The sequence below is a fragment of the Agrobacterium sp. LR_9 genome (assembly GCF_041954855.1).
Taxonomy (GTDB): Bacteria; Pseudomonadota; Alphaproteobacteria; order Rhizobiales; family Rhizobiaceae; genus Agrobacterium; species Agrobacterium leguminum.
On sequence record NZ_JAVAYA010000018.1, the window covers coordinates 1 to 114,576 of the forward strand.

Below are 114,576 nucleotides of genomic sequence, written 5' to 3' on the forward strand. Positions count from 1 at the left end.
ACCTGATTGTAAAAGGGAATTTCGTTTTCATGAGCTTATCGGCATAAAAAGACGCAACCACACTCCTGGTTTTGCACAGGAGAACAGGCCGCCGGGCGTCAAGGCAGGGCTCGCGCCTTCTTTTAGCCCCCTTCCTCGCTAATTGCTTCGTCAACGAAGCGTTAATACGAGACATGCCTGCGCGTGTCCTTATATGGGCTGCTGCGACATGTCCCGCTGGTGCGTCGACCGATTTGACTCCCAGCTTTGAAAGTTGCACACCTTCGCCTGAAGTTTCTGGAGAGCGCATGACCGACGGGGCACAGCTGGTATGACTGCGGATCGCAATGTGATCCGGTCGCTAGGCACGGAACCGCCAATTCTGGCGGAAGGGCGCCGTGCACCCGATCGTCGCGAAATTTCGCTTCGATGGCTTTCCGGCACGTTTCTCACCGGCATTACCTCTTCCATATTGATGGGCGTGGCTCTTTTCGCGGCTCTTGACGGCCGCCAGCAGCTCGCCATTCCCGCCGAAGCCTTCGCAAAGGCGGATATGGGCAACAACGCCACGGAAGCCGCACGTCGCGGAACGCGCCTCGTCGCACCGAATATCGCGGCCCGGCCCTCCGACCGGTCGATCATGGAAGTTTCCACCGTCATCAATGAAGGCGACAAGGAAGTGGTCCGCAAGGTCCCCTTCTCCCATGTCAAGATTCCGCTGGCGTCAAATTACGCCAAGCAGGATGACTATCCCGCCTTCGATCCCCTGAATATTTTTGCCAGCAACGAGGACAAGGACGCATCGGCACCCGCGCCTAGCCGGACGGGAACGATCTATGGTTCCGAAGTTGAATCCGAAGTCAGCCTGAAGACTGTCGCTTTTCCCGTCCAGCACTCCAAATATGCCTTCGCCGGCTCATTGAGCTTCGACGAGGTCGAGGAGGCGGTGCGCTCGAACGGTTCGATCCTGACGGATGGCAACGAGCAGCTGGCCGCGCTCTATTACATCGACCCACGCCGTTTCGATAATGATGACGGCGATGTCGACATTACCGCTGGCCTTGCCGCCCGTGTCGTCGAACAGAACATGTCGGTCTCGACCCCACAGTCCGCCTCGGTGCCTGTCAAGGAATATGCCGACGACGTGATCCCTGCCCGCCAGACAGAGACCATCGAAGCCGCCCTCTTCGGCGCCGGCTATTCGAAGGCGCAGTCGTCGGAAATCGCCGGGCTGCTATCGCCGCAAATCCAGTCGAACAATGTCGAAAGCGGCGATGTGCTGCGCGTCGGCATTATTCAGGAAGACGAGAAAAGCGACATCGTGCGCGTGAGCCTTTACCGCAAGGGCCGGCACATGGTCACCATGGCCATCGATGACAGCAAGCGCTTCATCAAGGCCAGCGAACCGCCGAAGCTCGATGCCGTGGCGACCGCCTTCGACAGCACCCCGGCGCCTGCCGCCGGACGCGATCTGCCGAGCGTTTATGACGGGGTCTACCGTGCGGCTCTGGCTTACGGCATGAACCAGGGCATGGTTTCCCAGCTCATCAAGCTTCTGGCCAGCAGCGTCGATTTTCAGGCGCAGCTCAAGCCGGCGGATACGCTGGAAGCCTTCTTCTCCGTGGAAGATGCGGATGGCAAGGCGACAGACAAGTCGGAACTGCTCTACGTCAACGCCAAATTCGGCGACAACGAGACACGTTTTTACCGGTTCCAGAACCCGGACGACAACAGCATCGATTACTTCGACGAGAACGGCAAAAGCATCCGGCAGTTCCTGTTGCGCAACCCGGTTCCGAACGGCCGCATGACATCCGGTTTCGGCATGCGCCGTCACCCGGTTTTGAAATTCAGCCGCATGCATACCGGCACCGACTGGGCCGCCGCCCGCGGCACGCCGATCATCGCGACGGGCAACGGCACCGTCGAAAAGGCCGGATGGGCCTCCGGTTACGGCAACCAGACGCTGATCCGCCATGCCAATGGCTATGTCTCTTCCTATAACCACCAGAGCGCCATCGCCAAGGGTGTCACCGAAGGCGCAAAGGTCCGGCAGGGCCAGGTCATCGGTTACGTGGGATCGACCGGCCTTTCGACCGGCGCGCATCTGCATTACGAGCTGATCGTCAACGGCACCAAGGTGGACGCGATGAAAGTGCGCCTGCCGGGCGGCAAGTCGCTTTCCGGCGAGGCGCTGGCGCGTTTCTCCGACGAGAGAAAGCGCATCGACAATCTGCTGAATATTGACGAAAAGCCCAATCAGGTGGCGAGCCGCTGATCTGCGGAGAACCCCGAACGACAATCCCGGGCGCATGAAACGGGCCCGGTCATGTGAAAAGGGTCCGATCATATAAAAAGGGCTCCGTTTCCGGAGCCCTTTCATTTTATGCGGCATCGGCCGTTTCAGCTTCGGCCTCACCCTTGGCGGGCTTGACCTTGAACAGCAGCCGGTCCGTGCCCGAGGTCACCTTGACCCGCGATCCATCCGGGACTTCGCCGCCGAGGATCATTTCGGCAAGCCTGTCCTGAACTGCCTTCTGGATCACCCGTTTCAGCGGACGCGCGCCGTAAGCCGGATCGTAACCCTTATTGGCAAGCCAGTTGCGGGCATCCTCATCCAGTTCGAGCGAAATCTTGCGATCGCCGAGCAGCGAGATGAGGCGCTTCAGCTGGATTTCGACAATCGCACCCATTTCGTCGCGCCGCAGGCGGTGGAAGAGGATGATATCGTCGATACGGTTGAGGAATTCCGGCCGGAAATGCGACCGGACCCGCTCCATAACCAGATCGCGAACCGAATCCACATCGTCATTGTCGCCCATCTGCGTCATGAATTCCGAACCGAGGTTCGAGGTCATGATGATGATGGTGTTCTTGAAATCGACGGTGCGGCCCTGGCCATCCGTGAGGCGGCCATCATCCAGCACCTGCAAGAGGACGTTGAACACGTCCGGATGCGCTTTCTCGATCTCGTCGAACAGCACGACCTGATAGGGCCGGCGGCGAACCGCTTCCGTGAGCGCCCCGCCCTCTTCGTAACCCACATAGCCGGGAGGCGCACCGATCAGCCGGGCAACGGAGTGTTTCTCCATATATTCCGACATATCGAGGCGAACCATCGCGGTTTCGTCGTCGAACAGGAAGCGGGCGAGCGACTTGGTCAGCTCGGTCTTGCCCACACCCGTCGGGCCGAGGAAGATGAACGAACCGATCGGCCGGTTGGGATCCTGAAGGCCGGCGCGCGAGCGGCGAACCGCCTTGGAAACCGCCTGAACGGCCTCGCCTTGCCCGACAACGGACTTGGCAAGCTCGTCTTCCATGCGCAGCAGCTTTTCGCGCTGGCCTTCCAGCATCTTGTCGACAGGAATACCGGTCCAGCGGGAAACGACATGGGCGATATTGTCCGCCGTCACCACTTCCTGAACCATCGAGCCGGCGCCGCTGCTATCGCGGGCTTCCGCCGCAGCCAGTTCCTTTTCGAGACCCGGAATGATGCCATAGGTCAGCTCGCCGGCGCGCTGGAACTGACCATTGCGCTGGGCAATCGCCAATTCGTTGCGGGCTTCGTCCAGCCGCTTCTTGAGGTCAGCGGCATGGCCGAGCTTCTGCTTTTCCGCCTGCCAGCGGGCCGTCAGCGCATCCGCCTTTTCTTCCGTATCGGCCAACTCGTCCTCGAGCTTCTTGAGGCGGTCGGCGGACGACTGGTCCGTTTCCTGCTTCAGGGCTTCGCGCTCGATCTTGAGCTGAATGATGCGGCGATCCAGTTCGTCCAGTTCTTCCGGCTTGGAATCCACCTGCATGCGAAGACGCGAAGCGGCTTCGTCCATCAGGTCGATTGCCTTGTCGGGCAGGAAGCGGTCGGTGATATAGCGGTTGGAAAGCGTTGCAGCCGCAACCAGGGCCGAATCCGAGATGCGGACCTTGTGATGCTGTTCGTATTTTTCCTTCAGGCCGCGCAGGATCGAGATCGTGTCTTCCACGGTCGGCTCGTCCACAAGAACGGGCTGGAAACGGCGGGCAAGGGCCGGGTCCTTTTCCACATGCTTGCGGTACTCGTCGAGCGTGGTGGCGCCGACACAGTGCAGCTCGCCACGGGCAAGCGCGGGCTTCAGGAGATTGGACGCATCCATCGCGCCATCGGCCTTGCCGGCACCGACCAGCGTGTGCATCTCATCGATGAACAGGATGATCCCGCCATTTTCGGCCTGCACTTCATTGAGCACAGCCTTCAGACGTTCTTCGAACTCACCGCGATATTTCGCACCGGCGATCAGCGCGCCCATATCGAGCGCCATCAACTTCTTGTCCTTCAGACTTTCCGGCACGTCGCCATTGACGATGCGCAACGCAAGGCCTTCGGCAATCGCCGTTTTACCGACGCCGGGTTCACCGATCAGCACGGGATTGTTCTTGGTACGGCGTGACAGCACCTGGATGGTGCGGCGGATTTCGTCGTCGCGGCCGATCACCGGGTCGAGCTTGCCTTCACGAGCCTCTTCCGTCAGGTCGCGCGCGAATTTCTTCAGCGCATCGAAGCCCTGTTCGGCATTGGCGCTATCGGCGGTGCGGCCCTTGCGGATATCGTTGATGACCTGATTGAGCGCCTGCGCCGTTGCGCCGGCCTTCTTCAGGGAAGCCGAGGTGGTGGCGGAGCTTTCAATCGCAAGTGCCTGCAGCAGACGCTCGACAGTGACAAAACTGTCGCCGGCCTTCTTGGCGAGATCTTCCGCGGTCGAGAACACTTTGGCGAGCGGCGCGGTGAGCGAAAGGCCGCCATTGCCGCCGGAAACCTTGGGCAATTTGGCAAGCGCCGCATCATTGGCAAGACGCGCTTCCTTGGCGTTGCCGCCGGCGCGCTCGATCAACGATGCCGCCATGCCCTGCTCGTCATCGAGCAGAACTTTCAGAACGTGTTCGGGCGAAAACTGCTGATGGTTTTCGGCCAGCGCAAAGGTCTGTGCCGATTGCAGAAAACCGCGAACGCGCTCGGAGTATTTTTCAATATTCATAGTCGAACCTCCATAGACCGGCCCGCCCGCTTTCGGCACGGCTCCGGGTGTTAGGGTTGAGGCTCCCTCAAAAGGCAAGCCCCGCTACGACAGCCGTGTTTATAGGATTTCACGATCGCCGCCTCTTGATGGTCGGTTGCCGGCGAATGCGGCTTCCGTCCGTCCTGCACGAATATGGGAGGCATTTTCATCGGTTTAAAGGGGAGAAAATCCACCGTCCGGGAAATTTTCACATGATTTGACAGGTATCAATTCGCCACATGAAACCACGCCGATTGCTGGCGGAATGTTCATCACCAATCGCCAAAAACAAAAAACTCCGGCAAGCCGGAGTTTTTCGATTGCAGAGTAATTTGCAGAAGCTGCTTATTCGGCAGCGTTCTCAAGCGTGGCGGGTGCCGCCTCTTCACCGGCCGGCGCATCTTCGCCTTCGGCGCCTTCCGCAGCGGCGGTGCGGCGCGGGCGGCGCTGGCGCGGTCCGGTTGCACGGCGTGCCTTCGGTGCGCGTTCGCCCGCCGGAGCTTCCGCCTGCTGCTGCTCTTCTTCGACGGCGACTTCCATGGGCGTGCCTTCGATGACGGGCTGCGGCGCCTGGCTGGCGTCGTATACCGGGGGCTGCTGTTCGGCGGCGACCTGCGGCTGGCGCGGCTGACGCTCCTGCCGTTCGCGGCGGTCCGGGCGCTCACGACGCTGTTCGTTCCGCTCGGTACGCTCCTGACGTTCCGGCTGCTGCGCGCGCTCGGCCTGTTCGGCCTGCTGCTGCGGTGCAACGACGCCTTCATCGCCGTCGTTCACATCCATATCGTCGCCATCGGCAGCATTGTACTCGCCGCGGTCGTCGCGCTGGAAACGTTCCTGCATCTGGGCCTGAGCCGAAGCGATGATGCGGTTATAGTGTTCAGCGTGCTGCAGATAGTTCTCAGCGATCACGCGGTCGCCGGAACTCTGCGCGTCGCGCGCCAGAGCCGCGTATTTTTCCGCTATGTGCTGGGCTGTGCCACGGATTTTAACATCGGGGCCGGAACTGTCGTAAGTCCTGGTGAGCGGGTTGCCGCCCTTGCGGTTGAAGTTGTTGTTACCGCCACCATTGTTATTGTTGTTGTTTCCACGCCCCCGGCCGCGCTTGTTTTGCTGTCCTGGCCTCATCAATTGCTCACCTGAATTCTGTTTTGCTGACAATCTGGTTGTTTTCATGCAATTCCGGGCGGAAAACCGCTGGAAATTTTTCCTGAAATTGCTCCATCACGCGTCTTGCCGAAGATAACCCTTGGGCAAGACCTCGCGTATGACGACCGGCTGCGCAAATGCTGCACCGAGCCGCCTGCGAACAAAGTTTACTGATTCACATGCCGGAAACGCCCAGCCTTTCAGGGCTCTTTAAAGAACCCGCTTCGGGACTGACCCATACCCTGACGAATCTGTGTTCGTCCTCAGCCACCCGGCATGTGGCCGCAAACTATCCCGCTTCCCGCGGAAATCCAAGCCTTTTCTTTTGCTGTGCAAAATATCCTTGCAAAAAATCCGTAGACATATCGCGAACAACTATCTCCGGAAGGTCAAAACTCTGTCGTTACCGCCATAATCCTTCACGGCGTCCAGAAGAGAGAAGCCGTGGGAAACAAATATAGCGGAAACATCAAGCCTTTGATCGAAACCGATCTCCACACCGACAATCCCGTTTTCCACAAGAAAGCGGCCTGCATCGGCAGCGATGAGGCGGTACGGTGCAAGGCCGTCCTGACCTCCATCCAGCGCCGCCATCGGGTCGTGGATACGAACCTCCTGGTCAAGCGTTGCGACGATATCACTCCTTATATAAGGCGGATTCGACACAATTATGTCAAAGCGGCCAGAGATTTTTTCAAACCAGTCGCTGCGGATGGCCTCGAAGCGCCCGCCGAGATCGTTTCGGGCCGCATTCCGGACCGCCGTTTCGAGCGCATCGGCGGAAATATCGCTGCCGATACCGGTTGCTTCGGGGCACTCCTTCAACAGCGCCAGACAGATCGCGCCGGTCCCCGTGCCCATATCCAGAATGCGGGCGCTGCCCTTGGCGGAAACGGCTTTTTTCAGCGCCGGCAACAGGGTATCGACAAGAACCTCCGTATCCGGCCGGGGCTCGAGCGTCTCCTTAGACAAAAGAAGGTCGAGGCCATGAAATTCCCGGTGGCCGAGAATGCGGTGTACGGGCTCGCCATTCGCCCGCCTTTCGATTATGGCCGCGATACGGGCGCTTTCTTCCGGCGTAACGGCATGATCAGGTTTCATCACGAAATCGGTCAATGAAAAACCGACAACCTCCGCAATCAAAAGCCGCGCATCGAGAAGCGGATCGGCGATCCCCGCCGCCTGCAGCCTTTTGCGGGCTGCGGCAAGAGCACTCGCAACACTCGCTTCAGCGGCCGTGCTCAAAGCTGTTCGCCGAGCTGTGCAAGCTGCCCCGCCTGATAGTCGGCGATCAGCGCATCCACCAGCTCATCGATCTCGCCTTCGATCATCCGGTCCAGCTTGTAGAGCGTGAGGTTGATGCGGTGATCGGTAACGCGGCCCTGCGGGAAGTTATAGGTGCGGATGCGCTCGGAACGGTCGCCGGAACCTACCTGGCTCTTACGGTCGGCTGAACGTTCGCTCTCCACTTTCTGGCGCTCGATGTCGTAGAGACGCGAGCGCAGGACCTGCATGGCCTTGGCGCGGTTCTGATGCTGCGATTTCTCCGAGCTGGTAACGATCAGGCCCGTCGGCAGATGGGTGATGCGAACGGCGGAGTCGGTGGTGTTGACGTGCTGGCCGCCTGCACCCGAAGCACGCATCGTGTCGATACGAATGTCTTCCGGGCGGATTTCGATATCGATATCTTCCGCTTCCGGCAGGACCGCAACGGTGGCGGCAGACGTATGGATGCGGCCGCTCGCTTCCGTTTCCGGCACGCGCTGCACCCGGTGCACGCCGGATTCGAATTTCAGCTTGGAGAACACCCCTCGCCCGCTGATCGTCGCGATGATTTCCTTGTAACCGCCCGCTTCGCCCTCGCTTGCGGAAAGCACTTCCACCTTCCAGCCCTTGGTCGAGGCGAAGCGCTCATACATGCGGAACAGATCGCCGGCGAAAAGGGCTGCCTCGGAGCCGCCGGTGCCCGCCCGAATTTCGAGAATCGCGCTTTTTTCGTCCGCCGCATCCTTCGGCAGCAGCAGAACCTGCATGTCCTTTTCAAGCTCACCGATGCGGACCTCGACATCCGGCAGCTCCATTTCCGCCAGATCGCGCATATCCTTGTCGGTCGACTTGTCGGCCAGCAGCGCCTCCAGATCGGCGGCTTCGGAAACCGCCTTCTCGTAGTCGCGGATTTTCTTCACCACCGGCTCGAGTTCGGAATATTCCGAAGCCAGTTTCACATAGACATCCGCAGCAGGCCCGGCCGACATACGCGCTTCGATCTCACCGAAACGCCTTTCCAACTCGCGCATTTTTTCGACGGGAAGCTTCGCCACCAGTCACTCCAATAATGAAACAGGTCTTTTAGAGGGTTTTCGCTTTTCTTCGAAACGCGAAAACGCTTTAACCTTTTGCTCTAACGCATTTCCGGACGGAAAACCGGGATCCACTTTTCCTGGAAATGCTCTAAATGGGAATGGAATGCGTCGCGGCAAAGCGTAACAACACCTCGCGCGCGCTTTCCAGCGAATTATGGTCGTCCAGCGCCGCGTTCAGCTCTTCGGCGAGGCGCGCGGCATCGAGCCCGAGAAGCATGGCCTTGACCGGACCGATGGCCGTCGGCGACATGGAAACAGAACGGAAACCGAGGCCGATCAAAGCCATGGCCGAAAGCGGCTTGCCCGCCATTTCGCCGCACAGCGTGACCGAGGTGTGGTGCCTTTCGCCGGCGCGGACGATATCGCGCAGGATGCGCAGGAACGGCTTGCCGAGATTGTCGAAACGATCCGAAACACGCGCATTGCCGCGATCCACCGCCATCGAGAACTGGAACAGGTCGTTCGAACCGACGGACACGAAATCCACCTCCTGCATCAGCTCATCGAGCTGCCACATCAGCGATGGCACTTCCAGCATGGCGCCGAATTGCAGCTTTTTCGGCAACGCATGGCTGAATTTCGAAAGATGCTGCACTTCCTTCTGCAAAAGGTCGCGAGCGGCGCGGATTTCCGACACTTCCGTCACCATCGGCAGCATCATGCGCAGTTCGGCACCCGAGGCGGCGCGCAGCAGCGCGCGCATCTGCGTTCGCATCAGGCCCGGCCGGTCCAGCGACAGGCGGATCGCCCGCCAGCCCAGCGCCGGATTTTCCTCTTCCTGGCCGCGCATATAAGAAACGACCTTGTCGCCACCGATATCGAGCGTGCGGAAGGTGACGCTCTTGCCCTTCGCCTGCCGCAGAACGGAGCGGTAGAACGCCTCCTGCTCCTCGCCCTTCGGCATGTTGGAGGCGATCATGAATTGCAGCTCGGTGCGGAACAGCCCAATGCCGTCGGCGCCGGATTCGTCGAGCTGCGGCAGGTCCACCAGAAGGCCCGCATTCATCTTCAGATTGACCTTCTGGCCATCCTTGGTGATCGGCTCGACATTGCGCAGCGCCCGGAACTGCTCCTGCCGCCGGGCCCGCAGGCGCACCTTTTCTTCATAAGCACGCTGCAAATCCGACATCGGGCGCAGATGCACCTGGCCGTCATCGCCATCGATAATGATGGGATCGTTGTTTTCCGCCAGAGCGACGATACCGGTCGCCTGTCCGATGATCGGAATGCCCATGGCACGGGCCACAATGACGACATGGCTCGTCACCGCGCCATCTTCCAGCACCAGACCACGCAGTTTTTCACGCGGGTAATCCAGCAGTTCGGCAGCACCCATGGCGCGCGCCAAAACGATGGCGTCGAGCGGGAAATCCTGCTCCGGCCCACGACCGCCAAAACCGATCAACTGCCGCAGCAGCCGGTTGGCGAGATCGTCGAAATCATGCATGCGCTCGCGCAGATAGGGATCGGTCAGGCGCATCATGCGCGCCTTGGTGTCGCTCTGCACCTTCTCGACCGCCGCCTCCGCCGTCAGGCCGTTTCGGATCGCCTCTTCCATGCGCCGCACCCAGCCCTGGTCGTGAGCGAACATGCGGTAGGTTTCCAGAACCTCGCGGTGCTCACCCTCGGTCGGCACATCGCGACGCTGCAGCATGTCGTCGATGGACAGACGCAGCGAGCCGATGGCATCGGCAAGACGCCGGATTTCCGTATCGGCATCTTCATTGAGCAGGTTGGTGACGACGATACGCGGATCATGCAACACGACATGGCCAAGACCGATGCCTTCGCCATAGCCGTCGCCATCGATGGAAACGGCGCGCGTCAGGTCCAGCTCCACCCCGGGGCGGGTGATCTTCTTCAACTCGCCGCTCGCCACTATTTCGGCAATGAGCATCGCGGTTGTCTCAAGCGCTTCCACTTCATCCTCCCGGTATGTTCGGCTGGCCTTGTTCTGGACCACAAGAACGCCAAGAGTGCGACCGGAACGCAAAATCGGCACGCCGAGGAAGGAATGATAAATTTCCTCACCGGTTTCAGGGAGATAGCGGAAAGCGGGATGCGCCTGCGCATCGGAAAGATTGAGAGGTTGGGCGGAAGCGGCGATGGTGCCGACAAGACCCTGCCCCATTTTCAGCTGGGCAAGATGCACGGCATCCTTGTTCAGACCTTCGGTCGCGTAAAGCTCGAGCACGCTGTCGGAGCGCAGCACATAGACCGAGCAAACCTCCGCCACCATGTTGCTGGCAATCTGACGGACGATCTGGTCCAGACGGTCCTGCGGTTCAAGGTGCTCCGCCATCATTTCGCGCAGCCGCTTGAGCAGGACGCGCGGACCTGCGGAAAGGTCTCTCATCGCGTTTGCTCCCCGACACTTCCGATCCGAATGTCATAATATTCGGGAATCAAAAGGTCATTTAAAAATTTATAGCGCGAGAAGCGCGTCCCGCAAGGGACACGCTTTCATGAAACGCCACATCGGAAGAACGCAACTCCGAAGAATCGGAGCATCGGGAACCGATGTCTCGGCTTAGCTCTTATCGAGACCGTAGGCGGAATGCAAAGTGCGAACCGCAAGTTCGGCATAGGCGCCGTCGATCAGGATCGAAATCTTGATCTCGGAGGTGGTGATCGCCTTGATGTTGATGTTCTTCTCGGCAAGCGCCTTAAACGCGCTGGCGGCAACGCCGGCGTGGCTGCGCATGCCGATACCGATGACCGAAACCTTGGCGAGACCGGTCTCGTTCTGGGCAACATCGAAGCCGATCTGGGCCTTGTTGTCTTCCAGAAGCTTGATCGCCTTGGCAACGTCGCCCGAAGGAACGGTAAAGGTCATGTCGGTGCGCGAACCGTCTTCGGAGATGTTCTGCACGATCATGTCGACGTTGATATGCGCTTCGGCGAGCGGCCCGAAGATCGCGGCGGAAACGCCCGGACGGTCGGCCACGCGGCGCAGCGAGATCTGTGCTTCATCCTTGGCATAGGCGATGCCGGTTACGACTTCCTGTTCCACGATTTCATCCTCGTCACAAATCAAAGTACCGGGCGGGTTGATGAGGTCGCCCATGCCCGGCGCATCGGGATCCTCGAAACTGGAGCGAACGAAGGTGCGCACCTTGTGTACCATGGCAAGCTCGACCGAGCGAACCTGCAGAACCTTCGCGCCGAGAGACGCCATTTCGAGCATTTCCTCGAAGGCGATCTTCTTCATGCGGCGAGCCTTGGGCTCGATGCGCGGATCGGTCGTATAAACGCCGTCGACATCGGTGTAGATGTCGCAACGATCCGCCTTGACGGCAGCGGCAATCGCCACTGCGGACGTATCCGAACCGCCGCGTCCGAGCGTCGCGATGCGGTTGTCCGGGCCGATGCCCTGGAAACCGGCGACAACGGCAACCTGACCTTCACCCATGCGATGAATGATATCCGAACCGTCGATTTCGAGAATGCGGGCGGCGCCATGCGCATTGTCGGTGCGGATCGGGATCTGCCAGCCCTGCCAGGAGCGCGCATTGATGCCCATGGATTGCAGCGTGATCGCCAGAAGACCTGATGTCACCTGCTCGCCGGATGCAACAACCGCGTCGTATTCGCGCGCATCGAAAAAGGAGGCGGCATTGGCGCCGGCCACCTTCGCGGCGTTCTGCACCCAGTCCACCAGCTCATTGGTTTTGCCGGACATGGCGGAAACGACCACGGCCACTTCATGGCCGGCATCCACTTCGCGTTTCACATGCCGTGCGACATTGTGAATGCGTTCGAGGTTCGCGACGGACGTGCCGCCGAATTTCATGACAATGCGAGCCATAGCCTTGACCAGTACCATCCCATTTTCCCGCCGGCTCCTTCGAAGAGCGGACGGACAAGAACAAACCCAGTCGGCTCTTCCTGACAAAGAGCCTCAAGTTGCGGGTCTCTTAGCGAAAAGGCGGGGGGCACGCAATGCCGTTTATGAACCATGCGGTACGCCTTTTTCGCAGCATCGCTCCGGAACAATCGCGGGATGAAAACGTCGGCGGGATAAAGCACCCGCAAAAGAGCGTACCGCGGTGCACTGTACAAACCGGCCCATTCGCAGTATGAGCGCGGCAATGCAACCGGCCAGATGGCCGAAATGGCCTGTATCGGCTGCCCCGGAGACTTTAGGACCTATTGGTTTCGGGCGGATGCGGGCGGCTTCATATCCGAAAGACGGTAGATGACAGACACCCAGGGTATCGCCCCGGCGATCGCGCAGGCGTTGGAAAAACGCGGCTATAAAGATTTGACCCCCGTGCAGCAGGCCATGCTTGCACCCGAACTGGCCGACAAGGATGCGCTGGTTTCCGCACAGACCGGCTCCGGCAAGACGGTTGCCTTCGGCATCGCACTGGCGCCGACGCTGCTGCCGGAGAGCGGCCGCTTCGGTCAGGCTTCCGCACCGCTGGCGCTCGCCATCGCGCCGACCCGCGAACTGGCCATGCAGGTCAAGCGCGAGCTGGAGTGGCTCTATGAATTCGCAGGTGTCTCGATTGCCTCCTGCGTCGGCGGCATGGATGTGCGCAACGAGCGCCGGGCGCTCGAACGCGGCGCTCACATCGTCGTCGGCACGCCCGGGCGTCTTTGCGACCATATCAAGCGTGGCGCGCTCGATCTGTCGTCCATCCGCGCCGTGGTGCTGGATGAGGCCGACGAGATGCTCGATCTCGGTTTCCGTGAAGATCTGGAATTCATTCTGGAAGAATCGCCGGAAACCCGCCGCACGCTGATGTTCTCGGCCACCGTTCCGCGCAGCATCGCCAAGCTTGCGGAAAGCTACCAGAAGAACGCCGTGCGCATCGCCACCGCTTCCGAACAGAAGCAGCACGTCGATATCGAATACCGCGCCATGCTGGTGACGCCGGCCGACCGCGAGAACGCCATCATCAATGCGCTGCGCTTTTATGAAGCCCGCAACGCCATCGTCTTCTGCTCCACCCGTGCGGCGGTGAACCATCTGACGGCGCGGCTCAACAATCGCGGCTTTGCCGTGGTGGCCCTTTCCGGCGAACTGACCCAGAACGAACGCACCCATGCGCTGCAGGCCATGCGCGACGGCCGCGCCCGCGTCTGTGTGGCAACCGACGTTGCCGCCCGTGGTATCGACCTGCCGGGTCTCGAACTCGTCATCCACGCCGACCTGCCGACCAATTCCGAAACGCTTCTGCATCGCTCCGGCCGCACCGGCCGCGCCGGTCAGAAGGGTGTTAGCGCCATCGTGGTGCCGATCAACCAGCGCCGCAAGGCGGAACGCCTGCTGGAAGGCGCCAAGGTCAGCCCGGCATGGGTTCGTCCGCCTTCCGCCGAAGAGATCGTTGAGCGCGACGGCGCCCGGCTTCTGGCCGACCCGTCGCTGACCGAGGCCGTGGCCGAGGACGAGCGCGATTTCGTCACCAGGCTGCTCGAACAGCACGGCGCTGAAAAGGTCGCCGCCGCTTTCGTGCGCCTGTACCACGCCGGACGTTCCGCGCCCGAAGACATCGCCGAAGTCTCGCTGGACAACAATCGCAAGCCGCGCCGCGACAGTTTCGAAACGGTCGAGAACAATGCGCCGCGCCGCGAACGCTCCGACTTCGCCGACAGCGCCTGGTTCTCGCTGTCCGTCGGCCGCAAGCAGAGCGCCGAACCGCGCTGGCTGATCCCCATGCTCTGCCGTTTCGGCAAGATCACCCGCCAGGATATCGGCGCGATCCGCATGCAGCAGACGGAAACCTTCGTGGAACTGGCGGCCGATGCTGTCGACCGTTTCACCTCCGCCATCGGCAAGGACATGACGCTCGAAAAGGGCATCCGTCTGAAGGCGCTGGAAGGCAAGCCGGAAATGACCGGCGGTTTCCGCGAAGACACGCGCCCGGCCAAGGCGCAGCGGAAATTCAGCAAATCGGACAATGCAAGCGGCCCCCGCGATGACCGCAAGGGCGACGATAAGCCCTGGAAAAAGAAGAAGCCCTTCGGCGACAAGCCGAAATACGAGGGCAAGAAGGACAAGCCCTTCGAAAAGCGTGGGCCGAAGCCGACGAAGGGCTGAGGGCCACTCGTCACAAGCCTCAGCAATCTCGGCTCACGTTCATCTGGGAGTTGAGACCGGCAGCAAGGTTTCGGCCGTCATGCCGGCCTTGAGCCGGCATCCAGCCACGGCGCGTCTGCGCCGTGAGAAGACTCTCCCGCGATCAAGGACTTGATCGCGCTGGACCCCGGACTAAATCCGGGGTGACGGTAAGGATGCTACGAATTCGCCAAACTATTCTGGTCGGCAGACGTCGCCACCAACAAAAAAGCCCCGCTTTCGCGGGGCTTTCTATTTAACGCAATCACAACACCGGCAATCAGAACTCCAGCGCGCGATCGCCGTTTTCGTCCTTGATGCGGTTCGGAAGGCCGATCTTGTTCAGAAGGTTCAGGAACGGCTTCGGCGGCAGTTCTTCCACATTGGCCATCTGCTTCACGTCCCATTCGCCGGTGGCGATGAGCATGGCGGCGGCGACCGGCGGAACGCCGGCGGTGTAGGAAATGCCCTGCGAGCCGACTTCTTCATAGGCTTCCTTGTGGTCGGCCACGTTGTAGATGAAGACTTCGCGCTCCTTGCCGTCCTTGATACCCTTGACGATATCGCCGATGCAGGTCTTGCCGACGTAGTCGGGCGCCAGCGAAGACGGATCGGGCAGCACGGCCTTGACCACCTTGAGCGGCACGACTTCCAGGCCTTCGGCGGTCTTGACCGGCTTTTCGGACAGGAGGCCGAGGTTCTTCAGCACGGTGAAGACGTTGATATAGTGATCGCCAAAGCCCATCCAGAAGCGCACATCGGCACCGTCCATGTTCCTGGACAGCGAATGCACTTCGTCATGGCCGGTCATGTAGGCCTTCTGCTTGCCGACGACCGGCAGGTCGAATTCCTGGCCGACTTCAAACATCTGGTTCGTCTGCCACTGACCATTCTGCCAGGAGTAGACGACGCCCGTGAATTCGCGGAAGTTGATTTCCGGATCGAAGTTGGTCGAGAACCACCGGCCATGGCTGCCGGCATTGATATCGACGATATCGACCGAGGTGACCTTGTCGAAATAGTCATCCTTGGCGAGACGCGCATAGGCGTTGACCACGCCCGGGTCGAAACCGACGCCGAGAATGGCGGTAATGCCCTTCTCCTTGCACTCTTCAGCGCGCTTCCACTCGTAGTTTCCGTACCACGGCGGCGTCTCGCAGATCTTGGTCGGATCCTCGTGGATCGCCGTATCCATATAGGCAACACCCGTGTCCATGCAGGCACGAAGAACGGACATGTTGACGAAAGCCGAACCGACGTTGATGACGATTTCAACACCGGTCTGTTTAATCAAGGCTTTCGTCGCCTCGATATCCATCGCGTCAAGCGCATGGGCCTCAAGTTTTACATCTGTCTTGAGGCTCTTCTTTTCGCGTACGGACTCGACAATCTTGCGGCACTTTCCCAAAGTCCGTGACGCAATATGAATGTCTCCCAATACATCGCTGTTCTGGGCGCATTTATGCGCCACGACCTGTGCTACGCCACCGGCGCCGATGATCAGAACGTTCTTCTTCATTTCAGGTGATGCCTCCTTTTCCCCGCAGGGATGAGCTTCGTTTCATGTTAAAAACAGGGTTTAAGACAGGCTTTGCTCGAAATCGGCAAAGTCGAATTCACGAACGGCGCGTACGGTGCCGTCCAGTTCCTTGATGGCGATCGCCGGCATCTTGACGCCGTTGAACCAGTTCTTCTTGACCATGGTGTAGCCGGCCGCGTCCTGGAAGGAGATACGGTCGCCGACCTTCAATTCCCTGTCGAAGCGGAAATCGCCGAAAATATCGCCTGCAAGGCAGGATTTGCCGCAGACCATGTAGGGATGCTCGCCCTCGTTCGGCGAAACCTTGGCGCTCTCACGATAGATCAGCAGATCGAGCATATGCGCTTCGATGGAGCTGTCGACGATGGCGAGGTTCTTGCCGTTAAACAGCGTGTCGAGAACCGTCACTTCGAGCGTCGTGCTCTTCGTGATCGAGGCTTCGCCCGGCTCCAGATAGACCTGCACGCCGTATTTTTCCGAGAAGGCGCGCAGACGGTCGCAGAACTGGTCGAGCGGATAATTGTCGCCGGTAAAGTGGATGCCGCCGCCGAGGCTGACCCACTCCGCACGCGACAGCAGCGATCCGAATTTCTCCTCAATCTGCGTCAACATGCGGTCGAACAGCGAAAAATCGCTGTTTTCGCAATTATTGTGGATCATGAAGCCGGAGATACGGTCCATGACCTTGTCGACCTTGGCGACATCCCATTCGCCCAGCCGGCTGAAGGGGCGCGCAGGATCGGCAAGATCGAAGCTCGAGGAGCTGACCTGCGGGTTGAGGCGCAGACCGCGTGTGATGCCGGAGGCCTTGTCGGCGAAACGCTCGAGCTGACCGATGGAATTGAAGATGATCTTGTCCGCATTCGCAATCACCTCGTCGATTTCATAATCGGCATAGGCGACGGAATAGGCATGGGTCTCGCCGCCGAATTTCTCGCGGCCGAGGCGCACTTCATAAAGCGAGGACGAGGTGGTGCCGTCCATATATTGCGACATGAAATCGAACACCGACCATGTGGCGAAGCACTTCAGCGCCAAGAGCGCCTTGGCGCCGGATTTTTCCCGCACATAGGCAATCTTCTCCATGTTGCGAAGAAGTTTTGTCTTGTCGATCAGGTAATAGGGCGTCTGGAGCATGTCGTTTCACATATTGATTGAAGTCAAGGTACGTCTCGATGATGGGCCTTATAGGATGCTTGTGACAGGAAAACAAATGTCAGGCACCGAATTCCTCGAAAATCGCCCCCGAGCCGAAGTGGCATCAAGAAAACCCGTCCCGTTGCGGAACCAAGCCGGCATCGGCGCGTTTGACTGACGGACAGGCGGGTGTTTCGGCCGCCGAAACGAAGCTTCACGGACGACGGTGACGTGTCGTCGTCCCATCAATGATGTTCAGGAAGGACCTCACCTATGGCAAGCGTGCGTAGCAGCGTCAGCGACAAGATCCAGCAATCCCTCGAAAACGGCGATGCGGCCGATGTGGCAGCGCAGCTCGCCCAGCTTCGCGAAGATCTGGCTAGTCTTGCCAAAAGCGTGAAGGCGCTCGGCGTCGGCGCTTCGCATGAGCTGAAGGCGCAGGCCGCCCGTGTGGCCGATGACGCCCTCACCGCATCCGGAGAAATGGCCGACAGCGTTCGCAATGAAATCTCCACGCTCAACGACAACCTCACCGACCACGTCCAGAAGAACCCGCTCCAGTCGCTCGGCATCGCCGTCGGCGTCGGTTTCGTGCTCGCCCTCCTGACGCGTCGATAAGGCCGCGCTCATGCTTGAGGCATTGCTGGTCTATCTGGGGGAGACCCAGCGCGAGGGGCGCGTCGTCACAAGGCGATTGCGCGCGACCATAACCCTGTCGGTTCTGACCGGGATATTCTTCCTGATCGCCTTCATCGCCGCCGTGGTGGCAGGCTCTATCTATCTTGCCCGGCATGTGGGCGCAGGCCCCGCGGCGCTCGTCGTCGCGGGGACCGCGTTCCTGCTCGGCGTCATCATGCTGGTGGCGCTGGCGATCATCAAACGTCCGAGGGTCTATGCAGCACGTCCCGCTGTCACTCCTTTGACGGCGGCGCCGCTTGCCGCAGCGCCGCTCGCCCTGCAATCGCTGCTTACGCTGGCGATCCAGGCGCGTCCCTATGCGACGCTCGCCGTGGCTGTCGCGGCCGGTTTCCTGGCCACAAGGGTCAATACGAAAAAGTCCAAGTAATTTCTTGGCGACACGACAAGGCAAACCGCGCGTCCAGACGATGGATGCGCGGTTTTTTTTATGTTACCCGCGAAGGATAGACTGGTTGATGGCGTTACCCGCCACGCCGCCCTTATTTGAACAAAGTGACATACAGTCTCGGGCAGTCTCGGCGCGTCCGTAATTTTCTGAAAGGCAATTGATGAAGAAGAAAGTCCTTGTCGTCGGCGGTGCCGGCTATATCGGTTCGCACACCTGCCTTCTCCTGTCTGAGCGAGGATATGAACCGGTCGTTTTCGACAATCTGTCCAACGGGCATGAGGAATTCGTCCGCTGGGGACCATTCGAACAGGGCGATATTCGCGACCGGGCGCGGCTGGATGAGGTCTTCGCCAAACACCGGCCGGTAGCCGTTCTGCATTTCGCAGCGCTGATCGAAGTCGGTGAATCGGTCAAGCAGCCCGTGGCTTTCTACGACAACAATGTCATCGGCTCGCTCAACCTGCTCTCCGCCGCCATCGATGCCGGCGTCACGGCATTCGTTTTTTCGTCCACCTGCGCAACTTACGGGTTGCCGGAACAGGTGCCGATCGACGAGACGCACCGGCAGGCGCCGATCAACCCCTATGGCCGCACCAAATGGGTGGTGGAGCAGGCGCTGAAGGACTACAGCACCTATAAGGGGCTGCGCTCCGTGATGCTGCGCTACTTCAATGCCGCCGGCGCGGATTTCGAAGGCCGCATCGGCGAATGGCACAAGCCGGAAACCCACGCGATCCCGCTGGCCATCGAGGCCGCACTCGGCCGGCGTCAGGGCTTCAAGGTGTTCGGCACGGATTACGACACGCGCGACGGCACCTGCGTGCGCGACTATATCCACATTCTCGATCTCGCCGATGCGCATGTGCGGGCCGTGGATTATCTGCTGGCCGGCGGAGAGACCGTCGAACTCAACCTCGGCACCGGCACCGGCACCACGGTGAAAGAATTGCTGGCGGCGATTTCGGAGGTTTCCGGCCGCCCCTTCCCCGTCGAATATACCGGGCGGCGCGACGGCGATTCCACGACGCTGGTCGCCAATAACGACAAGGCGAAGGAGGTTCTCGGCTGGGAGCCGCGTTATTCCCTGTCGGACATCATAAAATCCGCCTGGGCATGGCATTCCTCCCGCAATGCCGGGGACTGAACAGCCGGCGAACAAACATAAAAAAGACACCGGCCTGTTGGCCGGTGCTTCCTGCGGGACAGCTGATTGAAGCCGGTCCCGCTCCTGCCTCCCAGGGACGGGAATTATGGCTTGGTGGCGGACGTCGTCGTGCTGTCAGGAGCCGCCGGCGTTGCCGCATTCTTTTCGCTGGCCTTCTGTTCCAGCGTCTTGAATTCGGGAGCCGCCTTCAGCGTTTCCGCCGTTTCGGTCGTGGTCAGGCGGATGGTGCCGTCCTGCGCGTTGCGCGTCATCGTTACCTTGTCCATCGGAACGGCAACATCCTTTGCGCCGATACCCAGGAAGCCGCCGACGCCGATCACGGCCGCAACCAGACCACCGTCTTCTTCCATGATCAGGTTGGTGACGTTACCGATGCTTTCATCGGCCGCGGTATAGACCGCCTTGCCGATATAATCATTGGCGCTGACCTGCGTTTCGCCCTGTTCGGTGAGATAAGCGCCGCCTGTCGTTGTAGCCGCGCTGTCATTGGTCGAAGGAGCAGCAGGCGTCATCGGTGTGGCGGGCGGGGTTGCAGGCTCCGTCTGCGCACTCGGATTTGCCGGCGCAGGCTGGGTCGTGCCCTGAGCGATGGCCAGCGGCGCGAAAGCCGTCGTGCCCATCAGAGCGGCAGTGACGAGGATTGTAAGTTTCTTTGCCATTTCGTACCTTCCTTTCATCGTTCTCAACTGGCCGGCGGTGATGAATTTCGTGTCCGCTCCTCGGCCGGTTCGTCTGGCAAACGGGTTGGTCGTTGAAATAGTTCCGATTTTTTCAACCGAGTCTGTGCGATTGTGACCGACCTCAACAACCGAAGGTAAAAATCAGGCATTGCTAAAGGGGGACGGCACGGTATTATCCGTGTCGTAACAATGCCATAACTGCCGGAGTTTTTTGTATGCCTCGACCCGGCGACAGACTGAAAGACATGATCTCGGCTTTGCGTCGGCGCAGTGCGAATTTTTTCCCGACCGCCTCCATCGGCACCTATCTGGTGGTGATGGCTACCGTCATTACCCTGCCGCTCATTCTTTTCGGCGGCTATCTGATGCTGCGCCTCGAGGCGGAAAAACGCGACGACCTGCAACGGGAAACCATCGAGGATGTACGGGTGGTCTCCCGCAACATCGACCGCCGCCTGCAGGAAATCGCCACCTCGCTCAATCTCCTGTCGCAATTCCCGGAACTTGAGAGCGGCAACCTCGCCGCGTTTCAGGGGCGCGTCGCCGACAGTCTGAAGCGGGAGGGCCTTTATGCCATTCTCGCCACCAAAGATGGTCAGCAGCGTCTCAATACGCGCGTGCCCTATGGCCAGCCGCTCGGCAAGGTGTCGGCGGAAGCCAATCTGGCCAAGGCGATCGACTCCCGCCGCATCACCGTCTCGGACATGTTTTTCGGCTCGACCAGCAAGGAATGGGTGTTCAACGTCACCATGCCGCTAGGCCCGGACCTGGACCCCGCCGGAGACGCCCTGATCTTGACGCAGAATACCAGCGACCTGAGCAGGCTCATCCCCACGGAAAACCTGCCGCGCCACTGGGCGGTCGCCATCATTGACGGCAATAACCGCGTTGTCGTCTCAAGCGCGCCCGAAGAGGCGGAAGTGGGCAAGCCCTTTGTCACCCCCGATGTCCTTTCGGAAATGCAGGCCTTCAGCGGCAATTTTTTCGACGGCAAGGGTAATCTCTACGCCTATGCTCAATTGCCGGGCTGGCAATGGAAGACGGTGATGTGGGGTCCGCTCGCCGCAAGCCAGGCGGCGCTGATAGACACCTGGCGGCAGATGATGATCGGCAGCCTGATGCTGGTGCTGATTGCCATTGGCGGCGCCTATCTGGTCGGCCGGCAATTGCGCAGCTCCATCCGTGACCTGACCCTGATGGCCGAGCGCATCGGCGAGGGCGAGATCGTCGCACCCGTCGATACCAAGATAAAGGAGGCCAACCAGGTCGCCATCGCTCTCTCCAACGCATCCTTCGACAGAAGCCAGTCGGAAGAGCGCCTGCAATTGCTGCTGCACGAGTTGGTTCACCGTTCCAAGAACATTCTGACGCTGGTTCAGGCGATGATACGCCAATTGGGACGCGAAAATAAAAGCATTCCGGAATTCCAGAAGGAGGTCGATCACCGCCTGCGCGGCCTTGGAATGTCGATCCGGGCCCTGGCGGAGGTTCAATGGCAGGGTCTGCCGATCCGCAAGCTGATTGAAACCCACCTCGATGTTTTCGGAACCGTGGCGCAGCGCATCGTGCTGGTGGGAGAGGATTTCATGCTTTCCCCGGAAGCGGCACAGAATTTCGGTCTGGTGGTCCATGAGCTGACGACGAATTCCATCAAATACGGCTCATTGTCGGCTCCAGCGGGAAAAATTACCCTGCGCTGGCAGTCGCGTGAAAAAGACGGGCGGCAGATGATCCATCTCGTCTGGACCGAAACGGGCGGACCGCCCGCCAGAGAACCGAGCCGCAAAGGCTTTGGCACCACGGTCATCAAAAGGCATGCGGAAGGCGCCTTCGGTGGGCAGGTGCTGACGGAATATCGTGAATCCGGCTTTGAGTGGTCGCTGGAAGCGCCGATGCGTTACTTCACGCCCAAACGATCGGAACAGACAGGCGCGCATTGACGCCGCGACTTGCGGACCTATCCGCTGTGCAGACGGCAAAAAACCGGCAAAATGGCCGGTATTTTGCGCAATGTTAAAAAAACGCATTTTTTGGGAACCGAATCCGGTCATGCGTGTTTTTACTGCAGGCCAAGCAATTCCCCCGTCCCCGCCTGAAGCTTGGCTGAAAATAAACAGGTTTCGCCCCTGAAAACCTGTCATAAAAATAGCACGGCTCTTTCATGAGCCGTGCTATTTGTTTTGGCTTTCATGAAATGAAAGATGAACCCGGCGTTGCGCGCGATATCGCGATTTCAGGCATCCGCGCCGTCGCCGGAGGGAAATTTCAGCCGGTAGACGATCCGTTCGGGCGTCAACTCGTATTCGGCACTTCCCCCCAATGCGGAGGGAACCACCTTTTCCAGCACCACGCTGCCGAAGCTGCCGCGCCGGGTCTCCGCCGGCTCTTTCGACGGCATCATCGGCTCATTCCATTCAACGATATAAAAATCACCCTCCTGACGGCATTGCAGGGATATGGGCGGGTGATAGGCGAGATTGCCGCTGTGGCTGACGGTGTTGACGACCAGCTCATGGAAGGCGAGCCCGATATAGAGCGCGCCATTCGGATTGAGCAGCAGGTTTTCGCCTTCCATGTGGATGAGGTTCGGATATTCCGGCACATAAAGATCGAATTGCTGGCGCAACAACTCGAATATGCGCGCGCCCCGCCAGTCCGAATCCGTAATGAGATCCTGACTCTGGGCGAGAGCGTGTAGTCTGCCGCGGAACTTGCGCAGAAAATCATCCTTGGTCAGGCTGAAACGGGCCGTCTGGCCGGCAAGGCTCTGGATGATCGCCAGGAGGTTCTTGGAACGGTGGCTGACCTCGCGCAGCAGCGAGCGCAGAAGCTGCTCGCGCCGCCTTTCCGCCGTCACCTCGCGAATGGTGGTTTTCATCACCACCTGGTTCGTCTGGTTAAGAGTGGAATGAACCTGAAACTGGAAGACGCGATCATTGCCGGCATTGACTTCCAGCATGCCGCGGCTGCCCGCCGTGTTCATATCCTTCTTGAGATCGGCGAGTCGGGCGGAGAGATCGTTACCGAACAGATTTTCATCTGTGGGACGGGATTCTGCCGGAATTTTCCAGACATCCGGCAGATTGGCCACGAATATATAGTCGCGGTTCCAGTCCTGCAGCATGACTGTCTCACCCGAATCGAGCAAGGCGAGGACAAGCGAATCGTGAAGTTCGCTTTCGTCCCTCTCCGCGTTATGCCATGCCAGCCGATGCAAATTCGTCTCCTTGCAGAAAGCCGCGGGGCAGCCCCACGACCGTAACCGCCAACGCCCGGGCACCAGAGTGGTTCCCGGTCAGTCTGCGGTTTCGGCAAAATTCACGCCGCGACGCGTGAGCTTTCGTTGAAAAACAGGGCCTGGCTGATAAGCGCTTTCACCATGTCCGGATTGAACGGCTTCGTCACAAGGAAGGTCGGCTCCGGCCGCTCGCCCGTCAGAAGACGCTCGGGGAAGGCGGTGATGAAGATTACCGGCAGCGTGGTCATCTGCAGGATGTCCTTCATTGCATCGAGACCGGAACTGCCATCGGCGAGCTGAATATCGGCAAGGATCATCTTCGGCTGGGTGCGATGGAAGAGATCGAGCGCTTCCGTGTGGGTGCGGGCGATGCCCGTGACGCGGTGGCCGAGATCGGTGACCATCTGCTCGATATCCATGGCGATCAGAGGTTCGTCCTCGATGATCATGATATCGGTTGCGACCTGGCGGGCGATTTCAGAGGCTGCCTCATCGATCAGCTTGCCGACCTGATCCTCGGAGACTTTCAGAACCTCTGCGGTTTCCGAAGGTGTGAATTCTTCGACCGTGGTCAAAAGGAACGCCTGACGGGCAAGCGCCGGGACGGCGGAGAGGTTAGCCGAGGCGCGTTTTTCCCATCCCGACAGGTTTTCGTCGGTCTTAATATTGATCGTGACGGAACTAAAGATCGATACGAACAATTGATAGAGCGAAACGCGATCGCTGCTTGTCTGCGGAAAAATGCTGATATCGGCGATCAGAGCTTCGAGTGTTGCCGCAACATAGGCATCGCCCGTCGATTGTGAGCCGCAAACGGCACGCGCGAACCTGCGCAGATATGGCAGGTGCGGTGCGATGCGTGTAGAAACTGACATGGAATTCTCCCCTTTCATGCGGTCTGCAACGCAAACCCACGATAGCAACGTGCGCGTTGCAAAAAAAGTTCCGTTCCGCCGGAACTATTTTTTTCACGGCGCATTCTTTGCCACGACGCAAAAGGAATACCGGACGTTATGAGCATATTTCAATCGGACCAAGATCAGCCGGACAATTCGGCCGCCCCCCAGGTTCCACACTCCGGGCGGGCGGTGATTTCCCGTAAGCTCAGGGAGCTTTATGATGCCGTTCAGGATGAAGGCATCCCTGACAAATTCCTCGACCTTCTCGAAAAACTCGATGAAGCCGAAAGCAGAGCCAAAATGAAGGCTTCGGAGGAATGATGGCGAAAGAGCCGGAGCTGACAGAATACAACTTCAAACGGGAAATGCTGGCGGCGCTGCCGAACCTGCGCGCCTTCGCTATTTCTCTCATCCGCTCGCGGGACCGTGCCGACGACCTCGTGCAGGACACGATCATGAAGGCATGGGCGAAACAGGATAGCTACCAGCCGGGCACCAATATGCGGGCATGGCTGGTAACGATCCTGCGCAACGAGTTCTACAGCCAGATCCGCAAATCCGGCCGTGAGGTGCAGGATACGGACGGGGTCTATACCTCGCGCCTGTCGGTACCGCCAGAACAGCATGGTTCGGTCGACCTTCAGGACTTCCGCGCAGCACTCGCAAAGCTGCCGGACGACCAGCGTGAAGCGATCCTGCTGATCGGGGCTTCGGGTTTTGCCTACGAGGAAGCCGCCGAAATTTGCGGTTGCCCCGTCGGCACCATCAAGAGCCGTGTCAGCCGCGCAAGGCTGCGCCTGCAGGAATTGCTCGGCATCGAAAACGAAAACGAGTTCGGCCCGGACGCGCAGATGACCGCGGTGACCGCCGCCGCCACGGCGCGCTGAGGAAAGTGAACATCAGAAACGGGCAGGCAAACGTCTGCCCGTTTTTTCATGTCCGCTTTTCAGATGCCGGCTTCCTTGACCGATTGCATGACCACGAAGGTCGAGGTGTTGGCGACGGATGGCAGGCTTGAGATTTTCTCGCCGAGTACCCTTCGATACTTGCGGATATCGCTGGTGCGCACCTTCAGAAGATAATCGAAGGCGCCGGCGATCATGTGGCACTCCTCCACTTCCTTGATCTTGCGCACCGCCGCGTTGAATTCCTCCAGCGCCTTTTCGCGCGTATCGGAGAGCTTTACCTCGGCGAAAGCGATGTGATCGACACCGAGCTTCTGCGGATTGAGCATGGCGCGGAAGCCGAGAATATAGCCCTCGTCCACCAGCCGTTTCAGCCGTGTCTGGCAGGGCGTCTTGGAAAGACCGACCCTTTTCGAGAGCTGCAGCACGGACATGCGCCCGTCTTCGCTCAGCGCCTCCAGAATCTTGAGATCGAAATGATCCAGATCGTCTGTTTTTTGACTATTTGCCATGTGATTTAACGCCATATTTCAAAAATAAAAGTTCATATTGCCTGTTTTATCCTGAAAATAGGGCCATAGCAATTTCTGCGGTGATGATATTGTCTGTCACAGGATGACAAGCGGCGGGGCGGAGGACACGCTGCCGCCGAAGGTCTGTCTTCAACAGCGTTTTCAGGATTTTTCAGAATGGCCGATGGTGCAAGCAACGCCGGTGTAGTGGCGAACGGTATCTTCCAGAATTTTGCGCCGCCGGTGCGCGAGCAAAGCCTGCTGCGCAAGGCGATCACCGCCGCCTATCGTCGCCCGGAGGAAGAATGCCTGGCGCCGCTGATCGAGGCGGCAACGGTGACGGCGGAAGAAACGAAAGCCATTCGCGACACGGCCCGCAAACTGATCGAGGCATTGCGCGCCAAGACCAGGGGCACCGGCGTCGAAGGTCTGGTGCAGGAATATTCGCTCTCCAGTCATGAGGGCGTGGCGCTGATGTGCCTTGCCGAAGCGCTGCTGCGCATTCCCGACACAGCCACCCGCGACGCGCTGATCCGCGACAAGATCGCGCGCGGCGACTGGAAGTCCCATATTGGCGGCGGGCGCTCGCTCTTCGTCAACGCCGCCACCTGGGGCCTCGTCATCACCGGCAAGCTGACCTCGACGGTAAACGATAGCGGCCTTTCGGCGGCGCTGACCAAGCTGATCGCCCGCGCTGGCGAACCCGTCATCCGCCGTGGCGTCGATATGGCCATGCGCATGATGGGCGAACAGTTCGTGACCGGCGAAACGATCGGCGAAGCGATCAAGCGTTCGAAGCCGCTGGAAGAACAGGGCTTCCAATATTCCTACGACATGCTGGGCGAAGCCGCGACCACCGCCAAGGATGCGGAGCGTTATTACAAGGACTACGAAAACGCCATCCACGCCATCGGCAAGGCATCGGCCGGGCGCGGCATCTATGGCGGTCCGGGCATTTCCATCAAGCTTTCGGCGCTGCATCCGCGTTACGCCCGCGCGCAGGCGGAGCGGGTGATGGCGGAGCTTCTTCCACGCGTCAAATCGCTGATGCTGCTCAGCAAGAAATACGATATCGGCCTCAACATCGATGCGGAGGAAGCCGACCGTCTGGAACTGTCGCTTGACCTTCTGGAGGAACTGGCGCTCGACAAGGACCTCGCCGGCTGGAATGGCCTCGGTTTCGTCGTGCAGGCCTATGGTCGCCGCTGCCCCTTCGTTCTCGACTACATCATCGATCTCGCCCGCCGCTCGGGCCGGCGTATCATGGTGCGTCTCGTCAAGGGCGCCTATTGGGATGCGGAAATCAAGCGCGCGCAGGTGGAGGGACTGGAGGACTTCCCGGTTTTCACCCGCAAGGTGCATACGGATGTCTCCTACATCGCCTGCGCCCGCAAGCTGCTCGCCGTGCGCGATCTGGTCTTTCCGCAGTTTGCGACCCACAATGCGCAGTCAATGGCGACGATCTACCATCTCGCCGGCCCCGGCTTCAAACTCGGCGACTATGAGTTCCAGTGCCTGCATGGCATGGGCGAACCGCTTTACAGCGAAGTCGTCGGCAAGAAGAAACTCGACCGGCCCTGCCGTTTCTATGCCCCCGTCGGCACCCATGAGACGCTGCTCGCCTATCTCGTCCGCCGCCTTTTGGAAAACGGTGCGAACTCTTCCTTCGTCAACCGCATTGCCGACCCAGCCGTGCCGGTGGATTCCCTGCTGGAAGACCCGGTTGCCGTCGTCAAGGCCTATGCCGTTCCCGGCGCGCGTCACGACCGCATCGCCGCCCCTGCCGGCCTGTTCGGCCCGGAACGCAAAAATTCCGCCGGCCTCGATCTTTCCAGTGAAACGACGCTCGCCGCGCTGGACAAAACCCTGAAGGCGGGTGCTACGACCGAATGGAGAGCGTCGGCACCGCAGGCGGGCGGAAACACGCGCCCGGTTCTCAATCCCGGCGACCACAATGATATCGTCGGCCATGTGACGGAGCCCACCGAATCCGATGTCGAAGCCGCCATGCAGCGGGCGGTGGCCTCTAACTGGCCATCCACCCCGGTGGAAGAGCGCGCCGCCTGCCTGGAGCGCGCCGCCGACGCCATGCAGGCCGAAATGCCTGCCCTGCTCGGCCTCATCATGCGCGAAGCGGGAAAATCCATGCCGAACGCCATTGCCGAGGTGCGCGAAGCCATCGACTTCCTGCGTTATTACGCGGCGGAAGCCCGCAGGAACTTCAAGACTGGCGAAACGTCGCTCGGCCCGGTCGTCTGCATCAGCCCATGGAACTTCCCGCTCGCCATCTTCATCGGTCAGGTCACGGCGGCGCTGGTTGCCGGCAATCCGGTTCTGGCAAAGCCCGCCGAAGAAACGCCGTTGATTGCGGCCCAAGGCGTGCGCCTGCTGCATGAGGCCGGCGTTCCGCAGGATGCCGTGCAGCTTCTGCCGGGCGACGGCAAGACGGGTGCCGCACTTGTTGGTTCACCCCTTACAGCCGGTGTAATGTTCACAGGCTCGACGGAAGTGGCGCGGCTCATTCAGGGTCAGCTTGCCGGCCGGGTTCTGGCCAATGGCCAGCCGGTTCCGCTGATTGCCGAAACCGGCGGTCAGAACGCCATGATCGTGGACTCCTCCGCGCTTGCCGAGCAGGTGGTCGCCGATGTCATCGCATCCGCTTTCGACAGCGCCGGCCAGCGCTGCTCGGCGCTGCGCATCCTCTGCCTGCAGGAAGATGTGGCGGATCGCACGCTGACCATGCTGAAGGGCGCGCTGCACGAATTGCGGATCGGCCGCACCGACAAGCTTTCCGTCGATGTCGGTCCCGTCATTACCGCCGAGGCGAAGGGCATCATCGAAAAGCACATCGAGGGAATGCGCGGGCTCGGCCATCGCATCGAGCAGATCACGCTTGCCGGCGAAACCGGCAAGGGCACCTTCGTGCCGCCGACGATCATCGAGATGAAATCGCTCGCCGATCTGAAACGCGAAGTCTTCGGCCCGGTGCTGCACGTCATCCGCTTCAAGCGCGACAATCTCGACCGGCTGATCGATGAGATCAACGCTACCGGCTATGGCCTGACCTTCGGCCTGCATACCCGCCTTGACGATACGATCCAGCATGTGCTGTCGCGCGTCGCAGCTGGCAATCTTTATGTGAACCGCAACATCATCGGCGCGGTGGTCGGCGTACAGCCCTTTGGCGGACGCGGCCTTTCCGGCACCGGTCCCAAGGCAGGCGGTCCGCTTTATCTCGGCCGCATGACACAGGTTGCCCCAAAGATAGACCGGGTTGCGAGCCAGCAGGATCAGGCAGCAGTCGATCTTGCCCGCTGGCTGGATGAAAACGGCGAAACCGTTGCGGCCGAAGCCGCGCGACAGACGGCAGTTCTTTCCGGCCTCGGTTTCGAAACCGAGCTGGCGGGTCCTGTCGGCGAGCGCAATGTTTATGCGCTGCATCCGCGTGGAAAGGTTCTGCTGGTTCCGGCAACCGAACAGGGGCTTTACCGCCAGCTTGCGGCAGCGCTTGCGACCGGAAACGCGGTTGTCATCGACAACGCTTCGGGACTGGAGAAATCCATTTACGGACTGCCGGCAACCGTGACCTCGCGCATCGTCTGGGCCGATGACTGGGCGAAGTCCGGCACCTTCGCCGGCGCGCTGGTCGAGGGCGATGCGGAGCGTATCGTGGCGGTCAATAAAAAGATCGCCGCCCTGCCCGGCCCGCTGGTTCTCGTTCAGGCAGCGTCAACGGAAGCGCTTTCCGGGGAAAGCCAGCCTTATAATCTCGATTGGTTGGTCGAAGAGGTTTCCGTCAGCGTCAACACCACAGCCGCCGGCGGCAATGCCAGCCTGATGAGCATTGGTTAAAACAGGTTCCGGCGGGGTCTCGGCCCTGCCGGTTCATGCCTTATCCGTTGGTGTCACCGCGGCCGAAGAGCTGGTTCAGAACCTGCTCTTCCAGCCTTGCGAATTCCGCCGTGCCATGACGGCGCGGACGCGGCAGTTTCACATCGAGATCGAACGCAATGCGCCCTTCATCGATGACGACGATGCGATCCGCAAGCGCCACGGCCTCGGAAACATCGTGCGTGACGAGTACGGCGGTGAATTTCTGCTTGCGCCAGATGCGCTCCAGCAGAAGCTGCATTTCAATGCGGGTGAGCGCATCGAGCGCGCCGAGCGGCTCATCCAGCGCCAGGATTTGCGGATGGGCCACCAGCGCACGCGCCAGCGCCACGCGCTGCTTCTGGCCGCCGGAAAGCACATACGGCCATTCGCCAGCCCGGTCTTTCAGACCGACCTCTTCGAGAATTGTAAGCGCCTGTTCCTGCGCCGCCTCGCCCTTGGCGATGCCGGTCAGCCCCACGGAGACGTTGCTCGCGATACGTTCCCACGGCAGAAGACGCGGCTCCTGAAACATCATGCGGGTGCGGCTCGATGCGTCCTTCGAGACGGTTCCGGTGGTCGGCGTGTCGAGGCCGGCCAGAATGCGCAGGAGCGTGCTCTTGCCGCAGCCGCTCTTGCCGATGATGGCCAGAAACTCGCCTTCCCGCACATCGAGATCGATGCCGCGCAGAACCGGCTTGTCGCCAAAACTCTTCGCCACATTGCGGAAGCTGAAGGCGACCTTGCCGTCGCTCGTCTTTTCGCGTTGTTCGATTTTCGCCTGCGACGGGAGGGATGGCGGGGCATCCGGGCGTCTCAGCGTCGTCACATTGCCGGTCGACATGGGTTACCTCAGACTTTCTTGAAGGCTGGATGCCATTGCAGGAAGACGCTTTCGAGGAAGCGGGCGAAACTGTCGGCCAGCTTGCCGAGAAGCGCATAGATGAGGATCGACAGAACCACGACGTCGATCAGCAGGAACTCGCGCGCCTGCATGGCCATATAGCCGAGGCCGGACGAGGAAGAGATGGTTTCGGCGACGATGAGCGTCAGCCACATGATGCCGAGCGCATAACGCAGGCCGGTGAAAATGGCCGGCAGCGCGCCGGGCAGAATGACCCGCCGGAACAGCGTGAAGGGCGACATGCCATAGGTGCGGCCCATTTCCACCAGTTGCGGATCGACACCCTGAATGCCGAGCAGCGTGTTGATGTAGATCGGGAAAAACACCCCGAGCGCGACGAGGAACAGCTTCGCCTCCTCATCGATGCCGAACCACAGGATGACGAGAGGAATGAGCGCCAGATGCGGAATGTTGCGGATCATCTGCAGCGTCGTATCGGTGAAGCTGCGGGAGAATTTGGAGAGGCCATTGGCCAGGCCGAAGATGAAACCGATGGAGCCGCCAATAGCGAAACCGGCGAGTGCGCGGGCGGAACTGACGCCGATATTGGCAATAAGCTCACCCGAGAGCAGCAACCGCCAGAAGGCTTCCGCGACAGCGGAGGGTGCCGGCAACACATTGGCGGAAATCAGACCGGCACGCGCCGCCGCCTCCCAGCCTGCAAGAATGAGGGCGGGGAGCAGCCAGCCTGTGATGCCGCCAATCTCGATACGCTTTGCGGTGCTCATGGCATACCCTCCGGCTCTTGCTCAGTTCGTCGCGCCAGACCAGACGGCATCCTTGATGCTGATCTGTTTCGGGATGAGGCCGAGACGATAAAAGCGGTCGGCGGTTTCCTGCTGGCTGGCGACGATCTTGTCGTCGATCCTGGTAATGCCGAATTCCGAGCGGTTCGCGGCAAGCGTCTGCGCCTCCAGCGGCACGCCCGTCACCTCATGCAAAGCTGCGGCGACCTTGTCGCGGTTGGCGGCGGACCATTTCGCCGCCTCGCCCAGAGCATCGATGGTGATGTTGATGGTGTCTGCATTGGATTTGGCGTAATCGCGATTGGCGAGGAAATAGGTGCTGACAGCAAGCACATCGCTGGTGCGGGCCAGAGTGACCGGCTTGTAGCGGGTTTCGGCAATCGCATAGAAGGGATCCCAGACGGCCCAGGCGTCGATCTTGTCGCTGGCGAAGGCGGCGGAAGCATCGGCGGGGCTGAGATACACCACCTCGATGTCGCTGAATTTCAGGCCGTTCTTCTCCAGCGCCGCCACCAGCAGATTATGCGCGCTGGTGCCCTTGCCGACACCGACCTTCTTGCCCTTGAGATCGGTAACCGATTTGATGCCGCTTTCAGGCTTGGTGAAGATCGCCTCACCCTTGCCGTTCGAAGGAAGGGCCGCGACATAAACGATGGCGGAACCCGCCGCCTGACCGAAGATCGGCGGCGCATCCCCCGTCCAGCCGACATTGATGGAGCCGACATTCAGCGCCTCCACCAGCGGCGGGCCAGCGGTGAACTCAACCCAGGAAACCTTCACGCCCTTGGCCTCAAGCGCCTTTTCGATGACACCCTGCTGGCGGGCGATCACCGGCAGGCCGGTTTTCTGGTAACCGATCTTCAGCTCTTCCGCCGCCTGCGCCTGCAGCGGCAGAACCGATAACACGGCGGCAACAAAAAGGCTGGCGGAAAGCGCGCGGCGGGTGATGGCTGGCATTTTATCTCCTTGTCACCAGCCCCTCTGGCCGGTTCACGATATGGAGCAATGCTAGGGTTTTCTATTAAAACGATAGAGAGACGATAATTCAATATGAGCAATATTGCGGGAATAAAATTCCGCGCAAATGCCTCTTTTCCGCAAATCGTCGCGGACACCCTCATCCGACCCATCGAATAGAAATGCCGGCGCGGATGGAACCGCGCCGGCATGATGGATCAATTTCTCTATGGAGGAAGCGATTATTCGATATCGAAGGAAACGCCCTGCGCCAGCGGCAGCGCCTTGGAGTAGTTGATGGTGTTGGTGGCGCGGCGCATATAGGCCTTCCACGCATCCGAACCGGATTCACGGCCGCCGCCGGTTTCCTTCTCACCGCCGAAGGCGCCGCCGATTTCCGCACCCGAGGTGCCGATATTGACGTTGGCAATGCCACAGTCGGAGCCTTCCGACGACAGGAACCGCTCCGATTCCTGCATGTCGCGGGTAAAGATCGATGAGGAAAGACCAGCAGCGACAGCGTTATGGTCTTCTATCGCCTGATCGAGATCGTTATATTTCATGACATAGAGGATCGGCGCGAAGGTTTCTTCCAGCACCGGTCCAGCCTGCTTCGGCATTTCGACCAGAGCAGGCTTGACGTAATAGGCATCCGGCGCACCCGTATCCACACGCCCGCCGCCATTCACCACGCCATCATGGGCTTTCGCCGCTTCGAGGGCCTTCTGCATGCCGTCGAAAGCCGCCTTGTCGACCAGCGGGCCGACGAGTGCGGAGGTTTCCAGCGGGTTGCCGACGGAAACGGAGGCATAGGCCTTTTTCAGACGCGGCACGAGCTGGTCATAGACGCTGTCATGCACGAAGAGACGGCGAAGCGTGGTGCAGCGCTGGCCGGCCGTGCCCATGGCGCCGAAGGCGATGGCGCGCAGCGCCATGTCGAGATCGGCGGAAGGGCAGACGATGCCGGCATTGTTGCCGCCGAGTTCCAGAATGGCGCGGGCAAAGCGTTTCGCCAGACGCGGGCCGACATCGCGGCCCATGCGGGTGGAGCCAGTGGCGGAGACGAGCGGCACCTTGGGATTGTCCACCAGAGCTTCACCCACCGCGCGGTCGCCGATCAGAAGCTGCGAAAGACCTTCCGGCGCATCGCCGAAACGGGCGGCCGCGCGCTCGAAGATGCCCTGAACGGCAAGCGCCGTGAGCGGGGTCTTTTCCGAAGGCTTCCAGACCACCGAATTGCCGCAGACAATGGCAAGCGCCGCGTTCCACGACCAAACCGCAACCGGGAAGTTGAAGGCGGAGATGACGCCGACGACGCCGAGCGGATGCCAGGTTTCCATCATGCGATGGCCGGGACGTTCGGTGGCGATGGTAAGACCATAAAGCTGGCGGGAAAGGCCGACCGCGAAATCGCAGATATCGATCATTTCCTGCACTTCGCCGAGGCCCTCGGAGGGAACCTTGCCCGCCTCCAGCGAGACGAGACGGCCGAGATCCGCCTTGAAGGCGCGCAGTTCTTCGCCAAGCAGCCGGATCAGTTCACCGCGACGGGGCGCCGGCACATTGCGCCATGTCTTGAAGGCGGCATCGGCCCGGTCGATCACGGCTGCGACACCCTCGACCGAAACGGTCTTGAGGCTTGCGACCTGTTCACCCGTCACCGGGCTGAAGGAGGCCATATCGCCGCCGGTATAAAGATCGCGGGCAACGCCCATCCTGTCGAGCAGGGCCGCGGCTTCCTGTTTCACGTCGAGCTTCGTGGTCGCATCCATGTCCATCGTCCTTTTGGCTTAAAAGGGGAGGAAAGGCCGTTTCGATACGGCGCTTTCAACTCCCGTCACTCTTCTTTCCCCGAATTTGCCATTCGTTCTGTGAAACTGGCGTTTTACACCGTTCCATTCTTTCCCGTAATCATATATGGGCATAATGGCCCTTTTCCAATGAGGAAAGCGGGTAAGTTGATGCGAGAATGGAATGGATCCGCGCAGAAGACTGGTCCCTGACATCGTTACCCTGCAGGCGTTCGAATGCGCGGCACGGCATGGCAATTTTACGCGTGCGGCGGAAGAACTCAACCTCACGCAGAGCGCGGTGAGCCGGCAGATCGGCGAACTGGAAGCGCAGACGGGAATGCAGCTTTTCGAGCGCATCCGCAGGCGGGTGGTGCTTTCGGAGGCGGGGCGTAAATTCCTGCCCGATGTGCGGCGCCTGTTGCAGCAATCCGAACAGTTGATGGTGCGCGCGGTCTCGGCCGGAACTTCACACGCATCGCTTTCCGTCGCGACGCTGCCGACATTCGGCAGCCGCTGGCTGATGCCGCGCCTCCACCGCTTCATCGACGACAATCCGGAAATAACGATCACCATCGGCTCGCGCTCGCATCCCTTCGATTTTGATGAAGAAGGTTTCGATCTCGCCATTCACTACGGCCAGCCGGTCTGGGCGCATGGCACCTGCACATTTTTGTGCAACGAAGTGATCGTGCCGGTCGCAAGCCCCGCCCTGCTACGCCGCGCCGGCGTGAACCAGCCGCAGGATCTGACCGGGCAGCCGCTGCTGCATGTGACGACGCGGCCGAAACTATGGACGGAATGGCTGGAGATGAACGGGGTGACAGCCGAGAATGCCTATCAGGGCAGCCGTTTCGACCAGTTCTCGATGATCATCGAGGCCGCCGCAAGCGGCATCGGTTTTGCCCTTCTGCCGAAATATCTCATCGAGGCGGAACTTGCCTCCGGCCGCCTCGAAATCGTCTTCGACATCCCCTTGCAGACCGACAAGAGCTATTACGTCGCCCTGCCGGAAGGACGGCAGGACAATGCGCTGGCCCGCGCCTTTCAGGCCTGGCTGCTCGATCAGGTCGGCAAACCGGTGTAATCCGTCATCCGCTCAGTTCGAAGGATGGAGAGAAACGTCATACAGCCCCGGAAGATCGGGGCCGACGGGCACGATGCGGGTCGGGTTGAGCGCCTTGATGGAATAGTAACCGCGCTTGATATGGTCGATATTGACCGTGTCGCGCACGCCCGGAATGGTCAGCACTCGCATCATATAGGCCTGCAGCGCAGGATAATCGGCGATGCGGCGAAGATTGCATTTGAACAGGCCATAATAGGCGGCATCGAAACGAACCAGCGTCACGAAGAGCCGGACATCCGTTTCGGTCAGGTGATCGCCGAAAAGGAAAGGTCCGCCTGAGACCAGGCGGCTTTCGAGCTCCTGAAGCGTCGCGAACACATCGGCAAAGGCCTCTTCATAGGCGACCTGCGTGGTGGCGAAACCGGTTCTGTAAACGCCGTTGTTGAGGCGCGGATAGATGTGGTCATTGAGAGCATCAATCTCATCGCGCAGCGCTTCCGGATAAAGGTCCACGCCATTATCGGCCAGATCGCCGAAACCGGAATTCAGCATGCGCAGAATATCGGCGGATTCGTTGTTGACGATGGTTTTCGTCTTTTTATCCCAAAGCACGGGCACGGTGGCGCGGCCGGTATAATGCGGATCCGCGCTGGTATAGACCTCGTGCATATAGGTAAAGCCGTTGAGCCTATCGTGATCCGAACCCGGATAGTCGCCGAATTTCCAGCCCTCGTCGGAAAGCGCCGGCTCAACCACGGAAACGGAAATCACCTCTTCCAGCTTCTTGAGCTTTCGGCCGATCAGCGTGCGCGATGCCCATGGGCAGATCAGCGCGACGTAAAGATGATAACGGCCGCTTTCGGCCGCAAAACCGCCCTCACCCGTCGGCCCCGCCGAACCGTCAGGCGTTACCCAGTTGCGGAAACCGGAAGTCTGGCGAACGAAGCCGCCCTTCTTGTCGGTTGCCTGCACCGGATGCCATTCGGCGGTCCATTTTCTATCCACGAGCATTTGCGGCTCTCCGCTCATCTAAAGATGAAAGCCTTATGGGCCGGGTTGCCGCCGCTTCACAAGCCGCGCTTCGGTTGACGCACTGTTTCCGATCAGGGGTGAGTTCAAAGCCGATTGCGGAAAAACGGGTTCCAGCGCACGGTGCCGAGCCTCACCTTTTCGCGGATCATCGTCAGCAGTCCCGATGCGGCGATGACGGCCAGACCCAGCACGGCGACCGCATCCGGATATTCGTGGAAGAAAGCCATGCCGATCGCCACCGCCCAGAGGATTTGCGAATAATGCGATGGCGCGATCTGGCTCGCCGGCGCGATGCGGGTTGCAACCAGAAGGGTGATCTGCCCCGTTGCCGTGCAAAGGCCGATGAAGGCGAAGGCCAGGAGCTGGTGCAGGTTGGGCATGACGAATTCGGGGATGGAGGCAACGCCGTTGAAGGTGAGGCCGTAAATCAGCAGCACGCCCATGATCGAAGTGCGCTTTTCCTTGCCCGCAAGCGAGCGCAGCAAAACGATGGTCATCGCCGCGAGGAACGCAACGCCGATGGCGGCGAAATGCCCGAGTTCGAGTGTCTTAAAGCCGGGCCGCACGACGAGGATCACGCCGACGATACCCGCCAGAACCGCCGCCCAGCGCCATGGGCCGATATTCTCCTTCAGCACGACGGCGGAAAGCACGGTGACGAAGAGCGGCGACAGGAAGATCAGCGCATAGGCTTCCGCCAGCGGAATGGTGGTGAAGGCATAGATGCCGAAAATACCCGCGAAAAGGCCGGAGATCGCGCGCCCGTGCACCGCGAAGGGCCGGCTCATGCGCCAGAACTCACGCCACCTTTCCTCGCGCGGCTTGCTGAAGAAAATAAAAATGCCGGAAAACAGAATGCTGAAGAAGCCGATTTCGAAAACGCTGATCTGCGATCCAAGCGACTTGATGGTGGCATCGCCCATGGAAAAGGTCGCATAAGCGAACAGACCGAGCAGAAAACCCTTTTGCATTTGAACGTCCCCAAACACCGACCGCAATGCAAAGCATCCCCCGGCCGCGTGGAACGCGACCCGGACGCCCCTTTCAAGGGACAGACAGTCTGGCAGATTTGATCCTCAGCCCTATGGCTAGACCCGGCTACCTATGAGTGCAAGCCGGAAAAACCGCAAAATGACCCGATTGAACACGACCGGTGCAAATGGCTGCAAGGTGCGGCAAATTTGTCCCGCCATGGCCATCACATCCCCGTCATGGAAAGAGGTTAGCCGGTGTTCATCGTGGCGCTTGGCGGCGGGCATGAAGGCGGCTAAATATTATCATGCGATTTTCATCCGCCGATTTCCCCGGCTGATATTGCTGCTTTACCATGGCCTCGCTAACCGAAAGGAAAAAGAATGCGGATTGTGATGATCGGTTCGGGTTATGTCGGCCTCGTGTCCGGCGCGTGTTTTGCAGATTTCGGCCATGACGTGGTCTGCGTCGACAAGATGCCGGAGAAGATCGAGGCCCTGAAAAACGGCCATATTCCGATCTTCGAACCGGGTCTGGAGACCATTGTCGCCAACAATGCAAAGGCCGGGCGGTTGAGCTTCACCACCGATCTTTCCGCAGCCGTCGCCAATGCCGATGTCGTCTTCATCGCGGTCGGCACGCCCTCGCGGCGCGGCGATGGCCATGCCGATCTTGGTTATGTCTATGCGGCGGCGAAAGAGATCGCCCATGCGCTTGACGGTTTCACGGTCATCGTCACCAAATCCACCGTTCCCGTCGGTACCGGCGACGAGGTAGAGCGTATCATCCACGAGGAAAACCCCTCGGCAGATTTTGCCGTGGTTTCCAATCCGGAATTCCTGCGCGAAGGTGCGGCCATCGAGGATTTCAAGCGGCCGGACCGCATCGTCGTTGGCCTTTCGGACGAGCGCGCCCGCCCCGTCATGACCGAAGTTTACCGCCCGCTTTACCTCAACCAGTCGCCGCTGCTCTTCACCACAAGGCGCGCTTCCGAACTCATCAAATATGCCGCCAACGCCTTTCTGGCGATGAAGATCACCTTCATCAACGAGATGGCTGATCTCTGCGAAAAGGTCGGCGCCAATGTGCAGGATGTCTCGCGCGGCATCGGTCTCGATGGCCGTATCGGCCCGAAATTCCTGCACGCCGGCCCCGGTTATGGCGGCTCCTGTTTCCCGAAGGACACGCTGGCGCTTGCCAAGACCGCGCAGGATTATGATGCGCCGGTGCGGTTGATCGAGACCACCATCGCCATCAACGACAATCGCAAGCGCGCCATGGGCCGCAAGGTCATCAATGCGGTGGGCGGCGATGTGCGCGGCAAGAAGATCGCCGTGCTTGGCCTTACCTTCAAGCCGAATACCGACGACATGCGCGATAGCCCGGCAATCGCCATCATCCAGACCCTGCAGGACGGCGGTGCGAAAGTGGTCGGTTACGATCCGGAAGGCATGGCGAATGCCCGCCACCTGATGGAAGACATCGACTATGCAGCCGGCCCCTACGAGGCGGCGGAAGATGCCGACGCCGTGGTGATCGTGACGGAATGGAACCAGTTCCGCGCGCTCGACCTTCCGCGCCTGAAGGCGATCATGAAACATCCGGTGCTGGTGGATCTGCGCAATATCTACCGCACGGATGAGGTCGCCGCGCATGGTTTCATCTATGCCGCCGTCGGTCGCCCGCATGAAGGCGGTTCCGACAAGGGCGCATAGAGGTTTCGTTTTCGCCATTTCATCAAAAAGGTTTTCTGCGCTTCGGTCAGACCGCAAACGCACCAACGAATTCGGGATATAATCATCATGCGTTATCTGATTACCGGCACGGCTGGCTTCATCGGCTTTTATGTTGCCAAGCGACTGTTGGACGCCGGCCATTTCGTGACCGGTTTCGACGGCATGACGAAATATTACGATGTCAACCTCAAGGAAAAACGCCACGCCATTCTTTCCCGCTCCAACGGCTTCCGTGCCGAAATCGGCATGCTGGAAGATACGGATGCGCTGAAGCGCGCGGCAGAGGCCGCCGAGCCTGAGATCATCATCCACCTCGCGGCACAGGCAGGCGTTCGTTACAGCATTGAAAATCCGCGCGCCTATATCGATTCCAACCTCATCGGCTCGTTCAACATGCTGGAGCTCGCCAGAAGCCTTGAGGTCAAGCACCTGATGCTGGCATCGACCTCCTCCATCTACGGCGCCAACGAGAAAATCCCCTTCGCTGAGAGCGACAAGGCCGACGAGCCTATGACGCTTTACGCCGCCACCAAAAAATCGATGGAGCTGATGGCGCACAGCTATGCCCATCTGCACAAGCTGCCCACCACCGCCTTCCGTTTCTTCACGGTCTACGGCCCGTGGGGGCGGCCGGACATGGCGCCGATCAAATTCGTCGACGCCGTTTCCAACGGCCGGCCGATCGATATTTACGGGCAAGGCAATATGAGCCGCGATTTCACCTATATCGACGATCTGGTGGAGGGCATCGTCCGGTTGAGCGCGGTCATCCCGTCCGAGGAAAACCGTGTTACGCAGGAAGGCGTCACCGACACGCTGTCGCACCACGCACCCTTCCGCGTGGTCAATATCGGCGGCGGCCAGCCGGTGGAGCTGATGCATTTCGTCGAAACGGTCGAAAAGGCGGTCGGGAAACCCGCGATCCGCAATATGCTGCCGATGCAGCAGGGCGATGTTCCCCGCACCTTCGCCTCTCCCGATCTTCTGAGGGCATTGACCGGTTACGTGCCGCAAACCCAGGTCGAAGAGGGCATCAAGGCCCTCGTCGCCTGGTATCGCGAGATGCACCCGGCCGAATTACGGGAATAACCTCACAGCGTCGCCAGCAGGCGATTGGAGATGGTGCCGCCGGAAGCGCTCTGCATGGTGATCTTGGTTTCCACGGCCTCGATGATCGTGTCGCTGAAATCCATCTCCGTGAGATCGCGGATATTGGAAAGGCCACCCGGGGAAAACACGTTCACTTCCAGTATCTTGTCGCCAACGATATCGAGCCCGACGAGGAACATGCCGTCCTCCACCAGCTTCGGCCGCACCATTTCGGCAAGCGCCACGATCTCATCCGTCACCTTCACGGCTTCCGCCGTGCCATGGGCATGGATATTGGAGCGCAGGTCGCCCTTGGCGGGCACGCGGCGAAGGGCGGCATATTTGCCTTCACGCATCAGCGGCCGGCCATTCATCATGAAGAAGCGGATGTCGCCATCCTTGGCGGCCGGCAGATAGGCTTGCGCGATCAGATATCCCTCAAGGCTCACCGCCTCGAAAATCTGGTTGAGATTGGTCTCTTTGCTGGAGCCGATCTTGAAGACGTTCTTGCCGCCCGAGCCCTGCAGCGGCTTGACGATGACGCCCTTGGGGTGCGCGTCGGCAAAGGCGCGGATTTCCTCGACATTGCGCGAAATGATCGTGGTCGGGCGGACGATTTCGGGAAAACTCTGAAAATAGAGCTTGTTCTGCGCGAGCGCCAGACCTTCGGGATCGTTCAGCACGACGACGCCCCGCTGTTCGGCCAGGCGGCCGAACAGGATACCGGCATGCACCGCCCATGGCCGTGTCGTCTGGTCGAGCGAGGGGTCGTTGCGCAGCATCAGCGCATCGATTTCCTCCACATCCATGGTTCGCCGCTCCAGCGCCTTGTCCTGAAGTGTGGAATGGAACGTCTCGCCTTTCTTGATTTTGCCCTTCGGCAGCACGGTGGCGTGAATGGTCAGGCTGTCGTCCGAGCGTAATGTGAAATCGCCGGGCGTCAGATAGACCACCTCGTGGCCGCGATTGAGCGCCGCCATGGCAAGCAGCCCGGTCGCGTAGTTCGGTCCCTCTGTTTCGATGGAATTGACGAAAAATGCGATACGCATGAAGCCCCTCCTATAATGTCGCCAGTTCGGCAATGGATAATCCCGCCCGTATTTTTTCCAGCCGTTCATTGGCCTTGGCGGGCAGCAGAAATGCGGGCCTGACGCCCGGCGGCCGCAACAGGCCGCGCAGGGCAAGCTCCTGCATCACCGGAAAATGGGCGGCGGCGATCTTGCCCATCCAGAACGGATCGAGCGCCCCGCCCCTGCGCAGATGGTCCAGCACCTCCGCCAGCCCGCGCAGATAGATCGCATCCTTGGAAAGACCGCCGCCGCGATAGATGCGCAGCACCATGTTGAAGGCCCCGGCCTCATCGAAACCGTGATCGCGGGTCATGGTACGGAAGGTCTCCACGAAGCTCGCCCCATCCAGCATGGCGGCGCAGCCGATAACGCGGCCGGCGATCAGCCGCAGGCGCTCACGCGTCATGCCGCCGGCCAGATGTTCCGCCAGCACCGCCAGCCCTTCCTGCACGCCCTCATAACCGGAAAGGCCGGTGCGGAAGAGACGCAGCCCCTGAAACGAGCCGTTGAAATAGGTGAGAAGATGCACGCCGATCTCATGCGACAGCAGTGCCTCGACACGGCGCTGTTCCATGACAGTGTGGCGGGAAATCAAAAGCTTCTCACCCGTCACCATCAGGCCCGGCGGCAGGTCGTCGCGGATTTCAACGCGCGCCTTGAATTCCGGGGCTTCCGCAAGATAGGTCTCGACCATCTCCCGCGACTTCTTGGCGACCGCGTAACAATCGACCATGGCGATTTCGCTGCTTTCCTCCCGGCGCGGGCAATCCGCAAGCACCCGCAGCGCCAGCTGAAGGAGAGCCGGTTCGACAGCGCCATAAAGGGCGCGCGAAAAATCGGTGAAGGTGCGATGGTGCAGATTGGCGAGCATCGTCAGCTGCAGATCGATCTCCTGCTGTTTCTCCCGGTAGAGATTATAAAGCACCGGGTCTTCCAGATGATCGAACACGACGGAATAAAGCTTGCGTTTCTGCTCCTCGACATCGACGCCGAGCGGCCGGTAGAGCAGGCGCGGCGCGAACTGAAAGCCGCCATCACGAAACTCCTCGAAGGCCCGGCGAGCGTTGATGGGCGTGACGGAAAGCAGAAAATCGAAGGATGAAACAATATCGTCAATGGACCGGTCGGCACGCCTGACGGCATCGACGAAAGCCTTGCGCCCCAGCGCCCGATGGCTGGTAACCTTGAGCGCGTCCTTGCCCGAAGCGAAGGATGAAAAAGCCTGCAGACCGGCATCGAAAAGATCGGCGATCATCGTCACCCGCAGGCCCGGATAATCCGCACCGGATTCCGGCTGGCGGTAGATCGGCGCAAAACGCACGCTGATACAGGGAAAATCAAGGCCCGCTTTTTTGAACCGCAGAACCGGATCGGCATCCGGTTCCGGCCGGGTGATGCGCGGCGTGCGAAAACGCACTTCGGCATCGCAAACCGCCTTGATGAAGACCCGGCGGGCATTCTGCGTTTCTGGCTCAGCCGTCGCCGAGACGGAAACCTCATAATGCGGCAGGAAAGGCGAATCGTCGGCCAGCAGAATGTCATGCTCCAGCTCACCGATATCGAGGACGATGAATGCGCCGAAGCGCTGCCGCATGACCGTGCCAACGGCCTCGATCAGCGGCGCTGCCTCCTGAATGGTCGACGCGATCAGATAGGAGGCGTGGGCGGTGGCGATATCGCGGGCGGCGAGATTTTTCGTGCCACCGGTCAAATGCAGGCAGAGGAACGGCAGCGGCCGGTCGATATGCAGACGACCGTCTTTGCCGACATCGCGGCGGATGGCCTTGCCGGCCTCGAGGCAGGACACGACATCATCGACCAGATCGGCGATGGGAGACGGTGCGCTGCGGGCGGGAGAGAGGTTCATCGCCGCGACCTCAGGCACTCTTCGAGCACCGGCTGGAGTGCTGTTATCGCTTGGCGAATATCCGCCACCACACGCGCATCCGGCTTTCCCGTCCACTCGTCCATGAAGAATTTCTTGAACTCGATTGCGATGGCGCAGCCATTTTCGGCGAACCTTTCGTGGATGAAACGGGTCTGCTCCCCCTTGCCCTGGAACGCAACGTTCTCGCGAACATCGAGGCGGCGTCCGCCGATGGTCGCTGACGCGAAGTGGTGCCCGACCGCGCTCACGATATCGCCCCAGCGGCTGCGATCCATGGAAAAGGTGCCGATATTGATATCGGGCGCCTCCGCCTGCGCCGTCGGCGGCGCAGCGGCGCCCTGCCGGCGATGATTATAGCTGTGTACATCCAGCACGACGAAGGCGCCGTGCCGCCTTTCGATTGCAGAGAGCACTGTCTCCAGCATCGCATAATAGTCGGCGTGAAAATCGAGCGATTGCCGGATAGCTTTCTGCGCCGGCTCCTCTTTCCAGACCTCAAGCCCCCAGGATTGTTCCGGCTTCAGATAGATCGCCTGATCGGCCGCACGGTTGAGATCGATTTCGAAACGCGAATGGTGAACGACGAGACGGTTCGTCAGTCCCGCGATCATCTCACCGGTGAAAGGGTCTTCCTCCCGCAGCCGCTGTTCCGGGGAAAGGGCGATGAGCCCGGATATGTCCGGTCTAATGCGATGACCGTCGTGAATGGCCGTGCCTATAACCGGTGAGTTGCCGAAATCGATCGACCAGAAACCCTTGTTGTCGTTGTCACCGCGGTATTCGTCGTCGCTCTGTCTGGCTGCCATGCTGCCTCCCCTGCATAGGGGATAAAACAGCGGGACATGCCCGTTTGTTCCGGTAAAAAATTGCGCGCGATACATTCGGCACCAGCAACGAGGCCGCCGAAAAAACTGCGGAACCTTACCGGAAAGCTCACGTTGTTCCAGCAGGAGGGGCCGCCGTGTCAAACGGACGCGATGGCGCTGAAGAACATCGGGATTTTTCCGTTTTCTCCCGGTGGCCAACGAAATGGCAGCCGAGCTTCTTACCCATCCGGCACCCCTCCGTTCCCGCTTTCCACGCACAAGGAGCCGCGACATGGAAAAGACCGAAACACGCAAACTTGCGGAAGAATATTTGCGTCTCGGCGGCACGCGTCAGGTGATGATCGACGACAACAAGACCTTCGTGCGCCAATGGCAGCACGAACCAGCGGAAGCCGAACGGTTCTGGCAAACGCATATCGAAAATCTCGACGCGGAGCGGCTCAAGGACGTGGAATTTTTCCTGCCCTCCATGAATTCAGACAAGGGCAAGTGAACCCAGAAGGAGACAGACATGACTGCAATCAACGCTGCAAAAATCCTCATTCTCGCAACGGACGGCTATGAGCGTTCCGAATTGCGCGTGCCCTATGACCAGCTGAAGGCCAAAGGTGCAGACGTGAAGGTCGCCTCCATCAAGGAGGGCGAGATCAAGAGCTGGGACAAGAAAGACTGGGGTGACAGCATCGCCGTCGATCTATCCGCCAAGGCCGTAAAAACCGAAGATTTTGACGCGCTGGTTCTACCCGGCGGCCAGATCAATCCGGACGTTCTGCGCCATGACGAGGATGCGATGCGGGTGGTGCGTGATTTCATCAAATCCGGCAAAGTGGTGGCCGCCATCTGCCACGCACCCTGGCTGCTTGTAGAAGCCGACGCCCTGCGTGGCCGCGACGCCACCTCCTATTGGTCGATCAAGACCGACCTCAAGAACGCCGGCGCCAACTGGAAGGATGAAAAGGTGGTGACCGACAAGGGGATCATTACCTCCCGCAGCCCTGACGATCTCGATGCCTTCGTCGCCAAGATCGTGGAAGAGGTCGAGGAAGGCCGCCACGAACGCCGCGCCGCTTAAGACACGTATCATATTCGTGCCGCCGGTTTCCCGGCGGCACTTCTATTTGGGAGGAAGACATGAAAAGCAGATTGCTGGCAAGCGGCGCGGAGCGCACCTTCATCCTCGTCATCGATCCAGAGGAAGAAGCCTTCGAGGCCATCAGGCGCTTTGCGAGGGCCGAGAATATCAACGCCGCCTCGGTGAGCGCGATCGGCGCCTTCGCCACGGCAACACTCGCCTTTTTCGATCTTTCGACACAGGACTATAAGGAAATACCGGTCACCGATCAGAGCGAGGTCCTGAGCCTGCTTGGCGATATCACCCTTGACGAGAATGACACGCCCAATCCGCACCTGCATGTGGTTCTGGGCTTTGCCGATGGCTCCACCAGGGGCGGCCATTTTCTAAAAGGGGTGGTGCGGCCTACGCTGGAAGTCGTCATCCGCGAAACACCTGCGGAATTGCGGCGCAGCTATCGCCCGGAATTCGGCATCGCTCTCATCGATCCCGCGAAATAAACCCACGGAACCGGAAAAACGCCATTGCGTTATCGCTGTGGACAGGGGGCGGCATGGTGACAGCGATCAATCGAAGAGATGCGGACGATGACGAGGTCGGGCAATTTCTGATCGGCCTCGCGCGCGGCACGGCGGGTGCATTGCTGTTTGCCCTGCCCATGCTGATGACTATGGAAATGTGGTTTCTCGGTCTTTACGTCGATTCCTGGCGGCTTCTACTGCTCTGCATTCTCAACCTGCCGCTGCTGCTTCTTCTCGCCCGCCGCATCGGCTTCGAGAATATTCACTCCTGGAACCAGGCGCTGCGCGATGCGATAACGGCCTATGGGCTGGGCATTGCTGTCAGCGCCGCCGTGCTGCTGCTGTTCGGCATTCTGAACGACCAGATCACCGCCTCCAACATCGTCGCCAAGATTGCGCTGCAATCCGTTCCAGCCAGCATCGGCGCACTGCTTGGGCGCAGCCAGCTCGGTCAGCATTCCGACGCGGAGGATGAAGAGGAGGGCGAATATTCCGGCGAGACGGGTTATCTGCACGAACTGTTCATGATGGTGGTCGGCGCGCTTTTCCTCAGCCTCAATGTTGCGCCGACGGAAGAAATGATCCTGATCGCCTATAAGGTGACGCCCTATCACATTCTGGCGCTCTGCCTGCTGTCGGTCGCCATCATGCATGGCTTTGTCTACGCGCTTCACTTCAAGGGCTCGCACCAGCTGCACGAAGGGCAGAAGTGGTGGCAATCCTTCATCCGCTTCACCCTGCCCGGCTACGTCATCGCCATCGCCATCAGCATCTATACGCTCTGGACCTTCGAGCGCCTCGACCACACATCGCTGTCGCAGATCATGAATGCCGCCGTCATTCTCGGCGTTCCCGCCTCGATCGGCGCGGCCTCTGCCCGACTGATCCTGTGAGGACAAGATGACGATATCCAAGGGCCGCAAACATACGGAAAGCCCCGAGCCCCATTGGATAGAATGGCTGACGGGCGCCATCTGCACGCTCCTTGTCGCCGCCATGCTGGGCTGGATCGGCTATGACATCTATCGCTACAGGCCGGAGGATGCCCGCTTCGAAATCGCCGTTACTGGCGTGGAGGCGCAGGCCGGGCAATACCGGGTGCGGTTCGATATCCGCAACCCGTCCATGACGACGGCGGCGCAGGTGCAGGTGCGCGGCGACCTGCAGCAAAACGGCGCAACGCTGGAGAGCGCCGATGTGACGTTCGATTACGTCGCCTCGGAGTCTCGCGATACCGGCACGCTTTTCTTCCGCAACGATCCCCGCAGCGCAACGCTCACCATCAATGTCGCCGGCTATACCGAGCCGTGACACTTTCAGGATGATTTCATGCCGACATCGGAACTGACGAAAGAACGCGACCTCAGGGATTCAAAGCCTGTGTGGGCGGATACACCGCGCATTGGCGTCCGCAGCAGCCACACGCCGGAGGCGGACCATTACGACACGATCGTCGTCGGCGCCGGTATCAGTGGCGCGCTGGTGTCCCACGCCCTGCAGCGGACAGGTCAATCCATGTTGATCGTCGACCGGCGCGAACCGGTCATGGGCAGCAGCGTCGCCAGCACCGCGATGATCCAGCACGAAATCGACACGCCGCTGACGCAGCTTCGAAAGATGATCGGCAGGCACGCGGCTGACAGGGCATGGCAGCGTTCCGCCCGCGCCGTCCTGCGGCTGGAGGAAATCGTTTCTTCGCTCGACATCTCCTGCAGCATGAGGCGCAAACAGGCCCTTTATCTGGCTGGAGACGAAATGGGATCGCGCGCATTGAAGGCTGAAGCAGAAGCCCGCAAAGAAGCGGGCATCGAGGCCCGCCTCCTCACCGCCGCGGAACTGAGAGAGCAATACGGCTTGCACCGGACCGGGGCCATCCTCAGCGATATTTCGGCCTCCGCCAATCCCGCACAGCTGACGGCCGGCCTGCTGCGCCACACGGCGGGCGCCGGCGCCGAAATCGTCTCCCAGCTTGAGATCACCGATCTCAGGAACCTCGGCGACGAGGTTGTCCTTGCCACCGCCGGCGGCAAAATCCTTTCAGCGCGCAATGTCGTTTTCTGCACCGGCTATGAATTCCTGAAAGTGCTGGAGAGCCCGAAACACCAGATCATTTCGACCTGGGCGCTGGCGAGCCGAAAGGGGCTCGACCTACCCGACTGGCTGGAGAACCATATCATCTGGGAGGCCTCCGATCCCTATCTCTACCTGCGCACCGACCGGGAGGGGCGGATGATCGCCGGAGGCGAGGACGAGGAAAACCCCACCGCATACCAGTCGGAGCGCAAGCTCGCCGCCAAGGCGGAGACGATCCGCCGCAAGATCGAAAAGCTTCTCGGCATCGACATGGGAAAGCCGGAATATCGCTGGGCGGCGGCCTTCGGCACGACCACCACCGGCCTGCCGCTGATTGGCGCGGTGCCCGGAATGAACAACGTCTATGCCGTGATGGGTTTCGGCGGCAACGGCATCACCTTCAGCCAGATCGCCGCTGAAATCGTGGCCGCCGCCATCAATGGCGGCAAGGATCCCGACGCCGATCTTTTCCGCTTCGGCTGATGTCGTTCATTCCTCCTTGATGCCCGCCGCCACCTGTAAGCGGCGCAGCGTCCACAGGACGACAATGCCCATTCCCGAAGCGAGAAGAGCAAGCGGCCACATGCCAAGGCCGGCCGAGAGGCCAATTGCCGCCGAAAGCCACATGCTGGCGCCAGTCGTCAGGCCTTTGACATCGCCTCTCGTATAAACGACCACACCCGCCGCGAGAAAGGCGATGCCCGCCGTCACGGCCTCCACCAGCCGGATAGGATCGAGCCGCGCGGCCTCATGGCCTTCCGCCATCGTCTCCATCATGTGAATGGTGATAACGCAGAAGGTGACGGCGGCAAGGCCGATCAGCATGTTGGTGCGCAGGCCGGCGGTGTTCTTGTGAAACTCACGTTCCAGACCGATCAGGCCGCACAGGATGACTGCGCCGAACACACGCACCAGCAGCACCTCGAAGGGGATGGAAATATTCATGGAAAATTCTTCTGCAAGGCTCTGGGGCACTGTCGCGTCTCCTCCCGAAATTTCTTCACACTAAGTTCGCAAAGGCGTGTTGGTTCCGCGCGGCAATATAAACGTTGCGCGCAACCGAGCCGGAACCATGGGCGCAGCAAAGGGTTTGTCTCCCGTGCGCACAGGCGCACGGCATGCATTTTCACACATGGGAGAAGGAACAATGGCCGAGAAGAAACTCGACGACCTGTTTTACGATACGCTGAAGGATATCTACTACGCCGAAAGGCAGATCCTGAAAGCCCTGCCGAAAATGGCGCGGGCGGCGACCGATCCGAAGCTGAAACAGGCTTTTGAAAAACATAAGGAAGAAACCCAGGGGCACGTCGAGCGCCTGCAGGAGGTGTTCGAGATCATCGGTAAGCGGGCGCAGGGCAAGACCTGCGAAGCCATTCAGGGCATCATCGCCGAGGGCGAGGAAATCATGGAGGACTTCAAGGGCACGCCCGCCCTCGACGCTGGCCTGGTTTCCTCGGCGCAGGCGGTCGAGCACTATGAGATCGCCCGTTATGGCACGCTGAAGGCATGGGCGGAAAAGCTGGGCCACACGAAAGCAGTTTCACTGCTGGATGCCACGCTCAAGGAAGAAGCGAAAACCGATGATACGCTGACCGCGCTCGCCAAAACTTCGGTCAACGCCGCCGCCGAGAAAAAAGCGGCTTGATACCCCTCTTGGCAACAAAAACCGGAATGGTCGCCCATTCCGGTTTTTTTGTATCTTGAAACCTGCAGAGATTACGGCAGGGTATAGGCGATCACATAGTCGCCCGGTTTGGTTCCGACGGAGCCGTGGCCACCCGCAACCATCACCACATATTGCTTGCCGCCATCCAGCGCATAGGTCATCGGCGTTGCCTGACCGCCGGCCGGCAGGCGCGCTTCCCAAAGCTGCCTGCCGGTGGTCAGATCATAGGCGCGCAGGTAGTTGTCGACGGCAGCACCGAGGAAGGCGACGCCGCCCTTGGTGATCATCGGCCCGCCAATGCCCGGCACACCCACCTTGAAGGGCAGCGGCAGCGGCGTCATGTCATGGACCGTGCCGTTCTTGTGTTTGTAAGCGATATCGCCGGTGCGCAGATCAGCACCCGCGACATAACCCCATGGCGGGGCCTGGCAGGGAATCTGCAACGGACCGAGGAACGGACCCATGAACACGCCATAGGGTGCGCCGTCATTGCGGTTGAGGCCCTGTTCGCTTCCCTTTTCGTCCTGACCCTTCGGCGGAATGTCGGCGCGCGGCACGAGCTGCGAGGTGAAGGCGAGATAGGTCGGCATGCCGAACATGACCTGACGCTCGGGATCGACCGCCACGCTGCCCCAATTGAAGGTGCCGAAATTGCCGGGATAGATGATCGAGCCGGTCAGCGAAGGCGGCGTGTAGCGACCCTTGTAGTTCAGCTGATGGAAGCGGATGCGGCAGGCGAGCTGGTCGAACATGGAGACGCCCCACATGTCCTTTTCCTGCAATGGCTCCGGCTTGAAGGACAGGGCCGTCGTCGGCTGCGTCGGAGAGGTGAAGTCCTCCGGTATGGCGCCGCCCGGCGCGGGTTCTTCGGTGATCGGCAGAAGCGGCTCGCCGGTGCGCCTGTCGAGAACGTAGATATCGCCCTGCTTGGTGGGGCCGACGAGAGCCGGCACGGTCTGGCCGTCCTTGGTGATGTCAAGCAGCACCGGCTGGGCCGGCACGTCCATGTCCCAGAGATCGTGATGAACCGTCTGGCGCACCCAGCGATCCTTGCCGGTGTTTATATCCAGCGCAACGATGGAGGAGGAATATTTCTCCACATTCTCGCTGCGGCCCATGCCGAGCTGATCCGGCACCTGATTGCCGAGCGGGATATAAACGAGGCCGAGGCCTTCATCGTAACTGAAGACCGACCAGCTGTTGGGCGAATTGGTGGTGTAGGTTTCACCCGCCGCAATCGGTTCGGTTTTCGCCGGGTTGCCGGAATCCCAGTTCCAGACGAGCGCGCCGCTGTTCACATCGAAAGCGCGGATGACGCCGGATTGTTCCTGCGTGGAATAGTTGTCGTTCACCGCGCCGCCGATGATGATCTTGCCCGCCACGATGACGGGCGGCGAGGTCGAATAATAATAACCGGCGGGATTGTATTTCATGCCCTGCTCAAGATGCAGCACACCTTGATCGGCAAAGGACGTGCAGACCTGACCGGTGGCGGCGTCAAGCGCGATCAGCCGCGCATCCGAGGTCGGCAGGTAGACGCGCTCGGCGCAGGCCGTGCCCTGCGTGGCATTCGGCTCGGCATAATAGGAAACGCCGCGGCATGTCTGGTGCTGGCGATCCGGATTGAGACCGATATTGGGGTCGTATTTCCACTTTTCCTTGCCGGTGGCGGCATCGATGGCGATCGCCCAATTATGCGGCGTGCAGATATAAAGCGTGTTCCCGATCTTCAGCGGCGTCACCTGATAGGTGGTTTCCCCCACATCATCAGGCAGCTTCACATCGCCCGTCTGGTAACGCCAGGCTTCCTTGAGCTGCGAGACATTGTCGACATTGACCTGGGTGAGCGGCGAATAACGCTGGCCATAGGGCGTGCGGCCATATTGATGCCAGTCACCGTCAGGCACATTGCCGCCATAGGCGGGCGTGGCAGAGGCCGTTTCCTGAGGCAGGGAACCGGCCGTATCGTGCGGATCCTGTGCCATGGAATATCCGGCCACGACGATGGAGGCGAGGACGGACAGCGCAAGCGGCCAGGCATTCGGCCCGTAGCTAAGCCCGGTCGGGCTCGAAAAACCGAGCGGCTTTCTGACCCATGGGACCAGAAGCCAGAGGCCGATGAGAATAATGATGCCGCCGCGCGGACCAAGCTGCCACCAGTCGAAGCCGACTTCCCATATGGCCCAGGCGAGCGTCGCGACAATGAAGACGGCATAGACGTGAAGGGCTGCGCGATTGCGCTTGAACAGCAGAACGGCCGTCAGCAGAAAAGCCAGTCCGGAAAGCACGTAATAGAAGCTCCCGCCCAGCATGACGAGCTGAGAGCCGAAACCGAACAGCGCAAGACCGATCAGCGTGAGAACAACTGCAGTGACGGTGACTGCCATGAATGAAACCCCCGATTCCTGTCACTTCGCGTGAAATGAAATCGGGCGCGATCTGGTTCCATGAAAATCATCATCGGCGCGAAAAAACTTCACGCCATGGTGGTCACGGGTTCTGCGGCGCGCCGGTCGAATCCTGCGGCGCGGGATTTGTCTCTGTCGATGACGGCGGCTGGGGGCGGCCATTCGCCGGATTGTTGTCGAAGCTTCCGGAACCCGACGGCTGCTGCGGCACGGGCGCAGTCTCGGTCTGCGGGTTCTGCGGCAGGTTCTCGTCGGGTTCGAAAACCGAATATTCGACAACGGCCCAAACCACCAATGCAAGAAGCACGCTGACGATCAGAATGACAAGCACGGGACGTCCGCGCGATCCTTGCCGCGCGCGCGTTGCCGTTTCGCTTTTCGGCGCATCCCGACCGTCGAGATAGCTGGTATTTTCTCTGGCCATGTCTCTCACTCCCTGTAACCCTGTTGATCTAATCATTGGGGTCAGGGTTTTGTTCCAGACGCGGAAAAGGATTAGTTTCAACCCCATTCCAGCGGCCTGCGTATCGAAGCGCCAGCGCAGCGTCGGATATGCGAAGATTATTTCGCGGTCCAGCCGCCATCGATCGAGATGGTGGTGCCGGTGATGGAGCGGGCCATGTCCCCCGCGAGATAAAGCGCCATTTCCGCCACTTCTTCCGGTTGCACGAACCGTCTGGTTGGCTGCGGCGCAAGCATCACCTTCTTCACCACATCCTCCTCGCTCATGCCATGCACGCGCGCCTGATCGGCCACCTGGGCGGCGACGAGCGGCGTCCAGACATAACCGGGGCAGATGGCGTTGCAGGTGATGCCAAGTTCGGCCACTTCCAGCGCCACGCTTTTCGTCAGCCCCACCACCGCATGTTTGGTCGCGACATAAGGCCCCTTGAAGGGCGAGGCGCGCAGGCCATGCGCGGAAGCGATGTTGACGATGCGGCCCCAGCCCCTTTCCTTCATGCCCGGCAGGGCCGCATGGATGGTGTGAAACGCGCTGTCGAGCGAGATGGCGACGATGCGGGAGAAATCGGCGAAATCGAACTCATCGATCGGCGCGACCTTCTGAATGCCGGCATTGTTGACGAGGACGTCGATATGACCGAGTTCGGCGATGACGGTCTCCGGCAGATGCGCGCTTTCATCATAATTGGCGAGGTTGGCGGCAAAATAGACCGGCCTGTGCCGCGCCACCTTCGCGACCGCCTCCAGCGCCTGCGTCGCCTCCTCCGCCGTCTCTATGCCATGCACCCCGACCAGATACCCCGCCTCGGCGAATCGCTTGGCGATGGCAAGCCCGATGCCGCTGGTGGAACCCGTGACAAGCACGGTTTTCGGTTGATCCTCCATCGGCCTAGTCCTTCAGCTGCGGCAGGTTGCGGAAAAGTTCAAGCGCTTCGGGATTGGCGAGCGCATCGGCATTCTTCACCGGCCGGCCATGAATGGTGTCGCGCACCGCGATTTCGGAAATCTTGCCGGAACGGGTGCGGGGAATGGCGCTGACGGCAATGATCCTTGCCGGCACATGCCGCGGCGTGGCGCCTGAACGGATGCGGCTGCGGATAGTCTTTTCCAGCTCTTCCGTCAGCGCTGCGCCGCCCTTCATGCGCAGGAAGAGGATGACCCGCTGGTCGCCGTCGATATCCTGCCCGACGGCAATGGCCTCTTCGACTTCGGGCACGGTTTCCACCTGGCGGTAGATTTCCGCAGTCCCGATGCGCACCCCGCCGGGATTGAGCGTCGTATCCGAACGCCCATGGATGACATAGCCGCCAGAGAGGCGCATTTCGGCGAAATCGCCATGCGCCCAGATGCCCGGAAACCGGTCGAAATAGGCGGCCTGATAGCGCGAACCATCCTCATCGCCCCAGAACTTCACCGGCAGGGACAGATGCGCATTGCGGCAGACGAGTTCGCCGGCGACGCCTCGAACGGAACGGCCCTCATCGTCCAGGATGTCGATATCCATGCCCAGCATCGCACCCTGCAATTCACCGCGATGCACCGGCTGCAAAGGGTTGCCGCCAAGGAAACAGGCGCAGATATCCGTGCCGCCGGAGATCGAGGCGAGGTGCACCTCAGCCTTCCAGTCGCGATAGATATAATCGAAGGATTGCGGGATGAGCGGCGAGCCGGTGGAAAGAATGGTCCGCAGCGATGAAAGATCGTGGCTTTCACGCGGCTTCAGCCCGGCCTTCAGGCAGGCGTCGATAAACTTCGCCGACGTGCCGAAAGTGGCGATCCGTTCGGCGTCGATGAGGTCGATTAGCCGCGCAGGGTTGGGATAACCGGGATTGCCGTCATAGGTGACGAGCGTAGCGCCGAGCGCCAGACCGGAGACCTGCCAGTTCCACATCATCCAGCCGCAGGTGGTGAAATAGAAGAAGCGCTCCCCTTCCTGAATATCGCATTGCAGCTTCAGCTCCTTCATGTGCTGAAGAAGCAAACCGCCGCCGGAATGGGTGATGCATTTCGGCTTGCCGGTGGTGCCGGACGAATAAAGGATCGCCAGCGGCGCCTTGACGGGCAGACGGTTGAACGCAATCTCACCCGCCGCATAAGGCGCGACGAAATCCGTAAGCGTCACGCAGCCGAGATCGGCAAGGTTTTCGGGCACGGCATCGCCGATCAGCACGATCTTTTCAGGAGCCGCACTTTCCGCCACCGCCCGAATGGTCGGGCCGACATCGATGCGCTTGCCGGCATAACCATATTCCGGCACGGCGATGAGGATTTTCGGACCGATCTGCGACAGGCGGTCGGAGGCGCCCGCCGGCCCGAAATCCGGCGAGCAGGACGACCAGATCGCGCCGATGGCGCTCGCGGCCAGATAACTCACGATCGCCTCAATATCATGGGTGACGATGGCCCCGACGCGGTCGCCTTCGCTCACACCCGCATCAGCAAGCGCCTGCACCATGCGGGACACCTCGTCGTAAAGCTCTCTGCGGCTAATTTCACGCCGTGTGCCATCGTCGCGATGGGCGATGATGGCCAGCCGCGCGTCGGCATCGCGCAGCAGGTTTTCAGCATAATTGAGCCTTGCGCCCGGATAGAACTCGGCCTGCCGTATGGTCTTGCCGGGCTTGAATGCCGTATCGCCGCGCGTGCCGATAATGCCGAGTTCGTCCCACAGTTCATTGTAGAATTCATCCGGCGCGTTGATGGACCAGCGCAGCAGGCCGGCATAGTCATCGGCGGCCTGCCCGTGCAGCTTTGCAGTTTTCTCTGCGAAGGAAAAAAGCGCCGAGCGCGCCAGCCTTTCCCTCGGCGGCACCCACAAAATATCGGATGGCGCGGCGTCCGTCATGCTTCGCTCCCGCGCAGCATTTCGACGATGGCGGAGAAATCACGTCCGCCGCTCCCCTCATCGACGAAGTTCTCGTAAAGCGCGGCCGCCGCCGCACCGAGCGGGGTGGAAGCCCCGGCGCCATTTGCCGCCTCCTGCGAAAGCTTCAGATCCTTCAGCATCAGGGCCGCCGCAAATCCGGGCTGGTAATCCTTGTTGGCGGGCGATGTCGGCACCGGTCCCGGCACCGGGCAATAGGTGGTGAGCGACCAGCATTGCCCGGAAGAGGTGGAGGCGACGTCGAACAGCGCCTGATGCGAAAGCCCGAGTTTTTCGCCCAGAACAAAAGCTTCCGAAACGGCGATCATGGAAATGCCGAGGATCATGTTGTTGCAGATCTTGGCCGCCTGGCCGTTACCGCCCTTGCCGCAATGCACGATCTTTTTGCCCATCGCCTCCAGCACAGGCTTTGCCGCAGAGAAGGCCGCAGCCTCGCCGCCGCACATGAAGGTCAGGGTGCCGGCGGCAGCCCCGCCCGTGCCGCCCGATACGGGCGCATCGACCGAGGGGCAGCCGGCAGAAGCGGCCAGTTCATGCGCTTTTAGCGCGCTTTCCATATCCACCGTCGAGCAGTCGATGAGAAGCGTTCCGGCAGGGATTTTCCGAACCAGATCGCCATAGACGGAAACCACATGTTCGCCCTTCGGCAGCATGGTGATGATGACGTCAGCGGCTTCGATAGCCTCGGCAGAACCCGCAGCAACGGGAACACCGGCCTCTCTCGCCGCCGCGCGGCAGGCTTCGGAGAGATCGTGACCCCTGACGGCATATCCGGCCTTGACGAGATTGGCGGCCATGGGCAGGCCCATATGTCCCAGCCCGATAAAAGCGACGGTCTTCATCGGAGCGCTCCTTTCAGCGATTATCCGCAAGGATCATGTCGGCGGCCTTTTCGGCAATCATGATCGTCGGGGAATTGGTATTTCCGGATGTGATGCGCGGCATCACCGATGCGTCGGCGACGCGCAGCCCGGCGAGCCGGCGGAATTTCAGCCGCGCATCGACAACGCTTTCCATATCCGACCCCATGCGCAGCGTGCCGACGGGGTGGAAGATGGTGGTGCCGATATCGCCCGCCGCCTTGGCAAGATCATTGTCGTTTTCGAACGAGGGACCCGGCTTGTATTCCTGCGGCTTGAAGCGCGCGAAGGCCGGTTGGGCGACGATGCGGCGCGTCAGCCGCATGGCGTCGATGGCCACCTGGCGATCGCCTTCGGTGGAAAGATAGTTCGGGCGGATTTCCGGCTGCATGGCGAAATCCGGTCCTTTCACATGCACTGAGCCCCGGCTTTCCGGCCGCAGATTGCAGACACTTGCGGTAATGGCCGGAAAAGTGTGAACCGGATCGCCGAACTTGTCGAGCGAAACCGGCTGGACATGATACTCCAGATCGGCGGTTTCCTTCTCGGGTGAAGAACGGGTGAAAACACCGAGCTGGCTCGGCGCCATCGACATTGGCCCGGAGCGCGTCAGCGCATATTCGAGACCGATCCGCGCCTTGCCGAACAGGGTGGAGGCCCTTTCATTCAGCGTCAGGACACCGGAGACCTTGTAGACCATGCGCAGTTGCAGATGGTCCTGCAGGTTTTCACCCACGCCCTGAACCTCCGCCACCGTGTCGATACCGGCCGCCTGCAACACATCGCCACGGCCGACGCCGGAAAGCTCCAGAATATGCGGCGAGCCGATGGCACCGGCGGACAGCACCGTCTCACGCCGCGCCCGCATCTTTTTCAGGACGCCGTCATGGTGGAACTCCACCCCCGTAACATGGCCTTCTTCGATGAGGAGACGCTTGACATGGGCCTTGGTCAGAACCGTCAGGTTCTTGCGGCCAAGCGCCGGTTTCAGAAATGCCTTGGCCGTATTCCAGCGCCAGCCGGAGCGTTGGTTCACATCGAAATAACCGGCCCCCTCATTGTCGCCCCGGTTGAAATCGTCGGTTGCGGGAATGCCCGCTTCGCCCGCCGCCTTCTGGAAAGCATCCAGCACATCCCAGCGCACGCGCGCCTTTTCCACGCGCCACTCGCCGCCGGCGGAGTGCAGATCGCTTTTTCCCCGATAAAAGTCTTCCGATTTCAGGAAATAGGGCAGGATGTCGTTCCACCCCCAGCCCTCGCAGCCGAGTTGACGCCAGACGTCGTAGTCCCGCGCCTGGCCGCGCATATAGATCATGCCGTTGATGGAGGAGCAGCCGCCAAGCACCTTGCCACGCGGATAGATCAGCGAGCGGCCGTTCAGCCCCGGCTCTTCCGCCGTCTTGAAACACCAGTCGGTGCGCGGATTGTTGATGCAGTAGAGATAACCGACTGGAATATGGATCCAGTGGTAATTGTCGTTGCCGCCCGCTTCCAGCAGCAGCACGCGGTTGTTCGGATCTTTCGAAAGGCGGTTGGCGAGAACGCATCCGGCACTCCCCGCTCCGATGACGATATAGTCATATTCGCCCATGCTCTTCTCCACGCGCCGCCCTTGCCGCGTCGTCCCGGACGCGGAAGAGGCCTTTCCTGTGTTCTTAAAAACGTCTAGCTGCGGTGCTGAAAGCCGAGTTTTCTCCCGAGCCGCGACGCGTAAAATTCGCCGATCAGACCGCGCCGGAACACCAGAACGCAGGCCATGAACACGAGGCCGGTGATGATGGTGACCGGGAAATCGGACGTCGCGAGATAGTTCTGCAGGGTGACGACGAGACCCGCACCGAAGATCGGGCCAATCATGGTGCCGATACCGCCGAGCAGCGTCATCAGGATCACTTCGCCCGACATCTGCCAGGTGACGTCGGTGAGCGTCGCAAACTGGAAGACCAGCGCTTTGAGGCCACCCGCAAGGCCGGCCAGCGTCGCCGACATGACGAAAGCACCGAGCTTGTAGCGCTGGACGCTATAGCCCAGCGAAATGGCGCGCTGCTCGTTTTCGCGGATCGATTTCAGGATCATGCCGAAGGGCGAGTTGACGAAACGCCAGATGACCAGAAGTGCGAGCACAAAGGCGACAAGCACCGTATAATAGATATTGAGTGGCGCATTGAGGTCGAGAAGACCGAAGAGATGGCCGCGCGGCACGCCCTGCAAGCCATCCTCACCATGGGTGAAGGGCGCCTGAAGGCAGAAGAAATAAAACATCTGCGACAGCGCGAGCGTAATCATGGCGAAATAGATGCCCTGGCGGCGAATGGCGAAGAAGCCGATGACCAGACCGAGCAGCGCCGCACCCGCCATGCCGATGACAAGGCCGATCTCGGGCGTCACGCCCCATTCCTTCACCGAATAGGCGGTGAAATAGGCTGCACCGCCGAAAAACGCCGCATGGCCGAAGGACAGAAGGCCCGTGTAACCGATCAGGAGGTTGAAGGCGCAGGCAAACAGCGCAAAGCACAGCAGCTTCATCAGAAAGATCGGATAAACGAACATCGGTGCGGCGATGAGCACGGCAAGCCCTGCAAGAATAAGCACGGTCTTGATGGTGCCGGCAGTCGTCGAAACCTCGGTCTGCGGCATTGCTCCGGCGGTGGGGCTATGGGTGGCTTTGGACATATCAGGCGTCCTTTCCGAAAAGTCCGGCGGGGCGGATGAGCAGCACAAAGGCCATGATGACGAAGATGACGATGTTGGAGGCCTCCGGGTAGAACACCTTCGTCAGCCCTTCGGCAATGCCGAGCATATAGCCGGTGACGATGGCCCCCATGATCGAACCCATGCCGCCGACCACGACCACGGCAAAGACGACGATGATGAGGTTCGTGCCCATCAGCGGCGAGACCTGATAGATCGGCGCGGCGAGAACCCCGGTGAAACCGGCAAGGCCGGCACCCAGCGCGTAGGTCAGCGTCAGGAGAACAGGCACGTTGATGCCGAAAGCCTGCACCAGCGTCGGGTTTTCCGTCGCAGCGCGCAGATAGGAGCCAAGCCGGGTCTTTTCGATCAACGCCCAGGTGGCGATGCAGACGATGAGCGAAATGACGACGACAAAAGCGCGGTAATTCGGCAGGAACATGAAGCCGAGATTGGTGCCGCCGGCAAGCTGCGGCGGAACGGAATAGGGCTGGCCAGCAGCGCCATAAAGCCAGCGGAACGTGCCTTCCACCACCAGCGCGAGACCGAAGGTGAAGAGTAGCCCATACAGCGGATCGAGATCGTAAAGCCGCGACAGCAGGAAGCGTTCGACAATCGCACCGAACAGCGCCACGACGAAAGGTGTGACGATGAGCGCCACCCAGAAATTGATGCCGAAATATTGCAGGCCGAGGAAGGCGACGAAAGCGCCGAGCATATATTGCGCGCCATGGGCAAAATTGATGACGCGCAGCAGGCCGAAAATGACGGCAAGGCCAAGCGACAGCAGCGCATAAAACGACCCGTTGATAAGGCCCACCAGCAATTGCCCGAGCAGTGCCTGAATTGGAACGCCGAAGATCATCGTCATGGTTAAACCCCCAGCACCTTGTTGAGCTCGCCCATGCGGCCGGAAAGCTCGCTGACCGGAAAATTGCTGACCATCTGACCGTGATCCATCAGGTAGAAACGGTCGGCGATACGGCTGGCAAAACGGAAATTCTGTTCGACCAGAACCACGGTCATGCCGCGGCTCTTCAGTTTCTGCAGCACCTCGCCGATGCGCTGCACGATGACCGGGGCAAGCCCTTCGGTCGGTTCGTCAAGCAGCAGCACCTTGACCCCGGTGCGCAGGATGCGCGCCATGGCCAGCATCTGCTGCTCGCCGCCGGAAAGCTTGGTGCCGGGGCTGGTGCGGCGTTCGTAAAGATTGGGAAACAGCTCGTATATTTCATCAAGCGTCATGCCGCCGGATGCGACGACGGGCGGCAGCTTCAGGTTTTCCTCGACGCTCAGCGTCGCGAAGATGCCGCGCTCTTCCGGCACGAAACCAAGGCCGTATTTCGCCGTGCGATGCAGCGGCACCGGCATCAGATCCTTGCCACCCAGCTTGATGACGCCCTTGCGGTTGCGGATGATGCCCATGATGGTGCGCAGCGTCGTGGTCTTGCCCACACCGTTGCGGCCGAGAATGGTGATAGTTTCGCCCTCGCCGACCGTCAGATCGACACCGTGCAGCGCCTGACTTTCGCCGTACCAGGATTTCAGGTTGGAGACTTCGAGCATCGCCGCCATATCAAGCCTCCTCCGTGCCCATATAGGCCGTGCGCACGCGCGGATCGGCGGCAACGGCGGCATAATCGCCCTCCGCCAGAATTTCACCGCGTTGCAAGACCGTGACGTGGTGACAGATATCGGCCACGACTTTCAGATTATGTTCGACCATCAGCACCGCGCGTGTCTTTGCCACCTCGCGGATGAGTTCGGCGACATGGGCGACATCCTCGCCGCCCATGCCGGCCATCGGTTCATCCAGCAGCAGAACCTTCGGATCGAGCGCCAGCGTGGTGGCGATTTCGAGAACCCGCTTGCGGCCATAAGAAAGATCGGCCGCAAGCGCATGTTTTTCCCGTGTCAGGCCGACCATGGCGATCAGTTCCTCGGCGCGGGCGTTCAGCCTGTCGAGCGAGGAGAGCGGCAGCCAGAACTGCGTTGCAAGGCTGTTCGGCCGCTGCAACGCCACCCGCACATTTTCCAGAACCGTCAGATGCGGAAACACCGCCGATATCTGGAAAGACCTGACGAGGCCGAGACGCGCCACCTTGTCCGGCGGCGTCCTTGTTATGTCCGTTCCCATGAAGGTGATCGCCCCGCCTGTCGGCTGGAGAAACTTGGTCAACAGGTTGAAGACCGTTGTTTTGCCGGCACCGTTCGGACCGATAAGCGCATGCACGCGGGCATGGTGGACGTCGAGATCGACGTTTTTCACGGCCGCGAATGCGCCGAAGGTCTTGGAGAGACCGCGCGCCGAAAGAACGACGCGAGGTTCGGCCTGCCCGGCAAGGGCGGGAGCGATCGTCATCAAGCTTTCCCCTTTTTATTCTTCTTTACTGCGTTACCAGCGGGCAACCGCTCTTTGCGGGGTCCATGAAGGCTTCCTTGCCGGGGATGGTGGCAAGTACCTTGTAATAATCCCACGGCTGCTTGCTTTCGTCCGGCTTCTTCACTTCCATGAGATACATGTCGTGGATCATGCGGCCGTTGGCGGCGACATGGCCGTCTTTCGAGAAGACGTCGTTGACCGGCATTTCCTTCATGGCCTTGGCGACGGCATCGGCATCGTCTGTGCCGGCCTTTTCGATGGCCTTCAGGTAGTGTAGCACGGCGGAATAGGTGCCGGCATGCACCATGTTCGGCATGGCGCCGGTGCGTTCCTTGAAGCGTTCGCCGAATTTGCGCGATTCATCGTCGCGGTCCCAATAAAAACCTTCCGTCAGCGTCAACCCTTGAGCCGCTTCGAGACCGAGGCCGTGGACTTCGGCGAGCGTGAAGAGAAGCGCCGCGAGCCGCTGGCCGCCGGCGACGATGCCGAATTCGGCCGCCTGCTTGATGGCGTTGGAGGTATCGAGACCGGCATTGGCAAGACCGATGACCTTCGCGCCCGAGGACTGCGCCTGCAGCAGGAAGGAGGAATAGTCCGTCGTGGCAAGCGGATGGCGCACGGAACCCAGAACCTTACCGCCATTGGACTTGACGAAATTCGACGTGTTTTCTTCCAGCGAATAACCGAAGGCATAGTCGGCGGTCAGGAAGAACCAGCTGTCGCCGCCCTGCTTGACGAGCGCGCCACCGGTGCCGACCGCCAGCGAATAGGTGTCATAGGCCCAATGGAAACCATAGGGGCTACACTGCTTGCCGGTCAGCTCGGTGGTTGCCGCACCCGTATTGATGGTGATCTTCTTCTTGTCCTTGGACAGCGCCTGCACGGCAAGGCCGACCGACGACGAGGTCAGTTCCATGATCGAATCGACCTGTTCGGTATCGTACCATTGGCGGGCGATATTGGAGGCGACGTCCGCCTTGTTCTGGTGGTCGGCGGTCACCACTTCCACCGGCGCATCGAGCACCTTGCCGCCGAAATCCTCGACCGCCATCTTCGCGGCTTCATAAGAGTATTTGCCGCCGAAATTGGCGTAGACGCCCGACTGGTCGTTCAAGATGCCGATCTTGACCTTGCCGTCCGAAATCTCGGCGGCATAAGCGGCGGTGCCAGCGGCCAGCGCCATGGCCGTGGATAAAACGATACTCTTGCGCATGACTTCTCCTCCCAGAGATGATTGCGAGCCTCAGATTGTCTGTGCAACGGTGAACGAACCGCGTGGGGGACCTGCATGCCATTGCACCCGAATGGTCACACCGCCCTCCTCAAAGCGATGCATCCTGAGCCTAGACTTCTCGAATTCGGCCGTTGACACAAGAGCGGGGCATCATCAAATTGCGAACAGGAACTGTTCATTTTTGAACAGAACTCTTGATGGGAGACAAATATGGCCACCCCTTTCACCTGGGACGACCTGCAATATTTTCTGGCCGTGGCCCGCACCGGACAGCTCTCATCGGCAGCCCGAAGCCTGCGCACCAGCCACGCCACCGTCTCCCGCCATATCGACCGGCTGGAATTCTCGCTTAAAACCAAGCTGTTCGAGCGAAACCCGCGCGGTTATGAACTGACGACCGTCGGGCGGCGGCTGGTGGATACGGTCGAGCGTATCGAGGCGGAAGCCGAAAGGCTGCAATCGGATATTTCCGAAAGCGGCAGCCTGCTGCGCGGCGTGGTGCGCCTTAGCGCGCCTGAAGGTTTTTCCAATTTTTTCTTCGTGGAAAGGCTGAAAGACTTCGCCATCACGCATCCCCACATCATGGTGGAAATGGTGACGATCCAGCAGATCATGGCGCTTTCCAGAAAGGAGGCGGATGTGGCCGTCACGCTCGATCCGCCGAAGGCCGGTCCCTATATCAATGAACAGATCATCGATTATACGCTGCATATCTATGCCTCGCGTTCCTATCTCGCCGGACGGCCGAGAATCACCAAGCGCGAGGACCTGCTCGATCACTTCTTCATCGGTTACGTACAGGACCTGATCTTCTCACCCGGCCTTGATTATATGCGCGACGTGCTGCCCGGCCTGCGTCCGGGCTTTCAGTCCTCGAGTATTTTCGCGCAGCTGACTGCCACGCTGAGCGGCCGGGGCCTGTGCATCCTGCCGAATTTCATCGCCGCGCGCTTCCCGGATTTGCAGATGGTGCTTGCCGGCGAAGTGGAACTGCGGCGCGGCTACTGGCTGACGAGCCATCAAGACCTTGCCAATGTGCCGCGTGTGCGCTCGCTAATGGACTTCATTCTCACCACGGCGCGCGCGCATGAAAAACTCTTCATCCTCGACCGCCGGATGATGGTCTGAACAGCCATCGTTCACATTTCGGCGACACCGTGTCTACGCGCGGCCGGTTGGAGGATGCGCGTCCCAGCCTATATGACTGACAACAACGAAGCCGGTTTGTGAAGACCGGCATCCTCCGACATCTGGAAGGTCATCATGAAAAAGATCGGATTCCTGTCCTTCGGCCACTGGACGCCCTCGCCCCAGTCGCAAACCCGCTCGGCTGCGGACACGCTGCTGCAATCGATAGACCTCGCCGTCGCGGCGGAAGAGCTGGGCGCCGACGGCGCCTATTTCCGCGTGCACCATTTCGCCCGCCAGCTTGCCTCGCCCTTTCCGCTGCTGGCCGCCGTCGGCGCGCGCACGAAAAAGATCGAGATTGGCACCGGCGTCATCGACATGCGTTATGAAAACCCGTTCTACATGGCGGAGGACGCCGGTTCGGCCGACCTCATCGCCGGCGGACGCCTGCAGCTCGGCATCAGCCGCGGCTCGCCGGAACAGGTGATCGATGGCTGGCGCTATTTCGGTTACCGCCCGGCCGAAGGCCAGAGCGAAGAAGACATGGCGCGTCAGCACACCGAAGTCTTCCTCGAGCTTCTGAAAGGCGAAGGTTTCGCCGAACCGAATCCGCGCCCGATGTTCCCGAACCCGCCCGGCCTTTTGCGGCTGGAGCCGCATTCCGAAGGGCTGCGCGAGCGCATCTGGTGGGGTTCGAGTTCCAATGCAACGGCGGTGTGGGCGGCAAAGCTTGGCATGAACCTGCAAAGCTCCACGCTGAAGACGGATGAAACGGGCGAGCCTTTCCATGTGCAGCAGGCGCAGCAGATCCGCACCTTCCGGGAAGCCTGGAAGGAAGCGGGCCACACCCGCGAACCGCGTGTATCGGTCAGCCGCAGCATCTTCGCCCTCGTCAACGACCGCGACCGGTCCTATTTCGGTTACGGCAACGAAGGCGATGACAAGATCGGTTATATAGACGACAAGACACGCGCGATCTTCGGGCGCAGCTATGCCGCCGAGCCGGAAAAACTGATCGAACAGCTGAAAGCCGACGAGGCCATCGCCGAGGCCGATACGCTGCTCCTGACCGTGCCGAACCAGCTGGGCGTCGATTACAACGCCCATGTGATCGAGACGATCCTCAAGCAGGTGGCGCCGGCTCTCGGCTGGCGCTAAATTTGGAAAAATTGCATCATCCACACTCCGTCACCCCGGACTAGATCCGGGGTCCAGCGCGATCAAGTCTTTGATCGCGAAAGACTCTTCTCACGGCGCAGACGCGCCGTGGCTGGACGCCGGATCTAGTCCGGCATGACGGAGGACGGGCTTCCCTCCCTTAAAATCCGGGCTTTATACCGCTGCTCATTTCACCGCCTTGCCATAACGGGCGAAGCTTTCCGCCAGCGGCGTCGTGCTGGCGCCGGGGCGCTCCGGACGTTTGTAGACACCGTCCCGAACATGGATCGGCTCTTCGAAGTGATCCTTGATCCAGGGAATATATTCGAGAATGGTTGAAGCCGGATGCCAGTAGCTCAGATGCACATGCACCTGGCTCATCTCGCCGGCATGCGGCACCACGGGCAGGCGATGGGCGAGCGCGAGATCGGCAACCTGAATATATTCGGTGATGCCGCCAAGCCGGGTCACATCAGGCTGGACATAGGCAACCGCACCGGCATCGATGAATGAGCGGAACGCATCCACCGTGTAAAGCTGCTCCCCGAGCGCAATCGGAATGGACGTATTGCGCGCCAGCCGCGCATGGCTCGTCACATCGTCATACCAGAGAGGCTCCTCGAACCAGTAAATGTCCAGATCTTTCGCCGCCGCGCAGAAACGCTGGCATGTGGGCAAATCCCACTTGCCGTTGCCGTCGATGGCGATGCGGATGGACGAACCGACACGCTTGCGCACGGCTGCAAGGCGGGCAATATCGATATTCGGATCGTCATGCCCGACCTTGATCTTCAGCCGGGTAAACCCATCCTCCTCCACCGCTCTCGCGCTACCCGTCAGCAAATCCTCCAGCGTGAAGGAAAGCCAGCCGATATCGGTATTATAGGCTTCCACCGCCGCAGTGCGCGCGCCGCCGAGATAGTGCCAGAGCGGCACGCCCGCCTTTTTCGCCTTCAGGTCCCACAGCGCAACGTCAACTGCGGCCAGCGCCAGATGGGTGATGCCCGCCCTGCCGACCCATTGCAGCGCCGGATAACGGGCCAGTTTCGTCCACAGCCTCGAATGGTCCGACGCATCCTCCCCCACCAGCAAGGGCGCGTAACAATCGCTGATGCAGGATGTGATCAGCCTGTCCGACGGCAGATGCGCGTGGGTGCCGGTAAAACCAAAGCCCTCAAGGCCATCGCTGGTGGTGATCTTTGCACCGACGACACCCCAATGGGTGATGCTGTGGGTGGAATCGGAAATGGATTCCGATGTCAGCGGCAGGTGCAGGATGAAAGGTTCGACGGCGGTAATTTTCATGATCGGTCATTCCTCGATTGCTGATTGCTTGCGGGGAGGAATAGACGCCACGTCCCCGCGACCATGGGCCGCGCAGATGGCTTTCGGGAAATTGCCAGACCGCCCTCCTCCAGCAGCTGGCTTCCGATGATGGATAGAGCTAAAGGAAAACCGGCTTTTGTAAAATAAAAAATTTTTTATTTTTAATATTCAACCATTGCCAGTCCCTCGAAGCTGGGCAATGATGCCGCCATGAACTCGCTGGTCAAAGTCACGCTCGCCGAACAGGCGCATCAGGAGCTGCGCGCGCGCATCGTCAGCGGCAGATTGCGCGGCGGCGAACGCCTGCTGCCCAATGAGCTTGCCGCCGATCTCGGCATCAGCCCCACGCCGGTGAAGGAAGCCTGCCTGAAACTCGAGGCCGATGGGCTGGTGGTCAATTCCTCCCGGCGCGGCATGGTTGTGCGCGATTTCACCGTGGAAGATGTGGAGGAACTTTACGCCGCCAGAATGCTGCTTGAAAAAGGCGCGGTGGAAGTGGCCTTCGACGCCGGGCAACTGGATGGAGCGCTGCACGCGGAACTTCTGGAAAGCCTTGCGAAACATCGTAAATTCGCCAAAGGCTCAACGCTCGACGAATTATCGAAAGCGCTTTTTTACGACCGCAGCTTCCATACGACCCTTGTGTCGGCGGCGCGCATTCCGGTCATTTCCGGCTCGCATGAGCGCATTCTCGACCAGACCCACACGGTTTTCGTCTCGATTCTCGGCGACTACGCCCGCTCGGTCGAAGAGCACCAGAATATCGCCGATGCCATCGCCGCCGGCAGCAAGGCCCAGATCGTCGATGCCCTGTGGCGGCATCTCGAGCGCAGCCGCCAGAATACGCTGCGCCAGGTCCGGCTGCTCAAAGAGGCCGGCGCCTGATCATTCCGCATATAGGGGAGGAACCGACATGATGCGCCACAAGCCGGACGCCGCAATGAGAGCGGCGCGAGCTACAACCGTCCCGTTCCGCATGGGGATTTCGCATCGATGACAGACCGGCTTTCCGCTGCAACCCTGCCCCGCCTGCCGCAATCCGTCACGACACCCGCCTATGACCGCCAAAGCGTCACGCCCGGCATCGTCCACCTCGGCGTCGGGGCCTTTCATCGGGCTCATCAGGCGGTTTTCATCGACGATTGCCTTAATCGCGGCGATACCCGATGGGGCATCGTTGCGGCATCGCTGCGCAGCCCGGATACGCGCGACGCCATCGAGCCGCAGGATAATCTCTACACCTTTTGCTTGCGAGATGGTGAGAGCGAGCGCCTGCGCATCATCGGTTCGATTCTCGAAACCATCGTCGCCCCGGAAGAGCCCGAACGGCTGGTGGAGCGGATGGCCGATCCGCGCGTCCTCATCGTCACACTGACCGTGACGGAAAAAGGTTACCTGACCAATCTCGCCTCCCGCAGCCCGCTGCGCGATCATCCCGATATCGTCCATGATCTCGAAAACCCGGAGCGGCCACGCTCCATCTTCGGCTTCATCCTTGCGGCCACACGGCGCAGGCGCAAGCAAGGTTCTCAGCCCCTGACGCTCCTTTCCTGCGACAACCTGCCCGCCAACGGCCATGTGCTGCAAAAGCTGCTGCTGGAATTTGCGGAACTGGCCGATCCGGAACTGGCACCCTTCATCGAAACCAATATTGCCTGCCCCTGCTCGATGGTGGACCGGATCGTTCCCGCCACCACGGATGCGGACCGCGAGGCGATTTCGACCGCACTCGGCCTCAGCGATGCCTGGCCGGTGGTGGCCGAACCCTATTTCCGTTTTGTCATTGAGGACCGTTTTCCGCATGGAAGGCCGGCGCTCGAGAAATCGGGCGTGGAATTCGTCGGCAATGTTGAGCCATACGAGCATATGAAGCTCAGAATGCTGAATGGCTCCCACAGCGCCATCGCCGCCATCGGCCAGATTGCCGGCCTTGCGACGGTGGCGGATGCATGGGGTGAAAAGCCCGTGCGCGATTTCATCGACGCCTATTGGCGCGAGATCGAACGGACGCTCGACCCCGCCGTTGACGGGGCGGAATTCGCAGCCGGCCTGCGGGATCGTTTCGCCAATCCCTCATTGCAGCACAAGACCATGCAGATCGCCTCCGATGCATCGCAGAAAGTGCCGCTGCGCATTCTTGGCCCCTTGCGCGAATTGCTTGCGGAGAAGGCTGAAAGCCGGACGGTTATTTTCGCCGTCGCGCTCTGGATCAGGTCCTGCGCGGACAAGAATGAAAAGGGGCAGCCGATCACCATTCTCGATCCCGCTTTCAAGGAGTGGGATGCGCCGGATCAACTGGCAATGGCGCCGGATGCGGTCGTCGACCGTTTTCTGACTTTCGAACGCACATTTGGCAGCGACCTGCCCGGGAACGAAACCTTCGTCCCAGCCCTGAAAGCCGCCTATCGAGACATTCGGGAGCAGGGCGCGCTTGCGGCAGTCGAGCGTTTCCTGAAGTCCTGAAAAAGAACAGGCCGGAAATCCGGCCTGTTCCCAACCTCGGTCGTCAGCCTTCAGGCGGTCGCCGCCAGCCGTGCCGCCTTGCGGCGTTCCACGCGGGCGCGGATGGCATCGACATCCGTGATCGGTGTCGCAGCGAAAAGCTGGCGGGTATAGGGATGCTTCGGATCGGCGAAGAGTTCCTCGCGCGTGCCCTGCTCCACCGCCACACCCTTCGAAATGACCATCACATCATCGGCGATGTAACGCACCACCGAAAGATCATGGCTGACGAAAACATAGGTCAGCTCGAATTCTTCCTGAAGGTCGGCGAGCAGGTTCAGAACCTGCGCCTGCACGGAAAGATCGAGCGCGGAGACCGGCTCGTCCAGCACCAGCAGCGCCGGGTTCAGCATCAGTGCGCGCGCAATGGCGATGCGCTGGCGCTGGCCGCCGGAAAACATGTGCGGATAACGGTTGAAATGCTCAGGACCGAGACCGACCTTCACCAGCATGGCTTCGGCCCGCTCGCGGCGCTCGGAAGCCGGTATTTTGGTGTTGATGACCAGCGGCTCCATCAGCACGTCGCCCACCTTCTGGCGCGGATTGAGGCTGCCATAGGGGTTCTGGAACACCATCTGCACCTTGGAGCGCATCTCCGTATCCGGACGGCGTCTGGCGATATCGACAGGTTTGCCTTCGATCTTCAGTTCGCCGCCGGATGCCGGATCGATCAGCGCGATGATGCGGGCCAGCGTCGATTTACCGGAGCCGGATTCACCGACGATGGCGAGCGTCTTGCCGCGCTCGACGGTAAAGTCGATGCCCTTCAGGGCCTGCACCGTCTTGGCGCCGCCGAACAGGCCGCCGGGAACGTGATAGTCGCGGGTAATGCCCTTGCCTTCGACAACGATACTCATTGAACGCCCTCCTTGCCGAAGAAATCGGAAACCGTGGGCAGACGGTCGCCGGTGGCATTTTCCGGCAGGGCCGAAAGCAATGCCTTGGTGTAGGGATGCTGCGGAGCCTCGAACAGGCTCAAGACATCCGCCTCTTCCATCTTGCGGCCCTTATATTGCACGACGACGCGGTCGGCGGTTTCCGCCACCACACCCATGTCATGGGTGATGAGGATCAGCGCCATGCCATATTCCGCCTGCAGGTTCATCAGCAGATCGAGAATCTGCTTTTGGATCGTCACATCGAGCGCAGTGGTCGGCTCGTCGGCGATCAGCAGGCGCGGCTTGGAAGCGATCGCAATCGCGATCATCACGCGCTGGCACTGGCCGCCCGACATCTGGTGCGGATAGGCCTTGAGCTTGGTTTCCGGCTCGGGAATGCCGACAGCCCGGAACAGCTCCAGGGCGCGCGCACGCGCAGCAGCGCCGCTCATGCCGAGATTGAGGCGCAGAACCTCCTCGATCTGGAAACCGACCGTGAAGGACGGGTTGAGCGAGGCGACCGGCTCCTGGAAGATCATGGTGATCTCGCGACCGATCACCCTGCGGCGCTCCTGCGGCGACATGGCCAAAAGGTTCTTGCCATCGAAGGTCATCTCGTCGGCGGTGATCGTCGCCGTATCGGGCAGAAGCCCCATGACGGCGAGCATCGATACCGACTTGCCGGAACCGGACTCGCCGACGATGGCCAGTACCTCGTGTTTGTCGACGGAAACATCGATGCCGTTGACGGCCGTGAAGGCGCCGGTGGCGGTGGCGAATTTGACGGTGAGGTTCTTGATTTTCAGCAGGCTCATCGCTCAGCTCCGCTTCAGTTTGGGATCGAGCGCATCGCGCAGGCCGTCACCCATGAGGTTGATGGCGAGCACCGAGATCAGGATCGTCAGGCCCGGAAGGGTCACGACCCACCAGGCGCGCAGCATGAATTCACGCGCGTCCGCCAGCATCGTGCCCCATTCGGAGGCGGGCGGCTGCGCGCCCATGCCGAGGAAGCCGAGAGCGGCGGCATCGAGAACCGCGGACGAAAAGGAAAGCGTCGCCTGAACGATCAGCGGCGCAAGGCAGTTCGGCAGGATAGTCTTGAACATCAGCCGGAAATTGCCGGCGCCGGCCACCCGGGCAGCAGTGACATAGTCACGCCGGAGTTCGCTCATGACGGCAGCACGTGCCAGACGCGCGAAATGCGGCTGATAGGCGATGGCGATGGCAATCATGGCGTTGGTGAGGCCAGGTCCAAGTATCGCGACCAGCACCAACGCCAAGAGCAGCGATGGAACTGCGAGAATGATGTCCATTACGCGCATGATGACGGTATCAATCCAGCCGCCGAAGAAACCGGCAACGAGACCGATGACGATGCCGCCCACAAGGGCGATGGAGACGACGACGACGCCGATAAATAGCGAATATTGCGCGCCGTAGATCAGGCGGGACAGCATGTCGCGACCCACCGCATCGGTGCCGAAGAAGAAGCCGGCACGGCCGCCTTCCTGCCAGACCGGCGGGACGAGAAGAGCATCACGATATTGCTGGGTGGGATCATGCGGCGCGATCAACGGCGCGAAGACTGCCAACAGCACCAGAAGGATGAAGACGGCAAGGCCGATGACGGCGCCGCGGTTCTGGCGGAAATAGAACCAGAAATCGGCAAGCATCCGGCGGCGGATGGCGGCGTCCGAAAGGCGGATGCCGGGAGTTGTGGTCACATCGGTCATTTGTGACGGATCCTTGGATTGATTAGGCCGTAGGTCAGATCGACGAGCAGATTAATGATCATCACCAGACCTGTGATCAGGAGCAGACCGCTCTGCACAGACGGATAGTCACGGCGCATGATGGAATCGATCATCCACTTGCCGATGCCCGGCCAGGAAAAGATGGTTTCGGTCAGAATAGCGCCGGCCATCAGCACACCAGTCTGCAGGCCTATGGTAGTTATAACCGGAATCATCGCATTTCTTAATGCATGGATGCCGACGACGCGCGCAGGTGACATGCCTTTGGCTCGAGCCGTACGGACATAGTCCTCGCCCAGAACCTCCAGCATCGCCGATCGTGTCTGTCGGGCAATCACAGCTAGCGGAATTGTGGCAAGCACAACGGAAGGAAGGACGAGATGAGACACAGCCGACGCGAACGCTCCCTTCTGTCCCGAAATTAAGCTGTCGATCAGCATGAAACCGGTAACGGAAGGAAAGAAATACATCAGCGAGATTCGCCCCGTGACAGGCGTCCACTGCAAAGCACCGGAGAAGAGGACGATGAGCTGTAAACCCCACCAGAAGATCGGCATGGAGAAACCGACCAGCGCAGTCGTCATGACGATCTGATCTAACCAGGAACCGCGACGAATGGCGGCAAGGGCACCGATAGGAACGCCGATCAAGGTTGCGATGATGATGGCAACGAGACCAAGCTCGACTGTCGCGGGAAAGAGCGACAGGAACTCGGTGAGGACCGGCTTCTTGGTGACCAGCGAATTGCCGAGATCGCCCTGAAGCAGCCGTCCAAGGAAATGGAGATATTGCTGCCAGATGGGCTGAGCAAAACCGAGCTGTTCGGCAAGCTGCGCATGCCTTTCGGGCGAAATGCCACGCTCGCCCGCCATCAACAGCACGGGATCGCCCGGCAGGACGCGCACGAAGGCGAAGGCGACGATGGTGATCCCGAGGAAGGTCGGAACGAGATAGAGAAGTTTGCCGAGAATGAACCGGATCATGGTTTTTTCCTGAAAAGACGCGCGGAAGAACAGGGTTCTTCCGCGCGTCCGGTTGTTCGGGGATTACTCCGCGATGTCGACGTTTTCGAAGGTGAAGTCGCCAAGCGGGCTCATGGTGAAGCCGGAAACCTTGGCGGACATGGGAACGAACTGCGTGGAGTGCGCAAGCGTCGCCCACGGAGCCTGTTCCTTGAAGATCACCTGTGCCTGCTCATAAAGCTTGGTGCGCTCGGCAACGTCGGTGGTCTGCTTTGCCTTGGCCAACAGGTCCGAGAACTCCTTGTTGCACCACTGTGCACGGTTCGCACCGCCTTCACCGGTTGCGGCGCAGGACAGGAGAACGCTGAGGAAGTTGTCCGGGTCGCCGTTGTCGCCGGTCCAGCCGAGGATGACGGCACCATCGCGCTTCACTTCGGTGGACTTCTTGAGATATTCGCCCCATTCGAAGGAGACGATCTCAGCCTTGACGCCAACCTTTGCGAAATCCGACTGGATCAGCTCGGCAGTACGACGGGCGTTCGGCATGTAGGGACGCTGCACCGGCATTGCCCAGATCTTCATCGACAGATCCTTGACGCCAGCGGCTTCGAGGGCCTTCTTGGCAGCTTCCGGATCGTAAGCATCGTCCTTGATGCTGTCGTTGTAGGACCACATTGTCGGCGGGATCGGGTTCTTGGCAACCTGGCCGGCACCCTGGAACACGGCGTCGATGATCGCCTGCTTGTTCATCGCCATGTTCAGCGCCTTGCGCACTTCCGGCTTGTCGAAAGGTGCAACGGTCGTGTTATAGGCGAAGTAAGCGACGTTCAGCCCCGGCTGCTCATCGAGCTTGAGGTTCTTGTCGGCGCGGATGGTCGCCAGATCAGCCGGAGCCGGGTATGGCATCAGGTGGCATTCGCCAGCTTTCAGCTTCTGCAGGCGAACGGCGGCGTCAGGCGTGATCGCGAAGATCAGGTCGTCGATCTTCGGAGCTTCACCCCAATAGTCGGCATTCTTCTGGTAGCGGATGACCGCGTCCTTCTGATAGGCGACGAACTTGAACGGGCCGGTGCCGATCGGCAGGTTGTTGAAGTCTTCCTTAGTGCCGGCCTTCTCAAGCGTATCGGCATATTCCTTCGACACGATCGAAGCGAAAGGCATGGCGATATTGGCGAGGAACGGCGCTTCCGGGCGGGTCAGCACGAACTTGACCGTGTAATCGTCGACCTTGACGATTTCCTTGATCAGCGACGGCATTTCCATGGAGTTGTAATATTCGTAGGTGATGCCTGCGATATACTGGTTCCACGGGTTCTTCGCGTCGCCCTGGCGGTTGTAGCTGAAGATCACGTCGTCAGCGTTGAAGTCGCGGCTCGGCGTGAACTTGTCGTTGGAGTGCCACTTGACGCCCTTGCGGAGGTGGAAAGTGTATTCGAGACCATCCTTGGAAACGTCCCATTTTTCCGCAAGGCCGGGCTCTACTTCGGTCGTGCCCTTCTTGAACTCGGTCAGACGGTTATAGACCGGATGCGCGGAGGCATCGAAGGTGCCGCCTGCGGTATAAGGCGACGGATCGAAGCCTTCCGGCGATGCCTCGGAGCAATAAACGAAGGTCTTCGCCATGGCGGGCATGGCGGAAGTGATCGCAATCGCAGAGGCGATAAGCAAACTGCGGGTCAGCGTTTTCATCTGGTGGTCCTTTCCCTCTTTTTCTGAGTTCCTGCGGCCCCGTCCGGGGGCCTACCTCTTCTGGTCAGCAGCGACACGAAACCCGTGTCGCCGTTCGGTCCTTTGCCTCCCGACCAATTACCCGGCGACCGGCTGAAACAGCCGGTCGAGGTTCTTTTCCGGTGGGCAGAACCAGCGCGGTCCCGCCTCCGTCATATAAACAATGTCCTCAAGACGGACGCCGCATTCGCCATAAACGCACAGCATCGGCTCGATGGAAAAACACATGCCCGGCTCCAGTGCCGTGGCATTTCCTGCAACGATATAGGGTTCTTCGTGAATATCCAGCCCAAGCCCGTGGCCGGTGCGGTGCGGCAGGCCGGGAAGCTGATAATCCGGGCCGAAACCGGCTGCTTTCAGGCTGTCGCGCGCCGCCCTGTCCACATCCGAGCAGGCAACGCCGACCTTTGCCGCGGCAAAGGCCGCCGCCTGCGCGTCGCGCTCGGCGTTCCAGAGGAAACGCTGCCGTTCCGTCGGCTTGCCGAAGACATAGGTGCGGGTGATATCGGAACGATAGCCGTGAAGAATGCCGCCAAGATCGACCAGCACCATATCGCCTTCGCTGAGCGTCTGGGCATGGGGCACGCCATGCGGATAGGCCGTCGCCTCGCCGAACTGCACCGCCACGAAAAGCGGCTTCAGGCCGAGCGCGATATGCGCCGCATTAACGAAATCAGCGACTTCCGTGGTGGAAACGCCGGGACGCAGCCCCTCGAACACGGCCTTCTGCACGCCATAACTCGCGTCCATCGCCGTCTGGATGATGGCGATCTCGGCTGCGGATTTGACCTGCCGCTGGGCGACGATCATCGGCTGAGCGGAAATGATGCGCCCTTCAAGACGCTGCATGAGGGCCGATGCGAAGACGAAGGGGGTAGCGGGATCGATGGCGACAAGATGACCGGGACAGGTCAAGGCACCGATACGTCTTGCCATCAGGTCGAAGGGACTTTCATCCTCTTCCCAGACGGCAACCTCACCCGCAATGCGGATGAGCGTCTGAAGCTTCGGCTCCTCGAAGGTCGGGCTGACATAGACCGGCACGCCTTCCGCCGGCACCAGGGCGCCGTGAATGCGCTCGGAAAGACCAAGCGACAGGCCGGTATAATAGGTCAGCGACGATGATGCATCGAGCCAGACCGCCTTGATATTTTGCTGGATCATTCGCGCCTGCAGGCCGCGTAGTCGCAACCTGAGCTCGTCTTCAGCGATCGATGAAACCGCGACCGGCTGAAACCGCTTCAGCGCCTCTTGAAAGTCTGCCATTCTCTCCCCGCCGCTTTCGGGCCGCAGACACAGGCGTGCCGGCAACCTCCCAAGCGTTCTTTTGCTCATGCTTAAACACAGGGCGGGGGGTAAGCAATGGCCCGGCAGGGCACGCCACCACAAAACTGTGCAAATTTATCTAGACATAACGAAAATGTGATCAACGCACGCCTGATTTCAACGCTCATTGCCTTGACGCAGAAATTCAAAATCCCCCGGAAATCCAAGGGGAGACCGCGGACCGTCTTCAGCACTAAGCCGGTGCGCTGAAAGTCGACAGCCCAAAATATTCAAGGAATAGACGCCCAGAAAAGGAAAAAGCCTGCCGCGGGAGGAGGTGCGGCAGGCTTCAAACTTGATCGGTGATTGGGAGGAGGAGTACCACCGATCCACATCGAGCGACGCTGGGAGGAGGAGTGCGTCGCTTCGATGATTTGAATATAGCGGTATCCGTGATTTTTAACAGAGCAAGTCTCGCAATGCAGCATTGCATTTCTGCATAGCTCGAAAATTCCTGCCCGGTTTTTCAGCACTCCCCAAAATCGCGGAAAATCAGCTTTCCCGATAGACCTGGAAACCGGCGAAGGACTGGTTGACCGGCATGAGTTCGAGGCTGTTGATGTTGATATGCTTGGGCTGCGAGGCAACCCAGTGGATGGTGTTGGCAATATCGTCCGCCGTGATCGGATTGACGCCCTTGTAGAGATTGTCCGAGGCTTCCTGATTGCCGCCGGTGCGCACCAGCGTAAATTCCGTTTCGCACATGCCGGGCTCGATGGATGTCACCCGCACACCCTTGCCATGCAGGTCGGAACGCAGGCCGAGCGAAAACTGCCGCAGGAACGCTTTGGTACCGCCATACACATTGCCGCCCGTATAGGGGTAATGCGCAGCCACAGACGAGAGGTTGACGACAATACCCTTGCGCCCGATCAGGGTCGGCAGCAGATGGTGGGTAATGTTCAGGAGACCGGTGATGTTGGTGTCCACCATGGTCTGCCAGTCTTTCAAGGGCACCTGCGGTGCGGGCGCGGTGCCGAGTGCGAGGCCGGCATTGTTGACGAGAACGTCGATATCCCGGAAGCCTTCCGGCAATCCGGACAGCGCCTTTCCTGTCGCCTCCTCGTCGGTGATGTCGAAGGCGAGGCCATGAAAGGCGGAACCGAGCTCGGCTGAAAGCGCCTCCAGCCGTTCCGCCCGCCGGCCCGTGCCGATGACCTTCCAGCCCTCCTTGACGAAGCGCCGCGCCGTGGCCTGTCCGAAGCCGGATGTCGCGCCGGTGATGAGGATGGTTCCGCTCATGATGATGCCTCCACTCTATTGGTTTTTTCAGGGTCAATCGGTGTCAGTAATTTTTCCGCCGCCGCCGTAAGACAGCGCCTGTAGGCCTCGAGATCCGTATACAAAGCCTCTTCGGGAGCATCGCCAACGATGATGACGCCGCCGCGCCGCAAAATCCCGCCATGCAGCATGAGATTGTCGACCATGTCGAAATTCTCGATCGACAGCCCGTCCGGCCCGCGATAACGGCCCGTTTCATCCAGGGTGGCGACGCCGCCATAATGCGCCTTGATGCGGGTGAAGTGATTGGCCGCGATATTGGTATAGGCGAAAACCGGCTTGCCCAGCGCGCACATGAAGCCCAACTCATAGCTGGTTCCCGTATCGGCGGCGATGCCGCGAAACGGCGTGAGATTGGCGATCACCGCATCAGCTTCCAGCATCATCCGCTCATCGACCGCATTGATGTTGCAGCCGTGACCGACCCTGGTATCCGCCGGCGGAATTTGCAGATCGCCCGGCGAAAGCGGCGTGAAACCGGCGTCCCGCGCCAGCGAGGCCTTGAGGTCGAGCATTTCGCGCGCGTTCGGGAGGAAAACTTCCGGTCCGGCGAGATAGATTTTCTTTGTCATCGGGAATTCATGCGATTTGTCAGGAAAGGATTTCCCGACCCTAACCCGGGGGCTTTCGCAAAGGCAAGTGCCAAGGCCATGCGGCGTGACGCACTGTACGAGCCGATAAAACGGTATCGTCCCGCCGCTCTTTCCGTTATAGCCGGAGCAGGAAACTGGAATTTCTGGAGCAGGACATGGCAGCACCCATCCGTTACCACGAAGGCGATATTTCCGCCGAAGATGCCGCGCGTTACACCGGCGCCATCGCAATCGATACGGAAACGCTGGGACTGGTGCCGCGCCGCGACCGCCTCTGTGTCGTTCAGCTTTCACCGGGCGACGGCACGGCGGACGTCATTCGCATCGCCGCCGGTCAAAAGGAAGCGCCGAACCTCGTCCGGATGCTTGCCGACCCTGCCCGCCAGAAGATTTTTCACTATGGCCGTTTCGATATCGCCGTTCTGTTCCACACCTTCGGCGTGACGACCACACCGGTCTTCTGCACCAAGATCGCCTCGCGACTGACCCGAACCTATACGGACCGGCACGGGCTGAAGGATAACCTCAAAGAAATGCTGGAAGTCGATATTTCCAAGGCCCAGCAATCTTCCGACTGGGCTGCCGAGACCCTGTCGCCAGCGCAGCTCGAATATGCCGCCTCCGACGTGCTGCACCTGCACGCGCTGCGCGACAAGCTAACAGGGCGCCTCGTGCGTGACGGCCGCCTCGACCATGCCGACGCCTGTTTCGCCTTTCTGCCGACCCGCGCGAAGCTCGACCTCCTCGGCTGGGAAGAAACCGATATTTTCGCCCATAGCTGAGCGCGCCCGCATCTGGCTTAAGCACTGATTTACCAGAATTGCCTATTCTCGGCCGCAACTTTGGCGGTCGGGGACTTTGAGGGATGATTACTCCGCTACAGCAGACGGCGGGCATTGCAGTCAGCGACCTCATGCGCTCGATGGTCCAAACCATCGAGGAACGCCAGCGCGAAGAGCAGGAAAAGGCCAACGGCACCAAAAAGGACGATGCGGTCAAGACAAACCCGCAGCCGGACGAAAGCCAGCGCGCCGCCAATGAGAAGATAAGCGCCTATCTCTTCGGCGTCATGAAACCGGATGCCGATGCGTTCGCCTCGCTCGTCTCCCGCTTTTCCTCCGCGCTGGGCATCACACAGGAAAAAGACGAATCGAGCTTTTCCTTCGCGCGAAGACTTCAGGATGCGCTGACCCTGACCGACGGCTTCGAAAAAACCGATTCGCAGGGGAAAGCCACGAAGATTTCCCTGAAATCCTTCGGCGTTTCGGAGGCTGAGGTCGTGGACGTGCTGAACAATGGCGTCAACAGCAAGACCGATCCCATGGCCGCCCTTGCCGCCCGCATCGCAAAGGGCGCAGGCCTCACAGGCACGGAAGAGGATTTCGGCGAGCAGATGTCGAAAGCCATCATGGCGGCGCGCGCGACCCTGCCGAAAAGCGTCGACGATCTGGAAGAATCGACCGGCCTCAAACAACTCGGCGTCTCCGCCCGGCAGATGATCTCCGCCATCGCCAACCCCTATGGCGATGAGGCGCGCGCCGTGAAGGAGGCCCTGGACGAACAGGCGCAGGGCACCCGCTTCATGACGCGTGAAACCCTGAAAGTCATTCAGCGTCTCGAAGATGTCGCCGATCCGAAAACCAGGGAAGAGTTGCAGGCCGAACGCGGCAAGGATCGTATCGGCGAAATCAACGATGCCGAGGTGAAGGCCGAGCGGGAACAGGATATCCAGGCGCGCGATGCGCAGGGCAAGCTTGAAGACGTGCAGGAGCTTCAGGACGTCGTAAAGGAGCATATCGATGCTTCCGGCGACGACAAAACGGAAGGCGTCGACCCGCAGGCGCCAGCCGACACATCGTCGGAAACGGCGCTGATCGCCGTGCTTGCGGCTGTGCCGGCTGAGCAAGCCGCCCCGGCGGAAAACGAAAATGAGCCGGCGGAGACAGACGCGGTCACCGATCCGGCCGATGCGGAAGACGACGGCGAAAAACTGCTCGATGCGCAGGCGCTTGTCGAAGACACCCGCAACGCCATTTTGCCGATCTCGATCGACGACAATGGCCTTTATGAACTGCTGAAGAAAAAGGCGGCATGATTGCCGCTTCCGATCGTCACTTGAGCGAAACATGATGTGAGTTCAGACATGACCGATATTTCCGGCCTATCCGGCAGCGCCGTTTACGACACAGAACCCAATGCCGCGCAGGCGCTGCTATCCATGGCCGCCCCCCCGCTCGTTCCGGATGATGCGGCCTTCACCGCGCCCACTGAGGAAGACAGCCTCATCGACCCCGTCAACATTCAACCGGAACGAAATCTTCCCAAGGCAAGCTGGCTCGATGCCATGCCGCCGGAAGCTCTTGAGACGGCGCCCAGCGATCCCGACCAAATTTCCTCGGTCAATTCCGACGATAACGGCCTTTACCGCATGTTCATCGGCGTTTCGCCCTGACCGGACGCGCAATTCGTTGGTTAGCCAAATCTTAATATCTGCAAGCCAAGATTGAGCTTGATGATTCTGTATGCGCTGCAACCGGCATTGCGGCCAGAGGCGTATACGGCGCTCCCGCATGAGCGGGCGAGATGACACCTGTCCATCACCGGCGCGGCGATTTTTCAACATTCAAGCCAGATGCGGATCACAGAGCCAATGGGGATTGGCTCTTTCGCAGCCAGCGGCGGTCACCGATAGAAACGGAGCGCAGCATGTTACCGCCTGTACCGAAAATTGCGGCAACCGATGCCGCCTATGGAACCACGGTTTCACTGACACCGCGCGAGCAGGTGAAAGAGGCTGCACCGCCGCAACCGAACATTCCCGCCCCTGAAAACAGCAGCCTTTTTGCCCGCGCGGCAATCGCCTCCCTCACCAGCGAATTTCAGCTCTCGCGCAGCACCGCCGTTCTGGCGGAAGCGCTCGGCAAGCTGATGAACCTGCCCCGGCGGGATGGCGAAGCCATAGAGACCTATGTGACGCGGCTGACGGAGGCGCTCCGCACCCTGCCGGCGCCACAACGCCTGGCGCTGGAACAGCAGGTCGGCAAGGCCCTGCAGGGCCTGACCCTTTCGATGCTTGCCGAAATCCTGAAACAGCCGACCGGGCCGGATGCTGCCCGCCTCGCGTTGTTGATCGAGCTTTCCCGTTACAAGGGAACGGACCTTGCGGCAAAGGCGGTGGTTTCCTCCTATCAGCAGAACAATTCCTCCAACCCCGCCCCCGCACAATCGGCCCAGCCGAAACAGCAGAACGCACAGAGCCAGAATGCGGAAGCGCGCCCTTCTTCGTCCGCGACAGCGCAGACGGCAAATTCCGCCACCGTCAGCCGGCTCCTGCCGCTGCTCATCGGGCCGCTCGCCCTCAGTGGCGCAGCGATGAAAGCCACAGTGGCGGTGCTAACGGCGCAACTGGACCCCCGGCCCACGCTTTCCACCCCGCCTGCCGACACACATGATATGCCGACCGTTGCCGTAAAGCCGGATGGAAGAGCCGAAAACACGGCACGTCCGCTTCCGCCACAAACCGGCAGCGTGATGAAGGAAGTATCGGCCGAGGCCCGCCCGGCAAATCCGCCCCGCGCCGAAACCGGCGAAGCCTCCCCTGCCCTTCCGCATCGGGAGACGATGAAGCCGGAGCAGAAAGAAATCCGCACGGGCCTTACCCCGCCATCCGGTTTGTTCGCAGACGACGCGGAGACCGTGAACAGCCTGCTGCTTGCCGCCACCGCCGGCAAACTTCCGCTCAAGCCGACCGGCACGCAAGAGCCTCCGCCCACGCCGCAGGCTGTTGCGCAGCAACCGTCCGACGATCAGCCCGCCGAAAAATCGACCCTCGCAACAGCCGCAGCCCGCCCCTCGGGTGAGGAAACGGAAACGGCGACCCATCGCCCCGAAGCCCAGCCGCTGCCTCGGGCCATGCTGGACCCGGAAGCGAGGATGGCGATGCTGGAGCAATCGGCTTCGCAATCATTGATCGCCGCGGCTCTGGTAAAAGACGGCACATCGCTGCCGCTCGTCGCCTATCCGCCGGCGGATGAGGACTATGAATCGGAAACGCCGCCGCGCGGAGGCGGCCCGTTTTCCGATGATGAGGCAAATGACGAGGCCGAAGCCGGTGCTGATAATTCCGACGGTCAGGACGAAAAAGAAGAGCGCATCGCCGCCAATGACGGGATCGACACGCAGGAAAGCCCGACGGCGGTGGCTTCCGACGACAGCGCGGAAAATTATTATCTGAAGATGAGCGGCATGCTCTGAATTCGGCGTGATCAGATTGGAATGTAAGTCGCGCCAATCACGCCGACGTCATCCTCGGGCCTGTCCCGAGGATCTGCGACCGATTGATTTTATTCGACGTGATTAGATCCTCGGCACAGGGCCGAAGATGACGTCGAGAGAAGCCTTACCCCTCGCGCTCAAGCGGGCAAGGCCCGTTGAACCCAACAAAAAACCCGCCGGAAATTCCGGCGGGTTCTTCATTTCAAAGATCGGAGCGATTATTCGCCGCGGTTCTTGAGAGCCGCGCCGAGGATGTCGCCGAGCGAAGCGCCCGAGTCGGACGAACCGAACTGTGCGACGGCTTCCTTCTCTTCAGCGATTTCCAGAGCCTTGATCGAAAGCATGACCTTGCGGTCCTTCTTCGAGAAGTTGACGACGCGGGCGTCGACAACCTGGCCAACGGAGAAGCGCTCAGGGCGCTGCTCGTCACGGTCACGAGAGAGATCAGCGCGACGGATGAACGAGGTGAGGTCTTCGTGGTTGACGAGCTTCACTTCGATGCCGCCATCGTTGACCGCAGTGACTTCAGCGGAAACGACTGCGTTCTTGCGCAGGTCGCCGGAAGAAGCGGCTTCGCCGACAGCATCCTTGCCGAGCTGCTTGATGCCGAGCGAGATGCGTTCCTTCTCGACGTCAACGTCGAGAACGACAGCCTTGACGACGTCACCCTTGTTGTACTCTTCGATGACCTGCTCGCCCGGACGGTTCCAGTCGAGGTCCGACAGGTGAACCATGCCGTCGACATCGCCTTCGAGGCCGATGAACAGACCGAATTCGGTCTTGTTCTTGACTTCGCCTTCAACTTCAGTGCCGGCCGGGTGGCTGTAGGCAAATGCCTGCCACGGGTTTTCCAGCGTCTGCTTGAGGCCGAGCGAGATACGGCGCTTGGACGGATCGACTTCGAGAACGACAACGTCGACTTCCTGGCTCGTGGACAGGATCTTGCCGGGATGTACGTTCTTCTTGGTCCAGGACATTTCGGAAATGTGGATCAGGCCTTCGATGCCCGGCTCCAGCTCAACGAATGCACCGTAGTCGGTGATGTTCGTGACCGTACCGGAGATCTTCTTGCCAACCGGGTACTTGGCGGAGATGCCATCCCACGGATCGGACTCGAGCTGCTTCATGCCGAGCGAGATGCGATGGGTTTCCTGGTTGATGCGGATGATCTGAACCTTGACCTGCTGGCCAATGTTGAGGATTTCCGAAGGATGGTTGACGCGGCGCCATGCCATGTCGGTAACGTGCAGCAGGCCGTCGATGCCGCCGAGGTCAACGAACGCACCGTAATCGGTGATGTTCTTGACGACGCCGTCAACAACCTGGCCTTCTTCGAGGTTCTGAACGATTTCAGAACGCTGCTCGGCACGCGACTCTTCGAGAACCGTACGACGCGAGACAACGATGTTGCCGCGACGCTTGTCCATCTTGAGGATTTCGAAGGGCTGCGGGTTGTGCATCAGCGGGGTAACGTCGCGGATCGGACGGATGTCGACCTGCGAACGCGGAAGGAATGCAACAGCGCCGTCCAGATCGACGGTGAAACCACCCTTGACCTGGTTGAAGATAACGCCTTCGACGCGCTCGCCAGCTTCGAACTTGGCTTCGAGCTTGACCCAGCTTTCTTCGCGGCGAGCCTTCTCGCGCGACAGAACGGCTTCGCCGAGAGCGTTTTCGATGCGCTCGACGTAAACTTCGACTTCGTCGCCGACCTTCAGCGTGCCGTCCTTGGACTTCGCGCCGAATTCCTTCAACGGTACGCGGCCTTCAACCTTGAGGCCGACGTCGACGATGGCAACGTCCTTCTCGATTGCCGTTACGATACCCTTGGCAACATAGCCTTCGGCAAGATCGTTGGAGGCAAAGGATTCTTCGAGAAGCGCTGCGAAATCTTCGCGCGTGGGGGTAGATACTGACATGAAATCTCCTGATTGCATCCGCGCTATGGCGAATACAAAAGCGCCGGTGGGCTAGTGTTGTTGATACCCGACCCCATGCCCGCCTTTTCAAAAGGCTTTCCGGCGCAAGGACATGTCTTCGGGCAATTCCGGACTAAACGCGGACGGCAGGAAGCCGTTCCGCGAGAAACCTATCTCTTCAGGGCGGCGTCGATGATCTTCCGCGCGGCCTGAAACGCCGCCTCTATACTCATTTCCGACGTATCTAGCAAGTGCGCGTCTTCAGCCGGCTTCAACGGGCTGTCGGCGCGGCCCATGTCGCGCTCGTCGCGTTTTTTCACTTCAGCGAAAATGGCATCATAATCGCCGCTGCCGCCATTGGCCAGAATTTCATCGTAACGGCGTCGCGCCCGCACGTCCGCAGAGGCCGTGACGTAAAGCTTCACCGGCGCCTGCGGGCATACCACCGTGCCGATGTCACGGCCGTCGAGCACAGTGCCCGGCTCCTTTGCGGCAAAACGCTGCTGCGCCTTTACGAGCGCGCGCCTCACCGGCGTCATCACCGCGATTTTGGATGCGGCCTCGCCGATATCGTGCCGGGAAAGAACGGCGCGATCGAGCCCCGCAAGATCGACTTCCAGCGCGATCTTTTCCGCCACGGCCTCATCATCGAGCGGCAGGCCGGCATCCAGAAGCGCCTTGGCGGTCGCCCTGTAGGTCAGCCCGGTATCGAGATGGTGGAAACCATAGGTCTCGGCAATCCTGCGCGACAGGGTTCCTTTGCCCGCCGCAGCCGGCCCGTCTATGGCGATCGTGAAGGTCATGAAGCTTTCCGCCCGTGCATTCGTCATTCATATAATAGAGTGCGCAACGCCTTCCTATTTATATCAGCATCCCCGCATAGGGGTTGCGCCGAGGCAGGCGGCACCCGAAGTTTGTCTTTGACACGAAAGAGCGCAACGATTAAGGGGACCGGCTATAAATTTTACCGTCTATGCCGGTTTTACGGCGTACACACCGAAACTCATTCGACAATTTGAGGCTTAGACAGTGGCAAAAGCGGAACTTGGTACCAAGCGCACAGACCCCGATACCGGCAAGAAGTTCTACGATCTGAACCGCGATCCGGTCGTTTCTCCCTATACCGGCAAGTCCTGGCCGCTCTCCTTCTTCGAGGAAAGCACCGCCCAGGCCAAGATGGAGCAGGCTGAAGAAGAGGAAGTGGCGGAAGTCGATACCGAAAACACGGAAGTCGAACTCGTCTCGCTGGAAGATGCCGATGGCGACAACAACGGCGACGATATCCCCGATCTCGGCGACGACGATGACGTCGAAATCGACGATGACGACGACACCTTCCTCGAAACCGACGACGAAGATGACGACGACGACATGTCCGGCATCATCGGCGTATCGGGCGACGACGAAGAAGCTTGATTTTATTTGATAATTCGGCCCGACGACAAAAAAATGACGCCGGGCCGTTTTTTATGCTTGCACTCGTCGGAAAGCCGCAGTAGTAAGCCGCCACCGAACGGAACAACAACCGCTTCGGTTCCCGGAACCGGAAGAAATGCCGGAACCCTTATGGGGCTATAGCTCAGCTGGGAGAGCGCTTGCATGGCATGCAAGAGGTCAGCGGTTCGATCCCGCTTAGCTCCACCAAACCTTCCCAGACAAAAAATATCTTCCCTTCGGCCAGTCGCTCTTGCGCATCTCGCAAGCCGTTTGACCTGATCGCCTATTGCAGCAGCGCCCGCACATTCTGCCCGTTGATCCGGCACTCCACGGAACTGCCGGCACCACCTTCCTCCACCGTCCGACATTCCAGATATCTGCCTCGCAGCCGGTTCTCCAGCGCCTTGAAGGCGTTGAGGCCGCAGGCGTAACGGCGGCCGTCGGGGCCGGCGCAAACGCGGTTGCGCTCGACATCCTCCACGCCGGCGAGGCGGAATTCCTGACCCTTGAAGGTGAAACGGCTGCTGGAGATGACGCGCAGGCGCTGGTCCGCATGCATTTTCAGCGGATAAAGATCGGGAGGCGTCGGAATGCGCTCGTAATTTTGGCTACGCGGATCGACCCGCACCGGCGAGGTCGTCCAAAGCAGTTCCGTATTGGCCGCAAGGCCTGCTGGCGCCGATGTTGCCTCACCATTGACGAGCGAGGCGATGCGGATGCCGGCTATGCCGAGGCCAATGGCCAGGACGATCTGAAACAGCAAAATTGCGATCTGCCGGACCATGTCACCGCAACATCAAAACAATGAACAAATTAAAATCGATCGGCCGCCGCCTCGCGAAGAGGTCCGCCGCTTATCACATCAATAAAATCTTGCCGGCACTGACATCCCGCACCGTGCCCATGGCCATGATCGGAAGCTGGTCGCTGTCGAGGATCACCCGTCCCGTTGTCCGCAACCAGCGGAAGCCGCCAGATTTGAGCTGAATGCGATATTCCTGATCATAGAACACGCCGTTTGTCAGCGAATTGTAAACCGCCTTGGCGACGCGTGCGCGCGAGCCGCTTTCTATCTGCGCGATGAAATCCTCGACCGGAATGCCGCGAGCGGCTTTTTCCGGGGAGAATTCGCGCAGGCGGGCCGCCACGGCATCGAGGTAAATCAGGTTTTGCCCGATGTTCCAGGTATAATAACCCACAAGTGTCTCTTCGAGAGATATGTTCTCCAACATCGGCCTTCTACAGTCTGAAATGCTTGTGCGGGTCTGTAACATATCAGACGACGGACGACTAACCACAAGAATTCATCCTTTTGTCTGATGGCGCCCCGTTTTCAGTGAGACTATTTATCGACAGCCCTTTTCTGCCGCCATGTTGGCGAAGCAACCTTCCTGTGCCAAAGAAGATTGATCTTGCGCCAACGACCAGAGGAGCCGCCGTGACCATCGGGCTTGCCCATGCCGAACTCATCGCCGTCGTCACCGCCATCACCACGGATGAGCCGCGGGTCATGACCGTTCGGGAAGGCGCAGCGCTTCCGTCGGGACCGTTCGAATTCGGACACAGAACCCTCCAGAGCGGCTTGCGGGAATGGATTCACGAACAGACCCATCACCCCGTCGGTTATCTCGAACAGCTCTATACTTTCGCCGATCGCGACCGCAACAACGACATTTTAGGCGGCAGAACCATCTCCATCGGTTATCTCGGACTGGTTCGCGAACAGGAGGCCTCCGGCGGCAAACGCCCGCTCTGGCACGGCTGGTACGAATATTTCCCCTGGGAGGATCACCGTCAGGGACGCCCGGAAGTTCTGGACAGCATCATCGACAGGCTGCGCGCCTGGGCGGATTCCGATCCCGCCTCCAAAAGCCAACGCCATTTGCGGGCGGATTTCACCTTCGGCCTCGATGGCGGAGGCTGGAACGAGGAATTGACCCTGCAGCGTTACGAGTTGCTGTATGAAGCCGGGCTGGTCGAAGAGGCGCAGGGCGAACCGCGGATCAATTTCGGCAGGCCAATGTTTGCCGATCACCGCCGCATCCTTGCCACCGGCATCGCGCGTCTGCGGGCCAAGATCAAATATCGTCCCGTGGTGTTCGAACTGATGGCCGACGCCTTCACGCTCCTGCAGCTACAGCGCGCCATCGAGGCGCTGGCCGGGCTGACGCTGCACAAGCAGAACTTCCGCCGGCTTATCGAACAGCAGCAACTGGTGGAAGAGACCGGCGAGATGGCGACCGAAACCGGCGGCCGCCCGGCAAAGCTCTTCCGCTTCCGCCAGACCGTTCTCGATGAACGCGCCCTTTCCGGAACGAAACTGCCGCTCTCCCGCAATTGACATATGCTCACAATGAGAATATGTCTTCGCCCTAGATATACTCAAAAAGAGTATAAATGGGAGAGCACCGTGAACGAGCAGATTTCCGCCGCAAGCCTTTACGACCGCGTTGCCCGCGTCATTCCCAAGGCCGAATGGATGAGCTTTCAGGACGATGTGGAGGCGATCCTCGAGCTGAAGCGCAAGCGCAATGCCGTTATCCTCGCCCATAATTATCAGACACCGGAAATCTTCCACGGCGTCGCCGATATCGTTGGCGACAGCCTTGCCCTTGCCCGCAAGGCGATGGAGGTGGAAGCGGATGTCATCGTTCTGGCCGGCGTGCATTTCATGGCCGAGACGGCAAAGCTGCTCAATCCGGAGAAAACCGTGCTCATTCCGGATATGGCCGCCGGTTGTTCGCTGGCCGATTCCATCACGCCCGAGGACATCGCGCTTCTGCGCAAGGCCTATCCCGGCGTTCCGGTCGTGACCTACGTGAACACCTCCGCCGCGGTGAAGGCGGCATCCGATATCTGCTGCACCTCCGGCAATGCCCGTCAGGTGGTGGAATCGCTCGGCGTGCCGCGCGTGCTGATGTTGCCGGATGAATATCTGGCGAAAAACGTAGCGCGGGAAACCAATGTCGAACTGATCGCCTGGCGCGGCCATTGCGAGGTGCACGAGCTTTTCACCGCCGATGATATTCGCGAATTGCGCGAAAGCCATCCGGGTGTCACCGTACTCGCGCATCCGGAATGTCCGCCCGATGTCGTCGAGGCTGCGGATTTTTCCGGCTCCACCGCCGTCATGTCGGATTATGTCGGACGGGAACGACCGGCCCGCGTGGTGCTTTTGACGGAATGTTCGATGAGCGACAATGTCGCCGTGCATCACCCCGATGTCGAATTCATCCGCCCCTGCAATCTCTGCCCGCATATGAAACGCATCACGCTTGGCAATATCCGCGCGGCGCTGGAGGAAAACCGCCACGAAGTGACGGTCGACCCGGCCATCGCTGTCGCCGCCCGCCGCGCCGTGGAAAGGATGCTGGAAGTATGAGCGAACGCCTCCCGTCGCATACGGGCTGGACGGTCATTGTCGGCAGCGGCATTGCGGGCCTGATGGCGGCGCTGACGCTTGCGCCGCAGCCCGTGCTGCTTCTCACACGCAGCGTTCTCGGCGGCGAGACGTCCAGCGCCTGGGCGCAGGGCGGCATTGCCGCCAGCCTCGGTCCGGACGATAGCGCCGCGCTGCATCTTGCCGATACGCTCGTCGCAGGCGACGGCCTCTGCGACGCGGAAATGGCCGCAGAGATCGTTTCCGCCGCCCCCGCCGTCATCGAGGCGCTGGAGCGGGCCGGGGTGCGCTTCGACCGGGATGCCGAAGGCAGGCTCGTCTTCGGACTGGAGGCCGCCCATGGCAGAAGGCGCATCCTGCATGCCGAAGGGGACGGGTCAGGCGCGGCCATCGTCAGGGCTCTCGCCGCAGCCGTTCTTCGCACGCCGTCCATAACCGTTCTGGAAGGCACGGAGGTTCGCCGCCTGCTGACGGAAGACGGCGTCGTCGTTGGTCTCGCCTGCATCGGGCCAAAAGGCTGCTTCACTTTGCCGGCAAGCCAGGTCGTTCTCGCCACCGGCGGCCTCGGCGGGCTTTATGAGGCGACGACCAATCCCGCCGGCAATTTCGGGCAGGGCATCATGCTCGCCGCCCGCGCCGGCGCCATCCTCGCCGATATGGAATTCGTGCAATTCCATCCGACGGCGCTTTCCTCGCCCCGACGGCCGCTGGCGCTGGTGAGCGAAGCGGTGCGGGGTGAAGGCGCGCTGCTTCTCAACGAAAACGGCGAACGTTTCATGGCGGGAGTTCCGGGTGCGGAACTTGCCTCGCGCGATATTGTCGCCCGCGCCATCGACCGCGAAATACTGCGTGGCGGCAAGGTCTTTCTCGATGCCCGCAAGGCGCTCGGCTCCGGCTTTTCCGCTCGCTTCCCCTCGATCGACCTGCTCTGCCGCGAAGCCGGGATAGACCCCGCCCGTGAACTCGTGCCGGTGCGCCCGGCGGTGCATTACCATATGGGCGGCGTCGCCACCGATGGTAAAGGCCGAAGCTCGGTGCCGGGCCTGTGGGTTGCCGGCGAAACCGCCTGCACGGGCCTGCATGGCGCGAACCGGCTTGCCAGCAATTCCCTGCTGGAAGCGGCGGCCATGGGCATGCGTGCCGCAGAAGACATTGCAGGCAGGCAGGCATATGCGGAAAAACGGGCAGCGGATATCGCAACACTCCCCATGCCCGATGTCCCGGCAGCCGACCTCTCCCCCGTCCGGCCCATCGTTTCCCGCCATCTCGGCATCGTAAGACATGCGGAAGGGCTGACGGGCGCGATCCGCGATCTTCTGCCACTGGCTGAGCGGAACGGCCCGGCATCCGATCCTGCCCTTGTCGCACTGGCCATCGCCGTCTTTGCGGCGCTGCGCACGGAATCGCGCGGCGCGCATTTCCGCGACGATTTCCCTGAAAAACATGCGACGGCCACGAGGCGCAGGCTGAACCTCAGCGACGTTCTCACCATCGCCCATGAATTTTCCTCTCCCAGCCATTCCTCGGCCAGCCTTGCGCGGAGCGCCTGACATGACCCTTTCACCCCTGCCACGCCTCATCATCGAACCGCTCGTGCGCAATGCTCTTCTGGAAGACCTCGGACTGGCGGGCGACATCACGTCCGCCGCCGTCATTCCCGCCGATCATCGCTCAGTCGTCGTCATGGCCGCGCGCGAACCGGGCGTTATCGCCGGTCTCGACGCGGCGGAACTGGCTTTCCAGCTCGTGGATCCGGCCATCGCGATGAAACGGCATGTGCAGGATGGGGCCGCCGTGACGCCCGGCGATATCATCGCAACGATCGAAGGCCCCTCACGCGGCCTTCTGACGGCGGAGCGCACGGCGCTGAATTTCCTCGGCCACCTGTCGGGCATCGCTTCCGTCACCGCAAAAATCGCTGCCGCCATTGCCGGCACCAAGGCCTCGGTCGCCTGCACCCGCAAGACGATGCCGGGGCTGAGAGCGCTTGAAAAATATGCCGTGCGCGCCGGCGGCGGCATGAACCACCGTTTTGCGCTTTATGACGCCGTTCTCATCAAGGACAACCATATTGCCGTGGCGGGCGGCGTGCGCGACGCCATCAGCCGCGCCCGGCAGGGCGTGGGGCATCTCGTCAAGATCGAGGTGGAGGTCGATACGCTTGCGCAGTTGCGCGAGGTCATGGATGAGGGCGTCGATGCGGTCCTTCTCGACAATATGACACCCGAACAGCTGCGCGAGGCGGTGGGAATCGTCGCCGGTCGCGCCATTACCGAAGCGTCCGGCCGCATCAATCCGCAGACGGCCGCAGCCATCGCCGCAACCGGCATCGATCTCATCTCCGTCGGCTGGCTGACCCACAGCGCGCCGGTTCTCGATATCGGCCTCGACTTTCAAAGCCAGAGCTAAAGAATATGCGGCGCATAGTTCGCCGCACGGAACCAATCGCCCATATCGCCGTTATTGCTCCGCCTGGGGTCTATTCAAGGCGGGGGGATCAGTGCGCGCAAAAGCCTGTCCATATGCCTGCGGACCTCTCTTACAAAGGAAAGGCTTGTTATGGAAGACGCACAAGTTGGCTGGATTGCAGCAATCATCATCGGCGGCGTAGCCGGTTGGCTGGCCGAACAGTTCATGAAAAGCAATATGGGTCTTTTCATGAACATTATCCTCGGCATTGTCGGCGCCATCGTCGCCAATTTCCTTCTGGGGCTCGTGGGCATTTCGCTCGGAGGCTGGATTGGCTATCTCATCGCCGGCTTCATCGGCGCCTGCATTCTCATCGCCGTCGGGCGGGCATTTCGCCGCTAAGGGGAGGACACCATGAGCTTTTTCGACAAGATCAAGAACGCTATTTTCGGCAAGGCCGAGGCCGCACCGCAGACTTCGGCTCCGGCCGGCACGACGGCAGCCACGGCAAGCCCGGCCGCACCGGCCGCACCCGCTCCGACAGCCGCGGCTCCGGCCCCCGCCGGCAATGTCGACGTCGCTTCGATCCTGGATGCGGCGGTCAAGCAGAACGGCCAGAAACTCGACTGGAAACATTCGATCGTCGACCTTCTGAAAGCGCTCAATCTGGACAGCAGCCTCAGCGCCCGGAAGGAACTGGCCGGCGAACTCGGCTATACCGGCGACACCTCGGATTCGGCGACCATGAACATCTGGCTGCACAAGGCCGTCATCAAGAAACTGTCCGAAAACGGCGGCAAGGTTCCAGCCGACCTTCTGGATTGAACCGATAAACGGGAGCGCCGTGATGGACGACTATTCCAGCCTTCGAGAGCAGATCGGCCAGGACCTCGACACCCTGCACAGGACCGAGAATCCGAAATCGATCTTCGAGATCGCCGACGACTATCTTCTTGGAAATCCAAATCTCAAGAGGGCCATCGTCGAAGACATCATCAAGGAAGAAGCGGACAAGCGCGGCATCGCGATCCACTGAAGCCGCGCATCGCAGGCACGGCTGTTGTACCCAAAAGGGCGGCATCCCAACCGGATGCCGCCCTTGTATATCTGGCGGAGTTGCATCATCCGCACTCCGTCACCCCGGACCAGATCCGGCATGACGGAGGAGAGGCTTCCGCCGAAGCCCTATTTATCCAGCTTCGCTTCGGCCTTTTTCGCGTTTTCTTCCATCAACTCATACCACATGGCGTTCATGACGGCGAAGATGGCGGCGAGAGGCAGGCCGAGCAGCCAGGCGAAATACCACATGTTCGATCTCCTTCTTTCTTAATCAATAAGCATGACCGCTATCGTCGCGGATCGCCTTTTCATCCACCTTGCCCCACAGCACGCGATAGACCCATGACGTATAGGCGACGATGATCGGGATGAAGATGAGGGCGACGACCAGCATGATGAACAGCGTCATATGGCTGGAAGATGCATCCCAGACCGTCAGGCTCGATTTCGGATCGACCGAAGACGGCAGGATGAAGGGAAACATCGTCAGCCCCACCGTTGCGATGATGCCGAAAATGGCGAGCGAGCTGGAAAGCAGTGCCAGCACTTCCCTACGGACCCGGAGCAAGACGAAAGCGACGAGTGGGAAGACAAGACCGAGCGCCGGCGCCAGCATCATCCAGGGATGCGCCGCATAATTGGCAAACCAGACACCGCCCGCAACCTCTACCGTCTTCGACAGCGGATTGGACGGACCGTCGGTGACGACCTCCGAGGTGAAGCGATAACCATCGACACCGAGCCACAGAAAGACGCCGCCGAGCGCAAAAAGAACGGTGGTGGCAAGCGCCGCGATGCTGCCGAAACCGCGAGCACGGGCCGCGACTGGACCATCCGTCTTCAGCACCAGCCATGCGGCACCGTGCATGACGAGCATGGCGACGGATACGAGGCCGCAGAGGATGGCGTAAGGGTTCAGAAGCTCGAACAGCGTCGTGCCATCGTAGAAAATCCTGAGGTCGTCATTGAGGTGGAAGGGAACGCCCTGCAGCACATTGCCGATGGCCACGCCGAAGATTAGCGCCGGAACGAAGCCGCCGATGAAGAGCGCCCAGTCCCAGCCGGTGCGCCAGGCGGCGCTTTCCCGCTTGGAGCGATATTTGAAACCGACCGGCCGCAGGATCAGCGCAAACAGGGTGGCGAACATCGCCAGGTAAAACCCTGAAAACGACACTGCATAAAGCGGCGGCCACGCGGCGAAGATCGCGCCGCCGCCAAGGATGAGCCAGACCTGATTGCCTTCCCAAACGGGGCCGATGGAATTGATGACGACACGCCGCTCGATATCCGTTTTCGCCACGAAGGGCAGCAACGCGCCGGTACCGAGATCGAAACCGCCGGTCACGGCAAAACCGATCAGCACCACGCCAAGCAGCAGCCACCAGATGACGCGGAGGATTTCGTAGTCGATGAGTTGGTGCAATATCATGATCGTTTACTCCGCAGCGACGAGTTTTTCAGGAACGAGCGGCGCTTCCGGCTCATGGTCCGGCTCGGGCCCCTTGCGGATCGCCTTCAGCATCAGCCCCATTTCGACGATGAACAGCACCGTGTAGATGGCGATGAAACACAGGAGCGTGATGAGGACCGTGGAGGCGCTGAGGCTGGAGACGGCCGCGGCCGTGGGCAGCACGCCCTCGATGATCCATGGCTGGCGGCCGAATTCGGCCACCACCCAGCCCATTTCCGCCGCGATCCACGGCGAAGGAATGGCGAAGACCGCCACTTTCAGCAGCAGTGGGTAATGATCCAGCCGGCGGCGGGCCGAGAGATAGAAGAAAGTCGCCGTCAGCAGGATGAAGAACATACCGAGGCCGACCATGATGCGGAACGACCAGAACAGGGTCGGCACATGCGGAATCGTATCCGCCGCCGCCTTGGCGATCTGCTCTTCATTCGCCTGGCGCGGATCGTCGACATATCGTTTCAGCAGCAGGGCATAACCGAGCTCATGGCCGAGTTCGGCAAAGGTGCCGCGCACCTCTTCCGGCAACTCCGCGCCCTTACCGGTGGCCCGTATCTGCATCAGCGCGTCATAGGCCTTGATACCGTCGCGGATGCGGGTCTTGGCCTGCTCCACCAGATCGTTGATGCCCGGAATTTGCGTGTCGAGCGAGCGGGTGCCGATGAGGCCCATCACCCACGGGATCTTCACCGCGAAATGCGTTTCGCGTGCTTCCTGATCGGGAAAACCAATGGCCGTGAAGGGTGCCGGGGCCGGCTCGGTTTCCCACATGGCCTCGATGGAGGCGAGCTTCATCTTCTGGTGTTCGGTGGAGAGATAGCCGCTTTCATCACCCAGCACGACGACCGACAGCGCGGACGCCAGACCGAAGGAGGCGGCAACCGTCATCGAGCGCTTGGCAAGATCGACATGACGGCCTTTCAGCACATACCAGGCCGAAACACCGAGGACGAAGATGGAGGCCGTGACATAACCCGCAGACACCGTGTGGACGAACTTCGCCTGCGCCACCGGGTTGAACAGGACCTCGAAGAAGTCAGTCACTTCCATGCGCATGGTCTGGGGATTGAAGGCCGATCCCGTCGGGTTCTGCATCCAGCCATTGGCGATCAATATCCATAGCGCCGAAAAATTCGAACCGAGCGCCACGCACCATGTCGCGACGAGATGGCCGAGTTTCGACAGCTTGTCCCAGCCGAAAAAGAACAGGCCGACGAAGGTGGCTTCCAGGAAGAAGGCCATCATGCCCTCGATGGCCAGCGGCGCACCGAAAATATCGCCGACATAGTGGCTGTAGTAACTCCAGTTCATGCCGAACTGGAATTCCATGACGATGCCGGTGGAAACGCCGAGCACGAAGTTGATGCCGAACAGGGTGCCCCAGAATTTCGTCATCTGCCGCCAGACCGTGCGGCCGGTCATGACATAGACCGTTTCCATGATGGCGATCACCACCGACAGTCCGATCGTCAGGGGAACGAACAGAAAGTGATATAAAGCCGTCACTGCAAATTGCAGGCGCGACAGCGCCACTATGTCGAGTTCCATAGTCCTATCCACCTTTTCCGGAAGGCCGGCCTTCCATTTCAAAGACGACGCCGGCTCTCAAAAAATCTCAGTCCGGGCGCAGTGTCTCCAGCACTACGCCGTATTCCGGGGTGCCGCTTTGACATTCATCAAATTGACGCCCCTCTTTCAGCACGATGATGCGATCGGCAAATTCCGCCTCGCGGCGATTATGGGTGATCATCACGACAGTCTTTCGCTGCGCCCTCGCAAACAGCCGGGTGAGCACGTCGCGGGCGGTGTCACCATCCAGCCCTTCCGTCACCTCATCAAGAAGCCAGAGCGGCCGGTCGGCGAGCAGGAAACGGGCGAGCGCGAGCCGGCGCGACTGGCCGCCGGAAAGTCCCTGGCCCGCCTCGCCAAGCCTTGTCTCCAGCCCGGCGGCCAAGGTTTTGACGTGTTCGGCAAGGCCTGCCGCCTCGAGCGCGTCCCATAATTCGGCCCCGGTTGCGGTGGGTTTCGCCAGCCGCAGATTGTCGGCGATGCTGTCGCGGAAAAGCTGGCTTCGCTGCGTCATAAGAGTGGACGGCAGGGCGTTGACCGTGCCCGTAGCCGGCCGCAATTCACCCGCCAGAAGCTGGATGAGGCTTGTCTTGCCCGCACCGCTCTGGCCGATGATGGCAACCCGTTCCCCGGAGGCGATTGCAAGGTTGATATTCGTCAGGACCGGATTGTCGTTCCCTTCCCGCTCCAGACGCACGTTTTTTAGCTCTGCCGCCATGCCGTCGACCGGCGAGACGGGACAGCGGCCTTCAGACGTTGCCGAAAGACGCGGCGCAATGCGCCTTGCGGAAAACAGCGTGCGCCCAAGTTCCATCGCTCCACGACGCAGCGCCGTAAAAGGCTCCAGCGCGGCAAAACAGACGAGCAGCCCGAGAGCCGCGGTCGGCGCGTTCACCGCCCCCTGTTCCGCAAGCCAGGCCATGCCGAGAAGGGCGGCGCTCAAAAGAAGGGCCGCTGAAACACCGAAGGAAAAACCGGCACTGATTTCGATGCGGTTCAGGGTATCATCGCAGGCAGAGAGGTAGTCATCCGCCCGCTTTACCGCCGCGACCTGCGCGGAAAGGCGGCCGGTGGTCAAAAGCTCCGTCTGCCCGCTCACGAGATCGGCCGTGCGGGCCCGAAGGGCTTCCAGCCCGATTGCCCGGCGGCGCGAGAATGTTTCCGCCCGCAAGGCGGCGCGAACCGAAATTCCAAGCCCCGCCGCGACGAGGAAAACCGCCGCCAGAATGCCCGCCAGAGGATGGAGAAAAGCAAGCCCGAGGCCTGTCGCGATTGCGGCAAGGATCGCCACGGCAGCGGGAACCAGCACGCGCAGATAAAGCGAATCCAGCGCATCGATATCCGCCGTCAGCCGGTTCAGCAGGCGCGCAGGCCTCGCCTCCAGGGATTTCGCGGCCTGCGGCGCGGCAAAGCCGCGAAACAGCTTTTCCCGAAGTGCTGCAAGCACGGAAAGCGTGGCGTCATGGGTCGTCATGCGTTCGCCGTAACGGGCGGCGGTGCGCGCCAGCGCCAGAAGACGAATGGCGGCCGAAGGCGCAAAGACATCGAAGGCATAGGCAGTCGCCGGCAGAAGACCGGCAATTGCCGTTGCGGTGATGAACCAGCCGGAAACGCCGAGAAGGCCGATGCCAGCCAGCACCGTCGTTACCGCCAGAGCCGCGCCCGCCAGCAGCATGCCGCGCCGCGCCGACCAGAACAGGCCGATAATGGGTTTCAATATCGCAAAACGCGCGATCATGGCTGCCCCCTCGAATGGATCGCCGTCATATCCACGATCCTGTCCATGCGCGCCGCAAGCACCGGATCATGGGTCGCGACGATCAATGTCCTGCCATTTGCCAGTTGCAGCAGGTTTTCCGTGACAAGGGCAGCCGTTTCCCGGTCGAGATGGGCTGTCGGCTCATCGGCCAGAACAAGCTGCGTTGCGGGGTCTGCGAAAGCACGCGCAATGGCAAGCCGCACCGCCTCCCCGCCCGAGATTCCATATCCGCCATCGCCGATCTGCAGGCGCCGGCGCGCCTGCGACAAGCCATCGAGCCCGGTGCGGCACAGCGTCTCTTCCACGATGCCATCGCTGACAACCGAACGGCCGAAGCGAATATTCGCCTTTAGCGAACCGGCAAAAAAGAACGGCTTCTGGCTGACCCAGCCAATCGTCCTGCGCAGCCCATCCGCCGTCGCATTATCGAGCTTGACGCCGCCGATCCTCATCGAGCCCTCTCCAGCCTCGGCCAGCCCGGCAATCAAGGAGAGTACAGTGGATTTGCCACAACCGGAAGGCCCAAGAATTGCTACCCGCTCACCCTGCTGAACGGTCAGGTTGAGATTTTGGATGACAGGTGGGTTGCTTGGATAAGCGAAGGAGAGATTGTCGATCTCCAGCAGGCCGGGCATCGGGGATGGGACAGACGCCACATCCGCGCCCTCACCCGCGATTGCCGCACCGCCGGCCGTCAATTTGCCGAGCGCATCAAGTGCGGCTTCACCGGCCGCGCGGTCGTGCCAGACAGCGGAGAGTTCCCGCAGCGGCTCGAAAAAGGCCGGTGCCAGAAGCAGGATGAAGAGGCCTTCGGCAAGTGTCAGCTTCTCGCCCCAGGCGCCGAAATCGAGAAAACCGAGCAGATGAAAACCGATATAGACGGCGGTCATGGCAACGCCGAGCGCTGCGAAAAGCTCCAGCACCGCCGAGGAGAGAAAGGCGATCCTGAGCACCGCCATCGTCCGCTTCTTCAGGTTCTGCGCATCGGTGCTGAGACGTTCCGCCGTCAGATCGACTGCTTTAAGCGTGCGGATCGTTTCCAGCCCGCGCAGGCGATCGAGCAGGAATGCATTCATATTGCCCGTCTCCGCAAGCTGCTTTTCGCTGGCGGCCTTGGCCTGCCAGCCGATGAGCGCCATGAAAAGCGGGATGGTTGGCATGGCGAGCAGCAGCACCAGTGCCGCAATCCAGGTAAAGGGCAGGATCGCCAGCACGAAAACCAGCGGCACGATGGTCGCCTTCATCCGCGCCGGCTGGAAACGGGAAAGATAAGGCACCAGCGCTTCCGCCGCCTCGGCCACGACGCCTGCCGCCTCACCGGAGGCGGTGCGCGACAGATCGAGCGGGGAAACCTTCGCCACGGCCTGCAGTGCTTCCAGCCGCCGCTGCGACAGCGCCGCACGAGCGGCACGAAACGACAGCCGCGCCGCGATCTTTTCCAGCCATGCCTTGATGAGGCCGAGGATGAGAACCGCGGCCGCAGCCGGCACGATCGCCATCATCGGCGCGCCATCGGCAATTCTTCCGACTGAAAAGGCAAGCAAACCTGCCTGCGGCAGCCAGAGCAAAGCCGCCAGCACATGCAGCAAGGCAACGGATTTTCCAACCGCCGGCACGCTTGTCATTTTCACCCGCCCGGCGGCTCTGTCGCGAGAGGTTTTGCGATTGGCATTGCTGAAGAAGCGCCGACGCGTCGCATCGGGCGAGACTCCAACCGGAGCGGGACAGGCTGCGCCGTCACCATCGGCCCCCTGGCGGATTTCCACGGACATGCTCACGGCCGATCTCCTCACCCATCCTTCTTCGTGCCACGGGGTCTGGCGAGGGAGACGATCTTGTCCTTGGCCTCCAGAAGCTTCGTAACCTTCGAACCGAGCGCCAGAAGCGAAGCCAGCCTTTCCGTCTCCAGCCGCTTCACATCGTCATACCAGCCGGTCAGTTGCTCGATCAGCGTCTTCATCTCGTCGATGCGCTTTTGCGCATGCCGCTCATCTTCGTTTTCCGGCGTTTCCATCAGAATTTCGCGTAGCACGCTGAGCGTGGGATCGATCTCGCGCTTCTTGCGCTCTTCGGCAAGGGTGCGGAGAATTTGCCAGACATCGTCAGGCGTCGTGAAAAAATCGCGCCGGTCGCCGGGAAAATGCTTGAGAATTGCAAGGTTCCACGCCTGCAACTCCTTCAGACTCATCGACACGTTGGAACGGGAGATGCCGAGCGCCTCCACAATCTCGTCCGCACACAATGGCTGCGGCGAAATATAAAGCAAAGCATAGACTTGGCCGACAGTGCGGTTGATGCCCCAGCGGCTGCCCATCTCACCGAAATGCAGCACGAAGGACTGAACGAGCGGGGACAAGTTGGTCGGCATTTTTACGTTTCCTGAATTTTCAGTAATTTCTGAAATTTCGATAACGCAAAAAACGACGAGCGGCAAATCACCTTTTTGACCTGCGTCAAAATGTGCAAATGGGCAGAGACGACGTCGGTAAAGACGGTCGTGGGTGCAGCCCGGAGCCAAATATGCGGCGATCGTGTTGGGGGGTATGACAGGCTGGAGCGTTTGCTGGCGTCCGTCACTTTCCCACCGTCATTCCGGCCTTGAGCCGGAATCCAGCCAGCCCAAGTCCTTGGGCTGAAAGGACTCTCTCGCCGCGCAGACGCGCGTCGGCTGGATTCCGGCTCAAGGCCGGAATGACGTGCCTAAAGCATTTGATGATATCGATAACATCTTCACGAGTCTCCACGGGCAAGAACCCGCCGAAAAAATCGGCGGCGGGATGACCCGCCGCCGATCAAAACGTCGGCGCATTCGCGCGTAGAAACCTTACTTACGAAAAAGCGATCTGCACCTTCATCGCACGGCTGCGGTCCGAGGCGAATTCGAAGGCCGAGATGGCGTCGGCGAGATCGACGGTCTGGGTGATGAACGGCTTGACGTCGATCAGGCCCTTGCGCATCAATTCGACCCCGGTGGCGAATTCCTCGTGGAAGCGGAAAGAGCCGCGTAGATCCAGTTCCTTGGCGGTGATCGCCATCATCGGCAGGCTCATATCGCCGCCAAGGCCGAGCTGGACGATGATGCCGCGCGGACGAAGCGCCGCAATGCCGCCGGCAAGCGCCACGGCCGCGCCCGAGCATTCGTAAAGAACGTCGAAAGTGCCCTTGTTCGCGCCGTAAGCGGCAAGTGCGTCGGGCTCATCCTTGCTGTTGATAACACGATCCGCACCCGCTTCTTTCGCCTTGGCGAGCGTGAAATCCGAAAGGTCTGTGGCGACGATTTCAGCGGCGCCGGCGCGGCGCGCGGCCAGAATGGACAGAATGCCGATAGGGCCGCAGCCGGTGACGAGCACGCGTTTCCCCAGCAAATCGCCAGCGCGGCGCGTGGCATGCAGCGTTACCGCCAGCGGCTCCGCCATGGCCGCCTCGCCAGCGCTAAGCCCATCGGCCGGCACGCATTGCAGGGCGTCGGCCACCAGAACCTCACGGAAAGCGCCTTGAATATGCGGGAAAGGCATGGCGCTGCCATAAAAGCGCATGTTGAGGCACTGGTTGTGCAAGCCTTCCTGGCAGAAGCGGCAGGTTCGGCATGGGCGGGAAGGCGAAACGGCAACCAGACCGCCGACCTTCAACCCTTCCACGCCCTCGCCCAGTTCTTCGATGACGGCGGAGACCTCATGGCCGAGCACCATGGGTTCACGAAGCCGCACCGCGCCGAAGCCGCCATGGTTGTAATAATGCAGATCGCTGCCGCAAATTCCGCCCCGGACCAGACGAAGCCGCACTTCTCCCGGGCCCGGCGCTTCCTCGGGCCGCTCCTCGATGCGCACATCCTTCGCCCCATGGGCAACAATCGCTCTCATAAATATCTCCCGTTCGACATCGCGCCTGAGCGGCGCGACAAAATAATCCGCATCCCTGTCACCGCCGCCTGCCGCGCATTTGCACGTCGTGCGGCCTCCCCGCCCGCCCAATCCGTACCGAAACCGGGCGTTTAAGCCTTGACATCCACGTCTGAAAGGGATGAATGTTATCGATAACATAAACCTGTATGAATGCAATGTCGAGAGACTGGAGGAAACAGTGGGCCTTAAATTGTTCGATCTTTCCGGCCGCCGCGCCCTGATCACGGGTTCGTCCCAGGGCATCGGCTTCGCGCTGGCGCAAGGGCTGGCGGAAGCCGGAGCGGAAGTGGTGCTGAACGGGCGCGACGAGGGGAAGCTGAAAGCCGCCGCCGCCGGCATCAAGGGCGCGAAAACGCTTGCCTTCGACGCCACCGATCATGAAGCGGTGCGCAAGGCCATCGACGGTTTCGAGGCGGAAGTCGGTCCCATCGATATTCTGGTCAACAATGCCGGCATGCAGCACCGCACGCCGCTCGAGGATTTTCCGGCAGATGCCTTCGAGCGCCTGTTGCAGACCAACATCGCCTCGGTGTTCCATGCCGGACAGGCGGCCGCGCGCCACATGATCAGCCGCGGCCGTGGCAAGATCATCAACATCGCCAGCGTTCAGACCGCCCTTGCCCGCCCCGGCATCGCGCCCTACACCGCCACCAAGGGCGCCGTCGGCAACCTGACGAAAGGCATGGCGACGGACTGGGCCAAATACGGCCTGCAATGCAACGCCATCGCACCCGGTTATTTCGACACGCCGCTCAACGCGGCACTGGTGGCGGACGAGACCTTCTCGGCATGGCTTGAAAAGCGCACGCCCGCCGGTCGCTGGGGCAAGGTCGAAGAGCTTGTCGGCGCCTGCATCTTCCTGTCGTCCGATGCCTCGTCCTTCGTGAACGGACATACTCTCTATGTCGACGGCGGCATCACCGCTTCGCTTTAAAAACACCGAAATCGGATGGCCGGCTGCGGCCGCCATCCGGTTTTGAACCGACGATACCACGACACTTTGGGAGGAGGCCGTGAACACCATGACCGAGAAGAACAAAGTCGCCCTCATCGGCGCCGGCGCCATGGGCGGGGCAATCGGCACACGGCTCACCGAGACCGGAAATCAGCTGACGGTTTTCGATCTGGATGCGGAAAAGGTGGCGGCGCTGACGAGCCTTGGCGCACAGAGCGCGGGTACGGCGGCGGAAGCGGCTTCGGTTTCCGATGTGGTCATCCTCAGCCTCAATTCGCCGAAAATCGTTCGCATCGCCGTCTTCGGCAAGGATGGCGTCGCGGCGGGGGCGAAGCCCGGCACGCTCATCATCGACATGTCCTCCATCGATCCGGAAGCGACGAAGGAACTGGCGGCCGATGCCGCCGAAAAAGGCCTGCGCTGGGTGGACAGCCCGCTTTCGGGCGGCGCGCCCAAGGCGCTCATCGGGCAATTGACGCTGATGGCCGGCGGCAGCGAAACGGATGTGGCCGATGCCCACCGCGTGCTGCGGCATGTGGCCAGCAATTATACCCACATGGGACCCTGCGGCGCGGGGCAGACGACAAAACTTATCAACCAGGTTCTGTGCGGGCTGAACTTCCTTGCGGTGGCGGAAGCAACGCAGCTTGCGCTGGATGCCGGCGTCGATGCCGCCAAAATACCGCAGGCGCTGAAGGGCGGCCGCGCCGACAGCGCTATCCTGCAGGAATATATGCCGCGCTACGTGGCGAAGGATTACCGCCGCACCGGCCGCATCGACAATATGGTAAAAGACCTCAACGGCGCGCAGGATCTCGCCCGGCGCACCAACACTGCCATGCCGCTGACGGCGGTTTGCGCCGAGGTGCACCGCATGCTGACGGCGGCCGGGCTGGGTGGGGAGGATCAGGCCGCGCTGATGGAATATTTCACCGGCGCGAAACGCACCTTTCCCGACTGATTGCCCGGCAGACATGGATGGCAGGAGCCTGTTGATACAGCCCTTGCGGGCCCTTAACGGCCATTGCGAAATTGTCCTTCAGCGATGATGATCGGGCGAATCGGCACGGCAGCTGCCCCGATGACCGCAGACGCATGCATGCAAAGGACAATTTCCCGATGACACCCTCCACCACAGGCACGGGGATTGCCGGTCTGACCGTTTCTGGAAACGGTTTCACTGCCGAAATCGCTTACGAGGGCGCGACGCTTTTAAGCTGGCGGCCGGTCTCTGCCGATGGCGGCAAAAGTGAAAATCTTGTCGACGGATATTCGACGCCTGCCGAAATGCAGTCGCAAAATGGCGTGAGAAACGGCATTCTCGCCCCCTTTACCAATCGCATCCCGGATGGTCGGTTCAGTTTTGGCGGGCAGATGCACCACATTGAACCGGTGCTTGCCCATGAAGCCCTCGTCTTCCACGGATTTGCCAGAGCCCTGCCCTTCGCACTTGCCGAGTCTTTCGAGGAAAACGGCGCTCACATTCTCGTCTTCCGCGCCGAAATAGAGCCTGCGGATTTCATGGGTTATCCCTATCGGCTTGCCATCGAGGTGGAATATCGTTTCGCCGGCCATGAGGTCACCATCGACATACGCGGCATCAATCGCGATGACCGGCCCCTGCCTTTCGCCGCCGGCTGGCATCCCTATTTCCGGCTGCCCGGCACCACGTCTATCGATGATCTTCTCCTCACGCTGCCCTCGCGAACGGCAATTGAAACAGACGAGGATCTGATCCCCCTGCAGGACCCACAGGGCGGGATGATCAAACGGGACGACACCCGCTTTCTCCATACGCCGCTGGCCGGCCATGTGCTCGATGTCTGCTTCACCGACCTCATCGCATCCGAAAACGGGCTTTACGAGACGAGGCTGGAAAACCGGCACGACGGTTCGAGCCTGACGGTATGGCAGGAGCGCGGGCACATGCATGTCTTCACCGGCGATACGCTCGCCCGCGACAGGCGCCAATCTATCGCGCTCGAACCGGTGGAAACGCCGACCAACGCCTTCAACCAGCCGGAACTCTCGGATGCGATTACACTGCAACCGGGCGAGACGCGAAGCTTCCGCTTCGGTGTTCGTTTCGAGACGGGGCGCTGATCAAGGCTCGATGATCGCTCAGATATGTGTCGTCGGCAGCGAAGACGACAGCTTCACCGTTTCCATCGAGATATAGGCGGACATGTCGTAAAGCTCGACGCGGCGCAGGATCTGTTTGTAGATCGTGTCGTAATATTCAACATTCGGCAGCACGAGTTTCAGAATATAGTCGAAATTGCCGGTCAGCCGGTGAACCTCGACAATTTCCGGTATGGTGCTGACGGCGGCATGGAACCGGTCCAGCCAGTCCTCCGCATGCAGGCCGGTTCTCACCAGCAGGAAAACCGTGGTCGGCAGGTTGATCTTGCGCCGGTCGAGCAGCGCCATCGTACCCGTCACATAACCTTCCGCCCGCAACCGCGTAATGCGCCGCGAACAGGCGGACAGCGACAGCGACACTTCCTCCGCAATATCTGCAAGCGGCGTTTCTGCATTCTCCTGGAGAATCGCAAGGATTCGGCGGTCACGGTCATCAATCATCGGCGAAGGATGCACAGGTTAGCGCAACAGCGCAAGAAATTTGCGATCTTTAGTGAAAGAACGCCCTAATTTTACATCTAGGCCATGAAATCCCTTCAAAAACGCATGCCGTTTTCGCCCAGAGGATGGCATTATTATTTTAATCAAACTTGATAAGGGAACTCTTATGAAACGGATCGGCCTGATTGGCGGCATGAGCTGGGAATCCACCGCAACCTATTACCGCATGATCAACGAGGCCGTGCGTGACAACCGCGGCGGGCTGGTTTCGGCCGACATCGTCATGCATTCGCTCGATTTTTCAGAGGTCGTCGCCCTTCAGAAGGCCGATCGCTGGGATGAGGCCGGTGCCCTTCTGGGCGCTGCCGGCGCGCGACTTGCCAATGCGGGCGCCGATTGCGTGCTGATCTGTACCAACACCATGCATCTGGTCGCGGACACCGTGGAGAAGATGTCCGGCGTGGCGCTGATCGATATCATCGATGAAACCGCCGCAGCCCTGAAGGCGGACGGACGCCGCAAGCCGCTTTTGCTCGCCACCCGCTACACGATGGAACATGGTTTCTACACCGACCGCATGCGCCGCCATGGCGTAGAGGTGGTCGTGCCCGATGCGGAAGACCGGGCTGCAATTCACGACATCATCTTCGGTGAACTTTGCCAGGGCGAAATCAAGTCCTGCTCGCGAGAGCGTTATCTCGCGGTCATCGAGAAGGCCCGCGCACTCGGCGTCGATTCCGTCATTCTCGGCTGCACCGAGATTTCGCTGCTGATCGATCCCGATGCCCTGCCGCTGCCGGGTTACGATTCGACCGCCATTCACGCGAAGGCCGCCGTCGGTTTCGCCCTCGGAAACAAGGCCCTGAACAGAGCCGCATGAATGTGTCGCCTCTTTGCCTATTCCGGTAAGCCGGTCTGGCTCGACAGTCTGCTGATCGAGCCGGAAGCATCGCTGGTCAGCCAGTCCATGGCCGCAAGGGAAGCGAAAACCGTCGTCAATGGCGATGGCTGCGGTCTTGGCTGGTATGGCGAACGCGGAACGCCCGGCGTTTTTCGCGATACAAGGCCCGCCTGGTCCGACGCCAATCTGGCAGCGCTTTGCCACCAGCTCCGCTCGGGCATGTTCATGGCCCATGTCCGCTCCGCCACGTCAGGCGAAGTGTCCCGCGCCAACTGCCATCCCTTTGCGCATGGGCGATACCTGTTCATGCATAACGGCCAGATCGGCGGTTACGAGCAGATCAGGCGCGACATCGATTCCCTCATCCCCGACGATATCTATGCGTCGCGACGCGGCACCGGCGACAGCGAAGCGATCTTCCTCATCGCCGCCGGGCATGGCCTCGATGCCGAGCCGGTTCGCGCCATTTCCACCGCGCTGCGGCTCTGCCAGGAAAAGATGATGGCGGCAGGTGTTTCTTCCGCGCTGCGATTCAGCGCCGTGCTGATGGATGGCGATTGCCTGCATGCCTTCCGCTGGTCAAGCGACGACAAGCCGCCGACACTCTACTGGCGCGGGCTCGACGACGGCATCGCATTGAGTTCCGAACCCTTTTCCTTCGATTGCGCGCCCTGGTGCGCCGTTCCCCCCAATACCAGGGTGACGATCCGCGCCGGCGAGATGGCGATGGAGCCTTTTCTCCTGCCGTAAACAGCGCCATTGGCGACGATCGCAGCCGGTTTTTACACCCGCGCCACGACAGGTCGGCGCGGCGGCAGCGCTGCCCTGTTTATTTTCATTGAATTTTCGCAACCGCGAAGGCTAGTGTGTGATCCGATAGTTCGAAACAGATTTCAGGACCGGTGAACCATTTCAGAAGTATTGCAGCCTCTTCCCCTTTTCCGAGCGATGCCCGGCATCGCAAGGACCAAGAAAATTCGCTGAAGAACGGCGCAGACAGGGCGATCAATGCCTTCGGCGATCCTTTGGGCGCCGAGAAAAACACTTATTTTTCATTGCGCTAAGCTGTTCAATTTTCCGAAAAAATTGCTGTTGCCACGCCTCCATATCGATGCATAAACTGGCATCAGCAAAGGCAAGCCGGATCAACCTCTCAGACCCTCTCCTCCCACCAAGGTGCTGACCGACCAATGATCAATAATCTTAACGCCGCCGATCTTCCCCGTCCCGCCCCGCGCAGTTCCAACCCGGAAATCATGGCGTCGGAAATCATCGAACGCCTCACCTACCGTATCGGCAAGGACGTCAAGGTTGCCAAGCCGCATGACTGGCTGACCGCAACCATCCTCGTCGTCCGCGACCGCATCATCGACAAGTGGATGGAATCCACCCGCAAGGCCTATGCCAATAATTCCAAGCGCGTTTATTATCTGTCGCTCGAATTCCTGATCGGCCGCCTGATGCGCGACGCCATCTCCAATATCGGCCTGATGCACGAAATCCGCGATGCCCTGTCCTCGCTCGGCGTCGATCTGGATGTCATCGCCGGTCTGGAGCCGGATGCGGCGCTCGGCAATGGCGGTCTCGGCCGGCTTGCGGCCTGTTTCATGGAATCCATGGCGACCGTCGACATTCCCGCCTATGGCTACGGCATCCGTTACGTGCATGGCCTCTTCCGCCAGCAGATGGCGGATGGCTGGCAGGTGGAACTGCCGGAAACCTGGCTGGCGCACGGCAACCCCTGGGAATTCGAGCGCCGCGAAAGCTCCTATGAGGTCGGCTTCGGCGGCTCGGTGGAAACCATCGGCGGTTATGAAGATCCGCAGCGTTTCGTCTGGAAACCGGCCGAACGCGTGATCGCCATGGCTTACGACACACCGGTCGTCGGTTGGCGCGGCACCCGCGTCAATACGCTTCGCCTGTGGTCGGCGCAGCCGATCGACCCCATTCTGCTAGCCGCCTTCAATGCCGGCGACCATATCGGTGCATTGCGCGAAAGCAACAAGGCGGAAAGCCTGACGCGGGTTCTCTATCCTGCGGACGCGACGCCCGCCGGTCAGGAACTGCGCCTGCGCCAGGAGTTCTTCTTCTCCTCCGCCTCGCTGCAGGACATTCTGCGCCGCCATTTGCAGCAATATCCCGATTTCACCTCGCTGCCCGAGAAGGTCTCGATCCAGCTCAACGATACGCATCCGGCCATTTCCATCGCCGAAATGATGCGTCTTCTGTGCGATGTGCACGGTCTGGAATTCGAGGAAGCGTGGAAGATCACGCAGGGCACGTTCTCCTATACCAACCATACGCTTCTGCCGGAGGCGCTGGAAAGCTGGCCGGTGCCGCTGCTCGAGCGTCTTCTGCCAAGACATATGCAGATCGTCTATGCGATCAACGCCAACACGCTGGTCTACGCCCGCAAGGAAAAGAAGATGGCGGATCAGCAGATCCGTTCGATCTCGCTGATCGATGAAGGCGGCGAGCGCCGCGTGCGCATGGGCAACCTTGCCTTTATCGGCTCGCATTCCATCAACGGCGTTTCCGCCCTTCATACAGACCTGATGAAGGAAACGGTCTTTGCCGACCTTCACAGCCTTTATCCTGAGCGTATCAACAACAAGACCAATGGCATCACACCGCGTCGCTGGCTGATGCAGTGCAATCCGGGCCTGACCAGCCTGCTGCGCGAAGCAATCGGCGACGATTTCCTCGACGATGCGGAAAAGCTCACCGCGCTCGACCGTTTTGCCGACGACGCCGGTTTCCGCGAAAAATTCGCCGAGGTGAAGCGTCTGAACAAGGTGCGGCTTGCCAATACGGTGGCGCAGCGCATGGGCATCCGCGTCGATCCTTCGGCCATGTTCGACATCCAGATCAAGCGTATCCATGAATATAAGCGCCAGCTTCTGAACCTCGTGGAAACGGTCGCGCTTTACGATCAGATCCGTTCCCACCCGGAACTGGATTGGGTGCCGCGCGTTAAGTTCTTCGCAGGCAAGGCGGCGCCGAGTTATCACAACGCGAAGCTGATCATAAAGCTTGCCAACGATATTGCCCGGGTCATCAACAACGATCCGGCCGTGCGCGGGCTTCTGAAAGTGGTGTTTGTTCCGAACTATAACGTCTCGCTTGCGGAAATCATGGTTCCCGCCGCCGACCTTTCCGAACAGATATCGACGGCCGGCATGGAAGCTTCCGGCACCGGCAACATGAAATTCGCACTCAACGGCGCGCTCACCATCGGCACGCTCGATGGCGCCAACGTCGAAATGCGCGATCATGTCGGCGCGGAGAATATCGTCATCTTCGGAATGACGGCGGATGAAGTGGCCAAGGCGCGCGCCGAAGGCCACAATCCCCGCGCGATTATCGAAGGATCGGCCGAGCTGTCGCAGGCGCTGTCTTCCATCGCCTCCGGCGTGTTCTCGCCGGATGACCGCTCCCGTTTCGCCGGCCTGATCGACGGTATCTACAACAGCGACTGGTTCATGGTCGCCGCCGACTTCGACGCCTATGCCAATGCGCAGCGCGAGGTGGACGCGATCTGGAGCGATCCGGACAGCTGGTATGCCAAGACAGTGCGCAACACGGCGCGCATGGGCTGGTTCTCGTCCGACCGGACAATCCGCCAATATGCCACCGAGATCTGGAGAGCCTGATGAAAAAACCGCTCAATTCGGCCGAAGAGAAAAAGACTGGCGACATCACGAAGGCTGAAATCGAGGCGATCAAGAGCGGTTTGCATTCCAATCCCTTTGCCCTTCTCGGCGTTCACGAAACGCCGGAAGGGTTTTCCGCCCGCTGTTTCATTCCCGGCGCCGAGGAGGTTTCCGTCCTGACGCTGGACGGAAATTTCGTGGGCGAATTGAAGCGGCTCGATCCGGATGGCTTTTTCGAAGGCCGCATCGATCTTTCGAAGCGGCAGCCTGTGCGGTATCGCGCCAGCCGCGACGATGCCGAATGGGCGGTGACCGACCCTTACAGTTTCGGCCCGGTTCTCGGCCCCATGGACGATTATTTCGTCCGCGAAGGATCGCATCTGCGGCTCTTCGACAGGATGGGCGCACATCCGCTGAAGCTCGAGGGCGTCGAAGGTTTCCACTTCGCCGTCTGGGCTCCCAATGCGCGGCGTGTTTCCGTCGTCGGCGATTTCAACAATTGGGATGGCCGCCGGCATGTCATGCGGTTCCGCAAGGATACCGGCATCTGGGAAATCTTCGCGCCTGACGTCTATGCCGGCTGTGCCTACAAGTTCGAAATCCTCGGCGCAAACGGCGAGCTTCTGCCGTTGAAGGCAGACCCCTATGCGCGGCGCGCCGAGTTGCGGCCTAAGAACGCCTCCGTCACCGCGCCGGAACTCACCCAGAAATGGGAAGATCAGGCCCACCGGGAACATTGGGCGCAGGTGGACCAGCGCCGCCAGCCGATCAGCATTTACGAAGTGCATGCCGGCTCCTGGCGGCGGCGCGAGGACGGCACGTTCCTGAGCTGGGACGAACTGGCCGCCCAGCTCATTCCCTATTGCACGGATATGGGCTTCACCCATATCGAGTTCCTGCCCATCACCGAACATCCCTATGACCCTTCCTGGGGTTACCAGACGACCGGGCTTTATGCGCCGTCCGCCCGTTTCGGCGATCCGGAGGGCTTTGCGCGTTTCGTCAATGGCGCTCACAAGGTCGGCATCGGCATCTTGCTCGATTGGGTTCCGGCGCATTTTCCAACCGACGAGCACGGCTTGCGCTGGTTCGACGGAACGGCGCTTTACGAACATGCCGATCCGCGTCAGGGTTTTCACCCCGACTGGAACACGGCCATCTATAATTTCGGCCGCATCGAGGTGATGTCCTACCTCATCAACAATGCGCTTTATTGGGCCGAAAAATTCCATCTCGACGGCCTGCGCGTGGATGCGGTCGCCTCGATGCTCTATCTCGATTATTCCCGCAAGGAAGGCGAGTGGATCCCCAATGAATATGGCGGGCGGGAAAATCTCGAATCCGTCCGCTTCCTGCAGAAGATGAATTCCCTCGTCTACGGCACCCATCCGGGTGTCATGACCATTGCCGAGGAATCCACCTCCTGGCCGAAAGTGTCGCAGCCGGTCCACGAGGGCGGCCTCGGCTTCGGCTTCAAATGGAATATGGGCTTCATGCACGACACGCTGAGTTATTTCTCGCGCGAGCCGGTGCATCGCAAGTTCCACCATCAGGAGCTGACCTTCGGCCTGCTTTACGCCTTCAGCGAAAATTTCGTGCTGCCGCTTTCCCATGACGAGGTGGTGCACGGCAAGGGATCGCTGATCGCCAAGATGTCCGGCGACGACTGGCAGAAATTCGCCAATCTGCGGTCCTATTACGCCTTCATGTGGGGCTATCCCGGCAAGAAGCTGCTGTTCATGGGGCAGGAATTCGCACAATGGAGCGAATGGAGCGAAAAGGGCTCGCTCGACTGGAACCTGCGCCAATATCCGATGCATGAGGGCATGCGCCGCCTCGTGCGCGATCTCAACCTCACCTACCGTTCAAAACCCGCTTTGCACGCCCGCGACTGCGAACCGGAAGGTTTCCGCTGGCTTGTGGTTGATGACCACGACAATTCCGTCTTCGCCTGGCTGCGCATGGCGCCGGGTGAAAAGCCGGTGGCGGTCATCTGCAATCTCACGCCGGTCTATCGGGAAAACTATTATGTGCCGCTTCCGCTTGCGGGGCGGTGGAGGGAGATTCTCAACACCGACGCCGAAATTTATGGCGGCAGCGGCAAGGGAAATGGCGGACGCGTTCAGGCGGTCGATGCCGGCGGCGATATCGGGGCGATGCTCGTCCTGCCGCCACTCGCAACGATCATGCTCGAGCCGGAAAACTGACAGACAGAGAGGGAGGACACCATGTCGGAAAAAAGAGTTCAGCCTTTGGCACGCGATGCAATGGCCTATGTCCTCGCAGGCGGCAGAGGAAGCCGCCTGAAGGAGCTGACGGACCGCCGGGCAAAACCCGCCGTCTATTTCGGCGGCAAGGCGCGCATCATCGATTTTGCGCTCTCCAACGCGCTCAATTCCGGCATTCGCCGCATCGGCGTCGCCACGCAATACAAGGCGCACTCGCTCATCCGCCACCTGCAGCGCGGCTGGGACTTCTTCCGCCCTGAACGTAACGAAAGCTTCGATATCCTGCCGGCCTCCCAGCGCGTTTCCGAAACGCAATGGTATGAAGGCACGGCCGACGCCGTCTACCAGAACATCGACATCATCGAGCCCTATGCGCCGGAATATATGGTCATCCTCGCCGGCGACCACATTTACAAAATGGATTACGAATACATGCTGCAGCAGCATGTCGATTCCGGTGCGGACGTGACGATCGGCTGCCTTGAAGTGCCGCGCATGGAAGCGACCGGCTTCGGCGTGATGCATGTGAATGAAAAAGACGAAATCATCGACTTCATCGAAAAACCGGCCGATCCGCCGGGCATTCCGGGCAATGAAGGATTCGCGCTCGCCTCCATGGGCATCTATGTCTTCCACACGAAATTCCTGATGGAAGCCCTGCGCCGCGACGCCGCCGACCCGACTTCCAGCCGCGACTTCGGCAAGGACATCATTCCCTATATCGTCGAACACGGCAAAGCCGTCGCCCATCGCTTCGCCGATAGTTGCGTTCGTTCGGATTTCGAGCATGGCCCTTACTGGCGCGATGTCGGCACCATCGACGCCTATTGGCAGGCCAATATCGACCTGACGGATGTGGTGCCGGACCTCGATATCTACGACAAGTCCTGGCCGATCTGGACCTATGCGGAAATCACCCCGCCGGCGAAATTCGTGCACGATGACGAGAATCGCCGCGGCTCGGCCGTGTCTTCGGTCGTCTCCGGCGATTGCATCATTTCCGGCGCCTCCCTGCAACGCAGCCTGCTGTTTACCGGGGTGCGCGCTAATTCATACTCCCGCCTTGAGAATGCCGTAGTACTGCCGAGTGTGAAGATCGGGCGTCACGCCCAGCTCAGCAATGTCGTCATCGACCATGGCGTGGTCATTCCGGAAGGACTGATTGTTGGAGAAGACCCAGAACTGGATGCCAAACGTTTCCGCCGCACCGAAAACGGCATTTGCCTTATCACCCAATCGATGATCGACAAGCTGGACCTGTAGAGCCCATGAATGTCCTTTCGGTTTCATCCGAAATCTATCCCCTGATCAAGACCGGAGGGCTCGCCGACGTTGCCGGCGCGCTCCCCATAGCGCTGGAAGCCCATGGCGTCACGACGCGCACATTGATACCCGGATATCCGGCGGTAAAAGCCGCCGTGACGGACCCCGTCAAATGTTTCGAATTTACCGATCTGCTCGGCGAAAAAGCCGATGTTCTCGAAGTGCGGCATGAGGGGCTCGACCTCCTCATTCTGGATGCGCCGGCCTATTACGAGCGCTCAGGCGGCCCTTATCTCGACCAGACCGGTAAGGATTACCCTGACAACTGGAAGCGTTTCGCGGCGTTGTCGCTGGCTGCGGCCCGCATCGCCGCCGGCGCGCTTCCCGGCTGGCGGCCGGATATGGTGCATGCCCATGACTGGCAGGCCGCCATGGCGCCGGTCTATATGCGTTATGCCGAAACGCCCGAGATTCCGAGCCTTCTCACCATCCACAACATCGCTTTTCAGGGCCAGTTCGGCGCGAATATCTTCAGCAAGCTTGCATTGCCCGCCCATGCCTTCGGCATGGAGGGCATCGAATATTACAACGATGTGAGCTTCCTGAAGGGCGGCTTGCAAACGGCAACGGCGCTCAGCACCGTCAGCCCGTCCTATGCCGAGGAAATCCTCACCCCGCAATTCGGCATGGGCCTGCACGGCGTCATCGGCAGCCGCGCCCATGTGCTGCACGGCATCGTCAACGGCATCGATGCCGATGTCTGGAACCCGGCGACGGACCATCTGATCCACGACAATTATTCGGCCACCAATCTCAAGAACCGCGCGCTGAACAAGAAGGCTGTCGCCGAACATTTCCGCATCGACGATGATGACAGCCCGCTTTTCTGCATCATCTCCCGCCTCACCTGGCAGAAGGGCATCGACCTCATGGCGGAAGCCGTGGACGAGATCGTTTCCCTCGGCGGCCGTCTGGTGGTGCTGGGCGCCGGCGAAGTGGCGCTGGAAGGCGCGCTTCTGGCGGCGGCATCCCGCCACCATGGCCGCGTCGGCGTTGCTGTCGGTTACAACGAGCCGCTGTCGCATCTGATGCAGGCGGGCTGCGATGCGATCATCATTCCCTCGCGTTTCGAACCCTGCGGCCTCACCCAGCTTTATGCGCTACGCTATGGCTGCATTCCGGTCGTCGCCCGCACCGGCGGCCTTGCCGACACGGTGATCGACGCCAACCACGCCGCCATCGCCAATAAATCGGCGACCGGCGTGCAGTTTTCACCCGTTACGCTCGATGGTCTGAAACAGGCGATCCGCCGGACCGTCCGTTATTACCACGACCCGAAACTATGGACACAAATGCAGAAACTCGGAATGAAATCCGATGTTTCCTGGGAAAAGAGCGCCGGTCTTTACGCCGCGCTTTACAGCCAGCTTATTTCGAAAGGCCATTGAAACAATGATCAAGACCGTTCAGACGAAGCCCTATCAGGACCAGAAGCCGGGCACATCCGGCCTGCGCAAGAAGGTGCCAGTCTTCGCACAGGAAAATTACGCCGAGAATTTCATCCAGTCGATCTTCGACGCGCTTGAGGGCTTTCAGGGCCAGACGCTGGTGATCGGCGGCGACGGCCGTTATTACAACCGCGAAGTCATCCGGAAGGCGATCAAAATGGCCGCCGCTGCCGGTTTCGGCAAGGTTCTGGTCGGTCAGGGTGGCATTCTCTCGACGCCTGCCGCCTCCAACGTCATCCGCAAATACAAGGCGTTTGGCGGCATCGTGCTTTCCGCCAGCCACAATCCCGGCGGCCCGAACGAAGATTTCGGCATCAAATACAATATCGGCAATGGCGGCCCCGCACCGGAAAAGATCACCGATGCGATCTATGCCCGCTCGAAGGTCATCGACAGCTACAAGATTTCCGACGCCGCCGATATCGATCTCGACAAGGTGGGCAGCTTCAAGGTGGACGAACTGACGGTCGAGGTGATCGATCCGGTTGCCGATTACGCCGCCCTGATGGAAGAACTGTTCGATTTCGCCGCCATCCGCGCGCTGATCGCCGGCGGTTTCAAGGTCGTGGTCGATTCCATGAGCGCCGTCACCGGGCCCTATGCCGTGGAAATCATCGAAAAGCGCCTCGGCGCGCCGAAGGGCTCCGTCCGCAACGCAACGCCGCTGCCGGATTTCGGCGGCCATCATCCCGACCCGAACCTTGTCCACGCCAAGGAGCTTTATGACGACGTCATGAGCCCGGAAGGCCCCGATTTCGGCGCGGCCTCCGATGGCGATGGCGACCGCAACATGGTGGTCGGCAAGGGCATGTTCGTCACCCCGTCCGACAGCCTCGCCATCATCGCGGCCAATGCCAAACTGGCCCCGGGTTATGCCGCCGGCATTTCCGGCATTGCCCGTTCGATGCCGACGAGTGCGGCAGCGGACCGTGTGGCCGAAAAGCTTGGCCTTGGCATGTATGAAACGCCGACCGGCTGGAAATTCTTTGGCAATCTCATGGATGCCGGCAAGGTGACGATCTGCGGCGAAGAAAGCTTCGGCACCGGCTCCAACCATGTGCGCGAAAAGGACGGCCTATGGGCCGTGCTCTACTGGCTGAACATTGTCGCCGCGCGCAAGGAAAGCGTGAAGGACATCGTCACAAAACACTGGGCCGAATATGGCCGCAACTATTATTCCCGCCATGACTATGAGGAAGTGGATTCGGACGCCGCCAACACGCTGGTCGCAACCCTGCGCGAAAAACTCGCCACGCTTCCCGGCACCAGCTACGGCAATCTGAAGGTCGCGGCGGCGGATGATTTTGCCTATCACGATCCGGTCGATCAGTCGGTCAGCAAAAATCAGGGCATCCGCATCCTGTTCGAAGGCGGTTCGCGCATCGTGCTGCGCCTTTCCGGCACGGGCACTGCGGGCGCCACACTTCGCCTTTATGTCGAGCGTTACGAGCCGGATGCGGCCCGCCACGGCATCGAAACGCAGGAGGCGCTTGCCGACCTGATTTCCGTTGCCGATACGATCGCCGGCATCAAGGCCCATACCGGCCGTAGCGAGCCGAGCGTTATTACCTGAGGTTTTGTTCAGTTGCATCCGCCGTTGCTGCTGGAGAGGCGCAGAATCGAAAAGACGGGAGGCGGCCACAAGGCCGTCTGAGAGTAGTAACAGACCTCTCTCCAAACTCGACGTCATCCTCGGCCTTGTG

Annotated in this window: 99 protein-coding genes and 1 tRNA gene; 46 read left to right on the forward strand and 54 right to left on the reverse strand. The window is 60.4% G+C overall.

Annotated elements, in window-relative coordinates; translation table 11 throughout:
- The first annotated feature begins 310 nt into the window (after nt 1–310).
- Nucleotides 311–2,257: a M23 family metallopeptidase gene (locus RAC79_RS18945; protein ID WP_020811299.1), complete on the forward strand. Its 1,947-nt coding sequence runs from the start codon at nt 311–313 to the stop codon at nt 2,255–2,257.
- A gap of 106 nt (nt 2,258–2,363) precedes the next feature.
- Here the strand turns inward: RAC79_RS18945 and clpB are convergent, their stop codons facing one another.
- The 6 genes from clpB to RAC79_RS18975 all read right to left on the reverse strand — a co-directional run bounded on the left by clpB (nt 2,364) and on the right by RAC79_RS18975 (nt 12,326).
- Nucleotides 2,364–4,988 carry an ATP-dependent chaperone ClpB gene (gene clpB, locus RAC79_RS18950; protein ID WP_003522543.1) on the reverse strand — a complete coding sequence of 875 codons (2,625 nt, stop codon included), beginning with the start codon at nt 4,986–4,988 and terminating at the stop codon, nt 2,364–2,366.
- 366 nt (nt 4,989–5,354) lie between these two features.
- Nucleotides 5,355–6,134, reverse strand: a complete 780-nt coding sequence (locus tag RAC79_RS18955) for a DUF4167 domain-containing protein (RefSeq protein ID WP_080857719.1) — start codon at nt 6,132–6,134, stop codon at nt 5,355–5,357.
- A gap of 396 nt (nt 6,135–6,530) precedes the next feature.
- On the reverse strand, nt 6,531–7,400 hold the full coding sequence (prmC, locus tag RAC79_RS18960) for a peptide chain release factor N(5)-glutamine methyltransferase (protein WP_174040228.1): 870 nt from the start codon (nt 7,398–7,400) through the stop codon (nt 6,531–6,533).
- A complete protein-coding gene (prfA, locus tag RAC79_RS18965) occupies nt 7,397–8,476 on the reverse strand; it encodes a peptide chain release factor 1 (protein ID WP_065657303.1) in 1,080 nt (359 codons plus the stop codon). The genes prmC and prfA overlap by 4 nt, the downstream gene beginning before the upstream one ends.
- Before the next feature lie 130 nt (nt 8,477–8,606).
- A complete protein-coding gene (gene ptsP, locus RAC79_RS18970) occupies nt 8,607–10,874 on the reverse strand; it encodes a phosphoenolpyruvate--protein phosphotransferase (protein WP_065657304.1) in 2,268 nt (755 codons plus the stop codon).
- 174 nt (nt 10,875–11,048) lie between these two features.
- Nucleotides 11,049–12,326 carry an aspartate kinase gene (locus RAC79_RS18975; protein WP_003522538.1) on the reverse strand — a complete coding sequence of 426 codons (1,278 nt, stop codon included), beginning with the start codon at nt 12,324–12,326 and terminating at the stop codon, nt 11,049–11,051.
- Nucleotides 12,327–12,716: 390 nt separating this feature from the next.
- On the opposite strand from RAC79_RS18975, the gene RAC79_RS18980 reads away from it, so the two are divergent.
- Nucleotides 12,717–14,564 (forward strand): DEAD/DEAH box helicase, encoded by a 1,848-nt coding sequence (locus RAC79_RS18980; RefSeq protein ID WP_065657305.1) that lies wholly within the window; start codon nt 12,717–12,719, stop codon nt 14,562–14,564.
- Nucleotides 14,565–14,862: 298 nt separating this feature from the next.
- On the opposite strand, the gene RAC79_RS18985 is transcribed toward RAC79_RS18980, so the two are convergent.
- Both RAC79_RS18985 and nspC read right to left on the reverse strand, forming a co-directional pair.
- The gene (locus RAC79_RS18985; protein WP_142845678.1) at nt 14,863–16,101 is read right to left on the reverse strand and encodes a saccharopine dehydrogenase family protein; all 1,239 of its coding nucleotides are present in this window, start codon (nt 16,099–16,101) and stop codon (nt 14,863–14,865) included.
- A gap of 60 nt (nt 16,102–16,161) precedes the next feature.
- On the reverse strand, nt 16,162–17,259 hold the full coding sequence (nspC, locus tag RAC79_RS18990) for a carboxynorspermidine decarboxylase (protein ID WP_078052664.1): 1,098 nt from the start codon (nt 17,257–17,259) through the stop codon (nt 16,162–16,164).
- A gap of 273 nt (nt 17,260–17,532) precedes the next feature.
- On the opposite strand from nspC, the gene RAC79_RS18995 reads away from it, so the two are divergent.
- From RAC79_RS18995 to galE, 3 genes are all read left to right on the forward strand, one after another.
- Entirely contained in the window at nt 17,533–17,877 is a 345-nt protein-coding gene (locus tag RAC79_RS18995) for a YqjD family protein (RefSeq protein ID WP_003522534.1), read from the forward strand.
- 10 nt (nt 17,878–17,887) lie between these two features.
- Entirely contained in the window at nt 17,888–18,325 is a 438-nt protein-coding gene (locus RAC79_RS19000; RefSeq protein WP_078052663.1) for a hypothetical protein, read from the forward strand.
- Between the two features lie 181 nt (nt 18,326–18,506).
- Nucleotides 18,507–19,490, forward strand: a complete 984-nt coding sequence (gene galE / locus RAC79_RS19005; protein WP_142845679.1) for a UDP-glucose 4-epimerase GalE — start codon at nt 18,507–18,509, stop codon at nt 19,488–19,490.
- 104 nt (nt 19,491–19,594) lie between these two features.
- Here the strand turns inward: galE and RAC79_RS19010 are convergent, their stop codons facing one another.
- Entirely contained in the window at nt 19,595–20,170 is a 576-nt protein-coding gene (locus RAC79_RS19010) for a PRC-barrel domain-containing protein (protein ID WP_059756996.1), read from the reverse strand.
- 236 nt (nt 20,171–20,406) lie between these two features.
- Here RAC79_RS19010 and RAC79_RS19015 point away from each other — a divergent pair, with 236 nt between their 5' ends.
- The gene (locus RAC79_RS19015; protein WP_161987948.1) at nt 20,407–22,131 is read left to right on the forward strand and encodes a sensor histidine kinase; all 1,725 of its coding nucleotides are present in this window, start codon (nt 20,407–20,409) and stop codon (nt 22,129–22,131) included.
- Between the two features lie 293 nt (nt 22,132–22,424).
- Here RAC79_RS19015 and RAC79_RS19020 read toward each other — a convergent pair whose 3' ends face one another.
- Complete coding sequence (locus tag RAC79_RS19020) at nt 22,425–23,408, reverse strand: sensor histidine kinase (RefSeq protein WP_142845681.1); 984 nt, start codon at nt 23,406–23,408, stop codon at nt 22,425–22,427.
- Nucleotides 23,409–23,509: 101 nt separating this feature from the next.
- Entirely contained in the window at nt 23,510–24,304 is a 795-nt protein-coding gene (locus RAC79_RS19025) for a response regulator (protein WP_003522529.1), read from the reverse strand.
- Nucleotides 24,305–24,442: 138 nt separating this feature from the next.
- On the opposite strand from RAC79_RS19025, the gene RAC79_RS19030 reads away from it, so the two are divergent.
- Both RAC79_RS19030 and RAC79_RS19035 read left to right on the forward strand, forming a co-directional pair.
- Complete coding sequence (locus RAC79_RS19030) at nt 24,443–24,649, forward strand: NepR family anti-sigma factor (protein ID WP_003522527.1); 207 nt, start codon at nt 24,443–24,445, stop codon at nt 24,647–24,649.
- Nucleotides 24,649–25,215 (forward strand): sigma-70 family RNA polymerase sigma factor, encoded by a 567-nt coding sequence (locus RAC79_RS19035; RefSeq protein ID WP_065657313.1) that lies wholly within the window; start codon nt 24,649–24,651, stop codon nt 25,213–25,215. The genes RAC79_RS19030 and RAC79_RS19035 overlap by 1 nt, the downstream gene beginning before the upstream one ends.
- A 59-nt stretch (nt 25,216–25,274) precedes the next feature.
- Here the strand turns inward: RAC79_RS19035 and RAC79_RS19040 are convergent, their stop codons facing one another.
- On the reverse strand, nt 25,275–25,745 hold the full coding sequence (locus RAC79_RS19040; RefSeq protein ID WP_174040226.1) for an Lrp/AsnC family transcriptional regulator: 471 nt from the start codon (nt 25,743–25,745) through the stop codon (nt 25,275–25,277).
- Nucleotides 25,746–25,922: 177 nt separating this feature from the next.
- Here RAC79_RS19040 and putA point away from each other — a divergent pair, with 177 nt between their 5' ends.
- Nucleotides 25,923–29,597, forward strand: a complete 3,675-nt coding sequence (gene putA, locus RAC79_RS19045) for a trifunctional transcriptional regulator/proline dehydrogenase/L-glutamate gamma-semialdehyde dehydrogenase (protein ID WP_174040224.1) — start codon at nt 25,923–25,925, stop codon at nt 29,595–29,597.
- Nucleotides 29,598–29,637: 40 nt separating this feature from the next.
- Here putA and RAC79_RS19050 read toward each other — a convergent pair whose 3' ends face one another.
- The 4 genes from RAC79_RS19050 to RAC79_RS19065 form a co-directional block, all read right to left on the reverse strand.
- Nucleotides 29,638–30,459 carry an ABC transporter ATP-binding protein gene (locus tag RAC79_RS19050; protein ID WP_174040222.1) on the reverse strand — a complete coding sequence of 274 codons (822 nt, stop codon included), beginning with the start codon at nt 30,457–30,459 and terminating at the stop codon, nt 29,638–29,640.
- 8 nt (nt 30,460–30,467) lie between these two features.
- Nucleotides 30,468–31,247: an ABC transporter permease subunit gene (locus RAC79_RS19055; RefSeq protein ID WP_174040220.1), complete on the reverse strand. Its 780-nt coding sequence runs from the start codon at nt 31,245–31,247 to the stop codon at nt 30,468–30,470.
- Nucleotides 31,248–31,268: 21 nt separating this feature from the next.
- Nucleotides 31,269–32,222 carry an aliphatic sulfonate ABC transporter substrate-binding protein gene (locus RAC79_RS19060; RefSeq protein WP_174040218.1) on the reverse strand — a complete coding sequence of 318 codons (954 nt, stop codon included), beginning with the start codon at nt 32,220–32,222 and terminating at the stop codon, nt 31,269–31,271.
- Between the two features lie 242 nt (nt 32,223–32,464).
- The gene (locus RAC79_RS19065) at nt 32,465–33,994 is read right to left on the reverse strand and encodes an aldehyde dehydrogenase family protein (RefSeq protein WP_174040217.1); all 1,530 of its coding nucleotides are present in this window, start codon (nt 33,992–33,994) and stop codon (nt 32,465–32,467) included.
- 202 nt (nt 33,995–34,196) lie between these two features.
- Between RAC79_RS19065 and RAC79_RS19070 the strand changes: the two genes are divergently transcribed.
- Nucleotides 34,197–35,099 (forward strand): LysR family transcriptional regulator, encoded by a 903-nt coding sequence (locus RAC79_RS19070; RefSeq protein WP_174040215.1) that lies wholly within the window; start codon nt 34,197–34,199, stop codon nt 35,097–35,099.
- 12 nt (nt 35,100–35,111) lie between these two features.
- Here the strand turns inward: RAC79_RS19070 and RAC79_RS19075 are convergent, their stop codons facing one another.
- Both RAC79_RS19075 and RAC79_RS19080 read right to left on the reverse strand, forming a co-directional pair.
- Nucleotides 35,112–36,092, reverse strand: coding sequence for a glutathione S-transferase family protein (locus RAC79_RS19075; protein ID WP_174040213.1), 981 nt, complete (start codon nt 36,090–36,092; stop codon nt 35,112–35,114).
- A gap of 104 nt (nt 36,093–36,196) precedes the next feature.
- Nucleotides 36,197–37,084, reverse strand: a complete 888-nt coding sequence (locus RAC79_RS19080) for a DMT family transporter (RefSeq protein WP_078052653.1) — start codon at nt 37,082–37,084, stop codon at nt 36,197–36,199.
- Between the two features lie 384 nt (nt 37,085–37,468).
- Between RAC79_RS19080 and RAC79_RS19085 the strand changes: the two genes are divergently transcribed.
- On the forward strand, nt 37,469–38,800 hold the full coding sequence (locus RAC79_RS19085) for a UDP-glucose/GDP-mannose dehydrogenase family protein (RefSeq protein ID WP_142845689.1): 1,332 nt from the start codon (nt 37,469–37,471) through the stop codon (nt 38,798–38,800).
- A gap of 87 nt (nt 38,801–38,887) precedes the next feature.
- Nucleotides 38,888–39,910 (forward strand): NAD-dependent epimerase, encoded by a 1,023-nt coding sequence (locus RAC79_RS19090; RefSeq protein WP_142845690.1) that lies wholly within the window; start codon nt 38,888–38,890, stop codon nt 39,908–39,910.
- A 2-nt stretch (nt 39,911–39,912) separates the two neighbouring features.
- Here the strand turns inward: RAC79_RS19090 and RAC79_RS19095 are convergent, their stop codons facing one another.
- From RAC79_RS19095 to RAC79_RS19105, 3 genes are read right to left on the reverse strand one after another with little or no spacing between them, the layout of a single operon-like run.
- Nucleotides 39,913–40,959 carry a glutathione synthase gene (locus RAC79_RS19095; protein WP_003522515.1) on the reverse strand — a complete coding sequence of 349 codons (1,047 nt, stop codon included), beginning with the start codon at nt 40,957–40,959 and terminating at the stop codon, nt 39,913–39,915.
- 10 nt (nt 40,960–40,969) lie between these two features.
- Nucleotides 40,970–42,847, reverse strand: a complete 1,878-nt coding sequence (locus tag RAC79_RS19100) for a flavohemoglobin expression-modulating QEGLA motif protein (protein ID WP_142845691.1) — start codon at nt 42,845–42,847, stop codon at nt 40,970–40,972.
- On the reverse strand, nt 42,844–43,674 hold the full coding sequence (locus RAC79_RS19105) for an N-formylglutamate amidohydrolase (protein ID WP_142845722.1): 831 nt from the start codon (nt 43,672–43,674) through the stop codon (nt 42,844–42,846). The genes RAC79_RS19100 and RAC79_RS19105 overlap by 4 nt, the downstream gene beginning before the upstream one ends.
- Nucleotides 43,675–43,966: 292 nt before the next feature.
- On the opposite strand from RAC79_RS19105, the gene RAC79_RS19110 reads away from it, so the two are divergent.
- From RAC79_RS19110 to RAC79_RS19135, 6 genes are read left to right on the forward strand one after another with little or no spacing between them, the layout of a single operon-like run.
- Complete coding sequence (locus RAC79_RS19110) at nt 43,967–44,188, forward strand: hypothetical protein (protein WP_020811542.1); 222 nt, start codon at nt 43,967–43,969, stop codon at nt 44,186–44,188.
- Between the two features lie 18 nt (nt 44,189–44,206).
- Nucleotides 44,207–44,767, forward strand: a complete 561-nt coding sequence (locus RAC79_RS19115) for a type 1 glutamine amidotransferase domain-containing protein (protein WP_142781042.1) — start codon at nt 44,207–44,209, stop codon at nt 44,765–44,767.
- Nucleotides 44,768–44,826: 59 nt separating this feature from the next.
- Entirely contained in the window at nt 44,827–45,267 is a 441-nt protein-coding gene (locus tag RAC79_RS19120; RefSeq protein WP_142845692.1) for a PPC domain-containing DNA-binding protein, read from the forward strand.
- A gap of 53 nt (nt 45,268–45,320) precedes the next feature.
- Nucleotides 45,321–46,181: a TIGR02587 family membrane protein gene (locus tag RAC79_RS19125; protein WP_142845693.1), complete on the forward strand. Its 861-nt coding sequence runs from the start codon at nt 45,321–45,323 to the stop codon at nt 46,179–46,181.
- 7 nt (nt 46,182–46,188) lie between these two features.
- Nucleotides 46,189–46,599, forward strand: a complete 411-nt coding sequence (locus tag RAC79_RS19130; protein WP_142845694.1) for a TIGR02588 family protein — start codon at nt 46,189–46,191, stop codon at nt 46,597–46,599.
- Nucleotides 46,600–46,617: 18 nt separating this feature from the next.
- Nucleotides 46,618–47,844, forward strand: coding sequence for an FAD-binding oxidoreductase (locus tag RAC79_RS19135; protein WP_142845695.1), 1,227 nt, complete (start codon nt 46,618–46,620; stop codon nt 47,842–47,844).
- A gap of 6 nt (nt 47,845–47,850) precedes the next feature.
- On the opposite strand, the gene RAC79_RS19140 is transcribed toward RAC79_RS19135, so the two are convergent.
- Nucleotides 47,851–48,336, reverse strand: a complete 486-nt coding sequence (locus RAC79_RS19140) for an MgtC/SapB family protein (protein WP_065657330.1) — start codon at nt 48,334–48,336, stop codon at nt 47,851–47,853.
- A gap of 172 nt (nt 48,337–48,508) precedes the next feature.
- On the opposite strand from RAC79_RS19140, the gene RAC79_RS19145 reads away from it, so the two are divergent.
- Complete coding sequence (locus RAC79_RS19145; RefSeq protein ID WP_142845696.1) at nt 48,509–49,009, forward strand: ferritin-like domain-containing protein; 501 nt, start codon at nt 48,509–48,511, stop codon at nt 49,007–49,009.
- 71 nt (nt 49,010–49,080) lie between these two features.
- On the opposite strand, the gene RAC79_RS19150 is transcribed toward RAC79_RS19145, so the two are convergent.
- From RAC79_RS19150 to RAC79_RS19200, 11 genes are all read right to left on the reverse strand, one after another.
- The gene (locus tag RAC79_RS19150; protein ID WP_142845697.1) at nt 49,081–51,417 is read right to left on the reverse strand and encodes a glucose/quinate/shikimate family membrane-bound PQQ-dependent dehydrogenase; all 2,337 of its coding nucleotides are present in this window, start codon (nt 51,415–51,417) and stop codon (nt 49,081–49,083) included.
- 103 nt (nt 51,418–51,520) lie between these two features.
- Nucleotides 51,521–51,862: a hypothetical protein gene (locus tag RAC79_RS19155; protein WP_142845698.1), complete on the reverse strand. Its 342-nt coding sequence runs from the start codon at nt 51,860–51,862 to the stop codon at nt 51,521–51,523.
- Nucleotides 51,863–51,999: 137 nt separating this feature from the next.
- Complete coding sequence (locus RAC79_RS19160; protein ID WP_078052642.1) at nt 52,000–52,785, reverse strand: 3-hydroxybutyrate dehydrogenase; 786 nt, start codon at nt 52,783–52,785, stop codon at nt 52,000–52,002.
- 4 nt (nt 52,786–52,789) lie between these two features.
- Nucleotides 52,790–54,745 carry an acetoacetate--CoA ligase gene (locus tag RAC79_RS19165; RefSeq protein WP_174040206.1) on the reverse strand — a complete coding sequence of 652 codons (1,956 nt, stop codon included), beginning with the start codon at nt 54,743–54,745 and terminating at the stop codon, nt 52,790–52,792.
- The gene (mmsB, locus tag RAC79_RS19170) at nt 54,742–55,626 is read right to left on the reverse strand and encodes a 3-hydroxyisobutyrate dehydrogenase (protein ID WP_065657336.1); all 885 of its coding nucleotides are present in this window, start codon (nt 55,624–55,626) and stop codon (nt 54,742–54,744) included. Before mmsB ends, RAC79_RS19165 begins: the two co-directional genes overlap by 4 nt.
- A 13-nt stretch (nt 55,627–55,639) precedes the next feature.
- Nucleotides 55,640–57,235 carry a GMC family oxidoreductase gene (locus tag RAC79_RS19175; protein ID WP_078052639.1) on the reverse strand — a complete coding sequence of 532 codons (1,596 nt, stop codon included), beginning with the start codon at nt 57,233–57,235 and terminating at the stop codon, nt 55,640–55,642.
- Between the two features lie 74 nt (nt 57,236–57,309).
- On the reverse strand, nt 57,310–58,317 hold the full coding sequence (locus RAC79_RS19180) for a branched-chain amino acid ABC transporter permease (protein WP_065657338.1): 1,008 nt from the start codon (nt 58,315–58,317) through the stop codon (nt 57,310–57,312).
- A 1-nt stretch (nt 58,318) separates the two neighbouring features.
- On the reverse strand, nt 58,319–59,206 hold the full coding sequence (locus RAC79_RS19185; protein WP_078052638.1) for a branched-chain amino acid ABC transporter permease: 888 nt from the start codon (nt 59,204–59,206) through the stop codon (nt 58,319–58,321).
- A gap of 2 nt (nt 59,207–59,208) precedes the next feature.
- Nucleotides 59,209–59,910, reverse strand: coding sequence for an ABC transporter ATP-binding protein (locus RAC79_RS19190; RefSeq protein ID WP_065657340.1), 702 nt, complete (start codon nt 59,908–59,910; stop codon nt 59,209–59,211).
- 1 nt (nt 59,911) lies between these two features.
- Nucleotides 59,912–60,697 carry an ABC transporter ATP-binding protein gene (locus tag RAC79_RS19195; protein ID WP_003522494.1) on the reverse strand — a complete coding sequence of 262 codons (786 nt, stop codon included), beginning with the start codon at nt 60,695–60,697 and terminating at the stop codon, nt 59,912–59,914.
- A 25-nt stretch (nt 60,698–60,722) separates the two neighbouring features.
- Nucleotides 60,723–61,931: an ABC transporter substrate-binding protein gene (locus RAC79_RS19200; protein ID WP_080857693.1), complete on the reverse strand. Its 1,209-nt coding sequence runs from the start codon at nt 61,929–61,931 to the stop codon at nt 60,723–60,725.
- A 231-nt stretch (nt 61,932–62,162) separates the two neighbouring features.
- On the opposite strand from RAC79_RS19200, the gene RAC79_RS19205 reads away from it, so the two are divergent.
- Together RAC79_RS19205 and RAC79_RS19210 are read left to right on the forward strand one after the other, a co-directional pair.
- Nucleotides 62,163–63,080, forward strand: a complete 918-nt coding sequence (locus tag RAC79_RS19205) for a LysR family transcriptional regulator (protein ID WP_065657343.1) — start codon at nt 62,163–62,165, stop codon at nt 63,078–63,080.
- A 135-nt stretch (nt 63,081–63,215) separates the two neighbouring features.
- On the forward strand, nt 63,216–64,238 hold the full coding sequence (locus RAC79_RS19210; protein ID WP_003522491.1) for an LLM class flavin-dependent oxidoreductase: 1,023 nt from the start codon (nt 63,216–63,218) through the stop codon (nt 64,236–64,238).
- A gap of 186 nt (nt 64,239–64,424) precedes the next feature.
- On the opposite strand, the gene RAC79_RS19215 is transcribed toward RAC79_RS19210, so the two are convergent.
- The gene (locus tag RAC79_RS19215; RefSeq protein WP_142845703.1) at nt 64,425–65,543 is read right to left on the reverse strand and encodes a mandelate racemase/muconate lactonizing enzyme family protein; all 1,119 of its coding nucleotides are present in this window, start codon (nt 65,541–65,543) and stop codon (nt 64,425–64,427) included.
- A gap of 231 nt (nt 65,544–65,774) precedes the next feature.
- Between RAC79_RS19215 and RAC79_RS19220 the strand changes: the two genes are divergently transcribed.
- Both RAC79_RS19220 and RAC79_RS19225 read left to right on the forward strand, forming a co-directional pair.
- Nucleotides 65,775–66,449 carry a GntR family transcriptional regulator gene (locus tag RAC79_RS19220; RefSeq protein ID WP_137005306.1) on the forward strand — a complete coding sequence of 225 codons (675 nt, stop codon included), beginning with the start codon at nt 65,775–65,777 and terminating at the stop codon, nt 66,447–66,449.
- A 108-nt stretch (nt 66,450–66,557) separates the two neighbouring features.
- Nucleotides 66,558–68,027 carry a mannitol dehydrogenase family protein gene (locus tag RAC79_RS19225; protein WP_174040205.1) on the forward strand — a complete coding sequence of 490 codons (1,470 nt, stop codon included), beginning with the start codon at nt 66,558–66,560 and terminating at the stop codon, nt 68,025–68,027.
- A gap of 50 nt (nt 68,028–68,077) precedes the next feature.
- Here RAC79_RS19225 and RAC79_RS19230 read toward each other — a convergent pair whose 3' ends face one another.
- The 8 genes from RAC79_RS19230 to RAC79_RS19265 all read right to left on the reverse strand — a co-directional run bounded on the left by RAC79_RS19230 (nt 68,078) and on the right by RAC79_RS19265 (nt 76,567).
- Entirely contained in the window at nt 68,078–68,923 is an 846-nt protein-coding gene (locus tag RAC79_RS19230; RefSeq protein ID WP_003522486.1) for an ATP-binding cassette domain-containing protein, read from the reverse strand.
- Nucleotides 68,920–69,759: an ABC transporter ATP-binding protein gene (locus tag RAC79_RS19235; protein WP_003522485.1), complete on the reverse strand. Its 840-nt coding sequence runs from the start codon at nt 69,757–69,759 to the stop codon at nt 68,920–68,922. The genes RAC79_RS19230 and RAC79_RS19235 overlap by 4 nt, the downstream gene beginning before the upstream one ends.
- 3 nt (nt 69,760–69,762) lie before the next feature.
- Nucleotides 69,763–70,677: an ABC transporter permease subunit gene (locus RAC79_RS19240; protein WP_142845705.1), complete on the reverse strand. Its 915-nt coding sequence runs from the start codon at nt 70,675–70,677 to the stop codon at nt 69,763–69,765.
- Nucleotides 70,674–71,681 carry an ABC transporter permease subunit gene (locus RAC79_RS19245; protein ID WP_142845706.1) on the reverse strand — a complete coding sequence of 336 codons (1,008 nt, stop codon included), beginning with the start codon at nt 71,679–71,681 and terminating at the stop codon, nt 70,674–70,676. Before RAC79_RS19245 ends, RAC79_RS19240 begins: the two co-directional genes overlap by 4 nt.
- Nucleotides 71,682–71,744: 63 nt before the next feature.
- Entirely contained in the window at nt 71,745–73,349 is a 1,605-nt protein-coding gene (locus RAC79_RS19250; protein WP_174040203.1) for an ABC transporter substrate-binding protein, read from the reverse strand.
- 117 nt (nt 73,350–73,466) lie between these two features.
- Nucleotides 73,467–74,654 (reverse strand): Xaa-Pro peptidase family protein, encoded by a 1,188-nt coding sequence (locus tag RAC79_RS19255; RefSeq protein ID WP_174040202.1) that lies wholly within the window; start codon nt 74,652–74,654, stop codon nt 73,467–73,469.
- Between the two features lie 552 nt (nt 74,655–75,206).
- Nucleotides 75,207–75,956, reverse strand: a complete 750-nt coding sequence (locus RAC79_RS19260; protein WP_003522480.1) for an SDR family oxidoreductase — start codon at nt 75,954–75,956, stop codon at nt 75,207–75,209.
- Nucleotides 75,953–76,567 carry a nucleoside 2-deoxyribosyltransferase gene (locus RAC79_RS19265; RefSeq protein WP_174040201.1) on the reverse strand — a complete coding sequence of 205 codons (615 nt, stop codon included), beginning with the start codon at nt 76,565–76,567 and terminating at the stop codon, nt 75,953–75,955. Before RAC79_RS19265 ends, RAC79_RS19260 begins: the two co-directional genes overlap by 4 nt.
- A gap of 176 nt (nt 76,568–76,743) precedes the next feature.
- On the opposite strand from RAC79_RS19265, the gene RAC79_RS19270 reads away from it, so the two are divergent.
- The 4 genes from RAC79_RS19270 to RAC79_RS19285 all read left to right on the forward strand — a co-directional run bounded on the left by RAC79_RS19270 (nt 76,744) and on the right by RAC79_RS19285 (nt 80,842).
- Nucleotides 76,744–77,370, forward strand: coding sequence for a ribonuclease D (locus RAC79_RS19270; protein WP_003522478.1), 627 nt, complete (start codon nt 76,744–76,746; stop codon nt 77,368–77,370).
- Nucleotides 77,371–77,453: 83 nt separating this feature from the next.
- Nucleotides 77,454–78,683 (forward strand): hypothetical protein, encoded by a 1,230-nt coding sequence (locus tag RAC79_RS19275; protein WP_078052626.1) that lies wholly within the window; start codon nt 77,454–77,456, stop codon nt 78,681–78,683.
- Between the two features lie 48 nt (nt 78,684–78,731).
- Nucleotides 78,732–79,040 (forward strand): hypothetical protein, encoded by a 309-nt coding sequence (locus tag RAC79_RS19280; protein WP_374997434.1) that lies wholly within the window; start codon nt 78,732–78,734, stop codon nt 79,038–79,040.
- Between the two features lie 254 nt (nt 79,041–79,294).
- Nucleotides 79,295–80,842, forward strand: coding sequence for a hypothetical protein (locus RAC79_RS19285; protein ID WP_374997435.1), 1,548 nt, complete (start codon nt 79,295–79,297; stop codon nt 80,840–80,842).
- A 239-nt stretch (nt 80,843–81,081) separates the two neighbouring features.
- Here RAC79_RS19285 and rpsA read toward each other — a convergent pair whose 3' ends face one another.
- A complete protein-coding gene (gene rpsA / locus RAC79_RS19290) occupies nt 81,082–82,782 on the reverse strand; it encodes a 30S ribosomal protein S1 (protein WP_004437832.1) in 1,701 nt (566 codons plus the stop codon).
- 170 nt (nt 82,783–82,952) lie between these two features.
- The gene (cmk, locus tag RAC79_RS19295; protein ID WP_174040197.1) at nt 82,953–83,612 is read right to left on the reverse strand and encodes a (d)CMP kinase; all 660 of its coding nucleotides are present in this window, start codon (nt 83,610–83,612) and stop codon (nt 82,953–82,955) included.
- A 199-nt stretch (nt 83,613–83,811) separates the two neighbouring features.
- Here cmk and RAC79_RS19300 point away from each other — a divergent pair, with 199 nt between their 5' ends.
- Nucleotides 83,812–84,198, forward strand: a complete 387-nt coding sequence (locus RAC79_RS19300) for a TIGR02300 family protein (RefSeq protein ID WP_003522472.1) — start codon at nt 83,812–83,814, stop codon at nt 84,196–84,198.
- Between the two features lie 152 nt (nt 84,199–84,350).
- Nucleotides 84,351–84,426 (forward strand) — tRNA-Ala (locus RAC79_RS19305).
- 76 nt (nt 84,427–84,502) lie between these two features.
- Here RAC79_RS19305 and RAC79_RS19310 read toward each other — a convergent pair.
- Together RAC79_RS19310 and RAC79_RS19315 are read right to left on the reverse strand one after the other, a co-directional pair.
- Nucleotides 84,503–85,003 (reverse strand): thermonuclease family protein, encoded by a 501-nt coding sequence (locus RAC79_RS19310; protein ID WP_174040196.1) that lies wholly within the window; start codon nt 85,001–85,003, stop codon nt 84,503–84,505.
- 73 nt (nt 85,004–85,076) lie between these two features.
- Nucleotides 85,077–85,451 (reverse strand): PAS domain-containing protein, encoded by a 375-nt coding sequence (locus RAC79_RS19315; RefSeq protein ID WP_078052622.1) that lies wholly within the window; start codon nt 85,449–85,451, stop codon nt 85,077–85,079.
- Nucleotides 85,452–85,657: 206 nt separating this feature from the next.
- Between RAC79_RS19315 and RAC79_RS19320 the strand changes: the two genes are divergently transcribed.
- The 7 genes from RAC79_RS19320 (at nt 85,658) to RAC79_RS19350 (ending at nt 91,064) form a co-directional block, all read left to right on the forward strand.
- Nucleotides 85,658–86,560 (forward strand): hypothetical protein, encoded by a 903-nt coding sequence (locus RAC79_RS19320; RefSeq protein WP_003522469.1) that lies wholly within the window; start codon nt 85,658–85,660, stop codon nt 86,558–86,560.
- 69 nt (nt 86,561–86,629) lie between these two features.
- Nucleotides 86,630–87,601 carry a quinolinate synthase NadA gene (gene nadA / locus RAC79_RS19325; protein WP_174040195.1) on the forward strand — a complete coding sequence of 324 codons (972 nt, stop codon included), beginning with the start codon at nt 86,630–86,632 and terminating at the stop codon, nt 87,599–87,601.
- Nucleotides 87,598–89,169 (forward strand): L-aspartate oxidase, encoded by a 1,572-nt coding sequence (locus tag RAC79_RS19330; RefSeq protein ID WP_174040194.1) that lies wholly within the window; start codon nt 87,598–87,600, stop codon nt 89,167–89,169. The genes nadA and RAC79_RS19330 overlap by 4 nt, the downstream gene beginning before the upstream one ends.
- 1 nt (nt 89,170) lies before the next feature.
- Complete coding sequence (gene nadC / locus RAC79_RS19335; protein WP_174040193.1) at nt 89,171–90,028, forward strand: carboxylating nicotinate-nucleotide diphosphorylase; 858 nt, start codon at nt 89,171–89,173, stop codon at nt 90,026–90,028.
- Nucleotides 90,029–90,178: 150 nt separating this feature from the next.
- Nucleotides 90,179–90,430, forward strand: coding sequence for a GlsB/YeaQ/YmgE family stress response membrane protein (locus RAC79_RS19340; protein WP_003522465.1), 252 nt, complete (start codon nt 90,179–90,181; stop codon nt 90,428–90,430).
- 12 nt (nt 90,431–90,442) lie between these two features.
- Nucleotides 90,443–90,853: a DUF3597 domain-containing protein gene (locus RAC79_RS19345; protein ID WP_174040192.1), complete on the forward strand. Its 411-nt coding sequence runs from the start codon at nt 90,443–90,445 to the stop codon at nt 90,851–90,853.
- Nucleotides 90,854–90,875: 22 nt separating this feature from the next.
- The gene (locus tag RAC79_RS19350) at nt 90,876–91,064 is read left to right on the forward strand and encodes a hypothetical protein (RefSeq protein ID WP_003522463.1); all 189 of its coding nucleotides are present in this window, start codon (nt 90,876–90,878) and stop codon (nt 91,062–91,064) included.
- A 149-nt stretch (nt 91,065–91,213) separates the two neighbouring features.
- Here the strand turns inward: RAC79_RS19350 and cydX are convergent, their stop codons facing one another.
- The 7 genes from cydX to RAC79_RS19385 all read right to left on the reverse strand — a co-directional run bounded on the left by cydX (nt 91,214) and on the right by RAC79_RS19385 (nt 99,740).
- The gene (cydX, locus tag RAC79_RS19355; RefSeq protein ID WP_003508602.1) at nt 91,214–91,336 is read right to left on the reverse strand and encodes a cytochrome bd-I oxidase subunit CydX; all 123 of its coding nucleotides are present in this window, start codon (nt 91,334–91,336) and stop codon (nt 91,214–91,216) included.
- A 22-nt stretch (nt 91,337–91,358) separates the two neighbouring features.
- Nucleotides 91,359–92,516, reverse strand: coding sequence for a cytochrome d ubiquinol oxidase subunit II (cydB, locus tag RAC79_RS19360; RefSeq protein ID WP_174040191.1), 1,158 nt, complete (start codon nt 92,514–92,516; stop codon nt 91,359–91,361).
- Between the two features lie 6 nt (nt 92,517–92,522).
- A complete protein-coding gene (locus RAC79_RS19365; protein ID WP_174040190.1) occupies nt 92,523–94,100 on the reverse strand; it encodes a cytochrome ubiquinol oxidase subunit I in 1,578 nt (525 codons plus the stop codon).
- A 67-nt stretch (nt 94,101–94,167) separates the two neighbouring features.
- A complete protein-coding gene (gene cydC / locus RAC79_RS19370) occupies nt 94,168–95,859 on the reverse strand; it encodes a thiol reductant ABC exporter subunit CydC (RefSeq protein ID WP_174040189.1) in 1,692 nt (563 codons plus the stop codon).
- Complete coding sequence (gene cydD, locus RAC79_RS19375; protein ID WP_142845724.1) at nt 95,856–97,652, reverse strand: thiol reductant ABC exporter subunit CydD; 1,797 nt, start codon at nt 97,650–97,652, stop codon at nt 95,856–95,858. Before cydD ends, cydC begins: the two co-directional genes overlap by 4 nt.
- A 17-nt stretch (nt 97,653–97,669) precedes the next feature.
- Nucleotides 97,670–98,248, reverse strand: coding sequence for a GbsR/MarR family transcriptional regulator (locus RAC79_RS19380; RefSeq protein WP_142845717.1), 579 nt, complete (start codon nt 98,246–98,248; stop codon nt 97,670–97,672).
- Nucleotides 98,249–98,708: 460 nt separating this feature from the next.
- A complete protein-coding gene (locus tag RAC79_RS19385) occupies nt 98,709–99,740 on the reverse strand; it encodes an L-idonate 5-dehydrogenase (protein ID WP_080857685.1) in 1,032 nt (343 codons plus the stop codon).
- A gap of 220 nt (nt 99,741–99,960) precedes the next feature.
- On the opposite strand from RAC79_RS19385, the gene RAC79_RS19390 reads away from it, so the two are divergent.
- The 3 genes from RAC79_RS19390 to RAC79_RS19400 all read left to right on the forward strand — a co-directional run bounded on the left by RAC79_RS19390 (nt 99,961) and on the right by RAC79_RS19400 (nt 102,840).
- Nucleotides 99,961–100,716: an SDR family oxidoreductase gene (locus RAC79_RS19390; protein WP_174040188.1), complete on the forward strand. Its 756-nt coding sequence runs from the start codon at nt 99,961–99,963 to the stop codon at nt 100,714–100,716.
- Between the two features lie 88 nt (nt 100,717–100,804).
- Nucleotides 100,805–101,698 (forward strand): NAD(P)-dependent oxidoreductase, encoded by an 894-nt coding sequence (locus RAC79_RS19395; protein WP_080857684.1) that lies wholly within the window; start codon nt 100,805–100,807, stop codon nt 101,696–101,698.
- 158 nt (nt 101,699–101,856) lie between these two features.
- Complete coding sequence (locus RAC79_RS19400) at nt 101,857–102,840, forward strand: aldose 1-epimerase (RefSeq protein ID WP_174040187.1); 984 nt, start codon at nt 101,857–101,859, stop codon at nt 102,838–102,840.
- Nucleotides 102,841–102,858: 18 nt separating this feature from the next.
- Here the strand turns inward: RAC79_RS19400 and RAC79_RS19405 are convergent, their stop codons facing one another.
- The gene (locus RAC79_RS19405; RefSeq protein WP_003522155.1) at nt 102,859–103,320 is read right to left on the reverse strand and encodes an Lrp/AsnC family transcriptional regulator; all 462 of its coding nucleotides are present in this window, start codon (nt 103,318–103,320) and stop codon (nt 102,859–102,861) included.
- Nucleotides 103,321–103,486: 166 nt separating this feature from the next.
- Between RAC79_RS19405 and RAC79_RS19410 the strand changes: the two genes are divergently transcribed.
- From RAC79_RS19410 to RAC79_RS19440, 7 genes are all read left to right on the forward strand, one after another.
- Entirely contained in the window at nt 103,487–104,200 is a 714-nt protein-coding gene (locus RAC79_RS19410) for an aspartate/glutamate racemase family protein (RefSeq protein ID WP_065657370.1), read from the forward strand.
- Nucleotides 104,201–104,971 (forward strand): class II glutamine amidotransferase, encoded by a 771-nt coding sequence (locus RAC79_RS19415; RefSeq protein ID WP_065657371.1) that lies wholly within the window; start codon nt 104,201–104,203, stop codon nt 104,969–104,971.
- A 440-nt stretch (nt 104,972–105,411) separates the two neighbouring features.
- Nucleotides 105,412–107,874, forward strand: a complete 2,463-nt coding sequence (locus RAC79_RS19420; protein WP_078052613.1) for a glycogen/starch/alpha-glucan phosphorylase — start codon at nt 105,412–105,414, stop codon at nt 107,872–107,874.
- The gene (gene glgB, locus RAC79_RS19425; protein ID WP_142845719.1) at nt 107,874–110,081 is read left to right on the forward strand and encodes a 1,4-alpha-glucan branching protein GlgB; all 2,208 of its coding nucleotides are present in this window, start codon (nt 107,874–107,876) and stop codon (nt 110,079–110,081) included. The genes RAC79_RS19420 and glgB overlap by 1 nt, the downstream gene beginning before the upstream one ends.
- Nucleotides 110,082–110,102: 21 nt before the next feature.
- Nucleotides 110,103–111,365 carry a glucose-1-phosphate adenylyltransferase gene (glgC, locus tag RAC79_RS19430; RefSeq protein WP_003522150.1) on the forward strand — a complete coding sequence of 421 codons (1,263 nt, stop codon included), beginning with the start codon at nt 110,103–110,105 and terminating at the stop codon, nt 111,363–111,365.
- A gap of 5 nt (nt 111,366–111,370) precedes the next feature.
- Nucleotides 111,371–112,813 carry a glycogen synthase GlgA gene (gene glgA, locus RAC79_RS19435; RefSeq protein ID WP_078052611.1) on the forward strand — a complete coding sequence of 481 codons (1,443 nt, stop codon included), beginning with the start codon at nt 111,371–111,373 and terminating at the stop codon, nt 112,811–112,813.
- A 4-nt stretch (nt 112,814–112,817) separates the two neighbouring features.
- Nucleotides 112,818–114,446 carry an alpha-D-glucose phosphate-specific phosphoglucomutase gene (locus RAC79_RS19440; protein WP_174037279.1) on the forward strand — a complete coding sequence of 543 codons (1,629 nt, stop codon included), beginning with the start codon at nt 112,818–112,820 and terminating at the stop codon, nt 114,444–114,446.
- Nucleotides 114,447–114,576 lie beyond the last annotated feature (130 nt).

Excerpts from the sequence above, each read along its gene's own strand:
- RAC79_RS19395 (WP_080857684.1), top strand. The coding sequence starts at position 100,805 with ATGACCGAGAAGAACAAAGTCGCCCTCATCGGCGCCGGCGCCATGGGC.
- RAC79_RS18995 (WP_003522534.1), top strand. The coding sequence starts at position 17,533 with ATGGCAAGCGTGCGTAGCAGCGTCAGCGACAAGATCCAGCAATCCCTC.
- RAC79_RS19135 (WP_142845695.1), top strand. The coding sequence starts at position 46,618 with ATGCCGACATCGGAACTGACGAAAGAACGCGACCTCAGGGATTCAAAG.
- RAC79_RS19070 (WP_174040215.1), top strand. The coding sequence starts at position 34,197 with ATGGATCCGCGCAGAAGACTGGTCCCTGACATCGTTACCCTGCAGGCG.
- cydD (WP_142845724.1), bottom strand. The coding sequence starts at position 97,652 with ATGTCCGTGGAAATCCGCCAGGGGGCCGATGGTGACGGCGCAGCCTGT.
- RAC79_RS19115 (WP_142781042.1), top strand. The coding sequence starts at position 44,207 with ATGACTGCAATCAACGCTGCAAAAATCCTCATTCTCGCAACGGACGGC.
- nspC (WP_078052664.1), bottom strand. The coding sequence starts at position 17,259 with ATGCTCCAGACGCCCTATTACCTGATCGACAAGACAAAACTTCTTCGC.
- RAC79_RS19330 (WP_174040194.1), top strand. The coding sequence starts at position 87,598 with ATGAGCGAACGCCTCCCGTCGCATACGGGCTGGACGGTCATTGTCGGC.
- RAC79_RS19160 (WP_078052642.1), bottom strand. The coding sequence starts at position 52,785 with ATGGAGGATCAACCGAAAACCGTGCTTGTCACGGGTTCCACCAGCGGC.
- RAC79_RS18945 (WP_020811299.1), top strand. The coding sequence starts at position 311 with ATGACTGCGGATCGCAATGTGATCCGGTCGCTAGGCACGGAACCGCCA.
- putA (WP_174040224.1), top strand. The coding sequence starts at position 25,923 with ATGGCCGATGGTGCAAGCAACGCCGGTGTAGTGGCGAACGGTATCTTC.
- RAC79_RS18955 (WP_080857719.1), bottom strand. The coding sequence starts at position 6,134 with ATGAGGCCAGGACAGCAAAACAAGCGCGGCCGGGGGCGTGGAAACAAC.
- RAC79_RS19030 (WP_003522527.1), top strand. The coding sequence starts at position 24,443 with ATGAGCATATTTCAATCGGACCAAGATCAGCCGGACAATTCGGCCGCC.
- glgB (WP_142845719.1), top strand. The coding sequence starts at position 107,874 with ATGAAAAAACCGCTCAATTCGGCCGAAGAGAAAAAGACTGGCGACATC.
- RAC79_RS19025 (WP_003522529.1), bottom strand. The coding sequence starts at position 24,304 with ATGTCAGTTTCTACACGCATCGCACCGCACCTGCCATATCTGCGCAGG.
- RAC79_RS19100 (WP_142845691.1), bottom strand. The coding sequence starts at position 42,847 with ATGAACCTCTCTCCCGCCCGCAGCGCACCGTCTCCCATCGCCGATCTG.
- RAC79_RS19150 (WP_142845697.1), bottom strand. The coding sequence starts at position 51,417 with ATGGCAGTCACCGTCACTGCAGTTGTTCTCACGCTGATCGGTCTTGCG.
- cmk (WP_174040197.1), bottom strand. The coding sequence starts at position 83,612 with ATGACGAATGCACGGGCGGAAAGCTTCATGACCTTCACGATCGCCATA.
- RAC79_RS19060 (WP_174040218.1), bottom strand. The coding sequence starts at position 32,222 with ATGCCAGCCATCACCCGCCGCGCGCTTTCCGCCAGCCTTTTTGTTGCC.
- RAC79_RS19190 (WP_065657340.1), bottom strand. The coding sequence starts at position 59,910 with ATGGCGGCGATGCTCGAAGTCTCCAACCTGAAATCCTGGTACGGCGAA.
- RAC79_RS19345 (WP_174040192.1), top strand. The coding sequence starts at position 90,443 with ATGAGCTTTTTCGACAAGATCAAGAACGCTATTTTCGGCAAGGCCGAG.
- clpB (WP_003522543.1), bottom strand. The coding sequence starts at position 4,988 with ATGAATATTGAAAAATACTCCGAGCGCGTTCGCGGTTTTCTGCAATCG.
- RAC79_RS19410 (WP_065657370.1), top strand. The coding sequence starts at position 103,487 with ATGAAACGGATCGGCCTGATTGGCGGCATGAGCTGGGAATCCACCGCA.
- RAC79_RS19315 (WP_078052622.1), bottom strand. The coding sequence starts at position 85,451 with ATGTTGGAGAACATATCTCTCGAAGAGACACTTGTGGGTTATTATACC.
- RAC79_RS19120 (WP_142845692.1), top strand. The coding sequence starts at position 44,827 with ATGAAAAGCAGATTGCTGGCAAGCGGCGCGGAGCGCACCTTCATCCTC.
- RAC79_RS19145 (WP_142845696.1), top strand. The coding sequence starts at position 48,509 with ATGGCCGAGAAGAAACTCGACGACCTGTTTTACGATACGCTGAAGGAT.
- nadC (WP_174040193.1), top strand. The coding sequence starts at position 89,171 with ATGACCCTTTCACCCCTGCCACGCCTCATCATCGAACCGCTCGTGCGC.
- RAC79_RS19205 (WP_065657343.1), top strand. The coding sequence starts at position 62,163 with ATGGCCACCCCTTTCACCTGGGACGACCTGCAATATTTTCTGGCCGTG.
- RAC79_RS19400 (WP_174040187.1), top strand. The coding sequence starts at position 101,857 with ATGACACCCTCCACCACAGGCACGGGGATTGCCGGTCTGACCGTTTCT.
- RAC79_RS19210 (WP_003522491.1), top strand. The coding sequence starts at position 63,216 with ATGAAAAAGATCGGATTCCTGTCCTTCGGCCACTGGACGCCCTCGCCC.
- RAC79_RS19250 (WP_174040203.1), bottom strand. The coding sequence starts at position 73,349 with ATGAAAACGCTGACCCGCAGTTTGCTTATCGCCTCTGCGATTGCGATC.
- RAC79_RS19075 (WP_174040213.1), bottom strand. The coding sequence starts at position 36,092 with ATGCTCGTGGATAGAAAATGGACCGCCGAATGGCATCCGGTGCAGGCA.
- RAC79_RS19220 (WP_137005306.1), top strand. The coding sequence starts at position 65,775 with ATGAACTCGCTGGTCAAAGTCACGCTCGCCGAACAGGCGCATCAGGAG.
- RAC79_RS19415 (WP_065657371.1), top strand. The coding sequence starts at position 104,201 with ATGTGTCGCCTCTTTGCCTATTCCGGTAAGCCGGTCTGGCTCGACAGT.
- RAC79_RS19405 (WP_003522155.1), bottom strand. The coding sequence starts at position 103,320 with ATGATTGATGACCGTGACCGCCGAATCCTTGCGATTCTCCAGGAGAAT.
- RAC79_RS19165 (WP_174040206.1), bottom strand. The coding sequence starts at position 54,745 with ATGACGGACGCCGCGCCATCCGATATTTTGTGGGTGCCGCCGAGGGAA.
- RAC79_RS19200 (WP_080857693.1), bottom strand. The coding sequence starts at position 61,931 with ATGCGCAAGAGTATCGTTTTATCCACGGCCATGGCGCTGGCCGCTGGC.
- RAC79_RS19275 (WP_078052626.1), top strand. The coding sequence starts at position 77,454 with ATGATTACTCCGCTACAGCAGACGGCGGGCATTGCAGTCAGCGACCTC.
- RAC79_RS19085 (WP_142845689.1), top strand. The coding sequence starts at position 37,469 with ATGCGGATTGTGATGATCGGTTCGGGTTATGTCGGCCTCGTGTCCGGC.
- ptsP (WP_065657304.1), bottom strand. The coding sequence starts at position 10,874 with ATGAGAGACCTTTCCGCAGGTCCGCGCGTCCTGCTCAAGCGGCTGCGC.
- RAC79_RS19040 (WP_174040226.1), bottom strand. The coding sequence starts at position 25,745 with ATGGCAAATAGTCAAAAAACAGACGATCTGGATCATTTCGATCTCAAG.
- RAC79_RS19010 (WP_059756996.1), bottom strand. The coding sequence starts at position 20,170 with ATGGCAAAGAAACTTACAATCCTCGTCACTGCCGCTCTGATGGGCACG.
- RAC79_RS19105 (WP_142845722.1), bottom strand. The coding sequence starts at position 43,674 with ATGGCAGCCAGACAGAGCGACGACGAATACCGCGGTGACAACGACAAC.
- RAC79_RS19265 (WP_174040201.1), bottom strand. The coding sequence starts at position 76,567 with ATGACAAAGAAAATCTATCTCGCCGGACCGGAAGTTTTCCTCCCGAAC.
- RAC79_RS19420 (WP_078052613.1), top strand. The coding sequence starts at position 105,412 with ATGATCAATAATCTTAACGCCGCCGATCTTCCCCGTCCCGCCCCGCGC.
- RAC79_RS18985 (WP_142845678.1), bottom strand. The coding sequence starts at position 16,101 with ATGAAGAAGAACGTTCTGATCATCGGCGCCGGTGGCGTAGCACAGGTC.
- cydX (WP_003508602.1), bottom strand. The coding sequence starts at position 91,336 with ATGTGGTATTTCGCCTGGCTGCTCGGCCTGCCTCTCGCCGCCATCTTC.
- RAC79_RS19245 (WP_142845706.1), bottom strand. The coding sequence starts at position 71,681 with ATGATCCGGTTCATTCTCGGCAAACTTCTCTATCTCGTTCCGACCTTC.
- cydC (WP_174040189.1), bottom strand. The coding sequence starts at position 95,859 with ATGATCGCGCGTTTTGCGATATTGAAACCCATTATCGGCCTGTTCTGG.
- RAC79_RS19015 (WP_161987948.1), top strand. The coding sequence starts at position 20,407 with ATGCCTCGACCCGGCGACAGACTGAAAGACATGATCTCGGCTTTGCGT.
- RAC79_RS18975 (WP_003522538.1), bottom strand. The coding sequence starts at position 12,326 with ATGGCTCGCATTGTCATGAAATTCGGCGGCACGTCCGTCGCGAACCTC.
- RAC79_RS19270 (WP_003522478.1), top strand. The coding sequence starts at position 76,744 with ATGGCAGCACCCATCCGTTACCACGAAGGCGATATTTCCGCCGAAGAT.
- RAC79_RS19385 (WP_080857685.1), bottom strand. The coding sequence starts at position 99,740 with ATGAGAGCGATTGTTGCCCATGGGGCGAAGGATGTGCGCATCGAGGAG.
- RAC79_RS19380 (WP_142845717.1), bottom strand. The coding sequence starts at position 98,248 with ATGCCGACCAACTTGTCCCCGCTCGTTCAGTCCTTCGTGCTGCATTTC.
- RAC79_RS19155 (WP_142845698.1), bottom strand. The coding sequence starts at position 51,862 with ATGGCCAGAGAAAATACCAGCTATCTCGACGGTCGGGATGCGCCGAAA.
- RAC79_RS19000 (WP_078052663.1), top strand. The coding sequence starts at position 17,888 with ATGCTTGAGGCATTGCTGGTCTATCTGGGGGAGACCCAGCGCGAGGGG.
- RAC79_RS19035 (WP_065657313.1), top strand. The coding sequence starts at position 24,649 with ATGGCGAAAGAGCCGGAGCTGACAGAATACAACTTCAAACGGGAAATG.
- RAC79_RS19185 (WP_078052638.1), bottom strand. The coding sequence starts at position 59,206 with ATGACGATGATCTTCGGCGTTCCAATTCAGGCACTGCTCGGGCAATTG.
- RAC79_RS19350 (WP_003522463.1), top strand. The coding sequence starts at position 90,876 with ATGGACGACTATTCCAGCCTTCGAGAGCAGATCGGCCAGGACCTCGAC.
- RAC79_RS19195 (WP_003522494.1), bottom strand. The coding sequence starts at position 60,697 with ATGACGATCGCTCCCGCCCTTGCCGGGCAGGCCGAACCTCGCGTCGTT.
- RAC79_RS19065 (WP_174040217.1), bottom strand. The coding sequence starts at position 33,994 with ATGGATGCGACCACGAAGCTCGACGTGAAACAGGAAGCCGCGGCCCTG.
- RAC79_RS19080 (WP_078052653.1), bottom strand. The coding sequence starts at position 37,084 with ATGCAAAAGGGTTTTCTGCTCGGTCTGTTCGCTTATGCGACCTTTTCC.
- mmsB (WP_065657336.1), bottom strand. The coding sequence starts at position 55,626 with ATGAAGACCGTCGCTTTTATCGGGCTGGGACATATGGGCCTGCCCATG.
- RAC79_RS19180 (WP_065657338.1), bottom strand. The coding sequence starts at position 58,317 with ATGTCCAAAGCCACCCATAGCCCCACCGCCGGAGCAATGCCGCAGACC.
- RAC79_RS19215 (WP_142845703.1), bottom strand. The coding sequence starts at position 65,543 with ATGAAAATTACCGCCGTCGAACCTTTCATCCTGCACCTGCCGCTGACA.
- glgC (WP_003522150.1), top strand. The coding sequence starts at position 110,103 with ATGTCGGAAAAAAGAGTTCAGCCTTTGGCACGCGATGCAATGGCCTAT.
- RAC79_RS19340 (WP_003522465.1), top strand. The coding sequence starts at position 90,179 with ATGGAAGACGCACAAGTTGGCTGGATTGCAGCAATCATCATCGGCGGC.
- RAC79_RS19130 (WP_142845694.1), top strand. The coding sequence starts at position 46,189 with ATGACGATATCCAAGGGCCGCAAACATACGGAAAGCCCCGAGCCCCAT.
- RAC79_RS19090 (WP_142845690.1), top strand. The coding sequence starts at position 38,888 with ATGCGTTATCTGATTACCGGCACGGCTGGCTTCATCGGCTTTTATGTT.
- RAC79_RS19050 (WP_174040222.1), bottom strand. The coding sequence starts at position 30,459 with ATGTCGACCGGCAATGTGACGACGCTGAGACGCCCGGATGCCCCGCCA.
- galE (WP_142845679.1), top strand. The coding sequence starts at position 18,507 with ATGAAGAAGAAAGTCCTTGTCGTCGGCGGTGCCGGCTATATCGGTTCG.
- glgA (WP_078052611.1), top strand. The coding sequence starts at position 111,371 with ATGAATGTCCTTTCGGTTTCATCCGAAATCTATCCCCTGATCAAGACC.
- RAC79_RS19110 (WP_020811542.1), top strand. The coding sequence starts at position 43,967 with ATGGAAAAGACCGAAACACGCAAACTTGCGGAAGAATATTTGCGTCTC.
- RAC79_RS19440 (WP_174037279.1), top strand. The coding sequence starts at position 112,818 with ATGATCAAGACCGTTCAGACGAAGCCCTATCAGGACCAGAAGCCGGGC.
- rpsA (WP_004437832.1), bottom strand. The coding sequence starts at position 82,782 with ATGTCAGTATCTACCCCCACGCGCGAAGATTTCGCAGCGCTTCTCGAA.
- RAC79_RS19235 (WP_003522485.1), bottom strand. The coding sequence starts at position 69,759 with ATGAGCCTGCTGAAAATCAAGAACCTCACCGTCAAATTCGCCACCGCC.
- RAC79_RS19225 (WP_174040205.1), top strand. The coding sequence starts at position 66,558 with ATGACAGACCGGCTTTCCGCTGCAACCCTGCCCCGCCTGCCGCAATCC.
- RAC79_RS19365 (WP_174040190.1), bottom strand. The coding sequence starts at position 94,100 with ATGGAACTCGACATAGTGGCGCTGTCGCGCCTGCAATTTGCAGTGACG.
- RAC79_RS19260 (WP_003522480.1), bottom strand. The coding sequence starts at position 75,956 with ATGAGCGGAACCATCCTCATCACCGGCGCGACATCCGGCTTCGGACAG.
- cydB (WP_174040191.1), bottom strand. The coding sequence starts at position 92,516 with ATGATATTGCACCAACTCATCGACTACGAAATCCTCCGCGTCATCTGG.
- RAC79_RS19310 (WP_174040196.1), bottom strand. The coding sequence starts at position 85,003 with ATGGTCCGGCAGATCGCAATTTTGCTGTTTCAGATCGTCCTGGCCATT.
- RAC79_RS19230 (WP_003522486.1), bottom strand. The coding sequence starts at position 68,923 with ATGAGTATCGTTGTCGAAGGCAAGGGCATTACCCGCGACTATCACGTT.
- RAC79_RS19175 (WP_078052639.1), bottom strand. The coding sequence starts at position 57,235 with ATGGGCGAATATGACTATATCGTCATCGGAGCGGGGAGTGCCGGATGC.
- RAC79_RS19280 (WP_374997434.1), top strand. The coding sequence starts at position 78,732 with ATGACCGATATTTCCGGCCTATCCGGCAGCGCCGTTTACGACACAGAA.
- RAC79_RS19240 (WP_142845705.1), bottom strand. The coding sequence starts at position 70,677 with ATGACCGATGTGACCACAACTCCCGGCATCCGCCTTTCGGACGCCGCC.
- RAC79_RS18980 (WP_065657305.1), top strand. The coding sequence starts at position 12,717 with ATGACAGACACCCAGGGTATCGCCCCGGCGATCGCGCAGGCGTTGGAA.
- RAC79_RS19095 (WP_003522515.1), bottom strand. The coding sequence starts at position 40,959 with ATGCGTATCGCATTTTTCGTCAATTCCATCGAAACAGAGGGACCGAAC.
- RAC79_RS19255 (WP_174040202.1), bottom strand. The coding sequence starts at position 74,654 with ATGGCAGACTTTCAAGAGGCGCTGAAGCGGTTTCAGCCGGTCGCGGTT.
- RAC79_RS19055 (WP_174040220.1), bottom strand. The coding sequence starts at position 31,247 with ATGAGCACCGCAAAGCGTATCGAGATTGGCGGCATCACAGGCTGGCTG.
- RAC79_RS19285 (WP_374997435.1), top strand. The coding sequence starts at position 79,295 with ATGTTACCGCCTGTACCGAAAATTGCGGCAACCGATGCCGCCTATGGA.
- RAC79_RS19125 (WP_142845693.1), top strand. The coding sequence starts at position 45,321 with ATGGTGACAGCGATCAATCGAAGAGATGCGGACGATGACGAGGTCGGG.